The following is a 114,942-nucleotide window of genomic DNA, read 5'->3' as shown; positions in this document are numbered from 1 at the left end:
TCCGCCGGATCCTCGTTCTGGACGAAAGCCTGAGATGGCTGAGTGGAAGACGGAGTATGATGTCGTGTCGACGCTCCGCAAGCTGGGCCATGACGTGAAGCCACTGGGCGTCAAGAGCGATCTGGGCGTCATTCGTGCGGCAGTGGAAGAGTGGCGGCCTCATATTGCGTTCAACCTCTTGGAAGAATTCGATGGAGTCGCGGTCTATGACCAGAACGTCGTGTCCTATCTCGAATTGCTTCGCGTGCCCTACACCGGCTGTAATCCACGAGGATTAATGCTGGCTCGCGACAAGGTCCTGTCGAAAAAGCTCTTCTCATTCCATCGCATCCCATTTCCGGAGTTCACAGTGGTGCCGCAAGGCCGTCTCGTGAAGCGGCCGTCCCGGCTCTCGTTTCCTCTGATCGTCAAATCAGTGACGGAAGAAGCGTCACTGGGTATTTCACAAGCTTCGATCGTCCAGGACGATGAGCGGCTCAAAGAACGAGTCGCGTTTATCCATAACAGCGTCGGAACCAGCGCTCTGATCGAGCGTTATATCGAGGGCCGGGAATTCTATGTGGGTCTGATGGGTAATGGACATCTGCATGCATTTCCAGTGTGGGAACTGATCATGGATAGGCTTCCGGACGATGCCCGGAGGATTGCCACCGAGCGAGTCAAGTGGAGCCGCAAGTATCAGGAGAAATACGGGATTCGCTCGGAAGAAGCAAAAAATTTACCGGAACAGAAGATTGAAGAAATTCAACATCTCGCGAAGCGAGTGTATCGTGCCCTTGACCTCAGTGGCTATGCCCGAATTGATCTCCGCATGGACGGACAGGAGAACGTCTATGTCCTCGAGGCCAATCCAAATCCTCAAATAGCCCACGACGAAGACTTCGCCGATTCAGCCGAGCGAGCCGGCTATTCTTACAAGGACCTATTACAAGAGTTGCTCGCTATCGGCCTTCGCTGGCAGCCCGCGAAAGCTGCATAAGCCAAGCGCTCACACGTAACCTCAGGCCACCGTGTGAAACAAGCGGAGCAGGCCGTTGCCTGATTACCAGACTTGAGTCGCTTTCCCCGGAAATTGTTTTTCTATCGCAACGCATCACAGAGCGCGTCGGAACGGTGTCGACATGCGGCAAACCAGCGGGCTGTACAGGGTGGCTGCTGGCGCCGATCACATGCCCGGCAGCGTACGTTCGTCGTCTGTGGTATTCTCCGCCCGATCCGCGGAGCCTTGGTGCGCGGGCTACAGATCATGTGCTCGCTCCGATGAATGAGCTATACGTCCATGACGAGACGGAAAATGCGGATGACCGTCATGCTGGACCGTCAGCTGGTTGACCGGCCCCGCCGTGTGCCGAAGGCGAGCCATAGGTGACCGTGGAGTCGCTGATCGCGCGTGGACTTACCAGAGAGAGCAGGTCTTACGAGAAAGAGAAGCGTACCGCGTACCGGGGCCGAACGATTCGATTGCGGACTGGGTGGAAGAAGACCAGGAGGACGTAAATGAGATACCTAAGTGGACTCGCGCTCGTGACGCTCGCGCTCTTCGCAACGGTGAGGCCGATTGCTCTTGCGGCGGAGCAGCCGGAGCAATTTGTCGCCATCTCGAACTTTAACGGATGGTTCTCAAGTCCTCCCTCAGAGCTCCCTGCCTGCGAGCGACACGTGATGGTCCTGGTGCAAACCTTCAGGCGCACCCAGATTGGTCCTGGGGACAGCATGGTGCCGGGGGACGAGGTGGGCGTGTATTGGGTGACCGGGAAGAAGGACCCGAAGAAATCCCACTTTATTATGTTCAAGTGCGTGCCGATTCTCCCAAGCGATGACTCGGGGGCGAGCGGAGGCAAGTGACGGCCCGACACAGCTCTGCCATCTCCGTACTCGCCATGAGTGGGGCTGTGGCTGTCCTCGCTGGCTGCACCGGCCCTGTGATCCTGCGCCACCCGGAAACCGGCAAGACCGTACAATGCAGTCAAGATGATACAAATCAACGTGCAGAAATTGTGTACCAACGCGAGCGGGATTGCATCGAAGCTTATCAGCGTCAGGGATACAGACGCGTGTCACATTGAAGCGCATGAAGACGGGGTGAGGTCTTGCCATCGCATGTTGGCATACGTTTTCCCGTCCACCTTTCTGGTCGCTGATCCTGATTCGTCTCGCCGTTCAATGTCCTCCAATCGAGTCGATTGCTTCCGCAGTCTGCTCGTTTCTTGGCGTCGAATCACCTGACTCTCTCGAGTGACCACGACCCTGCAAGACAACGCTGTTCAGTTGTTTGCTAGAGGTAGCGGTGATTCGCCACTATCCCGTTCTTGTCGAATTCATACAACAACGGCGCCCCTGTCGGAATATTCAACTCAAGGACCTGCTCCTTCGACAGTTGTTCCAGTTGCATGACCAAGGCCCGGAGACTGTTCCCATGAGCGGCGATCAAGATCGTCTCGCCCTTGAGGACGCAGGGTTTGATTTTATTCTCGTAGTAGGGCAACACACGATCGGCCGTGTCTTTGAGACTCTCACCCCCCGGTGGACGTATGTCGTAGCTGCGCCGCCAGATCTTCACCTGCTCATCACCGTATTTCTTCGCCGTGTCGGCCTTATTCAATCCTTGTAATTCCCCGTACATCCGTTCGTTGAGGGCCTTGTCCTTTTCGATAGGGATGTTCGTCTGACCGATGGCCTCGAGCACCAGACGGAGAGTTTCAATGGCGCGAGTGAGGACCGACGTAAACGCTCGATTGAACGTGAAGCTGCGCAGTTTTTCCCCGGCATTCTTGGCTTCCTGAATGCCGCGAGGTGAGAGGGGCACGTCGACCCAACCGGTGAAGCGGTTTTCCAAGTTCCACTGCGATTCGCCATGACGCAAGAGAATCAGCCGAGCCATCCACGCCTCCTCTCCAAGCGGTTGCGCTGCCCCAGGATACTGGATCGGAAGCCCAAGTCAAGCGGTTGCTTTTGGTCCGAGGCGGCAGTACCATGCGCGGACTTTCCTGTCCAGCTATGGCGTGCGACCATGACGACAGCGGCTGATTCGTCGGGTTTCTCCTGGCGTGCGACTGAATCCTGGTGGGTGGCTCTTGCCGAAAGACTCCAAGTTGCCGATCGGGCTCGCGGATTTTTTGTGTCGATCCAATCGGGTCATCTTGTAGAACGGCTCGCAAAGATCGGCGGCCAACTCGACTATATTCTCTTCGTACTCTTGCGCTATTGGGTTCCGACCGTCTTGCCGCCGCTAGGTCGCGAGCGGTTGACCAAGAACGATCCGGACTATTGGCTGGAGTCGGAGCAGATCCTCAAGGCTGCCGTCCATCGATTGCGCGAACTCAAGCCGCTCATTGAGCTGCTGACGATGCCGAATCCCCTGGTTGAAGACGCGATCAAACGCGAACCCGCCAGGTCACCGGTGGCGGAGGTCGAGCTGGGAAAGATGCTCGAAGGGATTGCGGAAGTGGCCGGCAGCTATGGAGGCCCGGACTACACCTCCGTTGTCAAACAGTTTGATCCCGTGCCGCTCCGACAGACGCAGCCCTTCAAACATAACAAAAAGCACAGTGCCGAACTTTGGGTCGTCTTTCTTCTTCGCGAACATTTCCGGAGTCTCGGCCTCGGCAAGGACCGTTACTGGCCGCTCCTCGCGCCGATCTGTACCGCCGCGGGCATTCTCACCCAGAACGGCCAGGCCTACGGTCCCGACGAACTCAAGTCCTGGTGGCAGAAGAATTGGCCTCGAACCTACCAACAGCTCGATCAGAAACAAGAAACTGTCGATTCAGGCGGTGCAGCCTACGAGCAGGATTTCGAGTGGTTTCAGGCGTGGATGGAATGGCAACAGAACCGACCTTCTTGAAAGGGCTGGTCAAACAACTTCCAGGCTGCTGACTATCACGCATTGTTTGCAGCTGTCGGCTTGGCTGGTTTTCCGGGCGATCGTTCGCCATCGAGGTCGCCCTCTTGAATTAACTTGACCATCATCATAATGAACAGGGCGTAGAAGGCAATACCGACATAGATCACGTACGGCTGCACGCCGCCTGCTTCCTTGAGGGCCTGATCCTGCCCCTCCGGGTTCGTCCATCCCTGTTTCTTGATTTCCGCAATCTGCTCCCGGCAATGCCAATAGTAGACATAATTGGCGGTGGCGCCGGCGATCATGCTCCAGGCAAGGCCGACTGTCATGTCGCCGGTCAGGTAGGCCGAGATCATCGGTCCGATCGCATACACCAAGGCATAGAGATACATCTTGCGGTAGAGAAACCATAGAAACGAGACGAACAAAAACGCCGGCCAATTCCACGTCAGGGCGAACCGGGGACTGTTGGCGGGGCCGAATTTTTTGAATTGGACCAGATAACGATCAGCGTGAGGGCCGATGAATCTATGCCAAAGGGCTTCGTCAGACGTAGAAACGTGAGGAGCGGGCGGCGACTCCGTTTCTGTTTCGGCTTTCGTCGTAGTCAGCGTCGTTCCACAGTGGAAACAATAATTGGCGTCGGCTTCATTTGGTTGGCGACACTGGGAACAGGTTTTCATCTGCGGGAGCTTATCACATCCTTTTGGTTGTTCGGACAAACCGATAACCGGCGCTTGACCAATCTCTTCCTGCTCTTCCTGAACCCTCGGCGGTTGCTTTCAGGCTGGTCCTGTGCTAGGTTCCCTTTCTTTCCAATGGGATACGTTTGCTATGCCGACCGATGAACTAAAAGATGATGCGAGCCGCTACCTCATGCAGACCTATGCGCGCCAGCCTCTGTCTATTGTGCGGGGGCGTGGGACCAAGGTCTACGACCTTGAGGGACGAGAATACATCGACTTCGTGGGTGGCATCGCGGTGAATATTTTAGGCCATGGGCACCCGGATCTCGTCCTTGCAATCCAACGGCAGGCCCAGCAACTGATCCACACCTCCAACCTGTACTACACCGAGCCCCAAGTAAAGCTTGCGCGGGTGCTGGTCGACCATTCGTTTGCCGATAAAGTGTTTTTCTGTAATAGCGGGGCGGAAGCCAACGAAGCGGCGATCAAGCTCGCGCGTCGCTATGCTCATGACAAATACGGGGATGGGCGGTACGAAATTATCACGATGAAGAACTCCTTCCACGGCCGCACGATGGCGACGCTGACGGCAACTGGTCAAGAGAAGGTACAGAAGGGCTATGATCCGCTCGTGCCCGGGTTCCGCTATGTCACGTTCAACAGTTTGACTGAGATGGAGCAGGCGGTTAGCAACGAGACGGCGGCAATCATGCTCGAGCCGATTCAAGGCGAGGGTGGAGTCTATGTGGCGGATCGTACCTATCTCGCCGGTCTCCGGGAGCTCTGTGCCCGGAAGGATATTCTGTTGATTTTCGATGAAGTGCAGACCGGCATGGGCAGGACCGGGACGCTCTTTGCCTACGAGCAGTTTGGGGTGCAGCCGGATATCATGACCCTGGCCAAGGGGTTAGGGGGCGGTGTGCCAATCGGGGCTTGCCTTGCGATCGACGCTGTGGCCAAGGTCTTTGGACCTGGCTCCCACGCGTCGACGTTCGGGGGAAATCCGCTTGCCTGTGCCGCTGCGCTTGCCGTGTTTCGCGTATTGCTGGAAGGCCGAGTGCTCGACCACGCGCGCCGGATGGGAGAATATTTGGCGAAAGGCTTGGCTGAATGCAGAGATCGCCACCGAATCGTGCGGGACGTGCGCGGCCTCGGGCTGCTTCAGGGAATGGAACTCGACATCGATGCAAAGACAGTGGTGAGCGAATGCGTCACCCGCGGCCTCTTGATTAACAGCACCAGCGAGCGCGTGGTGCGCTTTGTCCCCCCGCTGATTATCACGCAGCGTGAGATCGACCGTCTTCTTGAGGTGCTCTCACAGGTCTTCAGCAAGCATGCGGGAACCGAGACACGTGTGCACGAGGCGTAGGGTGTGGTGATGAAGACCGTCCACACGATGAAGAAAGACCTGCTCGACGTCGCGGCTGTGAGCAAGGCTGAGATCGAGCACCTGCTCAAGCTGGCGGCGACCCTCAAGGATCGGCAGCGACGGGGAATTCTCCACTCCTTGCTGCCCGGCAAAACGCTGGGGTTGCTGTTCCAGAAACCTTCGACGCGGACCAGAGTGTCGTTCGAAGCGGGCATGAATCAATTGGGCGGCCATGCCCTGGTGTTGCATATGGCCGACATTCAACTCTCGCGGGGCGAAAGCATCGCGGACACGGCGCGGGTGCTGTCACGGTATCTCGATGGGATCGTCATTCGCACGTACGACCATGCGACCGTAGAAGAGTGGGCGGCAGAAGCGACGATGCCGGTTATCAACGGCTTGACGGATCTCAGCCATCCGTGCCAAGCCCTTTCAGACCTCATGACGATTCAGGAAAAGAAAGGGCGATTACGGGGTGTCAAGATCGCGTACATCGGAGACGGGAACAACGTCGCCAATTCCTTGATCGAAGCGGCCGCGAAGATGGGAATGACGATCGCCCTCGGTTGTCCTGTGGGGTATCAACCGGATCAGCATGTCGTCGATGTGGCGCGGATCGAAGCGACGAAAACCGGCGCGGTGATCGAAATCGGGCAGGATCCCCATGTAGCAGCGAAAGAGGCCGACGTGATCTATGCCGACGTGTGGATCAGTATGGGACGGGAGCGAGAGCAGGCCCGTCGATTGAAAGTCTTGGCCCCCTATCAAGTGAACAGCCGCCTGCTGCACCGGGCCAAACCGGATGCGATCGTCATGCATTGTTTGCCGGCTCACCGGGGAGAAGAAATCACCGCTGAGGTGCTCGATGGGCCGCAATCCGTCATCATCGACCAGGCGGAAAACCGGCTGCACATGCAGAAAGCGATCTTAGTGACGCTGCTCGGAAAGGGAAGAAGGAAGAAGTGACGAAGCGCACGATCAAGAAAGTAGTGCTGGCCTATTCCGGCGGCCTGGATACGTCCGTGATCCTGAAGTGGCTCCAAGAGACCTACGGGTGTGAGGTTGTGGCGTTTTGCGCTGATTTGGGCCAAGGCGAGGATCTCAAGGCTGTCAAATCGAAGGCCCAGACACTCGGCGTGAAGAGCGTCTATGTGGAAGACCTCCGCGAGACCTTCGTGAAGGACCACGTCTTCCCGATGTTACGGGCGAACGCGGTGTATGAAGGCAGTTATCTGCTCGGGACGTCGATTGCCCGCCCTCTGATCGCGCGGCGGCAGATCGAAATCGCCAAGAAAGAAGGGGCCGAGGCTGTGTCGCATGGCGCCACCGGCAAAGGAAACGATCAAGTGCGATTCGAGCTGACGTACATGTCCTTGGAGCCGACGATCAGGATCATCGCCCCTTGGCGCGAATGGGAATTCAAGGCGCGGCGTGAGTTGATCGAATATGCCGAGCGACACGGCATTCCCGTGACGGCGACCAAGGCAAAACCCTACAGCATGGATCTCAATCTCTTCCATGTGAGCTATGAGGGCGGGATTTTGGAGGACCCGTGGGAAGCACCTCCGGATGAAATCTTCCAAATGACGGTGTCGCCCGAGCGAGCGCCGGATAAGGCCCAGGAAATCGAGATCGAGTACGAGGCTGGCGATCCGCTCGCAGTCGACGGCAAGAAGATGAGCGGGGCGACGCTCCTGGCCCATCTCAACAAGCTCGGTGGAGCCCATGGGATCGGTCGGGTCGATCTCGTCGAGAATCGGTACGTCGGTATGAAGTCGCGCGGGGTCTATGAAACTCCTGGCGGGACGATTCTGCATGCGGCTCATCGAGGCCTCGAATCCCTCACGATGGATCGCGAAGTGTTGCACCTGCGTGACAGTCTGATCCCGCGCTACGCGGAACTGGTCTATTACGGCTACTGGTATAGCCCGGAACGCGAGATGATCCAGAGGACGATGGATGAGGCGCAAAAGGACGTGACGGGAACAGTCCGCGTGAAATTGTACAAGGGGAATTGCACGGTTGTCGGGCGCAAATCCAGGAACTCGCTCTATCGTCTCGATATCGCGACATTCGAGGAGGACGAGGTCTATCGGCAGAAAGACGCCGAGGGTTTTATTCGCTTGAACGCCCTACGATTGGCGATTCGGGCCCAGCGACGAAAGGCGTCCTCCTGAACAGTCATGACGCCACGGAAGGGACGCACGGATCGACGCACAATCGCCGGTAAGGCCTGGGGCGGAAGGTTTCGAGCCAAGACCCATCGGCTGGTGGAGGCGTTTTCGGCCTCAGTCGGGTTTGACTATCGGCTCTACGCGCAAGATGTCCAGGGCAGTGTCGCGCACTGCAAGACCTTGGAGAGGGCCCGCGTTCTGTCCAGAGGAGAGACGCGCACCATCGTTCGCGGACTTGAATCGGTGAAGACCGAGCTGGACCGGGGACGGTTTCGCTTTCTGTTATCCGACGAAGATATTCATATGGCCATTGAACGCCGACTGACCGAGCTGATAGGCCCTTTGGGAGGAAAACTCCATACGGGACGAAGCCGCAACGACCAGGTGGCGTTGGACATACGGCTGTATCTGCGGGAACAACTGGATCAGCTTGTCGATCAGCTGACCGAGTTTCAACGTACGCTACTGGCCAAGGCCAAGGGAAATCGAACTGTGCCCATGCCGGGCTACACCCATCTCCAACGGGCCCAGCCCGTGCTGATGGCCCATCACTTGTTGGCCTATGTGGAGATGCTGGAGCGCGACAAGGAACGAGTACGGGACGCGCGCGTGCGACTGAACGTCATGCCGTTGGGGTCCGGGGCCTTGGCTGGCTCGAACTATCCGATCGATCGACGGTACACCGCGTTATTGCTCGGGTTTCCAGCCATCACACAGAATAGCTTGGATGCGGTCTCCGATCGTGATTTCATGATCGAAGTGGCGTCGGTCCTGGCGATCATCATGATGCACCTGTCGCGATTAAGTGAAGAATTGATCCTGTGGTCGTCGCAGGAATTTCACTTCGTCGATCTGCCGGATGCGTTTTGCACCGGCAGTAGTATGATGCCGCAGAAGAAGAACCCCGATGTGCCCGAGTTAGTACGAGGCAAGGCTGGCCGGGTGTATGGACAGCTGATGAATCTCCTCACGATGTTGAAAGCCCTGCCGTTGAGTTATAATCGGGACCTCCAGGAGGACAAGCCGGCCCTCTTCGACGCGCTCGATACGGTGCAGAGTTCCGTGCAAATCTTGACCGAATTGATGCGTCGCGTGAAGATCAATCGGGAGGCTCTCCGGCATGCCGTTTCAGGGGGCGGAATGTTGGCCACGGAAGTTGCCGACTACCTGGTGACCAGAGGCATGCCGTTTCGCGAGGCCCATGCGGTCACGGGCCGGGTGGTCCGGGCCGCGTTGGATCAAGGGCGTGACCTCTCAGATTTTTCGTTAGAGGAACTTCGAGCCTTCTCCGACCGATTTGAAAAAGGGGTACTGGCTCGCTTGGGAATTATGGCGGCAATCGATCGGAAGGCCCAAATTGGAGGGACCGCACGCACTCAGGTAGATCGTCGCATTAAAGAGCTTGAGCGGATGCTTTCGTGAATCGCTGGTCATTGCAATCGCGGACAGGAGTCGTGTTGTCCGCCTTCGTAGCGGTTTTGACGGCTTGTGGTGTCGTAGGGTCGCCGATCCCACCCGAGGACGTAGGGGTGACCCCGACGATCGTTCGGCAGAAGCAACAGCATGCGATTCAGGAGCCACACAAGGAAGCGGTCGACACGGAAGAAACAAGGCCGGAAGCCGCAGAGCCGGCGTTGCAAGAAACAGATGTGGAGCTGCCGCCCTTGAAGCCGGTGGGGACTCGTTGATGGTCGTGACATGGTGTGGAGGCGGGACTCTTATTCGTTCGTTCTGAGGAGGGGAAACTGATGGAGCTTATCCAACCAACCAAACAGGGGCAACGAACGGTGCTTCAGAAGGGTACGCGTCTGCTACTCGTTGATCCCTATCCACGGAATAATCCATATCATCTGACTGCTTCGGAGCGACGGGCGGTCTGGTTTCCTAAACTCAGTTTGCCCACCATCGCCGCCTACACGCCGGAGAACTGGGACGTCGATCTCGTCGATGAAGCGGTCGAGGACATCGACTTTGATGACCCCTGCGACATGGTCGGCCTGTCTATCATGACGTGCTACGCTCCACGCGCCTATGAGATTGCCGCGGAATTCCGCAAGAGGGGGAAGACGGTGGTCATGGGGGGCGTCCATCCGACCTATTGTCCCGATGAAGCCTTACAGCATGCCGACGCCATTGTATGTGGTGAAGCGGAAGACCTCTGGCCTCAGCTGGTGGCCGACTATGAGGCGGGGAAGATGCAGCGGATGTACAAGATGACGAGTTTTCCCGCGCTGGACCATTACAAGAGCCCGCGCGTCGAGTTGCTGAGCCCCGATGCCTATATGACGAGGCAGTGTAGTTTTACGACTCGTGGCTGTCACTTTGATTGCGAGTTCTGCAGCGTCTCCCCCTTTAACGGCAAGACAACGCGACGACGGCCGGTGGAAGAGGTCGTGACGGAACTCCAGCACGTCCAACGCTGGATTCGCAGTGAGCTGGTGGAGCGTATGCGCGACGAGCCCCTGTGGAAGGCGTTTGTCACCGCGCTCAGGATTCGCGTCGGCATCGAGGATGGCAGCATCGTGGCGTTCGTCGACGATTTGCACAACAGTAATCGCGCCTATTGCCGTGAACTCTGGACGGCGCTGAAACCCCTCAAACTCAAATGGGGATGCCAGTCGACTCTCTTCCTGGCCGATGACGAAGAGATGGTCAAATTGGCTGCGGAGAGTGGCTGCGTGTCGGTCTTCGTCGGGATGGAGTCGCTCGATGAAGATTGCCTTGATGAGACCAATAAGCCGTTCAATCGCGTCCACAAGTTTTCCCAAGAGATCAAGATGTTCCATGACTATGGCATCATGGTCAATCCTGGAATCGTCTTCGGGTTCGATAACGATGACGAATCCGTTTTTGAGCGGGCGGTTGACTTTCTGACCAAAAACCAAGTGGAGCTGGCCTACTTTAACGTGTTGACACCGTTGCCGGGGACCGCGCTCTTCGACCGATATAATAATGCGGGTCGGATCTTCGATCGTGATTGGGCAAAGTACGACGGCAAGCACGTCGTCTTCCAGCCCAGCCGCATGACCCCAGAGCAACTTCAGGAAGGGTTCTATTGGGCCAACCATCAATTCTATTCGCTTCCCTCGATTTGGAAGCGGCTTTCCGGCACGAACCAGCGGCTTGTGGCGCGGTGGGAAATGAATCGGGAATTTCGTAAGCTGGTCAAGCGATCCTGCCCCAAGGGCTCACTGTCGCCCTTGGCGTCGGTGCTGAAAAATCTGCAGGCCAAACTGCCGGTGCTGGATGCCGATCACCTGATTCCCAGCGCGCTGCATGCGCTGAAGCAGCGGTTCGATCCCAAGGCTATCGTGCCGCAGAGCCTTGCGCTCAACATCAAGACGAAACGGCACGACAAATTTGCCGCTCTCTTCGTGGACCTTGAAGGAACGTTAGATCGGTTGAACGCCCAAGAGCTGCTTGCACGGATCAAGCATGCTGCCGAGCAGGCGAAGATGGATGTCATCGTGAATTTCGAACACCTCAAGCTCGCGACGCCGGACGCCTTGAAAGCGTTGATGGATTCGGATGCCATCAAGGCGGCGATCCCGCACGTGAAGCTTCGCTATCGTAAATTCAAGGATGCCTTCGAAGCGTCGCTCCAGGGCTTTTCGCTCAGCGGTCTCGAGTTTTTGAGTGAGGATTTACAGGATGCATAGTTTCGAGTATCGGGAGGGTGAGCTATATTGCGAGCAGGTGCCGGTCAGCCGGATCGTCAAGGAGTTGGGCACTCCCTGCTACATCTATAGCCACGCGACCCTCGTACGCCATTTTCAGGTCTACGACCGCGCGTTTGCAGCAACCCCCCATATCATCGCCTTCGCGATGAAGGCGAATTCCAACCTGGCCATCCTTCGTCTCATGGCGAAGGAGGGCAGCGGTGTCGATATTGTATCGGGTGGCGAACTGTTTCGTGCCCTGAAGGCTGGTGTACCGCCGTCCAAGATCGTATTTGCCGGCGTGGGCAAGAACGCCGAAGAAATTCGCGATGCGCTCAAGGCCGATATCCTCATGTTCAACGTCGAGTCATCAGCCGAATTGCAGACCATCAACGAGGTGGCAGCGTCAGTGGGAAAGAAAGCGCGCGTGGCGTTGCGGATCAATCCGGACATCGATCCCAAAACACATCCCTACATTTCCACCGGTCTGAAGAAGAGCAAGTTCGGGATCGCCGCTGATCGGGCCCTGGATGAGTTCAAGCTCGCATCCTCGCTCAGTCACATCGACATGGTGGGGGTGCACAAACATATCGGCTCACAGCTGACGGAAGTGACTCCCTTCGTTGAGGCCCTCAAGAAAGTCTTGAAACTCGTCGAGGTGCTGAGAGGCAGCGGGATCAACATCCGGTATCTGAACATCGGCGGCGGCCTCGGGATTACGTATTCGGACGAGACCCCTCCCATGCCACAGGACCTTGCCGACGCGATTTCACCATTGGTGCGCGGCCTCAACGTCACGATGATTATGGAACCGGGCCGGGTCATCGTCGGCAATGCCGGGATTCTTGTCACCAAGGTGCTGTACATGAAGGAGGGGGAAGCGAAGAAGTTCGTGATCGTCGATGCGGCCATGAACGATCTGATTCGGCCGAGTCTGTACGGCGCCTATCACGAGATTCGTCCATTGTCTGAAGCGGTGTTGCACCGCGGCAAATATCAGGTCGATGTCGTGGGTCCTGTCTGTGAGTCGGGGGATTTTCTCGCGAAAGATCGGTCGTTGCCGGATGTCCACCCGGGCGAGGTGTTGGCCGTCATGAGTGCCGGTGCATACGGGTTCGTGATGTCGTCCAATTACAATTCCCGTCCTCGCGTGCCCGAAGCCTTGGTCAAGGACGGAGAGATTCACGTGATCCGAGCGCGCGAGAGTTATGACGATTTGGTCAAGGGTGAAAAGATTCCCGCCTTTTTAGAATAGCAGCTCGCGAGCGGAACCTGAGTCAATCGCTCGCATAAGGAGTCATCATGTTTACCGGTTCACTGGTGGCCATTGTCACTCCCTTTCGGAAAGGGAAGATCGATGAGCAGACCTTTGGCTCGTTGATCGAATGGCAGATTGCCAACGGGACGAACGGAATCGTCCCCTGCGGTACGACGGGCGAGTCTGCGACCCTTTCGCACGAAGAACACCACCGCGTCGTTGAGTTGACCGTAGAAATTGTGAACCGGCGTGTGCCGGTCATTGCCGGGACGGGATCAAACAGCACGGACGAGGCGATTGCGCTCACCAGACATGCGAAGCAAGCCAAGGCAGACGGAGCCCTTCTCATCACACCGTACTACAACAAGCCGACGCAGGAAGGGCTCTACCGGCATTATAAGGCGGTCGCGGAGTCAGTGGATATTCCGTTGGTGCTGTACAACATTCCAGGACGTACCGGCGTCAACATGTTGCCGGCCACCATCGCCAGGCTGTCCGCGATCAAGAGTGTTGTCGGCGTCAAGGAAGGCAGTGGATCGGTCCAGCAAGCATCGGACATCGTGCAGATGTGCGGGGAACGCCTCACGGTCCTAGCGGGCGACGATGCCTTGACACTTCCCATGATGGCGGTCGGAGGCAAGGGTGTGATTACCGTGACCGCCAATGTCGTACCGGCGGAAATGGCCAATCTGGTCAAGACGTTCATGGCGGGAAAAGTTGACGAAGCTCGGAGGATTCATTTTAAACTGTCCCCGCTGTTTGCCGCTCTCTTTTACGAGACCAATCCGATTCCGGTGAAAGAAGCGCTCGGCATGATGGGAAAGATCGATCCCGAACTGCGGCTGCCGCTCTGTGCGATGGCGACAGATACCCGCGACAAACTCGCCCGCGTCCTCAAGGACATGGGCCTCATCTAGACGCTCGTTGCGTCCGGAACATCTCTCTATGATCAAGGTCATTGTTGCAGGAGCCGCCGGCCGAATGGGGTGCCGATTGGTGGCCCTGGTGAAAGAGTCGACTGCCTTGGCTCTTGCGGGGGCGATCGAAGGCAAGGGACATCATGCGTTGGGAGAGGATGCCGGCGAAACAGCCGGAAGTGGTCGCGTCGGGGTCTCGATCACCGATGACCTTTCGGCTTTGTTAGACCGAGGGGAAGTCGTCATCGATTTTTCAGCTCCGGAGGCCACCCTTCACCATCTCCGTGCAGTCGCCGAGCACCGCCGGGCGATGGTCATCGGCACAACGGGGTTTTCGGCTGCTGAGATGGAGGAAGTCAGAACACTGGCTCGCCAGGTTCCCTGCGTCTGTTCTCCCAACATGAGTGTGGGAGTGAACTTGATGTACAAGGTGATCGGCGAGATGGCCAAGACGCTCGGAGATGAATACGACATCGAGGTGATCGAAGCCCATCATCGGTTGAAGAAAGATGCGCCCAGCGGGACGGCCCTCAAGATCGCCGAAGTGCTCGCGAGAGCCGTGAATCGCGATTTAAATCAGGTCGGGGTCTATGCGCGGAAGGGCCTCATCGGTGAGCGGAAGAAGGGCGAGATCGGCATTCAAACGATTCGTGCGGGAGATATTATCGGCGATCATACCATCCTCTTCGGCGGCATGGGTGAACGGATCGAAGTGACGCATCGGGCCACTAGTCGAGACACCTTTGCACGAGGCGCATTGCGAGCGGCCCGTTGGGTTGTTCGACAACCACCCGGCTTCTACGACATGATGGACGTGCTGGGCCTTCGGTAGTCCGAACCGCCTGCGGTTCCCGTTTTCTTCAATCCAGACTAACCCGATCTTTACCTCAGAATATCCGAGGCGCGTCTCCCGTCTTGTTCAGGCCAATGGTGCCAAGGGGAAAGCTTATCGAGCGGATTGCACAATGCCCAGAGAGGCTGCTTCAGGAGCGAGCGCGTATTGCAGGTGAGCGGCGTGGGTGGAGTCGTCCCGCGATCAATGTCGGGCGGTGAGCGGGCGAGGTTCCTGGTCCGCAGCCTTTCGGCGACCACAGTTCAAGCACGCAAACACCATGATCGCGAGTCCAGCATCCAAGTCGACTGCCCGTTCCGGCAACATTGTTCCGCGGCATTTGTCGCACGTCTTCATGCTCCCACTCTATCATCGCTTCTTATGCAAGCATATCCATCTGAAGTACTGGGTAAAGGGGGTCTTTGCGACCAGATCAGACTAGGCCAATCGGCCTGATACTAATGAGAAAACAAGCGCATGGCGAGACTTCGGCCTGGCCTCGGTGTCCTTGACAGGATGAAACATGTCCCATAGGATTGTGGCATTCGATCACTCCTCCTACTATGTATAGAATTATCCTCATCCTTTCGCTACTCGTTGTCCTCTACTTCTTGCTTCGCAGTGCGATTCGAGAACTCAAGGCGAGGGGAGCCGGAGATCGTGTCCCTCTCGATAAAAATCAGATGGTGCAGGATCCTGTATGCCGTGTGTTTGTGCCGCGAGGATCGGCGACGGCAGAAGATATTGGAGGGCAAACCTACTATTTCTGCAGTCGAGCCTGCGCGAAGGTGTTTCAGAGACAATTGGCGGGTCAACAGCCCGAATAGCTATAGTCCGACAGTTTCTCTTCTTTATCGAACTTCAGTGTGATCTGGCATTGATTGGGCGAAAAATTGAACATCGGGGGACCGGATTTGCCACCGGCGATGCGATAGTAGGTCCAGGTTTCTCCGCCGAACCACCTTGGAGACTTTCCATCCGGCGCACCCCAGTTCTTTTCAAACCACGCCTTGTCTTTACCTTGTAGTTCGGCTGGTTTGAGTGAAGCCTCAAGATAAGGGTTGCTTCCGCCGCACGCGGTCAGAAACACACAGGTGAGAAGGATCCAGGAAAATCGGCGCATCATCAGCTGTCTCCTCGTCAAGTTCATCGCACGAAGCATCATGTAGAACGCCGCAGCATGTCTTTCGTTGACCATGCGATTTTAATCCCCGTCCTGATACCTGTCAAACGAAGTCCATAGACGAAAGAGACATTGCATCAACACCGGATTCTTCCTAAAATAGCACTCAACGATCCAAACCAGGATGCCGTCTTTTCAAGAAAGGACACAGCCATGAAATTCTATCTCGATACTGCCAGCGTCAAAGAGATTCATGAAGCGGCGAGCCTCGGACTCTTAGACGGGGTCACGACCAATCCATCACTCGTCGCGAAGGAGGGTCGGGTGTTCCGCGAGGTGCTCATCGAGATCTGTAACATCGTCGATGGACCGGTGAGTGCGGAAGTGGTCAGCCTTGAAGCTGATGCGATGGTCAAGGAAGGGAAAGAACTCGCCAAAATTCATAAGAATATCGTGGTCAAGTGCCCGCTGATCCCCGAAGGGCTTAAGGCCACAAAACGGCTGGCTGCGGAAGGGATCAGAGTGAACGTGACGCTCTGCTTCTCTCCGACTCAGGCGATTCTGGCTGCCAAGGCTGGCGCCTGGTGCGTCTCGCCCTTCATCGGCCGGTTAGACGACATCAGTTCGAACGGAATGGAACTGATCCGTCAAATTGTCACGATTTACAAGAACTACGACTTTAAGACCTATGTGCTGGTCGCCAGTGTTCGCCATCCGCAGCACGTCGTCGAAGCAGCCCTGGCCGGCGGCGACATCTGCACGATGCCCTTTACGATTTTCCAACAGATGGTCAAACATCCGCTGACGGATCTCGGGCTGAAGAAATTCTTGGCTGATTGGGAATCCCAGAGTCGCAAATAATTCTAGCGACGCGCGGCGGCATGCTTTCTGTCAAGGTGCCGTCGCACCGCGGCGAAGACCTGGTGAAACATCGGGCGAGTCAGTTTGCCGGTAAAGGTGTTTTGCTGACTGGGATGATACGAACAGATCAACGTGATATTCCAGGCAAGCGGATACGAGGCCCCGTGTGAAAATGTGGGGAGAGGAGAAGGAACCTCGAACCCTTCATCACGGCAAGCCTTGAAGTAGTGATCAAAAGCGATCTTTCCAAGCACAACCACCGTTTGCATCCTCGACAAGAGCCGCATTTCCTGGCGGACAAAGGGACGGCAGGCCTCGAATTCCTCTGGAGCGGGTTTGTTGTCCGGCGGCGCACAACGAACCGTGGCTCCGATATAACAATCTGTTAGCATCAAGCCGTCGTCGCGATGTTGAGATTCAGCCTGATTCGCGAAGCCATAGCGATGCAGCGCTTCATAGAGCCAATCCCCACTGCGGTCCCCCGTAAACACGCGGCCGGTTCTGTTGCCGCCGTGGGCAGCTGGGGCAAGCCCCAGGACGTACAAACGGGCACGAGGGTCTCCAAATCCGGGAACGGGACGCCCCCAATAGGTCCAGTCGCGAAATTGTCTCCGTTTTGTCTCGGCGACCGCCGCTCGATACCTGTCGAGCCTGGGACAGGCTCGACAGTGTGAGATGCGATCGTTCAGTACGGTCAGGTTGTGCATGGGGGCGCAGTCTAGCATGAATGTGAAAGTCGATCATGCTTGCCGCGTTGTGGATGTGCTGTTAGCATGAATGTTTAGGTATGAACGACCAGAGATACGGGGAGGTGGACTAGTATGACGGCGTGGATGTGGCGCATGGTCATGCTCGGCACCATCGCGGGAGTCTGTGTCCTGCCCGGCCCAACCGTTGCTCAACCGGAATCAGAATCAAAGAACGGGTCCTCCCAGCTTGCTACGAACGGAGAACCGGATCGAGAACCGACGCTCCCTGAGCCCCTCGAAGGGCCAAACGATTCGGAAGATCGGTTGGTCATTCTCCCCGAAATCAAGCGGGAAGGGGAACGGTTCTTTCTCAGCTCGTTCAAGCTGCCGGACAAGATCACGTTTGCCGGCGTTCCGGTGCCGCTGGATAACTGGCAGGTGCGCGAACGGATCGAATACGAGTTCTACCAGTTCTTGGAAGATCAAGGCGAGAGCATCATTCTGGCCAAACGCACCGGGCGATGCTTCCCTCCCGTCGAAAAGCAACTTGCAGAAGCCGGACTTCCGGACGATCTCAAATACATGTTGCTCGTCGAAAGTAAGTGTGTGGCAGCTGCCTACTCGCGGGCCAGGGCATCGGGTCCCTGGCAGTTCATCGGGTCCACCGGGAGACGCTATAAACTGAAATCCGATAGCTATCGCGACGAGCGCCGCAACCTGGAAATGTCGACGGAGGCGGCGGTGAAATACTTGCGCTTCCTCAAAGACTTTAAGGAGAACGATTGGTTCTTGGCGATGGCTTCGTACAACGCGGGGGAAGAGCGCATTCGCAAGTTGCTCAAGGAGCAGAAGATCACCGAGTATTGGAAGATGCACGGTCCGCGGGAGACGATGCGGTACGTGCCGAGGATCATTGCGGCCAAGGAGATCTATTCACAGCCTGAGAAGTACTTGGGTCTCAGTAAAAAGGATCTCTATATGCCGCTGGAGACCGAGACCGTCACCCTGAACGTCAAAGAGCCGCAGCGTACGCTCACGTCGATTGCGGAAGAATTCGGGACATATTTTTTGGAATTGAAAATGTTGAATCCCGAGTTGAAGAGAGATTTCCTCCCTCGCGGCACCTACCAGATCAAAGTCCCGCGGCAGAGCTGTCCCTCCCGCTGCTTCAAGCAAGACAAGGTACAGGCCCCCTGATTTCCTCTCTGATGGAGATCCGTCTTCCTTCGTCTCGTGCCAGGTCATTGCTTAAGAAGCTGATCAGGGCAGGCCTGGAGACCGTGCAGGCTGCCAGTGCTGTACGCCGCGCCGTGATCAGGCGTGGCGATGAGCTGATCATTGGCCGGCGTCGATATGAGTTGCGCCGGTACGGTCGGATCGTTGCGGTCGGGGCTGGAAAAGCCACGGCTCCCATGGCTCGGGCCCTTGAGCGATGTCTCGGCACCCGCCTTGATAGCGGCCTCGTCGTCGTGAAGTACGGTCATGCCGTGCCAACGGCTAAGATCGTCGTGGAAGAGGCTGGCCACCCCATCCCCGATAAAGCCGGTCAGCGGGCTGCCGCTCAACTCCAATCCAAAGTCTCGGCGTTAACCAGTCGCGATCTCCTGATCGTGCTGCTTTCCGGAGGGGCTTCCAGCCTGCTACCGGCCCCGGTGAAGGGGATCACATTGGATGATAAGCGGGCCACCACCGATCGACTGCTACGGTGCGGCGCCACGATTCAGGAGATCAATATGGTGCGCAAGCATCTCTCCACGATTAAAGGTGGCCGTCTGGCTGAATCAACGCCTGCGACGGTGGTGACCCTGATACTTTCCGACGTGCTCGGAGACGACCTGAGCGCGATCGCGTCAGGGCCTACAGTTCCTGATCCCACGACGTACCGCGACGCGATGGCGATCCTCAGGCGCTATCGCATCTGGCGACGGGTTCCACCGCGAGTCCGTCGACACTTGCTCGAGGGACAGCGAGGGCATCTGGCTGAAACCCCGAAACCCGGCTCGTCGATTTTCAGGCGCGTCCATCACTCCGTGATCGGCAGTAATACCATCGCATTGACGGCTGTCAGGAGAGCTGCGGAAGGAGCCGGCCTGAAGACCCTCATAAACTCCACGGCGCTCACGGGAGAAGCTCGTATGGCAGGAAAGCGATTTGGTGCAATCGCACGAGGCATCGTGAACAGGCACCACCCGTTGGCCCCGCCCTGTTGTATCCTGGCCGGAGGAGAGACAACGGTGACCGTGAAGGAGAAAGGAATCGGCGGCCGTGCACAAGAGTTTGCTGTTGCCGCGGCAAGGGAGATCGCCGGGCTCCAGCGGGTCTGGGTTGCCGCGATCGGTACCGATGGGACCGATGGTCCGACGGATGTTGCCGGTGCGGTTGTCGATGGTGAGACGACAGCGAGGGCGAATCGTCTGGGAATCAATCTCGATCGCGCGCTACGGCATAACAACACCTATCCTGCCTTGAAGCGGCTCCGATGCCACATCGTGACCGGCCCCACTGGAACCAACGTCAACGACCTTTACCTGCTCCTGGTCCTGTAGGTAGTATCGCTTCGATGGATCGTCCTCTCCTCCTTCCTTTAAATGCGTGCACTGATCCAGGTGTCGTCGGTGGGAAGGCGGCCGGTTTGGCACGCCTGATCGCGCATGGGTTTCGTGTTCCCTCGGGTCTCTGTGTGACGACAGAAGCCTATCAAGCCTATCTTGAGGCTCGGGGTTTCTCTCTGCCGGAGCGGTGGACCCGGCTTCTTCGGGCATCGACAGCTGACAGGGTACGCGTCCTGACTGAATGTCAGACCCTGATTCGAAACGTGGAATGTCACGATTTGATTGAGCAGGTACAACGGGCTCTCAGCCAACTCGACCGACCGGCCCATGCTCTCTGGGCGGTGCGATCATCCGCGACGAACGAAGATGCCGTCCATGCCAGCTTTGCAGGCCTGTACCGAACACATCTCGGTGTGCCGCTGTCCGAAATGGAACGGGCGATCAAAGATCTCTGGACCTCCATCTGGGATGACCGAGTGGTGCAGTACCATCAGCAATCGGGATTGACGAAGACAGCACCCGCGATGGCAGTCGTCATTCAACCTATGCTCGATGGTCAAGTCGCCGGAGTGGCCTACTCCGTTCATCCGCTGACTGGTCGAGCCGATACAGTGCTGGTGAATGCTGTTCCGGGAATCGCCGCGTCATTGGTAGAGGGAACGGTCACGCCGGATCAGTATGTGGTGCGAGTCGGCCCTGATGTGAGGACCATGTCGGTCGCGGAACGGATCATCGCCAAGAAAGAACGGGTCCTGCGTCTGAGTGAGGAGGGTGTCCGAGAAGAAGCCGTCTCACTCGGCGATGCCGGGCGCACAAGCCTGACGGATGAGCAGTTGACTGAGCTGGCCCGAGTGACCAAAGAGGTCGAACGGGCACTGCGCAATCCTGTCGATATCGAATGGCTCATCGACGAACGAGGGATGTGGCTGCTGCAGGCACGCCCCATCACCCGTCGGCCTGCTTCCTTCCCGCTCACGAATGACGACGGCGAGTGGTCACGCGCGAACTTCAAAGAAACGCTGCCGGAGCTGCCGAGCCCGATGGGCCTCTCGTTTCTTGAACGGTTCATGGAAGCCTACATCATCGCTCCCTATCGACGGCTCGGTTGCACGATCCCCGCTGGGATGACATCGGTCCGAGTTCTTCACGGCCGTCCCTACATCAACATGACGTTGATGCATTCACTGATCTTGCAGCTACGCGGCAATCCGTCGCTTGTCACGGAACAGATGGGAGGAGAATCTCCGACAATGATGCCGGAGGTGCAGCCACTCGGATGGAGTTCCTTCTTGCGAGCCGGATGGCTGAGTTTGCGGGAAATGGGAAAGGCCGCGAAATACGGCCCCACCTGGTTTAAAGAAATGAAAGACTTCGCGGCCCTCTACCAGCCAGCCCATCTTCGTCGGCTCACCGATAGGGACGTCTCCTCTCGTCTGGATGACCTTGAGCGGTGGCTCGATACACACGAGCTCACGTTTGGGATTGCCGGAGGAGTGTCTCTGTGCCTTCAGGCGCTGGGAACCTTCTTACCTCCCTGGGCGGGTGCAGATTGGCGAGCCCTGCTGAATGCCGCGCTTCAAGGACAAGGATCGGTGGTCAGCGCTCAGCAAATCGTGCTGTTGGCGGAATTGGCCGAGACCGCCCGGTCCGAACCGGCAGCCTTCTATCTGCTGACAACAGACGCGCCGATTCGGGCGGACTTTCGACAGATTTTAAAAAACACCGAGTTCCTTCGGGCATTCGATCGGTATCTGGAGGAGTATGGTCATCGTGGTGTCGGGGAATCAGATGTCATGTCTCCTCGGTTTGCAGATCAGCCGGAACTGTTGCTATCGATCGTACGTGCCCAACTCCTGTCTCCAGCCCATACAACCCCCGCCGACATTCTTGCCCGTCAGGCTGCTACCAGAGCGCACGCGCTGGCTGAAATCCGGCGGCGATGTGCGTGGTTCTTCTATCGATGGTGGATTTTTCTCTGGTGGTATCGACGCCTCTGCCGATTCTTTGCCCTGCGAGAAGCGAATCGGCATCATCTGATGTTTTACTCGACCGCGGCCAGGAACCTTTTGCTTCGCCTGGGCGAATTACTCGTAGAGCGAGGCCTGCTCGTTTCACGGGAGGACCTATTCTTCCTGACGCTCGAGGAACGGGTCGATGTGACAGCTGGCCGGCAGCGTGATTGGCGTGAAATTGTGCAAGCCCGTCGCATGGAGCGCGAGCGCCAACGACTGGTTACCGTGCCCGATACGATTCGAGTCTGGAAAGAAGTTCGTGATGGGCTCGCCGGACACGGTGTCGATCTGTCCGAAAAAGTGTTCAAGGGAATCCCCGTCAGTGCCGGTTCTGTTTCTGGGCCGGCTCGGCTTGTTCGGTCCATGGCCGACTGGGGAAAAGTTAAGAGAGGCGATATCATCGTCACGTCAGTGATCGATCCCGGCATGGCTCCGCTCTTTGTCATCGCCGCGGGTCTCGTTGCCGAGATGGGAGGAACCTTGTCACACGGTGCCATCATCGCGCGCGAATACGGCTTACCGGCCGTTGTCAATGTGTCAGGCGCCACTGTTCGGATACATGAGGGTGAGTTTCTTATGGTTGATGCGATGCAGGGAGCCATCGTCGTACGACGAGAGGCCGCCGTCACGTCGTGACCGAGGCAGCAGACCGTTAAGATTCCGAACAAATTCCTTATAGGGCCGATCGGCCCTAAACGCTTCTCACCCTTGACGTTTTGAGTTGGTTTGCGTACTCTCCGAAAAAAATCCTTTCCTGATTGTAGTTGCACTCGGAACAAGCCGGTCGGGTTCTGTCTAGTTCTTCTGATGGCGCGGATCGAGAACTATGGTTGATAGTACTGTCTTGACGATTGGGTTGCTTGCCGGAGGAGCACTCGGTGCGCTGATCGCTGGTTTTTCTGTTACTGCCCGCCTACGTGGACGCCTCCAGGGACAACTTCTGAATCTGACCGAGCGCGCCCAACGTGCCGAAACGTTGGCTGATGAGTTGCGGCGACAGGTCGAGACTGATCGAACGGAGCTTGGTCAAGTCAGGCAGCAACTCTCCGATTCGTTGCGGGCACGAGCGGTGGCCGAGACGCTGGTCGCTGAGACCAGTCGGTATGTCGAAGAACAGAAATCGCTGCTAGCTCAATCGCGGCAGGAATTAGCTGAAACCTTCCAGGCCTTGTCCGGTGAAGCGCTCAAGCAGAACAACGACGCATTTCTGAATCTTGCCAAGGTGGCGTTCGAGAGTTTGCAGATCGAAGCCAAGGGCGATCTGGCTCAACGTCAACAGGCGATCGACAGCATCGTGCAGCCGTTGCAGGATTCGCTCAAGCGATATGACGAGCATCTGCGCCAGATGGAGCAAGCCCGACAAGGCGCCTACGGGAGCCTTGATCAGCACCTCAAGTTGCTTGCCGAGTCGCAGCAGCGACTACAGCAGGAAACCGGGAATCTGGTCAACGCGCTGCGGGCGCCCGCCGTGCGAGGCCGCTGGGGTGAGATCACGCTCAAGCGAGTGGCCGAACTGGCCGGCATGGTGGCGCACTGCGATTTTGTCGAGCAAGAGTCCGTCACGGTCGACGATGGGCGTCTCCGGCCGGACATGATCGTTCAGCTTCCCGGAGGCCGACAGGTCATTGTGGATGCCAAAACGGTCTTGGCCGGGTATCTCGATGCCCATGAGGCGACCACCGAGGAACGGCGTCTGGAGGGATTGCGTCGACATGCAGCGCAGGTACGATCCCGCATGGATGAGTTGAGCCTCAAAGCTTATTGGAACCAGTTTGATCAGGCACCGGAGTTCGTCGTGCTCTTCCTACCGGGCGAACAGTTTCTCGGGGCGGCCCTTGAACAGGATCCTCAACTCATCGAAGAAGGATTTTCCCGTGGGGTGGTCCTGGCCACGCCGACAACCCTGATGGCGCTTTTACGCGCGGTGGCCTACGGCTGGCGACAGGAACAATTGACGGCCCATGCCGACGAGGCTGGCCGATTAGGAAAGGATCTCTATGAACGGATGGCCGTGCTGGCAGAGCACCTCAATGATGTGGGGCAGGCACTCGGGAAAAGTGTCTCGTCGTACAACAAAGCGGTGGGGTCGCTGGAAACGAGGATCTTGCCGGCCGCGCGCCGGTTCAAAGACCTGGGCGTGTCATCCGACAAGGAAATCACCTCGTTAGATCCGTTGGAGTTGGTGCCACGCAAAGCATTGCCGTACGAACCCTGATAAGGAGTCATGATGTCGGATGCACAATCCATGGTCGAGGCATTTCACCGCGCCTTTGACATTCTGGTGCATCGCAGCCCCACCGTTGTGGATGAGCGGACGCGTGAACTGCGAATCAGATTGATTCAGGAGGAGTTCGAAGAGCTGAAAGAAGCGCTAATCGATGGCGACCTTGAGTCGATCTCCAAAGAACTCGCCGATCTCCTCTACGTGGTCTATGGCACGGCCGTGTCCTACGGCATCGATATGGATCCTGTTTTTCGAGAGGTCCATCGGTCCAATATGAGTAAGGTGGGCGGCTACAAGCGGGAAGATGGCAAATGGGTGAAGCCGGCAACCTACTCGCCGGCATGCCTTGAACCGATTCTGGCTGAGCAAAGCGGGGCATCATCGGTCACGCTCGAGCCCGAAGCTGCTGGCTAAGGGGTCCCTTCATCTTGATGAAGGATCTGCACTGTCCGAATTGTGGAACACCGTTTGTCCGCGCCACCTCTCGAGAGGGGGCTGTGGGGCGTCTCCTCAGTCGTATCAATGTCTTCCCCTTCCGGTGCCAGCTCTGTACGAATCAGTTCCGCGCATTTTGGTCCGGTGCCCGCGAAGACACACAAGCGTTCGATAAGCGCCAATACAAACGCCTCCCGACTTCTATTGAAGCGGGATTCTTGACGGATAGTAATCTGCGGGGCACAAATCGGATCACGGAAATTTCGATGGGGGGGTGCACGCTGCGGACAACGGCTGAACTGCCGCGAGGCACGTTTCTCGAACTGACGTTGAAGCCGACGTCGGAGCCGGAGCCGATCACCATCGAATCGGGGATGGTGGCCTCCGTTCGCCCGTCCTCTCTTGGGATCTCCTTTCTCGAGATGGCGCCCCGAGATAAACAACGGCTCAGTCAAATCGTGCTCGGGCTGCTCGTCAGCCTCAGCCGCCTTCCAACCAGCGGCATGTAAGCCATCATCGAGCGGACCGCTTTACCATTACAGTATCGATCAATCGTACGGAGCCGATGCGGATGGCTCCGAGCAGGACGGCATGTCGACCGATAGTCAGGGTCGGTTCTAGTGTGATCGGATCGCAGACCGCCAGATAGTCGATCTGAATGGTGGGTTCTTCGGCGATCACCTTCTGCATAACCTCTCGCACCGAAGCCGTGTCCGTCGCTCCCTCTTCGATCGCCCGCCGACCGGCTTGCAAGGCTCGGTAAAAGACCGGGGCGATCCGCCGTTGTTCCGTCGAAAGGTACACGTTGCGAGAACTCATGGCCAAGCCGTCATGTTCCCTGACGGTCGCGCGAACGTCGAGCGTGATGTCAAGGTTCAAGTCCTCGATCAGCCGCCGAATGACCGCCGCTTGTTGATAGTCTTTTTGACCGAAGACGGCACGATGGGGGCGAACGATCCCGAACAATTTCGTGACGACCGCCGCCACACCCACGAAATGACGGGGCCGAGACTCTCCTTCCCACCGTCGGGCGATGGCCGGAACCGTCACGACGGTTTGAAATCCCTCGGGATACATGCTTGCTGCTGTCGGCTCGAAACAGACGTCGACTCCTTCTGCCCTGCAGAGCGCGCGATCTTTCGCGATGGGGCGCGGATAGGTGGCGAGATCTTCTTGGGGACCGAACTGGGTCGGATTCACGAAGATGCTCACGACCAACGCGTCGCATTGCAATCGAGCGGCACGGATCAAGGCGCGATGGCCGTCGTGCAACGCCCCCATCGTCGGGACAAACCCGATGGTCACGCCTTCGCGGCGGAGCGCCTCGCTCCATGCGGTCATGGCCTGAAGGGAGCGGATGATTTTCATGAGCCTTGAGGGGGACTACACGCGGGGCGTGACCCATACCGCATGGAAGGCTGGGGAAACAGCAGGCGGACCTCTGACCGATCCTGCGCCTCGGCGAGCATCTGACTGACTGTACGCTGGCGCGTCGGATGCATCCACAGGGGATCGAGTTCGCTCAAGGGCATGAGGACGAATCGGCGTTGATGGAGTCGCGGATGCGGCACGACAAGGTCAGGCTCGTTGATAATCCGCTGTCCGTAGAAGAGGATGTCCAGGTCGATGGTTCTCGGGCCTAATCGGTTTTCGTCATCCCGCCCGAGCGAGCGCTCGATTTCGCGAAGCACCGTCAGAAGGCTGCGTGGGGTGACCTCGGTGTCCAACTGGATGGCCCCGTTGAGAAACCAGCCGTCTCCGGGTTGAGCATGGTCGTAGACCGGCTCCGTTTCATAGAGCAGCGAGACGCCCGCGACTTGAGAATGGGGCAGCAGACTCAACAAGGTCACAGCCCGGTCGCAGAAATCGACTCGGTCGCCGACGTTCGACCCGAACCCGATGAAGACAGTCTCTCTCATCGCTCGTTATGCGTCATGCGTCAGAAGGTGGGCTGTTCGAGATCATGCGCATAACGCATCACGTCTCACTGTTTCTCAGAATCCCGCCTTCTTGATCCGCTCTACCGCCTCCGCCAGACGTTCCTTCGTCGTACACACGGTCATCCTGATGTACCCTTCGCCCGGTGCACCGAAACCATTGCCCGGTGTCGTCACGATGCCGGCCTTTTCCAATAAATGAGCCGTGAAAGAAGCAGACGTGTACCCTTTCGGAACGGTTACCCAGACATAAAAGGCGGCCGGAGGCGGATCAACCTCCAACCCCAGTTTCTTCAAGCCGGGCACCAATGTATCGCGCCGCTCCTGATAAACTTTTCTCAAGCCGTCTGTGACGGAATCGTCCAGGCCCAAGGCTGTGATCCCAGCTGCCTGGATCGCCTCGAAGCAACCGGAGTCCAAATTGCTCTTCACCTTGCCGAGTCCGGCCAAGACATCTTTGTTGCCCACCGCAAAGCCGATACGCCAACCGGTCATGTTGTAAGTTTTGGACAACGAATGAAATTCCACCCCGACGTCCTTGGCTCCCTCAACCTCCAGAAAGCTCGCCGGCCGCCTGCCGTCGTAGAAAATTTCCGAGTAGGCTGCGTCGTGACAGACGATGACTTGATTCTCATGGGCAAACTCGACAACACGCTTGAAGTAGTCCTTGGTCATAATGACAGAGGTCGGATTATTCGGCGAATTCAGCCACATCAATTTGGCTTTCTTCGCGACGTCTTTGGGGATCGCCTTCAAATCCGGTAGGAAGCCGTTCGATTTCGTGAGTGGCATAATGTGGGATACCCCGCCGGAGAAACTGGTCCCCACCGGGTACACGGGATAGCCGGGGCTTGGAACCAATACCACGTCGCCCGGGTCGACGAACGCGAGGTGGATGTGGCCGATGCCTTCCTTCGAGCCGATCAAGGTTAGCACTTCGTTGGCCGGATCGAGCGTTACGTCGAAGCGTCGCTTGTACCAATCGGCCACGGCTTTACGGAACGTCAGCATGCCTTCGTAGGACGGATATTGGTGGTGCTTGGGATTCTTAGCCGCTTGTGCGAGGCTCTCAATGATCGGGGCCGGCGTCGGCAGATCCGGGTCACCGATGCCGAGGTTGATGATATCCACCCCCCGCGCGATCGCTTCCTGCTTCATCTTGTCGATCGCGGCAAAAAGGTAGAGGGGAAGTGTCTTAATTCTGGTTGCAACTTCGATTGGAAAACCGCCCATGTTTGGTCTGGCTCCTTTCATGATTCGCACTCAGCCGTTAGCGATCAGCTTTCAGCCCATATCTTCTAGCTGAAGGTTGACAGCTGATCGCTTGGTTTGAGCTGTTCAGGGTACTTCAGAAACCAACCAGCAATCAACGTTGTGGAGGGAGCAGATAGTCAATCAGTCGATCGGCGAACTGGTGCAGAGCGGGGAGGTACGGAATCGCAGCGGTCTTCACTTCTTGAGCGGTCAGTCGCGCTTTTATAAGGTCCGGTGCACATTCTCGGCACAACGAGTCGATACCAGATGCTTCCATTTCTAGGTGGAACAACAACCCGTAGGCGCGGGCTCCATACCGAAAGGCTTGGAGCGGGGCGACTGCTGAACCGGCCAGTGGTACACAGTCTTTGGGCAGGTCGAAGACCTCTCCGTGCCACTCGAAGACATCGAACGAATCCGGCAGCGTCTTGAAGACCGGATCGTGCATTGCGTCGGGCGTCAACTGGATCGGCGTCATGCCGATTTCCAAGGATTTCCCGGGCCGTACTGTCGCTCCAAGCGCCTTTGCCATGAACTGGCTGCCGAGGCACACACCAATCACCGGCTTGCCGGCGAGCAGCGCGGATCGAATGAACGATGTCTCTTCGACGATCCACCCATCCGGATCGTTCACTGACATCGGCCCGCCCATGACGATCAGCAAATCGCCTGCATCCTTTGGCAAGCCGTCCCTGGGAACAAAATAACACTCGAGACTTACGCCTCGATTGCTCAGGGCTGTCGCAAAGACTCCGAGCCCTTCAAAGGGAACATGTTGAAGGCAAATCGCGCGCATTGACACCTCAAGGGAATGGAACTACGCTCTCACTGTTTCTAGGGCATAGCGTAACTTGCATTGGGACTTCAAGCCATGAAGCGTACAGGAGGGCAGTCTATAGGACAATTACAGCTGTTCTGTTGTAGGGAGGGGGTAATGATGAAAGCGCGAGCATATATCCAACCTTCAGACCAAAGCTAACAGGCAGTGAATGCATGAATCGTCAGCAACACTGGAACCAGGTGTACGAGACGAAAGGGCCGCTGGATGTGAGCTGGTATCAGCGCCGCCCGGACGTCTCGCTGGCGCTCATTACCGCGGCTGGCTTGAGCAAAGATGCTGGGATCATTGATGTCGGTGGTGGAGCCTCCGTACTCGTTGAGTGTTTATTGGACGCCGGCTTCACGGGAATTGCCGTGCTCGATGTGTCCGCCGTCGCCTTGAGTCATAGCCGCGCCCGTCTCGGCGCACGAGCCTCTAAGGTCGAGTGGTTTGAGGCGGATGTGACCACATTCAAACCTCCGCATCGTTTCGGCCTCTGGCACGATCGGGCGGTCTTTCACTTTCTGATAGCGCAAGATGACCGTCGAGCATACGTGACAACCTTACGCCGGACGTTACAGCCTGGCGGCACAGTCATCATCGCCACGTTCGCGTTGGAGGGTCCACCGAAATGCAGCGGCCTCGATGTCCAGCGCTACGATGAATCCTCCATCCTTTCAGAGCTTGGTCCGGAGTTTCGGCTGCAGGAGGTTCGTCGAGAGACGCACGTGACGCCTTGGGAGTCTGAGCTGCGGTTTGTTTACTTCCGATTTCAGTGGCAGCCCATCACGTAAAGGACGATCAGAGAGAAGGATGCCTGGAACCATCCTTCCCGCCATTTCACTATGTCCGCTACCCTTCGAGCCATTCGCGCTGACATCACCACGCTGACCATTGACGCTATTGTCAATGCCGCGAATACCTCGCTGCTTCCTGGTGGTGGAGTTTGCGGGGCGATTCATCGCGCCGCCGGACCGGAGTTGGAACAGGAGTGCCGGTTGTTGGGGGGATGCCAAACCAGCGATGCCAAACTCACGAAAGGCTATCGCCTGCCGGCTCGGTACATCCTTCACACCGTTGGACCGGTGTGGCACGGCGGCCGGCAGGGCGAACCGGAACTGCTCGCCTCCTGTTATCGTCGCTCCTTGGAGATCGCCGCTGCGAATGGAATTGCTCGCGTGGCTTTTCCGAGCATCAGCACCGGCATCTATGGCTATCCCATGGACCTGGCCGCGCGGGTGGCTGTCGATGCAGTTCGGAAATCGTTGTCGGAATTCACAGCGATACGCGAAGTGATTTTCTGTTGCTTCTCAGCCGGTGATTTCGCGGTTTACAAACAGCAGCTCGGCGACCACGCGCGTTAACCCGAGGGGTCGCCAGCTATGTTCTGGATTGAGAACGCCGCTCGAACAGGTTGAACGACAGACGGTTTCAGGACTCTACTAATTGTAGCGAGGAATCGACGGCCGCCTGCTAGGGCTGTTCGAAGAAATATTTGAAACTGATGTTCGGGTAAATGGCACGGATATCATTGTCCCCCGCGACGGTAAACATGACTCCAATCGCGCCCACCAATTTGGCTCCCGATTCATAACGGGAAAAGGTGTATTCGAGGCCCGGCTGAAGACCGACGAGGTAGAACCTGGACGGTGTGGTGTTGACTGGGTGACCGTCCAGTCTGGTGGCGAACTGATTCATCGTCGTCAGTTCCAGGAGGTATCCGAATCCAGTTTGCTCATCCAAGACATGTTCGAGCGCCAAATGGGTGAGGAGCAAGTCTCCGCCATACACCGTTCCCGGCTCCGATCCGGAACCCGGGAGGTTGTAAGAGTAATAGACGTTGCCACTGATTCTGAACGGCTCGAGATTTTTACGAAACAGGATCCCCTCCGTCAAAGCGATCGCACCGAATCTGCTGGAAGGAACGCGCGACAGAGGCGTAAATCCTCCGGGGATCGGCGGTGTGCCGAACCACTCGTTCGTCGGGAGTGAAACCTTGCTGTAGAAAGCAATGGACGGACGCCAGGAGTCGGGATCCTGGATGATCGGCCGGTACTTCATGATGAGGCTGGTCGTGCCGATTCCTGCTCCGGATGTTCCCCCCTCCGGATCCGGGTTGTTGGAATGCCAATAGATACCCGAAACGCCTAAACCCAGCATGACATGACTGGTGAGTCCGTAATAGAGAATGGCCACCGGCGTGACCGCATCAGGGCTGAAGGGAGCGGCTGTGTTCTTTGCAGGCGCATTTTGTTCGGACTCTCCGCTCCCGATCATGCCTTGCACGTAAGCACGAACGAACCAGTGTCCTTGGCGGGAAACATCAGCGCTGCCGGTGAGGGTTGTGCCGTGGGTCGGTGGGTTCCAGGCTTGCTGATACTTAGCAAGTTCCTCATCGGTCGGGACCCAGTCCAAAGCAAAACCGGATGAAACGCTCGCAGTCACAAGCAGAACAACCAGGCTCCATCGCGATACCGGTAGACTCACGGCTTTACTCCGTCACGCAGTCCTACCGAATGACCGTGAAGAAGGTACCTGAAACCTGTACGAACAGAAAGTGCGGACATCTCTCTCTGATCGAATTGTGCGTAGACTCTATCTCTCCGGTTCCCCCTGCGCTACAATTACCTCGATGAAACACCCGATCAAATCCAAAGAGGATCTTCGCTGGTTACTCGGCCATACCGGAGGATTTCGCGGCGGCTACGTGACCGATGTGCAGATGTCCAAGCGGCGGCTGTACGACGAAGGATCTGGTCGTGAGGTGTTGGCTGACACAATGGTCTCGGTCGTGATCCGCTATCGGATCCGCCAGGTAGCGCGGGTAGCCAAGCTCACGATGGAGGGAGTAACCGATTTTTCAATCTTCGAGCAGGAAGGCGCCGATTGCTCGACGCTCAGCATCATTCAGGCGGAGACGGCGGGGGGAAAATTCCGGTTCTGGTTCGATCCCCAAGGAGAACTCTACGTCGTATGTGACCAGGCAGAACTTGAAGAAGTAGCGATGCCGTTGAACGACGTGCCATCGCGCGAGTCGGTGGCGCAATGGTCGTTTCATAGCGAGGCAGCGGAATGGCCGACCTTGGATTGGTTACTCGGAGAGTTGGACCGGGCGGGCTTACCCTGTGCATGGCGTGATGCCAAAGCCGCCAGAGGCCGGCATGCTGCGATTCAATGGGAAGGTAATCTTGTGCCGACGTCAGGCCGTGGTTCGGCAAGAGCAAAGGGGATCCACGTGGTGCTCTACGGCCCGCTCGACGGCCCGGGGTTCGGCCTGGTTCTCCAGGTCGTCGGCAATCCGAGCAAGGTGACATCCCGTGTCCTGTCACATGTCGCCGACGCGATCGTCCAGCGCTATGCGGGTCAATGTTTGGTGGGCAATACGATTATCCCGGGAGAAGAATGGCTGAGTTGGAAATTACTGGAACAGCGGCGGTGGGTGGATGCGTAGAAGATGCGAAGAAAGACCGCAGGGTGTTCAAAAAGGGCGTCTGTTTTCCACCCGCCCAGCCCGAAACGCCGAGACGCTTCGTTCCGCGACCAGCCGCAGTAAGCAAGAAACTGAGGCGCACGTTGTCTGGTACGTCGAAAGTCTGAGCGATATGAGAACGAAGCTGACGGCTTTTTCAAGGCCCTGTTATGCGGTGGCTTGCTCACTCGAGGGTTCAGTCGCGTGGTATCCGTTCAGGTGTGAATAAACCATTGAACCGCTTCTCACGCCATTGACATGTTTGGGTTCGACTTCATGCCCATTCTTCCCATTCACACATTCGACGAGGGCCCATAAGCGGAGCGGGTTGACCTTCTGTTTGCGGGCCACGTGCAGGTCGGTTCCCTCCAGAACGGTGTCCAGCGAGAGGTCGGTTCGCCATCCGAGGTGCTTGGTGATCGGCGAAATCACTTTTTCCACCGCGGCGATGATCTTGTTGCCGTTGCTGAAGTGGTTCAACATGATGATCCGACCGCCGGGCCGGCAGACGCGAATCATTTCGTTAACCACCTTGCGATAGTCCGGCACGGCCGTGACGACGTAGGCGGCGACGACCGTATCGAAGCTGTCGTCCTCGAATTCCATCGCACCGGCATCCATGCGATGGAGTTGCACATGGCTCATCCGGTGTTCGGCCGCCCGCTGCCTGGCTTTTTCCAGCATCCCTTCTGAAAAGTCGATGCCGACGATCTGGCAATGCCTGGGGTACATGGGAAGCGCCAGTCCGGTGCCGATCCCCACCTCAAGGATTTTTTCGTCCGGCTGCACGTTCAGATTCCTGATCGCGGATTCACGTCCTTCGTGGAAGACCTTCCCAAAGATGTGATCGTAGACTCCGGCGTAGGATGTATAGACGCGTTCGACTTTCTTCAGATCCATGCCACCTCCGACCCCGCACCTCATGCTACCTGCGCTCCCCGATGAGGCAGGGACGAGACGACAGTGCAAGGCAGTGGGGGAAAATCTGTAACGGCGGAGCACCTGAATGGAGCGAGGAGACCCGCCAACTCAAAACAAACGGGGCTACTCTAGCCAACTCATGGCACTGAGTCAACAGTTTTGACGAGGTCGCCGCTTGATTCATCGTTGGCGCCTATGGGATAGGTACGGCCATGCTGCTCGCGGGCGCGTTTGCCGGCCTTTTGTTCCTGGGATTGATTGTGAGCGATTGGCTCTACTTCGTCCGCTTGACGCCGGATGCCGTACGGTATGGCTGTACGATCGCTCGCCTGCAGGATCACCTCCCTCAACTTGAACGTTCCGTGCTCGTCCAGCGATTTGATGGCAACGGCGCGCTGGTCTTGCCTCATGGGATCGCGCGGTTCTTTCCGGAGACGAATCTCATCGGGCTGCGTCCCCGCTACCGTCTCTTTGCCGTGGGGTTTCGAACCGCCTGGCCGATCAAGGGATCAGTTCAGATCACGACCGAGCCGGGGCGTGTCGGCCTGCTCTGCATCAAACGTATTCCTTGGTCCTCGGCGTTGCTGACATTGGCGTGGTTCCTCGTTGTGATTGGCGGAACCCTCACGTTCTTCGCGTCGTATGTTGCTCAGGGTGGCTTGTCGTCTCTCAGCGGAGTGGTGATGGGTCTTGGCATCACGGCGCTCGGAGCGATGGTCATCGCGTTCGGCGCGCTCGTCGTGGTCTTGGCCTATCGTTTGGAGAACGGCCGGCTGACGCTCGTCTATCACGAACTGCGCGAAGCCCTCGAGTCGCCGGCTATGCTTTGAATAGGTTAAGGAACTGGTCGTATTCCGGAGGAAGATCGAGGCTCGCTCGATTGCAAGCCAGGCCGGCAATGATGCCGCGGTGCTTCTTGCTGAGACCGGACGACTGGAAGGCGTGGCAAAAGTATTGCCAACGCAAGGAGGAATCGGCGGCTATGCGTGACTGCTCCGGTTTCGGCAGGGCACGGACGGCAGTCGTGAGGGCTCGGATCGCTTGCTCCACACTCTCGTACGGGGGCGCAAGTTTCAGCCGCGCGTAGAACGTCTCGAGGTGAGTGCGGAATTCCTCGCGCAGCTGATCGATCGGGTCAGAAGGTGAGGGGGTGGCTTCAGACATCGTGATGAAGCAGATGATACGGTAGGATGATTCTTGGACACAACAGAAGAGCGATCATTTCTTTACATCTAGCACGACGAGGAGGGCACGTATGAGAGAGACTCGATGGCCCGTGTTATGGCTGGCAGGTCTGTTGGTGTTCGGTGGCTGTTCGTCTTATCACCATCACGGGATGATGGAAAGTGGTAAGACCGATGCCTACTGGCAGAGGGGCCAACAGGACATGGAGACGTTGGTCGACCGGACCGTAAAGGATCAAGACAAGGCGAAGCAGGTCAAGGCCATTGTCGGTGAGATCGTCACCGAGTTGAAAGCCGGACGCGAACAGGAGCGCACCTATCATCGCCAGCTCTATACCCTCAACGCCAGTTATACGGCATCCCCCGAAGAGTTCACGAAAATCCTCGATGACGCATACAATCAGCGCATGCGGACCGGGACGAAAATTCTGGGTCTGCGCTTCAAGATGAAGGAGTTGATGACGGCCGACGAGTGGAAGGCCTTATCCGATCGAATGCTTGAGTACAGCAGCCGCTACCAGCAGGGGGGCGCGGGAGCGAAGTCAGGTTACTAAGAAGGTCAAGGTTGAGGCTAAGGTTGAACGGGAATGAATCAGAGTGCACTCAACCTCAGCCTTGACCTCGGCCTCAGCCTGCTGCCGGGGGCGCAGGCTTGAGTGGAAGGGGAACCCAGGTTGCTCCGGCGTCGATCGATCGATAGAGGCCGCTTCCGTTCGTCCCGACATAGACCGTCTGAGAGTTTTTTGGCGCCATCGCCAGGGCCCTGATATTGAGCGTGGCGAGCCCCTGGTTCATGGCCTGCCAAGTCTTTCCACTGTCTTTGCTCTTCCAGACTCCCTGCGGTCCGCCGATATAGATGACGGATGATTCGGTGGGATGAATCAGGATGCTGCTCACGAAGGGATCGGGGAGGCTTTGGCCGATCCGTTCCCAGGATTCCCCTCGATTCTGCGTGCGAAACAGGCCCTTTGTCGACCCGGCATAGACGATATCGGGATTTACGGGGTCGATTTCGATGACGTTGACACCCAAGGCCATCGACGCCATGAGTTCCTGTTCCGGAATCAGGCCGTTGTTGATTTTCTTCCAAGACGCCGCCGCGTCGTCTGAACGGTAGATCCCGCCTGTGGTTCCGGCGTAGAGCACCGTCGGGTCCTTATGGTTGATTGCGATGGAGACGACGATGTGCACCTCCTTCATGCCGTTCATCCGCTCTCCCCATTCACGGCCTCCGTTATTCGTGAGGAAAGCGCCCACCGTCGTCGCCGCGTAGATCTTTTCGCTGAGTGCCGGATGGAAAACGAACTGGTTCACGAAGGAGACGTGCTCTTTCAATCCGACATTGTGGGGCAACCAGTGTTGGCCGCCGTCGGGACTCTTGTAGACCGCATCGCCCATCGTGCCGGCGTAGATCGTAGCCGGCAGCTGCGGATCGATGGCGACGGTCGTCACACGTCTCGCACTGAAACTGGGGAACCGTTCCCAGGTTTGCCCGCCATCGCGAGATTTATAGACGGCATCGTTGGTGGCCACGTAGAGAATGTTGGGATTGGTCGGATGCAACGCGATCGAGACGATCGCCTCGCTGTCTTTCGTGCAGCCGAAGCTGAAGAGCAGGAGCGCGAGGGAGGCGAATGTGGCGGCAATGTGAATCAGCATGACAGTTGTGGACCTAATCACAGGGGTCGCCGTTGAGTCAAGGATGGAGGTGGGATGGGCTGGTCAGTCCCTGTGCTCGCGGAACGCGACACACAAGAGAAGGAACGTAGTCCATTGGTCTCCTGTGCTCGCGCGACCCGCACGCAAGATGGGGCGGAGCGGCATGGTTGTCCTCTTGCTCCCGGAACGCTGGTGGAGGGCATCTAGTTAGTCGCTTGCTCCCGGGCACGTACGCAAAGTGGCTTTTATCCCGTCGCCAAGAACCATCCAATGGCTCCGGGTCGAACAAGTTCTGTTTGGCGGTGCTCGCCTGGGAGAACGGCACGTCTCGGCGTGCCGATGGGCGGGCGGGCGAAAAAACACTGCGCGCAGTGGGAGACCAATTGGGGCACCCCCTAAGAAAGGACCAAAGACCCCAGGCGCCCCGTTCTCCACGTTACCTGCTGATCGCATTAGAACCCGTAATAAATGACTTCGTGGCCATATCTCATTGAAACGGCGAACAGAATAGCGCTATGCTCGCAAAATCAATTGGCGTGTTACACAGACAGATAGTGGCGGATCCGGCTTTTACGCGGATCGGCCTAAACGTTGTTGGGCGTCACAGGCCGCCCAGCGGCATTAATACCTACGCTCGGAAGGAATATGGCAATGATCGGTGTATTTGTAACGTTTCGCTACGGAGACAATTTCGATGAGCAAGCTGTGCGGAAGATCGCGGCGACAGCACGCGCGAGGTTTGAGGGAATGCCTGGATTACGTTCCAAGGCCTTCACGGTCAACTCCGGAAAGCGTGAGGCCACGAACTTTTACGTTTGGGACTCAGAGGACGCGGCCAAAGCCTTTTTTACCGATGCGCTTTTGGAGCGCGTAACAGGTCTCTACGGCGTACGCCCTAGCGTCGAGTTCGTGCAGATTGCCACGCTCGTGGAGAACGCTCGCGCGTGACGCCGCCAAGAGTCGCGGCACGGGAAGCATGACGCCTAACCCCGCGTTTGAGCGGACGGCCCGCCGCTCAACTCACTTGTTCGCCGAAGGCGATGGCGAAGACCGTTCTTGTTTTCCCCATCCCCCTCTAGATAGTGACGGAGACGGTGAATTCCCTGCGACTTGCGCTGAGGCACGGCGCTAACGGTGCGAGGCGTGGACAGCCCTGTCGATACGGTCGGCTGGCGACAAATATTCCCTTCACGTTTGATCGAATTTCCCTCGACAGATGGTGAGCGCTGCTGGCGACTCGCGAGAGGTTGAAGGGGTGGTCGGAGCGGTCGTCGAAGACGACGGCGAGCACTGTTCTTTTCTTCCCTCCCCCTCCTCTCTCTCTTCAGTGATGGCGGCGACGGTTGCCCTACCTGCGACATGCGCTGAGGCACGGGCACCACACTTGTTGATCAGCTGCGCCCAGCTGCAGGCTGGCGACGTCGATGTTCGAAGTTCCGTTCTAGCGAAGCAAGGAACGGAACGAGTTTCGGCGTCGAGCAGATGGGAAACTTAGTGTGGTCGCGCCGAAGCGCCGGAGCAGGTGGGGCACCGTCCCCGTGACATTCTTACAATTTCTTGGTGAACCGCTCCGCATACCCCGTCAACTCCATGTACCCTTGACCCTTGATCGTCTTACCCTGCGCGACGCCATTCACCTCTATCGCCCCTTCCCAATAGGTGACTTGTGTACTGCGTGAAGTAACGAGCTCTTGACCGGCGAGTTGGGGAATAGTGTCGAGGTCTAGATGCCTGGAAGGAATCACAATGTGCCACCGCTGAGGATAGCGGGCCGTCGATTTGGGGCTCGTCCAGTAGGCGGTGGGCTCCATAGAGAAATCCTTGACCGTCAGGTGCTGCGTCCGGCCGTCGCGATCAACGAGAGTGCCGCTCGAAGCGGGATCGGCTGATCCGTCGGTGCGACGGAGCCGATAAAGCATCAGATCGGTACCGTTCTCGAGTTGCATGCTGAACCAATCCCATCCCACGAGGTCCGGTCCAAGGTCAGCCGAGCCGAACTCGTGGTCCATCCAGGTGGTTCCAGTGACGTTAAATTGCTCGGTCCCGATCGACAACGTGCCGGTGGTGGCGAGCCTGGTAAATGAGTAATAGTGGGACGCTTGTCCCGCAGCGGGCCCTTTGCGACTGATGCCGCCGAGGCCGTGAACGACGAGTGGCTTTTCCGGCGACAACGTGAACTGAATCCCGATGGCACCGTTCGATGCGAGAATCTTCTGGGTGAGCGGAGACGCCATCGGTGATTCGACGCTCCATTGATCAATCCAGACATGGAGGCGGTCCCGCTCGGCGCCGGCCTTGCCCAGACCGGCTCGGCTGATCTGCTCGGCATACTGGAATTGTTCGCCGGCGAAGTCACTGATCGCAAAGTGCGCGAGGTACAGTTGCGTGATGGACCACTGAGAGGGGAGCGTTTTGACCTGGTCGCGAGGGATGCCGCGACGAAAGAAGGTCAATTGGTAGCCGAACCGGCGTCCGTTCTTGGTCGTGAGGTGGCCCGTGTAGTACCACCATTCGGTTCGAAAGTCATCATGGGAACCATGGTCGCGGGGAAACGCATACTGATACCCCGGTGCGGCCAGGCGAAATTCCTGAACCGGATCAGCGGCGAAGAGCACACCTCCGAAACACACGCCGATGCACAGGGCGAAGACCGTCGTGCGAGCGATCCGTCTTCGATCTAACGTTCGTTGAGAGCCGCTACAGTCTGTGGTGTTTCGTTTCATGATGCTTTGATGATGCCGCTTCGAACATGCGTGCACCGAACGCACAATTCACCAATATTGATCATGGTTTTCTCCGCTGGAGGCCGCGTCAACTATGGGCTCGCGCCGTTGACAATTTTGGCAACCATCGGCTATCGTGAACCATGCAGACTGATCATGAGCGCGAGAATCAAGGACGCGAGCCCCAGGATAAATCCCTTCCGTTTCCCATTCCAACTCGAATTCCAATCTTCCCCCTTCCGAATTCCGTCTTCTTTCCCAAGACGTATCTGCCGCTCCATATTTTCGAACCACGCTATCGTCAGATGGTAACCGATGCGGCGATGCGAGACCAGTGCATCGGCATGGTCTTGCTCAAAGAAGGTTGGGAATCGGACTATTATGGGAATCCCCCCATTTTCTCGATGGGCAGCGTGGGCCGGATCGTGAGCATGCAACCGCTTGCCGATGGCCGGTCGAATATCCTGCTCCAAGGCCTTGAGCGATATGAAATCCAGGCCGAGCACTTCGAGCGTCCCTATCGTGAGGCCAGCATCAGGTTGACGCCTCGCGCGACGGGCGGCAGGCTCGATCCCACAGTCCGAGCCAAGCTGGTGCAGACATTGGAGGAGTTTCTCAAGTCGCGCGATGATGCGCCCACCTGGCAGGCGTTGTTCCGGGAAGAAGTCAGCGACGACATCCTCATTAATTCTGTGTCGACATATCTCGAATGCACACCGCTGGAAAAGCAGTTTCTGTTGGAAGCCGAGAGTCTTCACCAACAGGCTCGCCGCCTTGGCGATCTGCTCCATTTCATGATGCACGACCCTCACGGGGCGAAGGGTTGGGGGTAATGGATCGGGCGGTCGCGATTGAGGTGTCTCACCTGTCAAAAACCTATGACGGACACAAGGCCGTCGAGGATCTTTCCTTTCAGGTCTACCAAGGCGAAATTTTCGGACTGCTGGGGCCTAATGGTGCCGGGAAAAGCACGACCCTTCGCACGTTGATCACCCTGCTTCATCCGACGTCGGGATTCGCCAGAGTCTTGGGACACGACACGGTGAAGGATGCGGACGTCGTGCGACATTTGATCGGGTACGTTCCGCAGGAGCGGGCGATCGATCGCTTTCTCACCGGTCGCGAACATCTCGAATTGCTCGCGGCGCTCTATCACTTGGCGAAGGACGAAAGCACGAGGCGGATCAGAGACTTGCTCAAGCTCGTTGAACTCGAAGCCCATGCCGATCGTCCAGCCAAGACGTATTCGGGCGGAATGAAGCGCAAGCTCGACATCGCCTGCGGACTCCTCCCGAACCCGAAAATTCTGTTTTTGGACGAGCCGACGCTCGGATTGGACGTGCAGAGTCGCCTTCGTATTTGGGACTATGTGCGCATGCTCAAAGCGCAAGGCATGACAGTCGTGATGACGACCAACTATCTGGACGAAGCAGATCAATTGTGCGATCGGTTGGCCATCATTGATGCCGGAAAGATCAAAACGCTCGGCTCGCCGACTGAACTCAAAGTGGGGCTGGGTGGCGACATCGTCGCGCTGACGATTCACGACGCCACCCGACTGCCGGCCCTGGCGGGAGCGATCAAAGGATTGCCGGCCATTCGTACGGTCAACGTCACGGCCCGCGGGCTGGATATCCGGGTCGAGTCGCCGGAGAAGGTGCTGCCGACCATACTCGAGACGGCCAGCCGTTTGGATTGTCGCGTCGAATTCATCGAATACCATCGCCCCCGGCTCGACGACGTATTCATGGCCCACACCGGCCGCCGCATTCAGGACGATATTTCTGCAGAGGAGGGGAGTACGTGATGCGCTATGCGTCATACAGGGGAGGAACGTGCCTCATTACCCTAACTTCACGCTTCACGCCTCACGTGTCACAGTTCAACAAGCTCGCTGTCCCGAGCGTGGTCGAGGGACGCTTCATGTCATGAAAGAGTACTGGCAAGAAATCAGTGCCTTGACGATGCGGTGGGTGCGGCGCCTGAGCCGAGAAAAATTCAGCATGCTCTTCACGCTCGTCCAACCGATGCTGTTTTGGTTGATCTTCTTCGGCAACCTGTTTCAGCGGGCGGCCGATGCCCAGGTGACGCAGGCTCCGAACTACATCAGCTTTCTGGCGGCAGGGGTCGTGGTCATGACCGTGTTGAACAACGGGTTGGCCGGAGGGGTGGATCTCCTCTTTGATAAGGAAAACGGGTTCTTGGAACGCCTCATGTCGACGCCGATCCATCGGACCTCCGTCATTCTGAGCCGGTTCATCTTCGTGATGACGATCACGTCGCTGCAAGTGTTGGTAATTCTCGGCGTGGCGTTCCTATTCGGCGTTCAGCCGGCGACCGGACTTCTCGGAGTTGCGGTAATATTATTGATAGGGATGATGTTCGGGGTAGGGTTGACGGCGATTTCGATGGCGATGGCCTTTTCGGTCAAAAGCCATGGGGACTTCTTTTCGGTGCTGGGATTTCTGTCGCTCCCGATGATTTTTCTGAGTTCGGCGTTGGTGCCGTTGGCGGCCATGCCGGGCTGGATGGGGTTCTTGGCACGATTCAACCCGATGACCTGGGCGATCGATGCGGTGCGGCCGCTCATTCTCTCGAGCTGGGCTGAAGCCCTGCCGCATGTAGGGATGGTAGTCGTCGTGATGGTCATTTTTGACGCGCTATGCTTATATGGTGGGGCAAGGGCCTTCCGGCGGGCGATGGGTTAGCAGGATGACGGACGTGCGGGCCGGCGAGATGGAAGAGCAAAGAGGGAGGATCTTCGATGCTCGTGAATGAAAGTCAAATTCGCGCGTTGATCCGCCTGTTGGCGGACGAAGACGAGAAGATCGTGAGAACGATCAGCGGGAAGCTGGTTGATATCGGCACGACGGCCGTGCCGTTGCTGCAAGAGGCCGAGATCGAACAACCGGAAATGGCGGAGCGCATTGCATCGGTGCTCGAAGAAATTCGCGGCGGAAGACTCGAAGACGAGCTCGTTCAGCTTGCGACCCTGCCGGATGAGCAAATGGATCTCGAGCGGGGAGCCTTCCTGATCGCCCGCTATGCCTATCCCACGCTGGATGTGACGTCCTATGGACGGCAACTTGATGAGATGGCTCAAGAGGTGCGTGATCGAATCGGTCCTCGTGCGTCAGGCGAAGAGACTGTGAAGACGCTGAATCGCTATCTCTTTTCGGAGCAGGGATTCAAAGGCAACACCAAGAATTACTACGAACTCGAGAACAGCTATCTCAATTGCGTGATCGACCGACGAACGGGGATTCCGATCAGCCTGTCGGTGGTCTATCTGTTGATTGGGAAGCGTCTCGGCCTTCCGGTCCACGGCATCGGCATGCCGGGCCACTTCCTCGTGAAATACGAGTCAGAGCGATACAAGATTTTCATCGATTGCTTTAATGGAGGCGCGCTCCTGACCGAGAAGAATTGTCAGCGCTTCCTCACGGAAGCCGGCTATGGGTGCGACGACAGATATCTCCAACACAGTCCGGTCCGGGCGATTTTGTCGCGCATGATCAAGAATCTACTCGCGATCTATTCCAAACTCGACGACCCGATCAAAAAGACTCGGCTGACGACCTTCATTGAGCTTCTCGGATCGGATAGTAAAGAAGGTGGGTTGTAGAAGCGGGATTGTTAGAGCTTGATGGTCAGCCGGTCCCGCGCAAGGAGAATCTTCCCGCCGTACGCCTCTCCCGCCTGGGTCTTGACGTCGTACCGCTCGGCAATCGGATAGAAGTGGGACAATATCAATCGACCGATTCCCGCCTCCTTCGCAACCTGCCCACATTCCCCCGCATGGAGGTGAACCGGACCAGGTCGATTGGCCGGAAAGGAACAATCGAGCACCGCCAGGTCTGCGTCTCCGCAAAGCCGCACGAGATTGTCGCAGTATTGCGAATCGCCTGAATAGGCGAGGGTCTTCCCCCCGTATTCGATTCTGTACCCGAGACAGTGAAGATCCGGACTGTGAGTCACGGTTCGTGGAATCACCTTTGTCTTTCCGATCCAGAAGGCTCGATCCGACACCTCCTTGAAATGGACCGCAAACCGCGCCTCCTTGAATCCCGGTAACGTGGCGAAGAGGCTTCGGAACAGCCGGGTGGTTCCATGAGGACCGATCACCGTGAGCGGAGGCCGCCGGCCTTGTTGATATTTCGTAAAGATCATGGCGTCGAAGAAGAACGTAATGAAGTCGGAGAAGTGGTCTGCATGGTAGTGGGAGAAGAGAATGTGTGTGATGCGATGCCGGTTGACGCCGGTTTTGAGTAAATTACTCAGCGTGCGAGGCCCGAAATCCAACAGCATCGTATGGTCGGTCCGGACGAGATAGCCGGCGGCTGCTCTCCTGGGATGCACGTTCGTTCCGGAGCCGAGAATAGTCAGGCGCATTGGTTCAAAGAGGCCTAGGCTAAGGCTAAGTGAGGAAGCGACTGTTGCATTTATCTTATCTTGATTGTCGGCCTCAACTTATTTCTGAAAGCTATCTCGCAGGCGCGACAACAGCGAACTCAGCGTCTCCGCGTCCTTCTGGCTGAGTGCCCGTTCGAAAAAAGGTCGCAGGAACGCGATATGCGCGGCGAACGTTTTCCGAAATATGGCATCACCCTTCTCGGTAAGACGGACCCTGATGCGTCTGCGATCGGCCTCGACATCGTCGCGGCGAATCAGGCCCTTCGCCATGAGCCGGTCCAGAACTCCCGTTAATGTCCCCTTGGTCACGAGAGTTCGATGAGAGAGTTCCGAACAGGTCATGCCGTCGGTATCACCCAGCGTCGCGATCACATCGAATTGTGACGGAGTCAAGCGCAAGGAGCGAATGTGACGACTGTCGGTCCGCCAGAAGGCCAGGTAGGCTTCGACCAGCGGACGCAACACTTTGAGGCAAGGGTCGTCCTTCAAATCGGGCAAGTCCATGGAGAGAGAATAGTCCGCGTTAGAACGATCGGTCAAGAGGTGGGATAGGGGACCAATAAAATTCATAGAGGGACACCCATTGGCCTCCTGTGCTCGTGCAACGCGCGGTCTGTTGGAAAAGTGGCATCTCGGCGCGCCAAGGGTTGGGTGAGGGAGAAAGACGCGCGCACGTGAGGATCAGCTGGGCTGCCCTGAAACGAAACGTAACGTCATATTGGCAAAACCGTTCTGTATGTTCAGCCGCTTCAATATTCGAGTCGCAAGGTCATCTAACGCTCGATGTGCGAGAGCATCGATGTTCCCAGTTTGCAGCGAGGGGGCTGCTCCGTTGACGAGGCAAACACCGGCTCCCTATGATGCTCATCCCATGGCCCCTCGCACGCAATCCGGGCAGGCGAATCTGACGGCCATCTTCGTTCTGATTGGGATCGTGATCACCTCCGTCTGGGTCTGGAAGCGCTTATCGCTTGAGACTCAGGAGTATCTTATCGACCAAGCGATCCCGATCGCGATAGCCGGGTTTGCACTTGCTGCCGGAGTGTTCGCGATCATCCGTAAGATTCGCCGCAACCGTACGAAGCGGCGGGCTCGTGCGCGATTGATCGAGGCATTTGAGCGGGAATCCTTGCCGGACAAGAAGTTGGATCTGGCCTTTCAATTGATTGAATTCAACGATTATCGGCTCAAGGGTCTCGAGGTCATCGCGCCGATGTTGAGGGATGTCTTGGTCAACACGCTCCAGCGAGCGGTCGGGGACAAACAACACCGGATTCGCGGTATGGCCGCCAGTCATCTCGGTGTGTTGCAAGACATAACGGTTGTACCGCTATTAATAAAAGCACTCGAGGACGACCATGCGTATGTCCGATCTTGCGCCGCCTTGGGGCTCGGGCGGGTGCGGGCCTTCGATGCGAAGGAGCGGCTGACGGCTGTGATGGAACAGGATTGGGATCAAACAGTTCGGAGCCGGGCGCGGGAGGCGTTGGAGCGGCTCAAGGGGTAATCCCTATCGGGCCTGCGTATCGTCATGGGTCCATTCGAGCAAGACAATCTCTGGCCGGCAATTCAAACGGAGTGGCAGAAAAGACCAGCCGAGACCGCGATTGACGTAGAGCCGGCGTTCTCGTGCACGCTGCAGCCCTTCGATGCGACCATTGCATCCGGGTGGAAGCCAAAACGTCGGTACCCCGGGGAAGCGCCATTGCCCTCCGTGACTATGTCCGCAAAGGATGAGATCCACGTGATGGTGCTCTTCCAGCTGTTCAAGGATGTTGGGCGCATGGGCTAGTAACAGGGTATAGCGTCCCTCGGTCCGAGGAGGAAGGCAGTCCAGATCCGCTCGGTGGAGCGATGGATCGTCGACTCCCACGATGGCCAACTCACCTTCATCGGTTGGAATGAAGACGGTTTGATTGACCAGGAGCGTGAGCTTGTGCCGATCGGCGAGTTCAGCGTAATGATCGATCGGCACGCCGCTATAATGGTCATGGTTTCCCAGTGTCATGAATACCGGGGCGATCAGGCGGAGCTGCGCGAGGAAGCGGAACAGATGCGGCAGCCCTTCCGGAACGTTGAGGAGGTCGCCCGTAATGAAAATCCAGTGGGGGCGCAGCTCCCGGACCATGGTGACGATCATGTCGTGGCGCGGAAGGTAGTGATCGAGATGCAGGTCGCTCAGGTGCACGGCTCGTCGGCCAGCCAGAGACCTGTGCCGGTCACTGAATTTGGAGACAGCGTGGTTGGTTAGCCCGAATTCCCAGCCGGGCATCAGGCTGAAAAACCGGTAGAACGGCTCGCTCATCCAGCTGCCGATTGTTGCTCGCGCACGATCCGGCCATGTCATCCTGCGGCGACTCATTTCATGACCCGGTCCAACTCGGCTCGATCGGCGGGCGTGACGCGATAACCCCGTTCATAGAGGCGGCCCATGCTGTTCATCAAACTTTCGAGGTTGCGGGCCCAATACCAGGTATCGAATCGGTCGGTCAGCGCTTCGGCGTGTATCGAGGGGGAATGAGCCGCATCATACGACAGCGTGAGCACGTGAAACAGATCTTCCAACTCGGCGGAGCTGTAGAGGCCGTCATCGTCACGGTCGCCGACCAGTGCGAATTCGTAGAAGGTGAGACTCAGGGAGAGGAAGGTTTGAGTTCTACCGAAGTCTTCACGCACCGCGTCCATTCCACCGGGGTAATGTTGGCGACATTCGTCTTCGCTCAGGGCCAAGCCGGCCTGTTTCCAGTCGATGCGCTGCGCGGGCGGTGACGGTGCGGGTTTCTTTTCTTGCTTATAGAACCACTTGGTACAACCGCTGGCTTTTGAGAATGCTTGTTTGTCATGTTCGATTTGCTGCTGGATGTGGTGAGTAAACTTCAGAAAGACGTCAGCGGTGCCGGAAATTGCTTCGGGAGCGGGTGTCGCAAAGCTACTTCCAATGAGCATAAGTCCGATGGCACAGGTTTTGGCTCTGGTAGGATGGATGGCGACTTTTGCCACGAACCGTGGTCCAGGCAACATGGCCAAAGTATACCATGATGATGTCGTTTGCTTTTGTACATCTTGACCGTGGCCGACGCTCCTTTCCCGAACAGGCCTAAGCATCTAGAAAGAAGCCGGGAAATCACCGATGGACCCTTTTCTTACAGCTTCGATTCCGGGAGTGGGAGGGCGGATCAGAACCACGCCTGAAGATTTTCACGTGGTCGAACGTCCTCTCTACGCACCCTGCGGGACGGGCGAGCATCTGTATGTGAGAGTGACGAAACGGAATCTTTCGACGCCGGATCTTGTGCGACGTTTGTCTTCAACGTTAGGCATCAGGACCCAGGCGATCGGTGTGGCTGGACTCAAGGATGCGCGTGCCGTGACCACTCAGATGGTTTCGCTCCATGGAGTGGATACGCAGCATGTCATACGGATACCGACCGATGATCGGCTGTTGGCGATTGAGGTGCTGGGCCGGCATCGGAATCGATTGCGGACCGGCCACCACGCCGGCAACACCTTCCGCCTCGTGATCCGAGATGTCGCTCAACATGCGGAAGAGACGGTCCCGCTCATCGTGGAAACGCTGCTTCGCCGAGGAGTGCCAAATTATTTTGGGCCGCAACGGCAAGGACGGGAGGGGGACAACTATCTGACCGGAGCCTCGTTGCTCATCGACAAGGCTCGACGGGAGAAAATGAGCCGAGCCAAGCGCATGTGGTACCTCAATAGCTATCAGTCCCATCTGTTCAATCGGATGGTTGCCAGGAGGATCGATCGACTCGATCGGATCTTGACCGGGGATTGGGCGATGAAAGCCGAGAACGGCGCGTGTTTTCTCGTGGAAGACGGCGACCGGGAACAGCCAAGAGCCGATCGGTTTGAAATCAGTCCAACCGGCATTTTGTTTGGCTCTCGCGTCTCCTGGGCTGAGGGCGAACCGGGCGAGATCGAACAGGCGGTGTTGACGGAACAAGGTATGAGCAAAGAGCAGCTCATCCAAGCAGCGAAGGAATGCGGGTTTCGCGGCGAACGACGATCGCTCAGGCTCCAGCTTCTGGAATTGGAATGGTCTCTCAAAGGATCAACGCTCACCCTCTCCTTTGCCCTCCCACCTAGTGGCTATGCCACGAGCGTGTTACGAGAGCTCATGAAAACGCCTGAGATGTCAAGCAGTTCGTTGCGCTAGAGCCCTCACACAGGCTCGTCGAGGTGTTGTCAGCCATCTGTCCCCTGTCCTTGCGCCTGGGTGGTAGAATTTCACCAGACCCGTCAATCTGAGGCTTTCTCCATGACGTCCCACCAGGAAACTGTCATTCTTCGTGGCCATATCATCGATTCGCTGATCCTGGCCAAGGTCTTGGACACGATTCTGATGATGGGCGGGTCATTCGATCTTGCGGACGTCCAGATCGGTAAAACGCGTGAAGAATCCTCTCGGGCCAGAATAATCGTGCGCGCGGGAACCGCGCAATTACTCAGTGACATCTTGCACCGGATTCAGCCCCATGGAGCCTCGGTCGAACGTGAGGCCGATTGCCGACTCCAGCCGGCTCCAGCGAACGGCATTTTCCCCGAGGAATTCTATGCGACCACACATTTGCCGACTCAAATACGGCTCCAAGGGCAATGGGTGGATGTCGAAGGGACTGAAATGGATCTCGGCGTCGCTGTCGAGCCAAAGAAGGCGATCGCCCGAACCGTGCCTATGGGAGCGGTAAAACGGGGAGACCTGATCGTCACGGGCCGAGAGGGAATCCGCGTCACGCCTCTGGAACGACCGCGCGACCGCGACGTATTCGGCTTCATGGAGTCGCAGGTGTCCGCCGAGCGTCCGCACCGTCACGTCATCCACGATATCGCCAAACGCATGATGTCACTGCGCGAAGGGTTCCGCCAGGGCCGACCGGCATCCAAGGTTTTGCTGGCCGGAGGGCCGGCCATTATCCATGCGGGCGGACGCGATGCATTGACATGGCTCATTGAAGAAGAATTCATCCACGTCCTGTTTTGCGGGAATGCGCTGCCAGCCCATGACATGGAGGTCGAATTGTACGGCACGTCACTCGGGTATGGGCAGCAGGCCGGACGAGTTGTTCCACATGGACACGAACACCATCTGCGGACGATTAATCGAATCCGCGCGATCGGGAGCATCGACGCTGCCGTGGAGTCCGGCGTGATTAAGGGCGGGATCATGGCCGCTTGCATCAATAAACACGTCCAGGTCGTCATGGCTGGAACAATCCGCGATGATGGTCCGTTACCTGGTGTGATCACTGACTCAGTCAGGGCCCAGGAGGCCATGCGAGCAGCGATCCCCGGGGTCGGATTGGCCTTGCTGGTGGCCTCCACGCTCCATGCCGTGGCGACCGGTAATCTGCTGCCGGCTACGATTCCTTCCGTGTGTGTCGATGTGAATCCTGCTGTGCTGACGAAGCTGGCCGATCGGGGGAGTTTCCAGGCCATCGGCTTGGTGATGGACGCCGCTTCGTTTCTGCGCGAACTAGCCCGAGAATTGGGTTGGACCTCATGAGTCGTCTGCTGGTCTGTCCCCCCGACTATTTCGGCATCGAGTATGAAATCAACCCCTGGATGCGCCGATCGAATACCGTGAACCGAGACCAGGCTGTTCGACAGTGGCATGGTTTGATGCAGGTTCTCGAGCAAGATGTTGGCGCCGTGCTGGAACGTATGAATCCAGTGCCCGGGTTGCCCGATCTCGTTTTCACGGCGAATGCCGGCCTCGTGGTGGGACGCCGAGCCGTTCCCAGTCGATTTCGTTATGCCGAACGACAACCGGAAGAGGCGTGGTTTGAAGACTGGTTCCGCACGAACGGGTTCGAGGTCTTGTCGTTGGAAAAGGAGTTGTTCTTCGAAGGAGCCGGCGATCTCCTTGGGTTTCCTGATGCATGGTTCGGGGGGTACCGTCAACGGTCAGAGATCCGAGCCTTTCCGTTTCTCAGCGAGTGGTTCAATCGAGAGATCATTCCGCTCGAGCTTGTGGACAGTCGGTATTATCATCTCGATACTTGCTTTTGTCCGTTGAGTGGGGGCGAGCTTCTCTACTTCCCTGCTGCCTTTGATCGATACGGACAGGCGGCGATTGCCGACCGGATCGCACCGCACCAACAACTCGCCGTATCCGAAGCGGATGCGCTCAAATTCGCCTGTAACGCGATCTGCGTCGGAAAACACGTGGTTCTTCCCGCCGGATGTGCCGGGACCGAACGGCTCCTTGAGGAGCGAGGCTATCGCCCCCACCCCGTCCCCCTGAGCGAGTTCATGAAATCCGGTGGGTCCGCTAAGTGCCTAACACTGGCTCTTGATTGAATTGGGGCTCGGAGCAAGAGGCAGGGGGCCAGAGGCGATGGGATTTGATCCACGACCGGCCTCTCGCCCCTCGCCGCGAACCTCTTGCCTGCTATCTCTTTCTGAACAGAAACGATGCGTAGAGGCCGGCGATGGCGATCGTGACGAGCTCGATCGTCAGGAGAAGACGACTCACCACCGCGTCGGGGGTCGGGGGATCCAGGATGAAATGCATGCTAAGAAAATCCGGAGCCTGTGACGGAGGTGTTTCCCACGGCGGAAACAGAATCGCAAGGACGAGCACCCCCACCATCCCATAGAGTACTTGAAGGTTCAGAGCCTCCGGCGTGGTATCCCTTGGTGTGGAAGGGGTCGGTGGTGCGTCATCGAACTGTCGTCCGCAGCCGACACAATAGCGATTCAGGTCTGCCTGTTGTCGCTGGCAGGAGGGACAGGTCTTCATCGGTCGTTTTCCTGCAGATCAGTAATTCTCCGCCAGACTCATAAGCTACACGGACCAGCATCGGTTTGCTAGTTGGAATTTGGGTGGGGAGAATCGGGATCAGAAGTGATAGGCGAGTGCCAACGAGACAGTGACGACGCTATAGGTAGCTCTGAAACCGAAGGGGTCGGCGTTCGGGTTACTATCGTTGGAGGTGTAACCGATTCGCGCGAGATTGTACTTGCCTTCCGTCGACAGAGACCAATGCCTCGTGACGTAATAGCGAAGTCCAGCCTCCGCATTCAATCCGATGGCGGTTCCCGATTGGCCTGGGGGTGCCGTTGGGCCATTCAGGTGGGCGAAGAATAGCGCGGGACCGACACCCACATAGGGCTGAAGACGTTGTCCCGGATAACGAGCGAGTAACGTCAACGGCGACCACATAATCATGCGCTGAGTAACACCTGCCAAGATGGGGCTGGTCACCGGAGGTCCCCCAGGACCGCTAAAGGTAATTGAGCTTTGTTTGATGTGCGGGTTCGAATAGGTGACCTCTGTCTCGACCCCAAGCCATCGAATCCGCGTGAAGTAGTGTCCGAGTTTCGCGCCGACCATGGGAGAATTCTTCAGGGGTTGGTCGGAGATGTCGAGTCCTCCGAAACCATCTTGCGTCACTTTTCCATTACTCAAACTCTGTGGGAAAGCGTAACCGACCTGTCCGGCAAAATACGATTCCGCCTCTACAGTCGACGGCTCGATGGTGCTTTGCGCAAGGAAAAACAGGAGGAAGACACCTACGAGCAGCGCCGTGCTGAAGCGAACGGTCTTCATGGGGATCCTCCGAATTCCATCTCGATACACTTCCATCCTAAAGGCCGACCGATCGAGCGCGAAGGGAAATGTGATATCCAGACGAACTGGAGCAAGCCGTGTGCCAATCTAGGCGCGTTGCTAACGCTATATGTGGGATTGCTTATGAGTCAGGGCAACGTTGACTGTAGGGTGATTGGTGCATTGGTGGACAAGCCTGTTCGTTGACAGGGGAAAACCAGCTTCCTATAATCCGCGCGGCTAGCACCAGTTCGGAGAATCCACGCTGCCCACTGACTACACGCCACTTAGGGCATCCTACTCATCATGCCAGCTATGAATCGGATCACGGTGATCGGTGCCGGAGCGTGGGGAACGGCACTGGCCAAGCATTTGTCTCAGAAAGGGCTCTCCGTCCAACTCTGGGCCTACGAGAGAGAGGTCGTCGATGCGATCGACCTCGCGCATGAGAACTCTCGGTTCTTACCTGGTGTGGCGCTGCCGCACACGCTGAAGGTCACCAATTCCTTGGTGCAGGCAACGGAAGGATGCGAGACCATCCTGTTCGCGGTTCCGTCGCACGTCGCTCGAACGGTTATGCAACAGCTGGCCCCCGTGCTTTCCGATGAGACACCCATCATCAGCGCGACCAAAGGGGTTGAAGAAGATACGTTGAAGCTGATTACTCAAGTTATGGAGGATGTGCTTCCACGATCGTGTCACCAGTCGTTGATGGTGTTATCCGGGCCAAGCTTTGCGACGGAAGTCAGTCGAGGGCAACCAACCGCGCTGTGTCTGGCGGGAAAAAACATCGCGGTCGTCAACCGATTCCAGTCGATTTTGATGTCATCGACATTGCGCGTATATGCGGACCACGATGTGATAGGTGTCCAATTGGGCGGCGCATTGAAGAACGTGATGGCGCTGGCGGCCGGGATCGTCGATGGGCTTGGGCTCGGCCACAACGCGAGAGCAGCATTGATCACCAGAGGCTTGGCGGAAATGGTGCGTCTCGGCACGGCCATGGGGGCCGATCCGCGCACGTTTTACGGGTTGTCGGGGGTCGGCGATCTGGTCTTGACCTGTACAGGGGCCTTGAGCCGCAATCATATGGTTGGTATGCGATTGGGGCAAGGGGAGCGGCTGGAGGCAATCCTGAGTGGGATGCATGCCGTGGCTGAAGGGGTGCGGACCGCCAAGGCGGCACAGGGGCTCGCCCTTCGGCATCGAGTGGAAATGCCGATTGTGCAGGAAGTGAACGCCGTGTTGTTCGAGGGGAAATCCTGCCGTCGAGCTGTCACTGACTTGATGGAGCGAGAAGCCAAAGCGGAGAAGGGTGCATCGTGAGTCCGACGAAGCTCCGACAGCTCCTCGCCAAGGTCCGGAGCGGCACGCTCTCGATCGAGACGGCGCTAAAACATTTGCGCACCCTGCCGTATGAAGATTTGGGGATTGCCTCTCTCGATCACCATCGGTCGTTGCGTCAGGGATTCCCGGAAGTTATTTTTTGTGAGGGGAAAACACCGGCGCAGATTCGCGTGATCGCGCGATCCCTGTTGAGTCACCATCGTCCGTTCCTAGCCACACGCGCAACGAAAGAGGTGGCGACGATCATCAAACGACTCGATCGCCGCGCGGTCTATCACGAGGCGGCGCGGATCGTGGCCATCCGAGAACTGAACCGACCCCGACGCGGTCATGTCCTCGTCATCACGGCCGGGACGTCCGATATCTCGGTTGCAGAAGAGGCGAAAGTTACGGCTGAGGTGATGGGGAGTCATGTCGAAACTCTCTACGATGTGGGAGTGGCGGGGATCCATCGCTTATTGGAGCGTCAGCATCGCCTGATCGAAGCGAAGGTCGCAATCGTTGTTGCAGGAATGGACGGAGTCCTGCCGAGCGTCGTTGGAGGATTGGTGGATTATCCGGTGATCGCCGTGCCGACGAGCCGAGGCTACGGGGCAAGCTTCGGCGGGTTGGCGGCCTTGTTAACGATGCTGAATTCCTGTGCGGCAGGTGTCGGAGTGATGAACATCGATAACGGTTTCGGAGCCGGGTGTTTGGCGCATCGCATTAATGCGCTCGGAGTACAAGGAGCTGTCAGCCATCAGCAATCAGCACGGTCGAAGCATCCCCCTCTCGGTCACTGACAGCTGATCGCTGCACGCTACCTGACCTCTATCGTGCCTCGTTTCGGCCACGAGACCATGATCGTCCGCGGTCCCTTCTCCCCGTTCTCCAGCAGTTTCGCCCGAACTTCGAATGCATAGATGCCCGGTACAGCCGGTTGTTTCTTGTGGTCGAAGCCATCCCATGTCAGCACGAGCGAGATTCGCGGAGGATCGGCTCCGCCCGTGGTGGTATGGGGCTCTACTGGTTTTCGAGTGTTGAGAAACCGGAGGGATGTTTTTGAGGGAGAGGTGACGAGAGACGAAAGCTCGAGGATGGTCCCCCCATTCAATTCCTTGGGCAATTGAATCACCGCAGAAAACTCCAACGCACCGCCGGCGATCGTATAGGGATTCGGCGTGACTTTGAGTTCGAGGATTTTCAGCTCCGGCTCTGGACGGGGAATTTGCGGCTTGGCTTTGGCCTGCACCTCCGTCGTGGTCGACAGGGCGACTGTGGCGCAGAACAGAAATGACAGTCCGCGCCATGTCAACGAGCGAGAACACAATCGGTGCCACCGGAAGGGCTTGTACCAGGTGTTCATAACAGGGATGAGAAAAACATCTCCGACAGTCGCGGCGCTGAGGGGATAACACAGTACCGAGATGCTGTCAACGATCGTTCCGCGCAGATTGCCGTTCCAGAGCGCCTTGGGTAAGATGGCTCCGCGGGATTCCGGCTGAACGACTGAAAGGCTTGTCAGTGGGAGCGCATCTTCATTTCGACTGTTTCTCTGGTGTCAGTGGGGACATGGTCCTCGGCGCCCTCGTGGACTTGGGGGTGCCATTTTCACAACTGGTGAAAGGATTGGGTAGTCTGCGTCTGCCAGGATTCACTCTCAAAAAGCGTCGTGTCCGGCGAGGGGCGTTGCACGCAACAAAGGTCAGCGTCATCGTCCGCAAAGGGCTGCATGAACCGCTGCCATTAAAGCGCATCCATCACATCCTGACAGCCAGTCGTTTGCCCGAGACCGTGAAGGAACAAAGCTGGGCTGTCTTCGAACGCCTCGCAGAAGCCGAGGGGCAGGCGCACCGAGTCGCGAAGGCCAAGGTGCATTTTCATGAAGTGAGCGTGTTGGACTCGTTTGTCGACGTCGTCGGGGGGGTGTTGGGCTGTCATCTCTTGGGTGTGACCCGGATTACGGCCTCCCCTGTCAACGTGGGTGGAGGAACAGTGCAGTCCATCCACGGAATTCTCCCGGTGCCGGGGCCGGCGGTCGCGGCGTTGGCGAAGGGCATTCCGATTTATAGCGCGGGGCCGAGGCGGGAGCTAACAACGCCGACAGGTCTCGCACTACTGAGAACACTGACGTCGGAATTCGGTCCCATGCCTGCGATGATGCCAACAGCGGTGGGGTATGGAGCGGCAGACTGGAATCCTGACGACTGGCCGAACGTGTTGCGTGTGTTTTTGGCGCGATCAACCGCCCGAACGGGACGTGAACAAGATACGATTCTCCAGATCGAAACCAATCTTGATGATGTGAACCCCCAGACCTATGAACATGTGATGGAGCAGTTGTTTACCCGCGGGGCGCTTGATGTGACGCTTACTCCGGTCATCATGAAACGGGGTCGGCCCGGAGTCCTCGTGACGTGTCTCGTGGCTCCCGCGGATGTGGATCCGGTGCTCGACGTGCTGTTCATGGAGACGACGGCCTTGGGAGTGCGGGTTCAACAGATCAACCGGCAGATTCTACCGCGGCGTTTTCTCTCGGTACGAGTGCGTGGCGGTTCAGTCAGGATCAAAATTGCCGCAGCGGACGTGACGAAGGACAAGGCGGCGCCGGAGTACATTGACTGCAAGCGGATTGCGGACCGGACGGGACGACCAGTGAAGGATGTGCTGGAAGAAGCGATGGTGGCGTTCGCCAAGAGCAAGGCCGTCAGGAGCAAGAATTGACTGTGACGGTGCTGTTCTATAGCGGACTGTTCCTTCTCTCAATCGTCGTGACGCTCGGAGGTTGTGCCCTCTTCACCAACGCGATCGAGTGGCTGGGCAAAAGGTTCAACTTGTCCGAGGGCGCAGTCGGCAGCGTTCTCGCTGCGCTGGGCACGACGTTGCCTGAGACATCGATCCCCATCATTGCGATCTTCTTTGGTACGGGACGCGAACAAACGGAAGTGGGTCTTGGAGCGATTCTCGGCGCCCCCTTTATGCTCAGCACGCTGGTAATTCCCATCCTGGCAACCCTGCTCCTGGTCTATGCTCGGATGGGGAAACGGGGTCGTACGTTCCATCTGAATTATACGGATATCACTGTCGACCTTTCCTTCTTTTCGGTCGCCTATGGCGTCGCGATCGCCTGTGTCTTCGTGTCGTCCCGGCTCATTCACGCAGCGGCGGCAGCGGGACTCATGGGGCTGTATCTCTATTATATGACGCTGAAGTTCAGCGAGAACGACGAGGTTGGAGAGGGGGGGATCGAGCCGCTCATCTTCTCAAAAGCTTCCGCAACCCCGCCCTATTCGATGATTGGCCTCCAGGGTGTGGCTGGGTTGATCGGGCTCATTCTCGGCGCCCATCTTTTCATCTCTGCCGCGGAAACGATAGCTGGCACGCTGGCACTGTCACCATTAATCTTGTCTTTGTTAGTCGCGCCGCTCGCGACGGAATTACCAGAGATGTCCAACAGTTTTTTATGGCTCTATAGGAAGAAAGACCGACTGGCCGTCGGTAATGTGACCGGTGCGATGGTGTTTCAAGGGACATTCCCGGTTTCAGTGGGACTTCTAGGAACGGAGTGGGCGTTGAAACCGACAGTGCTGGTAACCATGGTGCTCGCGGTGATTGCCGCAACTTCTTGTCTGCTCCAGGCAGCGTGGGGAGGCTGCTGGCGACCCTGGTTGCTCGGCGGGAGTGCCCTCCTTTATATAGGGTATGGCATCTATCTCTACGGCTGGTGATGGCTGAGACGGTTGGTCTGGTTCGTTTGGTTTCTCTGGTTGGAACTTCTTGAGTCACGGATTTCCTCGCACCAGACAAACCAATTAACCAGATAGACGAAATGAACCATTTTCCCAGATGCGTGTGTTGGTAGGAGCACCATGGCAAAGCGACGGCAACGAGGGGAGACACGCCCGCTTTTGGGCCTGACGATGGGCGACCCAGCCGGGATTGGCCCTGAGGTGATTGCCAAGGCGCTCTCAGGGACGGTATTGCGACGGTTGTGCCGTCCGCTCGTCATCGGATCGATTCCGGTGATGGAGCAGACGATCAAGTCGTTGAAGCTCAAGCTCCAAGTCGTACCGGTTGCCGGCCACGATGGCGCTTCATTTCGCCCGGGCCAGGTGGCGGTTCTCGATCCTCTCGATTCTCCGCTTGGACACTTCACTGTAGGAGTCGCAGCACCGGAGACCGGTGCTGCTTCGGTGGCCTTCATCAAGAAAGCGGTCCGGTTGGCAGAACTCGGCTGCGTCGACGGCATCGTCACTGCTCCGATCAACAAAGAAGCCATCAACATGGCCGGTTGCCATTATCCCGGCCATACGGAATTGTTGGCAGACCTGACGCATTCTCCGGAGAGCGGCATGATGATTGTCGGTGGGCCGCTCAAAATCATGTTCGTGACAACCCACGTGGCGATCAAGGAGTTGCCTTCGGTATTGACGCAGGCGCGCATCGAAAAGGCTATTCGGCTTGCACACAGGGCCCTGAGCGAGTTGTTTCATGTTCCGAAGCCGAAAATCGGGGTGGCGGCGTTGAACCCTCATGCGGGAGAACATGGCCTCTTCGGCGATGAAGAAGCGACGGCCATCCGACCAGCCGCGCGTGCAGCTCAGGCTCAGGGGATCCTGGCCAGCGACCCGTTACCGGCTGACACGCTGTTCGGCAAAGCGGCGCGTGGCGACTATGATGGTGTGGTTGCGATGTATCACGATCAGGGATTGATTCCGCTCAAGCTCGTGGCGTTCGGCACCTGCGTCAACCTCACGGTGGGACTCCCGATCATTCGATCCTCGGTCGATCACGGGACTGCTTACGATATTGCGGGGAAGGGAATTGCCGACCACGGCAGCCTGCTTGAAGCGGTCAAGCTCGCGGCCAAGCTCGCAAGGGACCGTAAGCAGAGACGGACTGCGTCTCTGGAAGGATCAGCATGACCGAAAAGTTACAGCTTGGGCTCGCTGCCATTCAGCAACAAATGAAGGAGCTGGACGAGATCGCCAAGAGAACCACGGAAGATCTCAACACCGTGGCGGGGACCGAACGGGTGACGAAATGGAAAGCCCGGACCGCCGCTCTGCTGAGTCAGACCCTTGGAGAACAGGAAGGGAAGGCTTTCTCCAGGCAGCAGCCGGGTCCATCATTTACGAACGATCTCTTTGAAGAATTTACGGATATCGTGGACTATTACCGCTCGGTCCTCCGGACGATGGCGAAGAAGCTCGAATCGTCGATCCCCAAAACCAGCTAGTGGCACTGTGATGGATGCCTCGGCACCTCCTGCGCGCAAGTCCCTGGGCCAGCATTTCCTCATCGATCCGAACATCGTCCGCAAGATCGTCTCGCTAGCTGATGTACAGCCTGGCGAATCGGTGTTTGAGATCGGGCCGGGCCGCGGGATTCTGACTGAAGCCCTCTGCCGGGTTGCGACTCGTATCATCGCAGTCGAAGTCGATCCACGATTACATGCCTACCTGTCGAGGCGACTATCCGGCTTGCTGAATCTTGAGCTCGTTTGCGGAGATGTGCTGACGTACCCGATCGATGACCTGCCCTACGGAACCGTGGTGGTGGCGAACCTGCCCTATTACATCTCGACTGCGATCCTGTTTCGATTGCTGGAAATTGGGCCGCGCTTGAGTCGAATGGTGCTGATGTTGCAAGCGGAAGTCGCGGCCAGGTTGGTGGCGAAGCCGGGCAATCGGGCGTATGGTCTTCTGTCCGTCATGGCGCAATCATCAGCGGAGATCGTTGAGGGGTTTCGCGTCTCGGCCCAGTGTTTTCGTCCCAGGCCTGAGGTGGCGTCGGTGGTCGTGTCGCTGCGCCGTCGCGCGACAGCTCTCGTGTCGGATGGGCAGCAGGCCAACTTCCACCGGATCGTCAAAGCGGCCTTTGCCCACCGCAGAAAAACGCTTCCCAATTCGCTGCGCGATGAGGGATATGGGGTCGATCGAGTGCTGGATGCTCTTCACGCGCTCAATCTCCCGCCGACCGTCAGAGCGGAAACTCTGTCCGTTGAACAATTCATCGAACTGACCTCTCGCGTCGCGTGAGGAAAACCGCCGTGGAAGAGGACTTCAGCTGGTCGTTCGTTTGAAATGACCCGTTCCCTATGCTAGCATCCGCTCATGGGTGCCTCCACGACGGCCAAGCGGGGCGATGCCCGGCGGGCCTCATCTCCGCCTTCTCATCTCAAGCGCGAAGTGATCGGAGTCGTTCTGATCGCGTTGAGCCTCTTGACGTTCCTAAGCCTGCTCTCCTTTGTTCCGGGGGACAGAAATGTGTTCGCCCCGCATGCAGCCTCCCCCCGAAATCTGATCGGGTCGGCCGGAGCATTATTCGCGTCCATTTTGTTCTTTCTGATCGGCGGAGCCGCTTACCTGTTCCCGCTTCTCCTTGGCTTGCTGGGGATGCGGTGTTTCACCCAAAGCACCCTGTCGATTCGGCTTCGTAATGTCGCCGCCTCTGTCGGGGCCCTTCTGTTTCTCAGCGGATTCCTTCACCTGGAAGTGACAGCGATCCCGACGGTGTCAAGCGGGATGGTCTCTCGCGGAGCGGCAGGTGGTCTCTGCGGACAGGTCCTAGCCGAAAGCTTACGGTCTTATTTTGCCAGTACGGGGGCGCACATTTTGATTATCGCAGGATTCTTGGTGTCGATGCTGTACACGACGCCGATGTCGTTGGCCCAACTCGTCCTCCGTGTTCCTGAATGGTGGGGCCGCGCGGTTAGCCGTATCTCCACCTGGATTCCGGAGCGAGGTGCAGCGGCCGAGCCTGAGACACCGGTGAAGAAAACCAAGCCCAAATCAGCGAAATCGATTCGATTGGTCATCGAAGAAGTCTTGCCGGCGGCAGAGCCGTCTCCCGTTGCGGACGCAACCATGGCGCAGCCGATTCCGAAACCGGTTGAAGGTGCGCCGGAGCCAGTCGAGACCGAGCCGGAACCTCAGATAACGGCCACCCGGGACGAAGCCGATGACTATGTGCTGCCGGATCCGGCCGAGTTGCTCAGCGAGCCCTCCGGCGCCCTGGCCCGGATGACGGACGAAGAGCTGAAAGCGCAATCGGAGATCCTTGCACGGGCGCTCCTGAGCTTCGGCATCGAAGGAAAAGTCACGGAAGTCCGGCCAGGGCCGGTGGTCACGATGTATGAATTCGAACCGGCTCCCGGGACAAAAGTCGCCAGGATCGTCAATCTGGCCGACGACCTGGCTCTGGCGATGAAAGCGACCAGCCTGCGGATCGTTGCGCCGCTCCCTGGCAAATCGGTGGTGGGCATCGAGGTGCCGAATCCCTATCGGGAAACCGTCTCCTTGAAAGAGGTGGTGACCAGCGAAGTGTTTAGCAGAGCCCGATCGAAACTGACACTGGCGCTGGGCAAGGACATTTTCGGGGTGCCGGTGACCACCGATTTGAAGACGATGCCGCACTTGCTCGTGGCAGGAGCTACGGGGGCCGGCAAGAGCGTGAGTCTCAATACGATGCTGATGAGCATTCTATTCTCGGCTAGGCCGGACGAAGTCAAATTGCTCCTGATCGATCCCAAGATGCTGGAGTTTCAAACCTACGACGGTATTCCACATCTCCTGCGCCCTGTGATCACCGATCCAAAGTCGGCGGCCCGCGGTTTGAGTTGGGTGGTCCAGGAAATGGAACGACGCTATAAGCTACTGGCGGAAGCCGGCGTGCGGAATATCGACGCATATAACCGCAAAGTGGCCGGCGCACAGGGTATGAGCGGCGAAAGCAGTGCCGAGACCAAGCAGGACCAAGCGGAATTACCCATGCAGTTTCTTTCGGAGGAGGAACGACTTTCAGCCGGAGAAAGCACGCTTCCGGACGGGAGCCCTGGATCGTATGAGCCCCCTCCGACTCCCCCCGAACCCTTGCCGTACATCGTCGTGATGATCGATGAGTTGGCGGATTTGATGATGGTGGCGCCGAAAGAAGTCGAAGACAAGATAGCGCGCCTTGCCCAAATGGCCCGGGCGTCGGGGATCCATCTTGTGCTGGCGACCCAACGGCCTTCCGTTGATGTCCTCACAGGGTTGATCAAAGCCAACTTTCCTGCCCGCATTGCGTTCCAAGTGTCCTCCAAAACAGATTCCCGCACGATTCTCGACTCGAACGGCGCCGAAGCCCTTGTGGGACGGGGCGATATGCTCTACCTTGCATCCGGCACGGGACGTCTGGTTCGATTACACGGGTCGTTCGTATCCGATGACGATGTCCGGCGGGTCGTCGAGTTCGTCAAAGGGCAAGCGATGCCGACCTACAACCAAGAATTACAGACATTGAAACAGGAAGAAGCGAAGGAAGAAGAGGCTCAAGACGAAGTCTATGAGCAGGCAAAAGATCTTGTGCTTTCGACGGGTCAGGCTTCTGCCTCGCTGATTCAGCGCCGTTTGCGCGTCGGTTATCCTCGTGCCGCCCGCATGATTGAGCAGATGGAAACGGAAGGAATTGTCGGAGCCGCGGGACGTGATGGACGACGGGAAGTGCTGGCCCGGCGAGGCCCAGTCGGTGAAGCCCAGCCATGAGACGATGGTTCATCCTGTGTTTTGCTGCGGGTTTTTCCCTGCTTGCGATTCCCGTCTGGGCGGCGGATGAGCCGATAGACGACCAGGCTCGGAAAGAAGTTCGCGAAGTCCTGAAACGTCTCCAGGCCCGGTACGAGAAGACCAAGGATCTTCAAGCCGACTTCACACAGAAGACTCTGATCGAGGGTTTCGAACGGCCCGTCATGTCCTCGGGAAAAGTGTATATCAAAAAACCGGGCCAGCTGCGGTGGAGCTATTTGGACCCCGCAGTGGAAGATATCTACGTTAATCGCGATGATGTCAAAGTCTATGTTCCGGAACACAAGCAAGTCATGATCGGCAAGTTGACGCAAATGGCGTCGTCCAGGGCTCCGCTGGAGTTGCTCCAAGGAGCGGCGCGGTTGGACGAATCGTTCGATATCGAGCCGACTCCCGGAAACGGAAAAGGGGTCGGAGGAATCAGATTGCTGACGTTGATTCCGAAACACAACGGCGGCCAGAGTGGAAGGACATTGCAACGGATCGTGCTGGAGGTATATCCCAAGACATACTATATTCGAACAGTCTCCCTCTACGAAGTGAGCGGCAACGTGTCGACGTTCGAGTTTTCAGCGCCGCAGGCAAATGTCGGGATGAACGACGAACCCTTTGAATTGAAGCTGCCATCCGATGTGGAAGTTGTGAAGGCGCCGGTGCTCAGCGCACCATGATTTCGAGGAAGGAGTAATGGAAAACCGATGAGTACGATGACGATGAATTCAGTGACGGAAGCAGTGGAACGGGCGGTCGCTTCCCTCGATGTCGAGCAACTGCGCCGGCAATACTGGGAACAGAATGAATTTCTTTTCGTGAAGCAGTTTCTTCCGAGAGCAACCGTCGAAGAGCTGCTCGTCCCTCAAGCGCAAGTCGTCAAAGGAGACCTGAATCGCAACTACATCCCAGGCCATAAGAAAGGCGGCAGCGTCAGCTATTATACCGTGATGGAAAAGGCTCCGCGCTTTCTCGACCTCTATCGATCGGAGGCGTTCATTGCGTTTGTGAGCCGACTAACCGACGCCAAACTGCAACTTTGTCCTGAGAGCGACCCGCATTCATGCGCCCTCTACTACTATACAGAACCGGGGGATCATATCGGGTTCCACTACGATACCTCCTATTACAAAGGCGCGCGGTATACGATTTTGATGGGCCTGGTGGACAAATCGACCCATTGTAAGCTCGTCTGCGAGTTGTTCAAAGACGATCCGGTGAAACAGCCACGCCATCTGGAGATTGTCACGGAGCCCGGTGATTTGGTCGTGTTCAACGGCGACAAGCTCTGGCACGCGGTCACCCCACTTGCGGAGGGGGAAGAACGGATTGCATTGACGATGGAGTATGTCACCAACCCCGAGATGGGGCCCTTTAAGCGACTCTATTCCAACCTCAAAGATTCCTTCGCCTATTTCGGTCTTCGTACCGTCTTCAAGCGGGCCTTTTTAGGATCAAAATCCTCTCGATAGTCTCTGGCGTTCATGCGCCGAGTTTCTGCCGTCATTGCGTCGGATGGCCGACCTTCGGCACCGAGAAGTGCCATGAGGATGAGGTTCAGGAGTCTGGCGAGGAAGACGCAGGAGTACTCGATGGAATCGTGTCGATGGAAGCATGAGCGCGAATGGCCCGGCGAAGAAGTCCGCGAAGCGCATCCTGATCATACGGTTTGTTTACGCATGAAAAGGCGCCGTGCGAGAGGGACCTGGCGCGGTATTCAGGTGAACCAAACGCAGTCAGGATGATAACGGGGAGCGAGGGATGCTGTTCCCTGAGAAGGTCCAACACGGAGAGCCCATCTCCGTCCGGTAATCCGATGTCGAGGAGGACTGCATCGTATGGAGAAGCCGTGGCTTCCGCGAGCGCATCCCCGCACGTTGAGGCACATGTCACCTGATAGCCTTCGTGATCGAGAAGATCATGCAAGGCAGCAAGAATATCCGGATCGTCATCGACGACCAAGACAGCCGGAGTATCGTTCTGGTAGTCGATTCTATTCATGATTTGATCGTAACCCGGTTGTGAGAGGAGAAGAGCTATCTGCGGGATGGGGTGCTTCGCTCAGCCCAGGATGGGGACGCAGTTTGAGCGACTGTCCCATCAATCGCGGGCGACCGGGCCGGAGTTGTCTCGCGCGCTTTGGGAACGGAACTCGATTCGCGGCTTCAAGTTCGGTGAGCGACGTGCGAATAGCGGAGGCAACGAACCAGGCGAGGGTCAATCCCGGGGTCCAATAGACCGCATCGCGCATGCGATCAGCCAAATCCGCCGGTAGATTCACGGTCAGCCGCACCATTCTTGCTCGTGGCTCGTTAGAACGATCACGCGTGTCAGGACGTGCCCGTATCCTCGTCCGGCTCTGATTGGGTGAGGTCGGTAGATGGTCGGGCATGATCAGCGACATGAATGACCTCCTAGACAGTTCAAGTGATAGAACGATGCGCTCCAGTTTGCTCGTATGTTAAATTCCTATGTGTGCAACCAAGAACGTGGTGGCAGGCCGCATGGGTGCTGAATAGCAGCCATGCGGCCTGCGAGGCAAAAGCAAGGGGGCAGCGCGGATGCTCCGGATGGGCACGATCCAGAGGTAGGGCCACCGAGAGGACAGACTGTGACCTGCCCCGGTGGTTCCTCGCTGGCCACTCGCTCCGCCGAATGAGTTCTGCACTTTTGCTCATCATGAGTCGAGACCGGAATTGTGGAAATTCATCTGCTGGAGGCTTCTACAGCAACCCTCATACCATGGCGACGGCATGCGGATGCCGCGGATTCGGCCCGTGCAAGTTGTTGAACTGTCTTTAGTTAGGAACACTGTGCATGAAAGCCACGGGAATGAAGCGACGATCGACAGACCACGACGTATCTGATCAGGTACGTGAGTTATCTAGAGAGATACAGCGACAGCACCTGAAGAGGTTGCCGATGTGACACATGACTGTTGAAGGGGATTGAGGGAGCTATTGATGGAGGTGTTTCATCGCAGCGGCACAGAGGATAATAAAAAATCCGATCCAGAGCGCAGCCCGTTGGTAGGGGATCACTTCATATGTTTCCTCCTCCTCATCCTCGTTGGGTTTGAAAATGACCGTATAGAGAAAAAGCGTCAACAGGCAGAGAACCAGAGACAGCTTGATGAAAAAGACGATCAAATATTTGGCGTGATTTTGGACGCCACTCCCGGTCTGTGAGGTAAGGACCTGGTTCACGTAATGGAGATTGATACCCCCGGTAAACAAAAGAATGACCAGCAGGATACCGGCCACTTTCTTGTAATGCTGATAGAACACATCCGTAATCGGCTTGATGTGCTCCTTGGCCACGGCCTTTTGCAGACCCGGCGTCACGGCCATCACCAGGAAGGCCAGCCCGCCGATCCAGATAACGGCGGACAAAAGATGAAACCAATGGTTGACGATCGGGATCAGGGTGTTGAGGTCGGTAACGATGCTTTGTAAGGCGTCCATGCCGAGGCCTCGTTAAACGCGAATCGTTAAACGTGAACCGTGAAAAGGGGGACGGGCCGACATTCGACTCACTCTTTGCGATTAACGAGTAACGATTACCGGTTAACGCTCGAACTTGAAGACCGGAGTTTCGTTTCCGAAACGCTTCTTGCGGAGTTCTTCCATCAAGTCGATGGTGATCAATGGGATGCCATGCTCGCGCGCATGCCGCTCAACACCTTTTTTCACCATGGCGCGCAGGAAGTACGGGATGCGGCTGAGGCGGAACTGCGAGGCGTCATCCCATGGGATTTCGGCCTCCTCCGGCGTATTGAACGACACTTTGATCTTCTCACCGCCCTTCGGAGTGTATAGGCACCACTGATCTTCATCCAGCCAGTCGCCGTGATCGACGTAGGGGCGAGCCCGGCAGCCGCCGCAAATGTCGCTGTACTCGCAATCGCCGCACTTACCCTTGAGCTGCGGGTAGCGGAACGAATTGAAAATATCCGACTTCTCCCAGAGATCGATGAAGCTATTCTCTCGAATATTGCCGGCGGAGAGCGGCATGTAGGGACAGGGCGTTAATTCGCCGTTCGGCGTCACGCGCGCGTAGTTCGTACCGGCCAAGCAACCCCCGCCCATGTACCCGGTCGCCTTTGTAATCGGGGAATTCGGATCCTTTTCGTAGGCCAGTCGCTTGAAATGAGGAGCGCAGCGAGCACGAACGAGCATGTCCTTGTACCGGTCTTGGCAGTTCACCAGGTAGCCGAGCACTTCCTCGTACTGAGCCGGCGAGATGTCCGTCAGCTCTTCACCTCGACCCGTACAGACCATGAAGAAGACGTTCAGGACACGGGCCCCGAGCCCATGCGCCCAATCGATCACCGCCGGCAACTCCTGATAGTTCATCGGTTGCGCGCTAAAGTGCACTTGGAACTGCAAGCCGTTTCGTTTAGACGCTTCGATGCCGGCGACGGCCGCCTCCCAGGCGCCAGGCACCCCACGGAACTTGTTGTGCTTCGATGGATCGAGCGAATCGATGCTGATGCCGACTCCCATGACACCGATCTCAACCAGCGTCCGGGCCATCTTGTCATTGATGAGCATGCCATTGGTGCCGAATACAACCATGAAGCCGAGCTTCACGGCGTGGCGCGCGATGTCGAGGATGTCGGGACGAACCAAAGGCTCACCGCCCGTGATCACCAACAGGCAGCCCTTGTTCACCTCTGCGATCTGATCAATGAGACGGAAACACTCTTCTGTGGACAGCTCGTCGCTCCCACCACTGGCTTTTGTGGTGGCGTCAAGATAGCAATGGTCGCACTTGAGATTGCAGCGTTTCGTCAGATTGAGGGCGACGAGGTAAGGCTTGAAATCGTCGACGGTGCGCCCGTCTTGAACCAGGGCTGAGTAGTCAGTGCTGAGTGCTGAGACCCGCTGGGGTCCGGGCAGCATCGGAGAGTTGAGGATGGGAAGTGACTTGCCCATATTCGGTTAGGCCTGAGTGCTGAGAGTTGAGTGCTGGGTTGTAAACACGGAGCCGATCTTTTTCCTGGTGGTCCTTAGCACTCAGCATCCAGGACTCAGCGCGATGAACCTAGGCACTTCCCTTTCCGGTGAGGTTGGCGATCATATCCTTCAGGTTACCGGTCTTCATGGCTTCGGCCATGTAGCCCTTCGCCTGTTCGATGCCTTCGTTTGCCACTTCGAGCGTGATATGAGTCGTGCCGAGTTTATCCGCGTGCTTCTGAATCAAAGCGCGCGTACAGTCACGCATGAATCCTTCCGGCGCCCGTTCGAGCCTTGCCTGCGCGTCGGCGGTCCAGGTATAGGGCGCCGGTGCTTCAGCAACTCCGTTTCCGTTGCCATTTCCGTGGGCCCCGTTCCCGTTGGTCCCGTTTCCGTTTATGCCGGTGAGCTTGGCTTCCGCTTCTGCAGACGTACCGGTGCCCTTGTTCGCGAAAATCGGCTGGTAGTCTTCGTCCGCCGCTTCCTTGATCATCGGCGCGGCATATTCGAGCGTGATCGTTGTCATCCCCAGCTTACGAGCGCTCTTCTCAATCTTTGCCTTGGCGCGGCGACGTTGGAAGCCGGCCGGGACGGCTCGAATCGATTCTTTGGCGTCCTTTGTCCATTGCATCGGGATATCGTCATACGCCACGTCGGTTTCGATCTCGCCCTCCGCCTTGGCAGCCGCTTCGAAGATGCTTTTGTCGACTTGTTTGAACCGTGCGCCGTCGGCTCCGCAGACGGGACATTTGACCGGCGTTTCACCCTTCCCGATGTACCCGCAGCCGTCGCAGACGAAGTAATTTTGGCTCATGCGATCGAGATAGGCCTGCGTGGCTTCCGAGGTTTTGGGCTTTTCTTCGACCACTTGCGTCATCATGCTGCTGAGCGTCGACCCCATCAGGTCCTTCGCCACGGAATCGTCCGCTTGCATCTTGTCGCGATCGATTCCGGCCGCGTCAAGACTGCCGCCCAGCGCACGCATCGCCTCCATCGCGCCTTTCGGCAGGATATGGCCGACGGCGGCATCGACCACCGTATTACTGATGATCGTATGACCCTTTTCGATGGCATACCGGTGAATTGCCGTCTTGGCAACGCCGCGCGCGAACACGGGAATCTTTTCCATCCGGCGCAAGGCTTCTTCTGTCCAGGCGATCGTGTACTCGGCTTGGGTATCGATCGGCGGCACGTATTTCCGATTCGAGACAAGAACGTTGCAGGGAGCGCTTCGAAGAAGATTCTCCGTGTTGCTGCCGATATCCATATCCTCATCGCTGTGAACGCCGATGCGGCCGACGATCAAAAGGGTGGGAACATCCTTGCGGACGTACTGGATGATCTTTTCGAAGGCCTTGCCGTCGAGTAACGTGGTCTTGATGTCGCTCTGCTCGGCTTGGGCGATCTCGCGGGAAATATCGAGATGTGATTGGTAGATCTTCGCGAGCCCGCTATCGATGATTTCCTCATGAAGCTTTTCCTGTTCTTTGAAACGGAACACCTTGCCCGCTTCCTCGTTCAAGACGCCGGAAATGCTGTGGAAGGCTGCATAGTGGAAGTAAGGATCGAAGGCAGAAATGGCTTCGACCGGCATATTAAAGGCCTTTCCGAGCGCAAGGCCGGTCATCAGCCCACCGAAGGAATAGGGGCTGCCGTCGACGGCCACGACAATCTTGCCATCGGTCATCGGCTGCGTGTTCTTAATGATCAGCATATCGGAGTTGCGGACGCGACGAACGACGCGCTCCGTGTTGCTGCCGATGACGCTATCTTTCACTGCCCCGACTCCCAGGGCCCCCATGATGACGAGGTCGTAGGCGTTGGTATTGATATCTTCGGCCAGCACCTTCCAGTTACGTCCTTCGAGCGAGCGGCGTTCGACCGGCAGGTTGGCCTCGTTACATTTCTTGTCGACGTAGTCCAGGTAGGAATCGGTGATAATCTGAAGACCACGAGTAATCAACGAGTCGTGGATCTGCCGCTGCCGGTCCAATTCTTTCTCGTCATGATATTCCTCCGGCAGGCCCGCCTCCATCTGTTTGAAGCGTTTGTCGTGCATCTTGGCGGCATAGACGTGACTGCCCACGATTTTGGAGCCGAAGGTTTTGGCGAGATGAACACCGACATCCACCGCGGTGTTGGAATGGTCGGAATTGTCGACCGGTACGTAGATCGTCTTATACATTGAGATGCCTCCTCCAGGCGCTCTCGTGGCTGGCGTCGATTGTGAGATTCATCAAGCAATCCAAACGGTTGACACCACTCCCCCGCCTCAAAAGAGGGCCGATCATAGCACTCGCTTCCGATGTAATGCAAGGATAATAGAGGTCGACCGGTCGAGCACTAACGGGCGGAACTCGCGGCAGGATTTTCTCGTGAAGCCATTGATGGAGATGAAGATTTACGCGACCGGATAATTTCTTCGAGGGACAGAAGCGCGTCGCGTCCGGAGTTTCCATCGATGCCTTTCAGCAAACTTTCATCGGCGTAGTTCGTGGACCTTTCAGCTGTCTGTGACAAGGAACCGGACCAGGCGCGCGGGTCCCGGCTGCCTCGCTTCCGTTCCCAGGCCAACAGACAGGCCTTGGCGATGATCTTGTTGAGCGGAGCCGGATTGTAGAGAAGCTTTCGAATGCTGTTTGGGGTGAGCATCAAGGGATTATACCCGGCCGATAGATAGCCTTCCTCCAACAACCGGTGTTCGAGATCCGTATTGGGTTGGATGCCGAGGAAGAACATCAAGGGAAACACCCGGTCTTCACCGAGGATCGACGCCACGGTTTTATAAGCTTCGACGCTTTGCAGCAGGCTGTCCTCGGTTTCTTTCGGCGAGTTCAGCGAATAGTTCAGGATCACTTTTCCCTTGAACCCCGCTTCAGCGAGGTAGCGGCAGCCGTCGTACAGTCGCTCAAGTTTGAAACCCATGTGCAGATTGTTCAGTACTTCTTGAGATCCCGACGTGATCGCGACTTCCAAATCACCGACACCGGACCGAACCATGAGCTTCGCCAGCTCCGGAGTAATCAACGACGTGCGGATGTAGCCGGACCATTCGATCTCCAGCTTTTCGGCGAGAATCCGCTCCAGGATTTCCGTGCACTGCGGATACGATTCTTTCCCTGTGATGAACTGCGCGTCGGTGAACCAAAAGCGACGAGCACCCCACTGATGGTAGTGTTGGGAAATATCTTTCACGACCATCGCGGGCGGGCGGTACCGTACCCGTTTTCCTTCGATATAGGGATAGAGGCAGAAGGCACAGTCGTAGGGGCAGCCGCGTTTGGTTTGCACCCCGATCGATTCGTCCGTGTAGTGACGGTATTGGGGGAAAATCGACGTCAGGTATGGAAGGTCAACAGTGAGGGCATCCAGAAGCGCGGGGGCAGCCTGTTGCCCTTTGCGAATTGTTTTGCCCTCGCGCACGATATAACGCTCGCCATCCAACGATTGGCCATCGAGAACCTTGAGGATCGCATCCTCGCCCTCGCCGAGAATGCCGATGGTGCCTTCCGGGAGCTTTTCAATCAACTGGTCGGCAAAGGCCGTGAAGGCTCCACCGCCGATCATGATCTGTGCCTTCGGAAATTCCTTCGCGATCAACCAGGGGTAAGAGAGATTGGCTCGAATGTGGCTGTAGTAGCGATACAGTTGTTTCAATCCCTCGAACGATGCGACGACACGTTTGAGCGGGTTGCTGGCGAAGTAAAAGTTGAAGGCGTGCTCTAGGGATGAGTCCCCCTCGTGAGGCGAGAAAATCTGAATGTCTCGCCAAGAGAAACAGACGAGATCCGGCTTGAATTGAGCGGCCGCATCGCGAACCGCCTGCAATCGTTGCGAGTCATGGAACAACGAAAGATCAACGATGCGCTGACGGACCTCCGGCTTGCGCCGGTGGACGAAGTCGGCCAGATAGGTTACCCCGATCGGGTAGACCTTCTTGCAGGGGAGGAAAATATATAGAATAGAATTCATCGTTGGCTTGAGGCTAGGGGCAAGGGGCTAGAGGTGAGACGCAGAATATCTTGCCTATTGCCTCTAGCCCCATGCCTCTCACCTACTTCACTGCCACATGAATCGCCACGATCCCGCCGGTCAAATTGCGATATTCGACTTGCTGGAAGCCGGCCTCCCGAAGAAGCTGGCACAGTCGCTCCTGATCTGGAAAAGTTCGAATCGATGCCGGCAAGTATTCATAGACTCCAGTTGTGTCATGCGCGACTTTCGTGCCGATCCAGGGCAAGAGTCGGAAAGAGTACCAGTCATAGAGATTGAGCAGCCATTTCCGGACCGGTTGGGAAAATTCCAGACAGACGAACCGGCCGCCCGGCTTCAAGACTCGTCGGATCTCGGTGAATGCCTGCATCAGGTTTCCGACATTTCGCATGCAGAAGCCCGTCGTTACGACATCGAACGTCTGGTCGGGAAACCCCAACTGTTCTGCATTCGCCTCGAGACAGGTAATCCGCTTCGTTAGTTTGCGCGCGGCGATTTTTTTCAATCCTTCCACGAGCATGGCATGGTTCAAATCGGAGGCGATGACCAATCCCTCCTTGCCCATCCGAGGTTCAACCAAAAACGCGAGATCCGCCGTGCCGGATCCGACGTCGAGGGCCCGTCCAGCCGTGGCAATCGGTACATACGACGCTGTGATTTTTTTCCATCGGTGGTGGAGTCCGAAGCTGAGGAGTGTGTTGTTCAGGTCGTAGACTCGCGCAATGGCGGTGAACATCCGTTGCACGGCCTGTTCACGTGCCGATCCGGTCCAAGTCGAGATCGTGCGGGCGGGCGCCAACGGCTGACGCTGTTCCTGCGTCACGGACTCCTCCACAGAGAGCATGGCAGTCGTGGTAACACCCAGTTTCCGCCTTTGTCAAGGCGATGAGACCGGATGGTATAATCCGCTTCTTATGTCCGGCTCGATCATTATCAAAGGCGCCCGCGAGCACAACCTCAAGAATATCGACGTGACGATTCCACGCGACAAGCTCGTTGTCATCACCGGCCTGAGCGGTTCGGGTAAATCTTCGCTTGCGTTCGACACCATCTATGCCGAAGGGCAACGTCGGTACGTCGAGTCTCTGTCGGCCTACGCGCGTCAATTTCTCGAGCAGATGGGGAAACCCGACGTCGATTCGATTGAAGGGCTTTCCCCCGCGATCTCGATCGAGCAGAAAAGCACCAGCCACAATCCCCGTTCCACGGTCGGTACCGTGACGGAGATTTACGACTACCTTCGGCTTCTCTTTGCGCGGGTTGGTCGCCCATATTGTTTCCAGTGCGGCGAGGAAATCACTGCGCAAACCGTCCAACAGATGGTCGATGCGATCAGTGCCCTACCGGAGGGGAGCAAGTTTCAAGTGCTCGCTCCGATCGTGCGTGGGCGGAAGGGCGAATATCGGAAAGAACTCCTGGACATGCGCCGGGCCGGCTATGTGCGAGCCAGAGTCGATGGTCAGTTGGTCGATCTGGGTGATGAGATCGCCCTTGATAAACAGAAGAAACATACGATCGAAATCGTGGTTGACCGATTGGTCATGAAAGCCGGCGATGCCCTCATGCGTCGGTTGGCCGATTCCGTGGAAACCTCGCTGAAATTGGCGGGAGGGTTGGTCGGTGTCTTGAGGGAAGACGGGAGGGTGTCCCTCTACAGCGAAAAACTCGCCTGCATCAAGTGCGGTGTCAGCTATCCGGAGATCACGCCCCGCGTGTTCTCCTTCAACAGTCCGCACGGTGCTTGCCCGGCCTGCGACGGGATCGGTTATGTCATGACGCCTGGATGCCAGGAGGAAGAAGATTTTACGTTGCTGGAGCCATGTGAGGTCTGCAAGGGTGCGAGGCTCAGGCCGGAAAGTCTGTCGGTCAAACTCGCGAAACAGTCGATTGCGGAAGTCACGCAACTCTCGGTTCGCGCCGCCGCAGATTTTTTTCTCTCGCTCAAGCTCACCGATCGCGAGTTGGTCATCGCGCATCGAATCCTCAAGGAAATTCGCGAGCGGCTCGGCTTTCTGGTCAATGTTGGTCTCGACTACCTGACCTTGGATCGTGCTGCGGCCACCTTGTCCGGCGGTGAAGGCCAGCGTATCCGGCTCGCGACCCAGATCGGGTCCGGTCTGGTCGGGGTGCTCTACATTCTCGATGAACCGTCGATCGGTCTGCATCAACGGGACAACCGACGCCTGCTGCAAACTCTTCTGCGGCTTCGCGACCTCGGCAATACGGTGGTTGTGGTCGAGCATGATGCGGAGACGATGGTGGTGGCGGATCATTTGTTGGACATGGGGCCCGGTGCGGGATCGCACGGAGGACAGGTCATTGCACAGGGGACGCCGAAAGAGGTGATGGCGAACGACAATTCCTTGACCGGCCAATATCTCAGAGGCGTCCAGATGGTCAGCCTGCCTCGTCGACAGCGCAAGCCGAAGGGGATGTTGTCGATCGTTGGGGCCAAGAAGCACAACCTGAAGGGCATCACAGCCAAGATTCCGCTGGGACTTTTCACCTGTGTGACCGGCGTGTCCGGTTCGGGCAAAAGTACGCTGGTGCTCGAAGTGCTGTTCCACTCACTCTCGCAGCTGCTGGGCAGACAGCAGTCAGCTGTCAGCTCTCAGCCTACCTCTCGTCACGCCTCGCGCATCACGCTTAACGAGGGAAAGACAAAGAGCGCACATAGGAGAGCGGCGGTGTTGGATGGTTGCAAAGAGTTGCTCGGTGTTGAGGCGCTCGACAAGGTGATCGATATCGATCAATCGCCGATCGGCCGGACGCCCCGTTCCAACCCGGCAACCTATACGGGTCTGTTCAGTTTCATTCGGGATCTCTATTCAAATCTGCCGGAGTCGCGCGTGCGGGGGTACAAGCCCGGCCGCTACAGTTTCAATGTGAAGGGCGGCCGCTGCGAAGCCTGCCAGGGCGACGGCCTCATCAAGATTGAGATGCATTTCCTGCCGGATGTCTATGTCACCTGCGAAGTCTGCAAAGGACAGCGATACAACCGCGAGACCCTAGAGATTCATCACAAAGGCAAAAGCATTGCCGATGTGCTGAACTTGACGGTCGATGAGGCACTGGAATTTTTCGAGCACATTCCCTACATCAAGCGGAAGCTCGAAACGCTGCACGACGTCGGCCTGCATTATGTAAAACTCGGCCAATCGGCGACCACGCTGTCGGGCGGTGAAGCGCAACGGGTCAAGCTCTCGCGCGAACTCTCGAAACGGCCCACCGGCAGGACTCTCTACATCTTCGACGAACCGACCACCGGTTTACATTTCGCAGACGTGCAGCGCTTGTTGGACGTCCTGGACCGCCTCGTGGACGCCGGCAATACCGTGCTCGTGATTGAGCACAATCTTGACGTGATCAAGAATGCCGATTGGATCCTTGATCTCGGACCGGAAGGCGGCGACCGAGGTGGGGAAATTGTGGCCGAAGGCCCCCCGAAAGAGATTGCAAAGTCCAAACGATCGTATACGGGACAGGTATTGAGAGAAGCTGGAGTCGCGTAGGAGCTGATGGCTCACAGTAGAATCGATTCCAGAGAGTCGGAGTTCGTACCACACGCCACTAGCCACACACGCTTTTCATAGGAGGCCCATGCATACGATTGCCTTGCTGACTATTTCGAACATCTTCATGACTGTCGCGTGGTATGGCCATCTCAAGTACAAGGATGTGCCGTTGTGGCAGGCGATTGTGGTGAGCTGGTTGATCGCCTCCGTCGAGTATTGCTTCCAAGTACCGGCGAATCGGATCGGGCATTATGAATTTACGGCAGCCCAATTGAAAACCATTCAGGAAGTGATTACCCTCATCGTGTTTTGCGCCTTCTCGGTCCTGTATCTCAAAGAGCCGCTCAAGTGGAATTATCTGGCCGGCTTTGGCTTGATGGTCGGAGCCGTGTTTCTGATCTTTAAGGAGTGGTAATCCATGGCCACGAAGAAACCAGAGTCGGTGCGCACGAAGGCACTCCCAAAGACGGTCGCGGCTCCGTCGGGTAGTGGATCAGCCGAGGACTTCGAAAAGCTCGGCGTCTTCTATCTCGGCCGTCCTTATGATCTGGCTGTGAAGCGGACGAAACCAGGCTGGCTGCTCTACGACTCGAAGGATCTGGTCACTCACGCGGTCTGTGTAGGAATGACCGGGAGCGGAAAGACCGGCCTCTGTATCGGATTGCTGGAAGAAGCGGCCATCGACGGCATTCCTGCCTTGATCATTGATCCCAAGGGCGATCTTGCAGACTTGTTGTTGACCTTCCCGCAATTGCGCGGTGAAGACTTTGCCCCCTGGGTGAACGAGGACGATGCACGCAAGAAGGGATTGACTCCAGCTGAATACGCCAAGAGGCAGGCTGAACTGTGGAAGAAAGGCTTGGAGGATTGGGGACAGAGCGGCGAGCGGATTCAGAAGCTGCGCGACGCTGCCGATGTGGTCGTGTATACACCAGGCAGCAGCGCCGGTATTCCGGTGTCCATCCTCAAGTCGTTTGCCGCGCCGTCCCACGAAATTCTGGATGATGCCGAGATGCTGCGTGAACGGATCAGCACGACAGTTACGAGTCTGTTAGGTCTCATCGGCATCGATGCCGATCCCATTAAGAGTCGCGAGCACATTCTTCTCTCGACCATCCTCGACCGCACATGGAGGACAGGGCAGGATCTGGATCTCGCGACGCTGATTCAACAGATTCAGTCTCCGCCCATCAAGAAGGTCGGCGTGCTCGATCTCGACTCGTTTTACCCATCAAAAGACCGCTTTGCGTTGGCCATGCAATTAAACAATTTACTGGCGGCGCCGGGCTTTCAGGCCTGGCTTGAGGGCGAGGCGCTCGACGTTGGACAGATGCTGCATTCTCCGGGAGGGAAGCCGCGATTGGCGATTTTCTCGATCGCGCATTTGAACGACGCAGAACGGATGTTTTTTGTGACGATGCTCTTGAGCCAGGCCCTCGGCTGGATGCGCGCGCAGTCAGGCACAACAAGCTTGCGCGCGATTCTCTACATGGACGAGATCTTCGGCTACTTCCCGCCGGTCGCGAATCCGCCGTCGAAACAGCCGTTACTCACGTTGCTGAAACAAGCGCGGGCATTCGGGCTCGGCATCGTGTTGGCGACACAGAACCCGGTCGATCTGGATTATAAAGGATTGGCCAACACCGGAACGTGGTTCATAGGGCGATTGCAGACCGAGCGGGACAAAGCTCGAGTGCTTGAAGGATTGGAAGGAGCCGCGGCGAGTTCGGGAAAGAAGTTCGACAAGCGGGGGATGGAGCAGGTTTTAGCCGGACTGGGCAACCGAGTCTTTCTGCTGAACAATGTCCACGAAGATGCACCGGAACTTTTTCAGACGCGATGGACGCTGTCGTATCTCAGCGGGCCGCTGACGCGGTCTCAGATCAAGACGCTGATGGACTCAATCAGACATGAAGCGTTAAGCGTGAAACGTGAAGCGTCTGAGACAGCATCTTCCACTCCGACCGCATCACGCCTTACGCCTCACTCCTCACGCCCAGTGCTGCCACCGGATGTTCCGCAGGAGTTCGTGCCGGTTCGTGGCAGTCAGCCAGGCGGGAGCACCCTGATCTATCAGCCGATGTTGCTGGGGGTATCGCAGGTGCGGGTATCGGACAGCAAAGCTGGGATAGATGTTACTGAGGACGTCACGATTCTCGCGCCCATCACGGATGGCCCGGTCGCGGTTGATTGGGACCATTCCATTGGAACCAGTATTGCGGTGGCTGATCTGGAATCGTCGCCCATGGACGGCGCACAGTTCGGGGCTGTGCCTGCCGCTGCGAGCAAAGCCAAGAATTACGAGACCTGGAACAGGGATTTTTCCGGGTGGCTGTTTCGAACCCAAAAAGCCGAATTGCTTAAGAGCCCGAGCACGAAAGAAGTCTCGAAGCCCGGCGAACCTGAACGGGACTTCCGCGTGCGGTTACAGCAATCCGGTCGTGAGCAACGGGACAAGCAATCGGAAAGCCTGCGCCGGAAGTATGCACCGAAAATTGCAGCGCTCCAGGATCGCATCAGACGCGCCGAACAGATGGTCGAGCGGCAGCAGGCCGAGTCGCGATCGAGTCAGGTGCAAGCGGCGATCTCGGTCGGTGCCACAATCCTCGGGGCGTTCCTCGGCCGGAAGGCGATCAGCGCCACGAATATCGGCAAGGCGACGACGGCGATTCGGGGAGCGGGCCGCGCGATCAAAGAATCGCAAGAGGTTGGGCAGGCTCAGGAAAACGTAGCGGCGTTGCAACGCCAGCTCGCCGATTTGGAAGTCCAGTTCAAATCAGAAGCGGATGCACTGTCTGTCGCGACCGATCCGTTGAATGAGAAGCTCGAGACGATCTCGCTCAAACCCATCAAGTCAAACATTACTGTGAAGCTCGTGGCCCTAGCGTGGACACCGTATTGGCGTGACACGAAGGGTACAACAACACCTGCGTGGGTGTGAGTACCTTCCGGCCCGATCGTTATGCGCCCGTCGGTCCGCTGTGGCTGTGGAGTTCTTCGAACATCTGGTGGAGCCTGTGGGGTCGGGACTTCAGAGCCGATGAAAAGACTTCCTCGACAATATGCTCACCGAGTCGCCGGTACGATTCGAACTGTGACTCGTCGAAAAACTGGTCTGAAGTCGGTTCGTGCGGGAATTGGCTATGATGGGCGGCATATTCCAGCACATCGACCGGCTCATTATCGGTCAGCGAGGGTTTCAGGTAGATCAATGTTCCGTCTGAACTATCGTGGTCCACGCGAGTGTAGTGGATGGTTCCAACGGCGTAGTGGCCGCTGCACCGTCCGTTCTGTTTAAGCGGCTTCAGCCGATTCAGCTTGATCGTGATATCGATCCCGAGATCGATCCGGATTTTCCGGATGGCGTTGCCGAGGTCTTGAAATTCCATTTTCTCATCGCACCCGGCGTCGCTGACGAGAATACAGTGACACCGACGCAGCACCATCTCGTAAAGCCCCAAGTTTTCAAAATGTCCTCCGTCGGACAAATACACGTACCGCTTCTGGTCATCCGTTAATCCAAACGCTTCCGCGAGCAACGGTCCCACCGCGAATTCAGGGCATGAACGATCGTACGTCTGGTTACCGGCTTCACCGGAATTTCCCAGCCACCACCCCAGCCTGACGTTGAACAGAGTGAGCAGAAAGGTGACAGCAGGCGACGAATGATACCCCATGTTCGGGCTGGCCGCCGCTCCAGAAACCGCCAGCGCGGTTCCCATCGTGATGGCCTGATTGACGGCGGGATTCCTTCCATACTCCGACGATCGGCGATATCCGGGTTCAATCGCGGAACTGCCGCAATGCAGCGGGCTGACCGTGAACGACTCCGCCTTCCGGTGTTGCCAAGAGAGCTTGTCTGTGTGTACGAGATTCAGCGCGATGTTGATGACGGGCATCGGCTTTTGAACCGGGCCACCCCTCGACACCAGCTCGCTCATCTCAAGATTGTCGTTGGAATCGAACCCCGTAAACGGGTTGGGAGTTCGTTGGTCCCCACGAGAAGCGCCTAAGTAGGCCCGAATGAGCCGGTTGCGATACATCGAATGGAGTGAAAATTTATTGATGTTGATGAAGAACGACATCAGCACACTGAAGAGCGCCATTCCGACGATAAATTCGCCGACCTCGAACCACGACGCGTCGTGAATGATCGCGACGTTTACTCGCGCCAGCGCTGCCAGGATCAAGGCGACCGTGAAGGGCGCCAATAAGAGGAGGTAGCATTTCGTCCCGAGTCGCTTCCACCACACCGACTGTTCAGAAGCAGGGTTTGCGTCGGTCTTCGCGCTGAAACCGAACAGGAGAGTGAAGAGTCCCGCGAGTCCCCCAGCCGATTGAATCCATCCAGGAAGTTGATCCAGTACCCATGGGCCGAACAGAACGATGCCGGTCGCACCCATCCAGCAGACACTGCCGATCAAGACCCAGGCCCCAGAGCGAGCCCACCATTCACGATCGTCGTCGCCGGTGAATCGGCTCGCGAGTCCGATAAAGAGGGTGGCTGCTAAGAGAAAGAGAGAGAGGAAGGTCGGAACAGCGGCCACGGCAAACCAATCCGCATAACTCGAACCGGGGGCAAGCGGCGTGAGCTTCGCCAGCGCAACCCAGAGCAACCCTCCCCCTATCAAGCCACTCAGCATGATCGCGAGGAGTTCAAGCGAGCGCCATCCGTTCAGCAAGGGTCGACGAAGCGCCGCTCCCGCGATGAGCCAGGCAGCAACGTGCATCGTCGCGGCCCCGAGCGCCAGCGTAAAAAGACTCGAAAGTCCGAAGGCTGTGAGATCGTCAAGGTTGTGTCCGGACCGGCGATACCATTCCCAGGAGATCGTCAGCAGGCTCACCGAGACCAGGAGCGGCACGAGAGAAATCGATAAAAATGCCCGTTGCGTTTCAATCCATCCCCATTTCTTGTTCTTGCGAGGCCATAACTTCCCTAGGCTTGGGCGGCACAGGTGCAGATAGACCAGGCTTAGAAGCAGCAGCAGGTTGCCCAAGGTGACGAACGTGAGCATGAGATGCGGTGACGCATGGGCACCGAGTGTGGCCCGGTAGAAGGTCGGAAGAGCCAGGAATGCGAGGAGGAATGGAACCAGGACCAGCCAGTTAAGAATGAGATTCCTGAGGTATGTTCCTACGAGGGTCCAGGAATCGGCCGACATGAGCCCCAATCGTGGGCTGAGGTAATTGCTGTAGTTGCGCAACCAACATACGGGCCCCGGCTCAGGCGACGAAGCATTCTGCCGTATCCCTCCCAACTGTGCAGAGACCGCGTTGACGCCGCCGGCCTCCCGACGAATCCAGGCTGCCAACCAGCTTCCAATATAGCCGCCGCCTGACACAGTGGATTGATAATCGAATTGGCCGAGCAGATTGAAGCGTGCCAGCCCTTGGAGCACGCCCAGCCCGAACGTCGCGCTGCGGATGCCGCCGCCGGAGAAGCAGAGCGCGGAGCGTGTTGGTGCGTGTTGATGGATGGATGTGTAGGCCTTTGCAAGTCGTTCGGATTCTGATGCCGTCTCAGGAAAAGTGATCTGAGCGCCGTGCAGCGCCGTACATTCGTCCGCCAACACCCGGCTTAAGTGAAATGGGCCATGATCAGACGATGTGTTTCTCATGAGCGCCCTCCATCGGAACTACTCGGAGTCACTGCGTCGAACGGTAATTCAGCGATGAACTACGAGGACTGCTGGAGAAAATTCACGATCCGTTGCCGCTGCTTGGCCACCACTTTCCTGGCCGAAGCGATGAGCAACGCCGCATGACATTGGTTCTCGATCTTGAACAGGGTCGGCACCTGTCTGACGGTCCGCTTGATCTCGTCGGGTGTGAGGGTTTTCGGACAGCCATCCGGAATCGGATCATCCTTCGTCCATTCGGCCTCTGTATGTCGAAGGATGATGAGTTTCAAATGGTCGTAGTCCGGGAGCAGCGTACTCTCGGTCCGCAGACTGTGCCACAGCATCGCCTGATAGGCATTCGCCCGTTCCTCCATGATCCCCACGATGCGCAAAGGATCGTCGGCGAAGACTTCAAACCCCTTTTCGTTGTTGTTGAGGTCTGCGTCGCCCTCGTCAAACTGAAAGGAAGCGTCGATGACCAGGATCAACCCCCGTTTGGCGGCGGGGTGTTGCGGGCGGAGTTTATTGAGGAACAAGGTCGTCAATGATTCGGTGCCGAGGTTGTCATAGAGTCCACCATCACCGACGTGGGTATAGGTCGTAGCTCCGGTTACCTGATAGGTGACAGGCCCGACCACCGGAGGAAAGGAGGCGGATGTCACGACAGCGAGCGAGATGGGAAGGCTTTGATGGTCCATCTGGACATCTTCGAAGGTCTGCGGCAGGAACTGGTTCTTGGCTCGCTCGACACTCTTATCGAAACTGGCCTTTCCTTCCGGGGTGAACTGCTGTCCTTTTTCCACCAGTTTGGCGCGCAGTTCTTGCGTGAAATCATAGGCGAAATCCGAGGGAGGCAACGTCGTCATCACCAACCGCCGCCCGGTATTGTAGATCGTTCCGTTCAAGATGATTTGCGGTGCATCGCCCCGGCGTTCCCGCTCGTACAGTCCGGCGAAGGTCACTCCGCCGAAAAATCTCGACTCCCATACATCGGCGAAGGAATAGGCGAACTTGGTGGGATTCGCCACGCGAAAATTTACCAACTGCCGCACCAGCGCCTGGAACTGAAAATTCTGCTGCATGTCCTCTTTAAACGACGTAAAGAATTGCCGATAGATGGGAGACAATCCTTCGTTTGCCAACACAGCTTCGGACTTGGCGGGTTTCTTCACGGCAAAATAGGCCGTGGCCAGACTGCCGCCGGAGACGCTCGACATGTGGGTCACCAGTTCCAAGGCGCTGCGTTCCTTTCCATCGCGCGCGACGCGGATCTCAGCCAGGGCTTCCAGTGCACCGGCGGCGAACGTCGCGGCTCGGCTGCCTCCGCCTGAGACGGCCAATCCGAGGAGGGTTTCCTGATCGGCCAACGGTGCGAAGACGGGAGTTGTGGTGGTGGGATGCGCCGGAAGCTGGTGAATTTTCGCAAAACAGCCGGTGAGTGTCAGCGTGAGCGTTAGTCCCAGAGCGAACAGGACGTTCATGGTGGTTGGTCTCCTCTGATGGGTGATGATCAGTCCATGCTTGGTGTCACCGCGTCGCGGCGGGACCCGCAGGTGCCTCGGTCCTGGTGTCAGTATGATCCATGACTTGTGGCTTTCCCTTTGTGACTCGGAAATAGCAGAAAGCTTCGTGTTCGGCTAATTTTTTGGCAAGCACGCCACCCGCTGTTTCCACGGCGGCGGCCAATGTCTCGTTGTTGGTCCCGAACACCCCGGCCCCACGGACCGCCTTGCCGACGGCCGATGTGACAATTGCTTCGGCGAGCATCGCGTCACGCGCCACGCGCGCAAATTGATCGTATGAAATGGGTGGATGGTCTGGGTCAATACGTGGGTAGGGGCGTTCATCGCGGCTCCATTTAACTTTGAGTGCGGTGGCTTCCTGGGTCGCCGGGACTCGGAAGGCGGCGTCCATGAGGGCTTCCAAAAAGATCCGCACCAGGTCAGATGCCACGCGTCGTGAGTCGACCGAACTTGCGTGGAAGCGAACGGTTGGCTCCTGCTTCACTGGATCCATAGAGACGGTGATCTCTGAAGAAAGCCCGGGGAAAGTGAATGCGTTACCGTTGCAGTCGACGAACCCAGCTGAGACCACCTTGAACACTCCTTGGATTCCGGATCCTGTCTGGGTGGGCTGAGTGCGGAATTGAATGTCTCCGAAATACGCCTTGTTATAGGCGAGGAGGAGTTGGGCGAAGAGGGAATTGTCTTGAGCCAGTCGGTCTTCGTCGATCCGGAATCGAGCATGGAGGCGTTTCCCCATTTCGGCAATGCGAATGAGACGGCCTATGTCAACTTTCCGTTCCGCCGGATCATTCATGTCACGGATCAAGTCCAGTAGCGCGCTGATGTCCTCATCGGCCTTCAGCTGGGGACTATCGGCCACTGCTGCTTCGACCGCGGGCAGGGCAGGTGCTGCGGACGGAGCTTGCCCACTAACGGCTACTGAAGGAGTGGCAGACACACTTTCGGCTGTTTGGTCCTGATAGCCCTGCCGGCTGCAGCGTAGGAACTGTTTTGCAAGCTCGGTGTTCCCCTTGACCTTCTCATAGAATCCGGATTGTTCGCTCAGCTGCAGAATGGGAGAGGCGCAACCGGCCAAAAAGATGAGTGTTGCGAGAGCGGATCGGGATAAGGGAGCTGAGCAATGCATCAATCACCTCTTTAATCGGCTGAGAGAGACTTTTAGCGAACTCCCTACCGCATATGCCCGCAGCATGGAATGTGAAAGCAACGGGCATGCCGACAATAATTCCGTAAACGAATAGTGGAAATTGGGCAAACTTGGATTCAGCAGGAAACAAATTGAGATCGGATGATCAAAAAAGATACATGCTGTATTGATTCTGATTCCCCACTGAGTGTTTCTTGTCCTTCTGCATGATCTTATCGGTCCAGGCCAGGAGAATAGCAGACCCGAGAAAAGTCATGTGGATGAAGATTTTCCATTAAATGTGCTTGGGATTTTCATTGGCGATATCGACAAACGCCTTCAGGAGGTGAATGCTTGAGATGCCAATGAGCAATGCGGCGAGTTTCACCTTGATCGTTCCAGGGTCGATATGGCTTAACCAATCCGGCCGGTCTGGGTGGCCGTCCAGATTCAATCTGCTGACGAAGGTCGCGTAGCCGCCGATCACCACCATGGTCAGAAGGTTGGCCACCAGTGTGACGTCGATCAACCCCAACACTCTCAGCATGGATACTGTCTCATGGGGTTCCCGGATATGAACGATCATCTCTCACAATTCAGCGAGGAATTTATAGGCATACAAGAGCTCCGCGATGATCAAGCCTCCGTAGAGCGGAGCCTGGATCCACCGGCTGGCGAACACGATGTTTTCGAAAAGGTTTTCGACCCTCGTTGATGGGGACAGAGAACGCTGAGTGGCTGGAAGACCGGCCTGTGTTAGCTTGCTCACCGAAGTCGTATCCTAGAGAGCAAACACGAGGCTGTCAATGAGGTTGTGTTGCGCGCATCGATACGATTTCGAATGGCACACGGAGGCAAGACGGACCTCTAGGAAATCGACTCGTCGAGTTCAGGATTGCGGTCAGTCGTCGCTCTCCGAGCGAGAAGAAATTTATCGATAGAGACTAGAAAAAGAAACGGGCGACCCTATCGAATTAGATGGTGGTCGAGCGCATACCGAATGAGATCGGCGGTTGTTTTGAGATGCAGTTTATCGAGCAACCTCGCTCGATAGGTACTGACGGTTTTCATGCTCAGTTTCAGCTGGTCGGCGGTCTCCTTTATCGAGAGGCCTTGGGCGAGCTTGCTGAGGACATCGAACTCTCGACCGGACAACGTGTGATGGGCAGGGATTGCGGGATGGTCCCTACTAAGGCTGTCAGCGAGGTGTTCAGCAAGGAACGCGCTCACGACCATGCGTCCCTTGAGCACTTGCTTGACGGCGGCGACCAACTCATCCGGAGCACTCTGCTTCGTCAAGTAGGCCGACGCACCGGCTTGCAGGGCGCGGAGTGCATATTCTTCCTCGGGGTGGAGGCTCAAGATCATCACGGGAAGAAGCGGATAGTCTGTCTTCAGCGCGCGGAGGATCTCCAGCCCCTTTCGGTCCGGCAGATTGAGGTCCAGAATGACGACATCCCACGGTTCTTTCTTCACAGCGGATAGGGCGCCCTTGCCGGAATCTACCTCGCCGATCTCAATCCGGTGGAAGGCGTCGGTAAGAATTTGTGCCACTCCTCGGCGCACGACAGCGTGGTCATCGACGATCAATATCTTCATCGGACCTTTTCCTCCGGAGATATGAGTAGAGAGGTTTTGGGGAGGGCAATTCGCGCCGTCGTCCCGACTCCCGGTGCGCCACTGATCGTGAATAACCCGCCCAGCAGTGCTGCCCGTTCCTCCATGCCTCGCAGACCAAGAGATCCGGACTGTGTAATTTGATGCGCGGAGATCCCTGTCCCGTTGTCTGTGAGTTCCAACAGCAACTGATCGTCGGTTTCGGACAACCTGATTTGGACCGCTGAGGCTTGGGCGTGGCGGATCACGTTGGTCAAGAGCTCCTGGACGGATCGAAACAACGCCGTGGAAGATTCATTCGACAGCTGCGCCTGGGCAATTTCTGAACCGATGTCGACCTCGCTCGCAATACCTGTTCTCCTGGAAAAATCCTTGGCGAGCCACTCCAGAGCCGGGATGAAACCGAGATCGTCCAACATACCGGGCCGGAGCGACGTCGCGGTTTCGCGGACGGAATCGATTAAGGCATCCACGGATGCCTTGAGGCCTTGCGTTTTTTTCACAAGCGGTCTACCCGCCGTTGCGGGCAGGACACGGGCCAGTCTTGTGCCCAGCCAGGACAAATCAAGCTTCATCCCGGTCAAGGCCTGTCCGAACTCATCGTGCAGCTCTCGGGCAATCCGCTGTCGCTCCGTTTCCCTGGCGGTTTCCAATCGGTGCGTCAGATCCCGCAATTTACGATAGGCTGATCGGAGTTCCTCTTCTGCTTGTTTGCGTTCGGTGATATCTTCAGAGATGCCGACCAAGTACTGTGGCTGACCGCTCTCGTCGTAGAGAGGAAGTTTTTTCGTGTGGAGGTGCCGAAGGCCCTTCACTTTGGTTTGGATCGGCTCATCGGGAATGTCCAGTAACTGACGGCTATCGATCACGGTGCGATCCTTGTCGGTGAAGAAATCGGCCTGCTCCTTCGGGAAGAAATCGTAGTCGCTTTTTCCGAGCAGCTCGTTCCGCGACCGGCCCAACAACTCTTCTCCGGCTTTGTTGAACCGCACGAATCGCAAATCTTTCGTGTCCTTCACGAACACCATGTTCGGAAGATGATCTAACACCGATGAGAGGAACGATTCGGACCTTCGGACCTGCTCCTCTGCCTGTTTGCGCGCAATGGTTGCCGCAAGACCGTTGCAGGCCGATTCCAGCGTCCAGAGCATCAGTTCGGACAAGGGGGCCCTGGAGAATACGGCCATGACGCCGAATACCTCGCCTTCGATGACCAATGGGAATCCGGCGAACGATTGGAGATTGTTGGTCCTCAACCACTCTTTGTTAGGAAGTCGTTCATCATCGAGGACGTCGTTGGTGTACATGACGCCCATCCCCTGCGCAATCTGTCCGATCTTGAGCGCGCCCAGCGGCACACGCCGATACTCGCCGGTGAGATTTGTGGACAGGCCGGCACTGGCTTTGAGATGGAGGCACTGTCTTCGGTCAACGCACTGGTCTGCTTTCAGGCACGTTCCGCAAAGGTCGCCGGGCGCCACCGTCCAGATTCGCACGAGCGCCGCCTCTAGGTAATGGACGACTGTATCCGAGCAGTGACGAAGAATGTCCTCTGTGGACATCTCACGATTGAGCATCGAGCTCATTTCTGCCGCGAAACTCGACAGGCGCGCGCGCTCAGCAAGCTCCTCCTCGGCCCGTTTCCGATCGGTGATGTCCGTCGCAATCCCCCCGATGGCGGAGATCTGACCGGAGGTGTCGCGCAAGGGGAATTTCACGACGATGCTTGTATGAAGGCCGTCGGCATGCCACGCGAGTTCTTCAAACTCTTTGCCCTCTCCCGAGGCGAGGATCTGGCGATCGTTACACTGAAACTGATCAGCCTGCTCCCGTGGAAACAGATCGACATCCGTCTTGCCCAAGACACTTCCCCGCTCAAAGTGGAAGACTTCCTCGAACCGGCGGTTCACATACAGGTATCGACCGTCCGTCCCTTTCACAAACGCCAGATTCGGTGCATGGTCGAGGAAGGCGCGCAGCCGCTTATCGCTCTCTCGAAGGGCATTTTCGACCCGTTTGCGTTCCATCAACTGTTCTTTCAGCACCGCATTCAATTCGGCTAACTGTGCGGTTCGCTCTCGCACCCGCTGTTCCAACTCGACATGAGCTCGCTGGAGGGCTTCTTCGGCCCGCTTACGGTCGGTTATGTCGTTCCCGACCGTGACAATGCACGGTGTTCCTTTCAGGTCGATCAATTCCGACGAACAGAGGAACAGGCGAAGCTCGCCCTGCTTCGTTCGAAGCGTGACTTCAAGATTCTGGACGGCTCCCTGCGATCGCAACAGTTGGACAAAGCGTGCGCGATCCTCGGGGTTCGGCCAGATCTGCAGGTCTAACGTGCTCGTTCCCAAGACTTCCTCACGGCTGAACCCGAATAGAGCCAGGCAGGCATCATTCGCGTCCAGGCAGACCCCGCTCTCCAGTTCGGTGACCCCGATGGGATGAGGGCTGGAGCGAAACGCCTTTTCGAATCGTTCTTCGCTCTCTCGTAGTGCTGCTTCAGTCCGCTTGTTCTCCGTCACATCCTCAGCGATACCCGCGATACGGTAGATCTGACCCTGGTCATTCAAGACGGGGAAGGCACGGTCATGAATCCAGCGCACGGACTCGTCCGGAGTGAGGATCCGGTATTCCTCGTTATAGGTGCCGGTCGATTGTTTGGTGATGACGGCGTGCCAGATACGCTCACGGTCGTCAGGGTGAATGGCCTCAGCCCAGGATGCGGGGATGGCATACAAACTCTCATAGGAGCGTCCCCAGATCGCCTCGTATCCAGGACTGATGTACAAAACCTGGCTCTTCGCCGGATCGCTCAGCCAAAAGACTTCGCGGATCGACTCAGCCAGTTGGCGGAAACGCCGGTCGCTTTCGTCACTGGCCTGCCGCGCCAGATCATGGGCCTGTGCCGTGAGGTTCAACGAGCGTGCGGTCCACCAGAGAAGGATAAACAGAGCTACTGTGGCCAAGGTGGCGAAAAGAGCAACACCCAGCGCTTCCTCATAGAAGCCCTGGCGTTCACCCGCGAGGCGGATCCATCCGATCGCGGGTAACAGGAAGAGCACTCCAGGCAGGAGGCGCCTGAGCATCTGTCCACCGGCCTGTTCGCTCGTCATAACGCCCATGAGTCCGTGGTCGGGGTGGAGAAACAGGAGGCCAACACCGACGGCAAGCAGAGTCAGCGAGGTATGCAACGCCATGGCGGTATACTGACCAATTCCGTAGAGAAGCGTTTCTTGATAAAGGTATCCAAGGAGGGCGATGAATGCGAACAGGACCCCGCCGAGGGTCAGACTCTCGCGCAGGTGGGAATTTCGATGAGACTGGGTTCTATTGAGAATGAGGGCTGTGCCAAACAGAAAAAAACAGAGGGCGGTATTGAGCCCCATGCGACCGGGGAACCAAGGACCGCTCGTTGTCAGCGATTCCTGGAAGAGCCACTGATCGAATCCCGGATTCCAACCGAGTACATATTCAACGATCGTGAGGCCGCCGATGGTCGTTACGACGAAGGCACTGCTCTGAGCCACGCACAATGCGGTTCGCGTTCGCTTCTGCGACGACAGGAACCACAAGGCACAGCCGATCAGCACAAACGCCAGCGCGGCATTGGGCTTCATCGAGATCAAGCCCGGAACAAGACTTTTTAAGGAAATGCTGTCTACGGCCCAGCCAAGGAGGACTAAGAGACCGACGAGCAGAGAGAACAGACCGACGGCTGCGGGGATTGGGTTGGGACGCGAACGAAGTGCCGTTGAAGGATTCACGTCAACTCGCGTGTGAACAATGGTTGCGGCAGGATGAAAGGAACCGAGACGTTTGTCAAGATCAGGCCGCCGAGCCTCTTGGATTGTTCTACAGAGTGCCTATTCGGGACGGGTGGCGTCCGAGGTTGACCTCCGCACATAGAAGGCGGCGGCCTGGGAACGTCGGGAAATATGGAGTTTCGAAAAGAGATTAGCCAGGTAGTTTTTCACGGTCTTTTCGCTGAGCTGCATGGCCTCGGCAATTTCTTTGTTGGTGTGACCTTCGGCGATCAGCGGCAGGAGACGCTGTTCTTGCGGAGAGAGCGACGGGGTCAAAGAGGTTTGGCCGGGACGGGAGAGGTTTTTAACCCAGGTTCTGGTTTGGTTCGTGAGACGAGGATCCAAGAGAGGCTTTCCGCTCGCGACGGTCCGCACCGCCCTCACGAGATTGTCAGATCCGATATCCTTCAGGATGTAACCCTGGGCACCTGACAGGACCGCAGCCAGGACACTGTCGTCGTCGGCATAACTCGTCAGGAACGCCACATTCGTGGTTGGACAGGCCGAGAGGATCTCACGGGCGGCATCGATCCCACTGCCGTCAGGGAGGCGAATATCCAACAAGGCGACGGTGGGCTTGAGTCGAACGGCGCCGGTGATGGCTTCGCGTTTCGTCGTTCCTTCGCCAACGACCCGGAACCCCGGTACCGCGTCCAGCAATGCACGTAGCCCGATACGGACGACTTCGTGATCGTCGACCAACAAGATGGTAACGAGGCTTTCCCGCTGAGGTCGCATACTTATCTCACAGGAAGATCCATGATAATTCTGGTGCCTTGGCCCGGCGCTGAATCGATCTTCAATCGTGCCCCCAACTTTTTCGCCCTGGTCCGCATGTTGGACAGCCCCAGCCCCTTCCGCGACCGGCTCGGTTGAAATCCGCGCCCGTTGTCCGTGATTTCCAACCGCAGTGTGCTCCGGTGCCGGTGAAAGGTAATGGTGCGACGACGAGCCTTCGCGTGTCTCAAGCTGTTGCTGATGGCTTCTTTCGCGATGCTGATGACGTCTCGACAATGATCGAGCGGTAGAGCAGCCGACGCCGCGGCGTCGATCGTGATGGCAATGTCTCCCGAACCGGTTGCCGTGAACGATCCGACCAGGGATCGAAGAGCCTGCTCGAAACTCCCGTCTGCCCGAGAGGACTTCTGCATGCGGGGGATGAAGCTTCGTACTTCATGGATGACACCGTTGAGCTGGGCGACGGACCCTTCAAGCCGCTTCGCGGTGGAGCGGGAGATCGGTTTGAGTCGGCCTTTCGTCGCTTCCAATCCCATGCCGACGGCGTACAGCGATTGGAGCACGTCGTCATGAAGATCTTGGCTGATCCGCTCGCGCTCATCCATCGCCTGCTTTCGTTCGGTGATATTTTCAACGACGGCGAGCAAGAGGGGGCCGACATGGCCCGGTAATTCGGTACTGGTGGTCTTGACGGCCACCCAGATGATGTCGCCGGGTTTCCTGACGTACCGTTTCTCATGCGCGTAGCCTGACCGTTTACCCTGGAAAAATTCGTCGGTTAGTACCAGATTCTCCGGCAGATCGTCGGGGTGGGTATAGAGGGCATAGGTGCTGCCGATGATCTCTGACTCCGTATACCCTGTCAGGGCGCAAAAGGCCTTGTTGGCACTCAAGATCCGCTTCTGCGCGTCCATGATGACCAATCCGACCGGCGCGTCTGCCACGAATCGATGGAGTCGCGCCTCGCTCTGCTGGAGTGCCTCTTCAGCCTGCTTCCGCTCCGAAATGTCCTCGATCACCTTGATGAAGTAGGTCGGGGTGCCGGAGGTCGAGCGAACCAACGAGACGGTCGAAGTAGCCCACAACCACACACCATCGTTTCTGCGATACCGTTTCTCCATCGAGAAGGACGGGCGTGTGCTGGTCATTAACTCATCCAGGAGTCTGAGGTTTAATGCCAAGTCGTCCGGATGTGTGATTTCGTGGAAGCTATGTTGACACAACGTTTTGGATGAATAACCCAGTGTCTGGCAGAGGCGGGCATTGGCGCGCAGAAATTGTCCGGTCAAGCTGAGCTGCGCAATGCCGACTCCTGCATGCTCGAACAGCGTTTTCCAACGCGCTTCGCTGTCGCGCAACGCAGCCTCAGCCCGTTTCTGTTCGGAGATGTCGCGGGCGAAGGCGAAGTTATACGCTTTGCCTTCGAACGTCGCGTAGTTGGCGACGACCTCCACGGGATAGAGCTCGCCGGTTTTCGTCCGGTGCATGGTCTCGAAGCGAAGCTGGCCCGTACGACGAAGTGCCTCCCAATGTTGGGGCCACGATTCCGTCTGATAATTCGGGTCCACATCTGCAACCGTCATCGACAACAACTCGTGACGTGTGTAGCCGAGTCGTTGACAGGCCGCGTCGTTGACGTACGCGAAGCGCGCCTCGCGGTCGATCCAGAAGGCAAGATCGGCAGCGCGATCCACCGCAAATTGCGTCAACCGCAGGGCCTCCTCGGCCTGTTTGCGTTCGGTGATGTCAACCGCAACCCCTCCGACGAGAATGGGAGACCCTTGTTCGTTAGGAATGGGGAATTTGCTGACGAGTGAGGCGTGATTTCCATCCGCCTGCGGTGCTGTTTCCACGGTCAAAATCGGAGCATTCGTCGAGAGGACCTGACGATCATTGGCCGTGAACTGGTTGGCGACAGGCCTTGGCCACACCTCGAAATCGGTTTTTCCTTTCCAATCCAGCAGCTTGACGTCAAAGGCTCGTTCAAACGCGCCATTCAGGTACACATACCGCCCGGCCGTATCTTTGATCCAGGCAAGGCCCGGCAGGTTTTCCATGAACGAGGCGAACAGCCGCTCGCTCTTGCTCCGTTGCTCTTCAAGCAGTTTTTGATCGGTGATATCGCGTGAGACACCGACGAGCCCGATCACGTTCCCTTGAGGATCCCGGTGCGGCGTCTTGATCGATGAAAACGTTCGGGGTTCTCCCTGGAATGGAATGACAGCCTCAAAGTGATGTTGTGACCCTCCGATCAGCACCTGCTGGTCATTCTCCATGAGTCGTTTGGCGGTTTCAGGCGGGAATAATTCTTGATCGGTTTTCCCGATGACCTCCTCCACCGGTTTACCGATGGTCTTTGCACCGGCGGCGTTGATGAGCCGGTATCGGCCCTTCGTATCTTTCATAAAAATCGCGTCGGTGGCGGTGTCGATGACGGCACGCAACAGACTCTCCTGTTGTTTCAATGCCCGTTCCGATTCCTGGCGGTCCTGCTCATGGCCGATCCATTGTGCCATCAGCAAGAGAAAGTCCTTGTCCGCATCGGTGAAACGAGTCGCGTACGGGGTGGGAGCGACGAAACAGATCGTCCCATGGATCGAATTGAGCCCGACCAGCTTCGTTCCGATATAACACTCGATCTCCAACGTCGTATAGCCAGGATGATTTCGCCACTCGGACGCCGAGGCCTGCTCGAAACAAACCGGCTCCTCCGCTGTGAGCGTGGCATGACAGTACGTCTGGTTGAGGGGGAGGACCGTACCGGCGACGATGTGTGTTTCTTGGGACGAGACATGGGTGATGACAAGGCTCTTGCCTTCGACGCGCGTCACGAGTCCGATGGGAAGTTTAAACCGACGGCAACCCAATTCCAGCATCGCTTGGATACGCTGGTCGAAAGTCAGCGCGGGTCGAGAGATCGTTTCCTGCAGTGCACGAATGGCCTGTTCGCTCTCTCGCAATGAGGCCTCGACCTGCTTGCGGGCGGTGATATCGGCCAGGAAGCCGATGGTGTCGGTGACAGTCCCATGTTCATTCTTCAGCACGGTTGCCCATAAGGAAATGTCGATCGGTATCCCATCCTTGCGGACTCGACGGAACTCCACGCCGGACACCGCTCCACTGGTGATCAGATCGTCCCACATGTGGCCCGATTCGTAATGCTGCGAGGGAGGCAGAAATGGAGTTGGTCGGCCCAACGTCTCGTCGGCGTGCCACCCAAACATGGCTTCAGCGGCTGGATTCCAGAGCGTCACCGTCTCGCTTTCGTTGTCGAGCGACATGACTGCGAGCGGACAAGCGTGGATGAGCGCTTGGAGTTTCTGAGCCGTGACGCGCAACTCCTCTTCGGCGGTCTTGCGCGTGGTAATGTCCTCGCAGACGACGAGGATGGTTGGTGATCCCGCCGCATCTCGGATGGTCCGTGCTGTTTCCCGAACCCAGAGGCGAGAGCCGTCCTTCCGAACCTTCTGCAACTCCCAGCCCATGGTGCTGTCGGAAGTGTGTCCACAAACGGTCAGTTGTCTGAGCACAGCGTGGTGGTCGGCAGGGTCGAAAATTTGCAAGACTGATTGGCCGACCAGCTCCTCGGGGGTATAGCCCAACTGTTCGGCGCCGTACCGGTTGAGCGAGAGAATCGTTCCGTCCATGGACAGAACGAACGCCATCGCAGGCGTGTCCTCGTAGAGAGTCTGAAAATGAACCTGACGTTCGCGCAGCGCGGCATCTGCGAGTCGCTGCTGCGCGATGGTCTGCTCAAGCTCGGCGACGCGCTGCCGCAAGCTGACGACGTCATCCGATGTCTGGCGTGACGTATCGATACGGGTATCCATGACACCCTCCTCCCGACGATGCGGAGGCGATTGTCTCTGTGACCCGCTCGGACTGCTGCGAGCGGTCCTGTGTGACGTACCACCGCCAACCGGCGGATAGGATAGAACCATTCCCTGCTGAATTGCTAGGGCGAAGAACATCTTGGGTAGGGTCGAACGGAGTGTTCGACGGAGGATGCAAGGTTACGAGCCGGTGGCTGTCCTGGTGCCCAGCTGTGCGCGAAGGTCCTGAATGGTCTGAGAATTCAATCCCGTCGCCCGGAGATCTTCGTCCGACGCGGCCGTGAGGCCCTCCAGTGTCTTGAACCGTTTCAGCAGGGAGGTGCGACGAATTTCTCCGATCCCGATGATTTGATCCAATTGGGAGGCAAGAAGGGCCTTGCCTCGCAGCCTTCGGTGAAAGGTAATCGCAAACCGATGAGCTTCGTCTCGGATGCGTTGAACGAGATGAGTGGCCGGTGAGTTCGCCCGCAAGGTGATGGGGTTTTTTCGCCCAGGCAGGAAAATCCGTTCGTCTTTCTCGCCGCGGGCTTTCGCGAGACCGATGATGGCCATATTCGGTTGGCCTGCCTGTTTCAACCCCTCCCTGGCAGCTGCCAGTTGTCCGAGCCCTCCGTCGATGAGGACGACGTCAGGTCGAGCGAGGTCCTCGGTGTCTCGATAACGTCGTAGCACCACCTCCTGCATGCTGGCAAAGTCATTGGCACCGACGACCGTCTGGATCTTAAACCGCCGGTAGTCCGATTTCTTCAACTGGCCCCGTTCCCAGACGACCATCGATGCGACGGATTGGTTCCCCATCGTGTTGGAAATGTCGAACCCCTCAATGCGCTCCGGAGGGTGATCGAGGCGCAAGAGGCGCTGAAGTTCGTCCACCGCCTGCCGATCGAGCAGCTCGTCTCTGAGATGCTCGGCCACCGACGCGACGGCATTCTCCTCCGCAAGCAAGAGCAATTGGTGTTTCATCCCCCGTTCCGGTGCCACCAGCCGGACCTTGTCTCCCCGTTTGTCCGAGAGCCACTCTTCGATCAGCGCCACATCGTTGAGCTCGACGGGGAGCAACAGTTCCTTGGGCGGCCGTCCGTCTATGTTGTAGAACTGCTCGATTGCCGATCGGACGAGCTCTTCATCGCCGGCGTCCGCTGCTTGAGGCCAAAAGAAGTCTTTGCGACCGATCAAGAGACCGCCACGGACGAACAGCAACTGGAGATCGACGGCTGTTCCCTGGCGTGCGACACCGACCACGTCCTGGTCGGTGTCGTTCGTTTGCGTCACCCGTTGTTTCTCCAGAGTGCGTTCGACCTTGAAGAGCCGGTCGCGCAATCGCGCGGCCTCTTCGAACTCCTCCTGCTCCGCCGCTGCCGTCATCTGTGCGGTCAGATCGTCGAGCAATTCACGGTCGCGTCCTTCGAGGAACTGTCGAACCTGCGCAACGATCTTCTGGTAGTCCTCCTTCGATTGATTACCGGTGCAGGGTGCCATGCAGCGCTTGATTTCAAATTCGATGCAGGCCCGTTCCGCCGTGCCGTCGATCTTGATCGTGCAAGTCGCGAGAGGGAAGACCTTCTTGATGACTTTGAGCGTCTCGCGTAATGCGCCGGCTGGAGTATAGGGGCCGTAATAGAGCGCCCCGTCCTTCTGGACGCGACGGACGATCGACAGCCGGGGAAAATCCTCTTTGATCGGCAGGCGAAGATAGGGGTAGTGTTTATCGTCGCGAAGCACGATGTTGAGTTTGGGTCGATGGCGCTTGATCAGATTGCTTTCCAGGATGAGCGCTTCCAATTCCGACCGGGTGACGATGGTTTCGAGGTCCGCGATCTGGCTCACCAAGAGAGTGGTTTTCGGCGAGTGGTCGGCGCCTTTGAGAAAATAGGACCGTACACGATCGGCCAGAGACGCAGCCTTGCCGATGTAGAGGATCTCGCCCGCCGCATCCTTGAAGAGGTACACGCCGGGCTGGTCGGGTAGGTGAGCGAGTTTGGATTGGAGGTCGATTGAAGTAGCCATGAAGCCGTCAGCTTTCAGCCATCAGCAGACGCAATGATCCTGCGATCATTCTAAAGGCCGGGGATTCCGCGGGCAAGTTGGCTTCGCTGTCGCCTGATAGCTGACCGCGGACTGCTGATCGCTTATTCAGCGCAGCGTCCGCACGAATGAGGGACTCAGGGTTCCGCGGGCCACCTCCGCCACCGGACCCTTCATGGTGAGACTGAAGTCGGCGTTCACTTCAATATTCAACGCGCCGCCGGGCATCCTCACCGTGACGGGGCTTTGGACCAAGCCCAGCCGCACGGCGGCGCTGGCGGCTGCGCAAGAAGAGGACCCGGAGGCTTGCGTCTCACCGGCTCCCCGTTCCCAGATCAGGATGAAGATTTCTTTCGGTCCGGTCGGCACCGCCAGTTGAACATTCGTTCGTTTCGGGAAGATCGCGTGATGCTCCAATGCGGGCCCGAGCGACAAGAGGTCTTCGCGCGACCACGACTCTCCGGCCTCTTTGAAAATGACGCAATGGGGGTTGCCGACGCTGACGCCGGTGAACTGGAGCGAACGCCCAGCCGCTTGGATCGGTTGTCGGAGGAGTTCCTCGACCGCGAGTGTGCAGGGGAGGGCGCTCGGTTCAAACGTTGCATGTCCCATTTCGACTGTCGCGGCGCTGGCGTCTCCATGACGGTCCACGTGGAGACCGATCGTGACGAGGCCACCCTTTGTCTCCACGGTGAAGCGCTTCTTCTTCGTCTTGCCGGTTGCATGAAGATATCGAGCGAAGATCCGGAGACCATTCCCCGATTTTTCCGCTTCACTGCCGTCGGGGTTGAAGATGCGCAACCCAAAGTTGGCCTTCTTGCTCGGGACCAGCGCCAGAATACCGTCGCTCCCGAGGCCCCAATTGCGATTGCAGAGGAGCAGAACGTTCTTTGGCGTGAGCTTAAACGTGAGCGCTCTCGGGTCGACTACGAGATAGTCGTTGCCAAGGCCGTGGCCCCGGAAAAATCCGTTTTTCATGTGTCGCCCCTTCCCATGACCGATGCTCACACAGGCGGTGGAAGGTATCATGAAGAGGAGGAGCGGGAAAAGGGCTGTGAAGGAGGCTCGTCAGACAATCTTCACACCCGGCGGCCGTTCGATGAGCTCGACTTCGTAGCCGTCCGGAGCGTCGATAAAAATGAAGCGATTGCCGGATGAGGTCTTCGTGGGACCGTCGGTAATCCTGATCCCTTTCCCCTCGAGCTGCCTGATGGTCTCGTCGAGGTTGTCGACCTGGAACGCCAAATGAACGAGGTCCTCCTGGACTTTGACCGGCCCGCTGGCTGGAAAGCTGCAGAGCTCGATGAGCTCGTCGCTGTTGGGCACTTTGAGGAATGCCAGATGTGAGCCCCGCGGTGATACCTTCTGCTCGAGTACTTCGAGGCCGAGCACCGTGGTGTAGAAACGAATCGTCTGATCCATATCGCTGACGCGCATTCTAGTGTGGAGGAGCTTCTTGACACGCATGACTACCTTCCTCTGTCTTTCATTCCTGGTCCTGTCGTTTTTCTGATGAGCACCTCCGCCGCACCATGGATTAAAAGGTTCGGTATTGAGCCGATCTCCTGATATCCGTGTTTCTGATAGAACCGCCGAGCCGGTTCATTGAAATCTGACACGCAGATAAAGAGGTTCTTGGCTCTGGCGAAGACCATCGACTCGATCTCTCCGAGCAGATGTCCCCCGACCCCTTTACCTCTCGCCCAGTCGGCCACTCCGAAAAGCTCCAGGTAGTCGCCCAACAGGAATTTCTGTCGGACGACCGCGATGCCCGCCACCGTCCCGTCAAGATCGGCCACGTAGCTGTCGCGTCCCCGGGGGATCGCCGCAAAATACTGATCCCAATCGGCAGCAGTATAACCAAGCCGTTTCCACGGCTCGGAGTCGATCAGCAGGGCAATCACTGCCGGACAATCTTCGGGCTTCATCTGACGGATGGTGAGATTGGTCATGGCGTCGTCTGCTTACAGTTCAAGAGATCGCTGACGGTCATTGGAATCAAGCCACGTTGCGGCAGGAGCTGTTGATCAAGATACTCCACAGCCTCGCGTGTGTGGATGCCCCTTCCGTTGGCATGCATGACGACCACGCTACCTTTACGGACAAACCGCTTCAGCCGATCATCGATCTGTGCGGCAGAGAGTGTTGGATCCGGGTCACCGGACACCGCATTCCACAAAATGAACTGAAGACCGAGCCCATGGACGACGTCAACTGTCTCGTCATTGAACTCGCCGTAGGGGGGACGAAACAAGGTCGCATCATGGCCGTACTTGGTTTTGAGCAGCCGGACCGGTCCGAGGATTTCCTGTTTTTGCTCCTCGGCCGGATGCATCGGTAAATGGGCGTGAACCTCACCGTGAGTGCCCACTTCAAAGAAGGGAATCCGGAGAAGCGCCCGTACTTGATCATCATGCTTGGTGATCCATTTACCGGACAGAAAGAAGGTGGCGGGGATTTTTCGCTCGATCAAATAGTCAATGAGCGCCTGATCGTAGCCGGTCCCGCCGCGAACCGGGCAGAGGTCGAAGGTGAGCGCCACGCCGGGACAGGCCGGCGGACCAGACTTGATCACCTGACTTTCCGCCGGCACGATAAGGATCAGCGTTAAAGCCAGGACGATCGTGCATAGCCGACGCACACGAGCCAGACGCATGGCTGTTAGTATACCCGAACCAGCCGGATGCCGCCGAGTCGACGTGCGCGATGCGACGGAGGAATCCGTGAGTCGGTAATTATCCGTCGGCTCGTGCGATGGAGATGTTCTGAGCGATGGCCACGCGGATCAGGTGGACGACGAGGAGAAAGCCGTATACGACGCAGAAGAACTTGAACGTGACCCGATAGAAATCCATGAGGAGGATGGGCAGACAGAGCGCAAACAGGAGACTGGCGATCAACGTAACAAACGTCAGTCGGCGGCAGAATTCATACGACGCTTCCTTGCCGATCGGTTTCAGCGCCCGTGCGTACCGTTCGGCACGTTGGAGGCGTGCTTCCTGCAGACTCGCGTTCGTCGGCCCCCAGTACCGTAGCTTGACATAGCCCAATAGCATGAGGAGCCAGGGGGCGGACCACAGCGGCCACCACGCCGATTCTCCGTAGGTTTCGCTGCTGATCAGCACCGCGAATGAGGGAGCGAAAATGAGGCCCAACACCAGCGGCAGGATCCGTTCGTCCTTCGGCCGTTCACGTTCGGGTCCGCCATGGATCAGTTCTCGCTCGAAGAGGGGATAGCCGTACTTGAGGACAACGAGCGCGATCGCGGCGCTCATGGTTTTGTCCGGAATGTACCGGACCCACGTCTGAAACCAGTTGACGACCCACCAGCTCAGACTCTCTCCATGTGCCAGGCCGAACTGGGTTTCAAGGTACCCTCGGATCGCCTGCTCCCATTGGAGGACGCGGAAGCTCAGGCTTTCCGCCACGTCGGGGTTCAACGCAAACGTCGCACGTTCGTGCAAGGCCGCCTGAACGAAGGTTCCTGGGAGACTCATCACCAGGGCCCCTCCAACGCCGAACACGTACAGGAACCAGGCGTGGGACCAGGCGGAACTGCGACCGGTCTTGAGATACTTCTGAAACCCCGTTTGCCGAGCCATCCAGCCCCAGTAAAAGGCACCGGTCATGCTGACCAGCGACCAAGGAAAAATAACGACGTCGGCACCAGTTTCCGGGTAGAGCAGCCAGTTCACGACGGAATTTGAGAGTAACGCTGTGATGGCGCCCCACCAGGGGCCCAAGAGGAATGCGACCAGCGCCGTTCCTGTCATGTCCAGGAACAGAATACTCTCCAGATGGCGGCTCAGCGTGAGCCCGACATAGTTCAACAACAGTCCAGCAGCGACGATTACACCAGTTTCATACAGCAGCAGATACGACGTTCCCCGTAGCGGCTTCGAAGAAAAGAAATCGATGCTTGGGGAGGGTTCGCTCGTGGGGCGTTCAGACGGTGCCGGTGACTTCCGTTCTTTGCCTGGTCTGATGTGATCCTTTATGTTGATCAATTTCTCCATGACGGAGAGCAGTGCCGCGACGAACCCTGCCAGAGTTCCGCCGAGCATGAGCATATCCTTGCCGAGATCGTCCATGAAGAAGCAGCTCCCTTCGTGCCGGATGCCATTTTAGCCAGGAAGGAAGTTCCCTGCCAGAAAAAGGCCGGAAGTTGACAGGCCAAGAAAACCCGATCACGGCGGGAGATGCTAGAGCACAGCGGGGTCCGGGTGAGAAGATTTTTCAGCCGCAGCCGAAACCGCAAGGGCACGTTGCTGGAGAGAGTGAGCCACTCCGGCCCCTATCAGCAACAGAGCTGAGGAGTAATATACCCATAGGAGCAAGAGAATCACCTCGAAGAGCGATCCGTACAGATGGGTGTAGATCGTAGCGTAGGTGCCATAAGTCACGAACAGCAGCTTGGCGGAGACCCACAGCAGGCTGAATGTGAGGGCGCCGATCATGGCTTCACGCCATTGCGGTCGACGCCGCGGGACGAAGCGATACAACACCGTCACCGCCACAAAGGCGAGGCCGAAGGGCAAGGTATAGGTGAGGAAAAAGTTGTGGGCTGCGAGCGCGATCAGGTCCAGCCCCCACAATTGAGGGGCATAGGAGATCAGAAAATTCACGGTTTGAGTGGCCACATACGATACGATCAGCAACAGACCCATGGCGCCCAGCGAGGCTACCGCAATCATCGTGGAGATGAGAGGGTGCCGACGCCAGGTGCTTTCGAAGACGACGTTCAAGGCGTAGTCGATTTCATAAAACACCAGTGCGCCGAACCACGCAAATGCAAGGAAGACAGCCCAACGGACGGTTTCTAAGGAGCCGACTCGATGGAGCTCTTCTGCCACATGTTCTCCCAGGGACGGAAGGAATCCCTTGAGGAAGCTGAGCAAGACCTGTTCGCTGATGACCTCCTGACTCACGACAAAACTCAGCCCGTACAATAACAGGAACACAAGCGGGAAGAGCGAGAGCAGGGAAAAAAAGGCCAGCGATGCCGCCAGACTTGCACACCCGTTATGGAGAAATGATTTTCCGAGGTCGATGAGAAACCGCAAGGGTTGCACGGGCACAGCGTAGCACGAGTCAAGAGTTCGTGCACGGATTCGGAAGAGATGAGAAACCTTATTTGAGGAAGAGCACCGACTGCAGAGCGAGGCTGACTAAGGGATTGGGAAAGACCCCGAACACGATCACGCCGGCGACGGCGCAGACCAGCACGACCGAGAGCGCGGGCGAGGTGATGAGCTGTGGGGATTCGAGAGTCGACACGTCCGGATCGCGCATATACATCACCATGACCACGCGCATGTAGTAGTAGGCCGATATTGCTGCGAAGACGAGGGCGACGACCGCGAGCCAGGTCATGCCCGCTTCAACTGCCGCCATGAAAACGTAGAACTTACCGATGAACCCGGCCGTCGGAGGGATACCGGCCAACGAAGCCATGAAGACCAGCATCAGAAATGCCGCCAGCGGCTGGCGCTTGGCGAGTCCTGTAAAGTCGTCGATCTCTTCCCCTTCAAGTCCGCCCTTGCGGAGCATACTGATCACGGTGAACGCGCCAAGGGTCATGAACGCATAGAGAACGAGATACAACATGACACTCGCGAGGCCGGTCGCGCTACCCGATTCGCCGACCCCTCGGCCGGCTGCGACGACCCCGAGCAGGGCATAGCCAGCGTGCGCAATGCTGGAATAGGCCAGCATGCGCTTGATGTTGGTTTGGATAATGGCGACGACGTTGCCCAGGACGAGGGTGACCACACAGAGCAGCATACACAACATCGACCAGTTGACCTTCAGTCCGCCCAACCCTTCCACGAAAACGCGCAGGAAGGCCGCGAAACTGGCGGCTTTGGAGGCGACGGCCATGAAAGCCGTGACGCACGTTGGTGCGCCCTGATAGACGTCCGGCGTCCACATGTGAAACGGAACCACGGCAAGTTTAAACCCGAATCCAACCGTCAACAGAATCGTGGCCATCAACAAGATCGGGTCGCCGAGTCCTCTCGCGCCCACTGCTACCGCGATGTCAGCCAACTTCGTGCTGCCGGAGACCCCGAAGAGCAAAGAAATCCCGTATAAGAGGATCCCGGATGAAAAAGCTCCCAAAACAAAATATTTCGCCGAGGCTTCCAGTGATCGAGGTTCCGACCGCTTGAGTCCTGCCATCACATAGAGAGACAACGACATCAGCTCGGTGCCGAGATAGATCGTTAGCAAGTCGGTAGCGGACACCATGACCATCATGCCCGAGAGGGCAAGCAGGATGAATCCGTAGTATTCACCCAGGTTCAACCGCTCGGCTTTCAAGTAGGGCATCGACATCAGGATCGTCAGTCCGCTCACGACATAGAGGAGCAGTTTCCAGAACCTGGCGTAGGCATCGATGACGATCAGGTCGCTGAACGCTGTGACGCGTACATTCAAAACACTGATCTGCCCTCCCGTAAGCCCGATGCAGAGCGCGAGGGCGCCGAGACTGAGCCATGCCAGCAGGTCCTTGCGCGGAGATGGTGTGACGGGATCAAAGGCCAGGACGAGACAGGCGGCCGTGATAATGATCAGTTCGGGCAGGATGGCCAGGAGGTCGGCGCCGGAGAAGGTCATCGTGCAGATTCCTGTGCCAGTGGCTGTTGGACCGTCAAAACCGATGCAGGCAGCGCCTGTCCGGCAGAGGGATGCGTTACAGGAGCGATGCGTGTCCTCGACATGAGGTCGATCGTCTTCGTGACACTCGTATGCATCCGGCTGACGAGAGGATTGGGGAAAAAGCCGATCCAGAAAACCAGCACCGCCAATGGCACCAATGTCGCCAGTTCGCGCTGATTCAGATCTCTGAGCTCCGGCAGGTGGTGGGGAGAGGGAACACCAAAGGCGATCCGTTGCACCATCCAGAGCAGGTAGGTTGCTGCGAGAATCAGTCCGAGCGAGGCCAGGGCCGTAGCGACTTTGCTCCAAAGAAACGTCCCGGCCAGCACGAGGAATTCTCCGACAAAACTGTTGGTGCCGGGCAGGCCGAGCGAAGACAGGGCAAAGATGACCAAAAAGGTGGCGTACTGCGGCATGGGTTTGGTCAATCCGACGTTGTCGGCGATCAAGCGGCTATGGGTGCGCTCGTAGATGACCCCGACGCACAAGAACAACGCTCCCGTCGTGATCCCGTGGTTGACCATCTGGAGCACGGCGCCCTCGATGCTCGGTTGATTCGACACGAAGAGACCGAGCGTAACAAATCCCATGTGGCTGACACTTGAGTAGGCGATCAGTTTCTTGAGATCGGCCTGGGCCAATGCCATGTAAGCTCCGTAGATGATGGCGACGATCGACAGCACAATCATCATGGGTGCGAACGTCCGGCTTGCATCCGGCAACATCGGCAGGCTGAAACGAACGAACCCATAGGTGCCCATCTTCAGCAACACGCTGGCGAGCAACACGCTCCCGGCGGTCGGCGCTTCGACATGCGCGTCAGGAAGCCAGGTGTGGAAGGGAAACATCGGAACTTTCACGGCGAAGGCGGCGAACAAGGCGAGGAAGAGCCACATCTGGAGGGAGGTCGGGTACGATACTTGTGTCAAGGCCAGGATGTCGAAGGTGTGGCCTCCGTAGAAAAACAGTACGAGGATCGCGACAAGCAGCAGCACGCTGCCGGCCAGCGTATACAAGAAAAATTTGATGGCGGCGTACAGTCGGTTCGGTCCTCCCCACACCCCGATCAGCAGGTACATGGGGATCAACATCGCCTCCCAGAACACGTAGAACAGCACGAAGTCCAAGGCCATGAATACGCCGAGCATCGCCGCTTCCATGACGAGCAGCATGGCCATGAAGCCTCGGATTCTCGTCGCGACGGCCTGCCACGACGCGAGCACGCAGAGCGGCAGGAGCGCCGCCGTCATCAGGACCAACGGGAGGCTGATGCCATCGAGTCCCAGGCTGTAATGAATCGAAGGAGAAGTGATCCAGATCACATGTTCCGTGAATTGCATCTGGCTTGAACTCGGATCGAAGAGCCACCAAAGCGGCAGGGCAACCACAAAATCGGCGATCGCCACGCCAAGGGCGAGCCAACGCACAGCGGAGTCTTTCACAAACAACAACGCCACAGCTCCTCCCAAAGGGAGCAGGATCAGCAATGAGAGCCATGGAAATCCGCTGGATTGCATCGGACCTCAGAAGATCAACAGGACGGTCAAGAACACCACGGCGCCGAGCGCCATGCCGAGCGCGTAATGTTGTGTTTGTCCACTTTGCACGAGACGCAGGAGCCAGCCACCCCAGGCTATCGCCCGGGCGACACCGTTGACGGCCCCGTCGATAATCCTGACATCGATCTTTGTCCAGAGTTCGTCCGCCATAGCAAACGTGGGGCGTACGACCGTCCGGTCATAGGCTTCGTCGACATACCACTTGTGGAGCGACCCTTGGTACAGAGCCTGCCACGTTCGAATCAATTGATCCGGGAGCCCCGGCCTGATCACATACAGGTAGTACGCTCCGGCGATCCCCAGGAGGCCCATGAGCGTAGCAGTCATCATGATACCCGCGGTCCCCCCGCTGTGATCAGAACCTGTGTCCGAACCGGTTGCAAAGACCGGTTCGAGAAACCCTGGAATGCCAAGGTAGCCGGTGATGACGCTGAGCACGGCAAGAATGATGAGCGGGACCGTCATGGTCTTCGAGGGTTCCTGCACGTGACCGGCATGGTGAGGATCGACGTGCGACGGTCCCCAAAACGTGACGAAGACGAGTCGAAAACTGTAGAACGCAGTCAGCATCGCGGTCAGCAGTCCGAAGATGGTCAGAATCTGACCGAGCGGACCGGCCGACCACGTCGATACGAGAAGATCGTCCTTGCTGAAAAATCCGGCAGTCAGTGGGAATCCAGCCAGCGCGAGGGAGCCGACGACGAAGGTCCAGTAGGTCACGGGAAGATTCTCCTTGAGTCCTCCCATATGCCGCATATCTTGCTCATGATGGAGCGCGATGATCACGGAGCCGCAGCCTAAGAACAGCAGAGCTTTGAAAGCTCCGTGGGTCAGGAGATGATAGATTCCGGCCGCATAGGCACCCAGACCGCAAGCCATCATCATGTAACCGAGTTGGCTCACAGTGGAGTAGGCGACCACCCGTTTAATGTCGGTCTGCGTAACAGCGATGGTCGCGCCCAAGACCATGGTCAGGCCACCGACGATTGCGACGACCGACATAGCGGTCGGGGAGAGGTTGTACAAGGGAGCCAGCCGGGCCACCATAAAGACACCGGCCGTGACCATCGTCGCGGCATGGATGAGAGCGGAGATCGGAGTGGGGCCTTCCATGGCATCAGGCAGCCAGACGTGTAACGGTACCTGCGCCGATTTGCCGACGGCTCCCGTGAACAACAAGAGGCACACCAATGTGACGACCGAAACCTCCCAGTGACCGCCCAGCGGGGCAAGCAGGTTCAGCGTTTCGTTCGCGGATTGATGGGCCTGGGCGAAAATGTCGAGATAGGTGAGTGAACCGAACGACGCCCAGGCCAGGAAGAGACCAAGGAGAAATCCGAAATCGCCGATCCGGTTCACGATAAAGGCTTTTGTTGCCGCGGAACAGGCCGACGGTCGTTCGTACCAATGGCCGATCAGGAGGTACGAACAGAGCCCGACCGCTTCCCAGAAGATGAACAGCTGAAGCAGGTTGTCGGCCAGTACGAGCATGAGCATGGAGAAGGTGAAGAGGGCGATATAACTGAAAAACCTCGCATAGCCCGGTTCCCCATGCATGTAACCGATCGTATAGATGTGGACGAGACCGCTCACCGTCGTCACCAGGAGTAACATCACGGCCGTCAACCGATCGACCGACAAGCCGATGTGAATATCGAGCGGACCGGACGTGAGCCACGTGTACAGGGGAACAGAGATGACCGATCCCAAGACGACGTCGATGAACGCGACGATCGACAGTACCCAAGACAAAGCGACGGCGGGGACGGCCACCAGATGTGCGCGATCCTTGATCCGCCACCCGGCTAATCCGAGGATCAGAAAGGCGGCGAATGGGAGGAGAGGGATCAGGGCGTAGATCATAATTGTAGGGCTCAGTGCTGAGTGCTAAGTGCTGAGTCCAACTTCGTCTTGATCGCAGTTCTCGGCATGTTCATGATCACCACTTGAGGAGACTAAACTCGTCTACATTGATCGTGGATTTTGCCCGATGGAGCGCGATGATGATGGCCAGACCCACGGCCACTTCCGCCGCCGCCACCGTCAGAGCAAAAAACACGAAGACCTGTCCTGCGACGTTGTGAAAGTACTGCGAAAAGGCGACGAAGTTGATGTTCGTCGCGTTCAACATCAATTCCACCGAAAGTAAAATAATGATGATGTTCCGGCGGATCAGCACGCCGACGAGGCCGGTCAGAAACACGATCGCGCTGAGCGTGAGATAGTAGGACATCGGAACCGTCATGACCTTGGCGCCTCCTGGAGGTCGCGTTTGGCCAGGAGGATGGCGCCGATCATGGCCACGAGCAGGATCAACGACGCGACCTCGAAGGGGAACAGATACGTCGAGTACAGCACCTCGGCGATCGCTTCGGTGTTGCCGCTCTGTTCAACCACCGACTCCACTTCCGACGTTGTCACGGCCGGTACGCGGTACCGTGCAGTGGTCAAGACGAGGGCTTCGATCAGGAGCAGTCCCCCGATCAGTCCCGCAACGGGCCACTGTCGATGATACGGGTCGTCTTGCTTCATATTCAGCAGCATGACGACGAAGAGATACAACACGAGAATGGCGCCTGCATACACGATGATCTGCACGGCTGCCAGGAACTCCGCATGGAGCGTGACGTACAGCCCCGCGACGTGAAAGAACATGATAAGCAGGGAAAGCGCGCTATAGATGGGATTCCGGAACGCGACCACAAGGGTCGACGTGACGGTGATCACGAGGGCGAAATAAAAGAAGAAGGCCAGTTCCATCCAGATGACTCAGTCCGATTCCACCTTGTGCGCATGTCGCGCGCAGCACGATATCCGGCCTCGGAGTGTTCAGACCGGCTTTTGCGGCACGTGTTTGAACGGGATGTTGAAGAACGCCACGTTCGGATGCTGCAGCTCCAACCGCTTTTCCCGAATCGGGAATGATCGATCGCCGATGGCGAGCAATTGAGCTTTGTTCAGCAGAAGCTGGCGCTTGTCGTACACGGCCCATTCGAATTCGCGAGTCATGCCGAGCGCATCCACTGGACAGGCGTCGACGCACATGCCACAGAACAGGCAGCGGGTCATGTCCATGTAATATTCTTTTGAGTACCGTTTCGTCGGTTCGCCGGGCACCTCTGCACTGACGACGCGGATCACACGGGAGGGGCAGGCCGCCTCGCACAAGTCGCACCCCACACACTTCTCAGTGCCATCGTCATAGCGAAGGAGCGCCAGCATGCCGCGATAGTTGTCCGGCAAGTTCCGTTTCTCGTGCGGGTACTGGATCGTGATGGGTTTGTACTGCAGGAGATGCGAAAGCGTGGCCTTCATGCCGACGAGAATTTCGTAGAACGTGATGGTCTTGAGCCAGTCGGTGAATCGTTGCATATCAGCTATCAGCGGTCAGCTATGAGCCGTCAGCCTTTTACGCTGACTGCCGATTGCTGACGCCTTCCCCGCTTACTTCGGAAAGAAATACGCAGCGATCGACGTCACGATAATGTTGCCGAGCGCGATCGGCAACATGACCTTCCATCCGAACCGCATCAATTGGTCGTACCGCAACCGCGGCAAGGTGGCCCGCAGCCAAAAGAACAGGAACAGGAAAAAGTAAACTTTCACGGTAAACCAAGCGACATTCTCGATCCACGCGATGCCGCTGATCCCCAGATGGCCCAGGATCGTGCCGGGATAGGGAGCATTCCAGCCTCCGAGGAAGAGCGCCGCGGCGACGCATGAGACGAGCACCATGTTGGCGTATTCCGCGATGAAGAAAAACGCGAAGCGCATGCCGCTGTACTCGGTGAAGAAACCAGCGACGAGTTCACTCTCCGCCTCGGGCAAGTCGAACGGTACGCGATTGGTTTCGGCAACGGAAGAGATCACATAGACCACGAAGGCCACGACCTGGGGCATCGGAAGGGCGAAGAGATACCAGTGCCAGAACCCGCCCGCCTGGGCCTCAGCGATCCTCACCAGACTCAGCGAGCCGGCCAGAATCAGCACGCCGACGATGGCCAGTCCGACATTCAATTCGTAGCTGATGACCTGGGCGGCAGACCGCAACCCCCCCAACAGCGAGTACTTGCTGTTGGAGGCCCACCCGCCCAGGATGATGCCGTAGGCGCCGATTGAGGTGAAGGCCAGGATGTACAGGATGCCGATGTTGATGTCGCTGATGACGAAAGGTTGAACCTTGATGCCGCCGACTTCAAATGAGAGAGTCGGACCGAAAGGAATGACGGCGAAACCAATCAGCGCCGGCACCATAGCCAAAATCGGCGCCAAACTGAACATGAACTTGTTCGCGCCGGCGGGAATGATGTCTTCCTTGAAGAAGAGCTTGAGGCCGTCTGCGATCGGTTGGAGGATGCCGTAGGGGCCCACTTCCATGGGTCCCATGCGGTCCTGCATCCAGCCGAGAACTTTGCGCTCGGCGAGCGTCAGGATCATCACGGTCAACATGACGATGCCCATCACAGCGGCGATTTGAGCGAGGGAAATGGCGAGGCGCAAGCTAAGTTCAGTCACGACAATGCTCCCGGATAGCAGATGAACGGCTTCACAATCTTGTCTGTCCTATGCCACTTTCATCACCGATACGGACGCGATCCGGAACGACGGCACCTTCGTCTCCGGATCCACCGTGCACTCGAAGAGTTGGGTCATCTCCTGTGCAAAATGATCGGGATACCATGCCAATCCTTCCGGGACTCGGTCCCACACTTTTACGAACGTGGTGACGTTGCCTCGCGCATTCGATAACCGAACTCGATCACCGTCGGTCACCGCAAACCGCACAGCGTCCGCCGGATTCATGCGCAATGAGCCGCGGCCTTCGACTTGGAGCAAGCCTTTCGATCGAGTCGAGAACTTTCCCGCATGGAACAAGCTTTGGGTCAGCCCCACCTGCACGGTTCCCTCGGGCCGCCTGACTCCGGGGGTGAGAGTATAGCGGGCTGAGAGGTTCCGGCGATAGCCCTCCGCCAAGTACCGGTCAAGTGCGGCCTGATCGACTTTAGGAGGAATCGGAGCCGGTCCCAGTTGGCCGTAGCCGGGGATGACGCTGCGGATCTCTTTGAGCAATTCTTTGGCATCGCCGTATTCGAGCGGGATGCCCATCAGCACGGACAGGGCCGACAGAATCTCCCAATCGGGCCGGCTCTCACCGACGGAATCAACCGCGGGGCGAACCGCCTGCACGTGCCCTTCTGTATTGGTGAAAGTTCCGGTCTTTTCTGCATATGAGGCTGCGGGGAAGACCACGTGCGCCAGCCGAGCGGTCTCTGTGAGATACAGTTCCTGGCAGACAAGAAGGCCCAGCTTCGCGAGGGATTGGGCGATGGCGCCGGGGTCGGGCAGTGTCCCGACGGGGTTCTCTCCCACGACGAAGAGCGCCTTAAGCGCACCGCTCCTCGCCCGCTCGACGATCTCGGTGAGAGTCATACCCGGCGTGGAAGGGATGTCCTCCCGCCAGACCGAAGCTATCCGCTCCCGAGCGATATTGTCTGCGACAGCGAGAGGACCGGGCAGAAATTCCGCGACGGCCCCCATTTCGATGGCCCCTTGGTCATTGTTCTCTTTGGCCAGCGGCGCAAACCCGCAGCCTGGCGCAGTCAGTTTTCCCGTGAGGATTAAACAGTCGAGGAGGTTGAGGCAGATGCCAAAACCGCCGGCGCCCTGGAGTACCCCTTGACCGGCCAGAATGACGACCCGTCGACCGGAAGAGAAGGTTTTTGCCATGGCGACAAAGGCCTCCTGAGAGATTCCGGTTGCGGCTGTCAAAGCCGGCCATGTGATCGGTTGGAGAGCCTGAGCGATCGCCGATGCGTATCCATCTGCCTTCCGACTCAGCGCCGGATCAAGGAGATTACCCTCGACCACCGCTTTGAGAAGTCCGAGCACGGCGTTCCCGAGCTGAGTCGGCCCGACACAGAGGTGCTGATGAGCGAGCGTCGCGATATTACTGATGGTCCCGATGATCGGTCGCATGGTGTCGATCGTCAGCAGTGTGGTGTGACCTTTCTTCACGGCCTCTTTGACTTTGAGCCCAGTGACGGGGTTGGTCTCTGTGATGTTGGTCCCGACCAACAAGAGCGTGTCCGCCTCAACGAGGTCTTCAAAGGTGACAGTCCACCGATGCGTACCCTGCACATAGCGCAGGGCCTGGATTCCATTGAAGTAGCCGTAGCGCGCGCTGCTGTCGAGATTGTTGGTGCCGATCGTCAGCCGCATGAATTTTTGGAACAGATATAATTCTTCGTTCGTGCACCGTCCTGTAATCAGCCCTCCAAACGCCTGCGCCCCATGGGCCAACTTGAGTTTAGTGGCCTGCTCCGCAACATACTCCAGCGCCTCCTCCCAGGTGGTTTGAACCAAGATCCCTTTTCGTCGGATCAGCGGATGGGTCAGACGTTCCGGATGGCTTGTGGCGTGAAATCCAAAGAAGCCGCGAGCACAGAGATCGCCATTGTTGCGGCCGGCGCCATAGGCGGAGTTGACTTCGATCAGCTCGTTCCCCTTTGTCTGAATCGTGATCTGGCAGCCGTCTCCGCAGAAGGCACAGACCGTATCGGCCCGCTTGAGCATCCAGGGCCGGTATTCATACATGGACAGCCGGCTCGTGATGGCGCCGACGGGGCAAATCTGCACACATCCGCCGCAGAACTCGCAGTCGAGCGCATGTGGACCGAAATGTTTGATTTCCGTCATCGTGCCCCGTCCGGCCGGGGCCAACGCCTTCACGTCCATGACCTCGTCGCAGTAGCGGACGCACCGGAGACATTGCACGCAGCGGTTCATCTGGGTTTCGATGAGCGGGCTGAAGTATTCCTTCTGGAAGATCCGTTTCGTTTCGATGAACCGGCTGGCGGTCGCCGTATACTCGTGGGAAAAATCCTGGAGATCGCAGCGGCCTCCCTGGTCGCACACGGGACAATCCAGCGGGTGATTGGCCAAAATGAATTCGAGGACCGATTTGTGTGCGTCGTTGACGACGGTCGTCGCCGTCCGCACGGCCATTCCTTCGGCGACCGGCGTGCTGCAGGAGGTCTGGAGCTTCGGCATCTTCTCGATTTCCACGAGACACATCCGGCAGTTGGCGTCAGGCTTCAGCTTTGGGTGGTAGCAGAAATGCGGGATCATGACCCCAACGCGTCGCGCGGCCTCGATCACAAGCGTGCCTTTCGGCACCGTAACCGGAAGGCCGTCGATCGTCAAACGTACTGTCTCGGTGGTGGTAGCCATGTTCGCCGTTATTCGTGAAACGTTACACGTGAAACATGAAAGCCGAATTTTTCCATTGCGATTAACGAAGAACGATTAACGTCTCAGCCCAACTCGTTCCGGGCGAAGCAAATTTGCCGCTTCAGCTTCATGAATGAGCGAGACGTACTCCTGACGCCAATGCTTCAACGTGCTCATGATCGGGGCCACCTCGGCGTCGCCAAAGGCACAGACGGTGCGACCCGCGATGTTCTTGCATAGATCACTCAGGGTTTCAAGGTCCTGACTCCGCCCCTGTTTGGCGACGATCCGGCGCATGGTTTGAACCAACCACGAGCTGCCTTCACGGCAGGGCGTGCATTTGCCGCAGGACTCGTGATAGAAAAATTCCATGAGCCGGAGGGCCGCCCAGACCATGCTCGTACCTTCCTCCATGATGGTTACCCCGCCCGATCCGAGCATCGACCCTGCCGCCGCGACCGATTCGAAGTCCATCTTCACATCCAGATGATCCGGGGTCAAAAAGGGAGCTGAGGCACCCCCCGGAATGAATGCCTTCAAGGGTTTGTTCGTTCGCATGCCGCCGGCATGCTCGTAAATCAGTTCGCGGAACGTAATGCCCATCGGGACTTCGTAATTCCCCGGCCGTTTCACATGGCCGCTGACGCAGAAGATTCTGGTCCCTGTACTCTTGGGCGGCGAGCCGATGGCGGCGAACCATTCTGGCCCCCGAGTGATGATGTGCGGGAGATTCGCGAGGGTCTCGACGTTATTAACAACCGTCGGTTTATTGTAGAGCCCGTGCGTCGCGGGGAACGGCGGCTTGACACGGGGCAGCCCCCGCTTTCCCTCGAGCGATTCCAACAGGGCCGTTTCTTCTCCGCAAATGTACGCTCCCGCGCCTCGATGCACCCAGACGTTGATCTTCGTTCCGCTGCCGAGAATGTTTTTGCCGATATAGCCGGCCGTCCGTGCTTCGGCGATGGCCTTTTCCAGAATCTCGGCGCCCAACACGAACTCACCCCGAATATAAATGTACGCGGCTTCTGCCCCAATCGCATAGCAAGCCAGCACGATCCCTTCGAGCATCTGGTGGGGATCCCGCTCGATGAGTTGGCGATCTTTGAACGTACCCGGTTCACTTTCGTCGGCGTTACAGCAGAGGTAGCGTGGACCCTGATAGTCCTTCGGGAGAAAGCCCCATTTCACGCCGGTCGGAAAGCCGGCGCCACCGCGACCGCGCAAGCCGGATTTCATCACCAGTTGCGTGACCTCCATCGGAGCCATCTTACCGAGGACCTTCCGAACAGCCTGATAGCCGCCGGTTCGCTCATAGTCGGCCAGCGAGCCGGTGTAACCGGGCTGGAGCATGTTCTTGAGAAGGATTGGTTCGTGAGTCGGCATGGGTCGCTAATCGTTAAACGTGAATCGTTAATCGCAAGGTTCCCTGTCTTTTGCCGTTCTCAGATACCTGATAAAACCGTTCACGATGGTGATGGCTCTCAATACGTCATCTCGAACATGATCAAATGTTTCTGCGTCTATGATCTTTTGATCCTTACATACGGTTAAGTGGTCTAGAGCTTCATACAACGATCCTCGAGCTTGCCTGGCAAACTGAACATTCTCTGCGTAATGAAAGCGGCCATATCCTTCAGCTAAATTTGCCGTGACGGAACGAGAAGCGCGTATGAGTTGGTCAGTCAGTCGATATTTTTCCTCCTTTGGAAAAGTTTCAGTCAAATTTGAGAGCCTGGTTCGCAGTTCACGACAGACCTTCCAGACATCCAGATCCTCAAAGGTTCGGATCGCTGCGATTCTGCCCTTTGGCGTATTCCGCTCCTACCGTTTAACGAATAACGGTTAACGTTTATTGGCAGCCGGTTCCGGCCACATGAAAGGGCCGGTCTTCAGGGAACAGGTTCCCGTCGTGCGAAGATCCGTCAAGATCCGGTCGACCTTCTCTTCCGTGAGCCGCTCGTAATAATCGTCGTTAATCTGCATCATCGGCGCAGTCCCGCAGGCTGCCAGACATTCCACTGTGCTGAGGGTAAACCATCCATCTGGTGATGTTTCCCCGGGATTGATGCCCAACTTCGCCTTCATCCATCCAATGAGCGTGTCGGATCCGACCAAGGCACACATCAACGATTTGCAAACCTGGATGTGGAACTTCCCCACCTTCTTGAGATTCAGCATCGTATAAAAGGTGACGGTCTCATAGACTTGCGGTGGCGTCAGGTGCAGTAAGGCCGCGATCTCCTTCATCGCCACTTCCGTGATAAAACCCTGGTCACGTTGCGCGAGATAGAGCAGCGGAATCAACGCCGACCGTCTCACCGGGTAGCGGCCGAGAATCTGTTCGATTTCCGTCCCGTATTTGTCTTTCAGCATGGTGTGTGGATCGCCGTTCCTTCGTGATGTGGTCGGACGTAATCGATTCCCATGACGCATAACGCATACCGTTTAACGTTCATCGATCACATTCCCCCATTACGATGTCGTACGTCCCGAAGATCGTGATGATGTCCGAAATCAAATAGCCTCGCGCCATATGGTCGAACGCTCCCATGTGAACGAACGACGGTGAGCGAATCTTGAGCCGGTAGGGACGGGGGCTTCCGTCACTGACGATGAAAAACCCCAATTCGCCTTTCGGCGCTTCCGTGCCGCAATAGGTTTCGCCCTTCGGCGGTTTAAAGCCCTGCGTGAAAATAATGAAGTGATGAATCAGGCTTTCCATGTCCCGCATGACATGAGGTTTCGGCGGCGGAATGTATTGGGGCACGTCGGCCATGATCGGTCCTGGCGGCATCTGTTCAAGACATTGCTTGATGATCCGCGCACTCTGGCGCATCTCTTCCATCCGTATCCAGTACCGGTCATACGTGTCGCCGTTCTTACCGATCGGCACCTCCCACTCGACTTTGTCGTATGCGCCGTAGGGCTCATACTTGCGGATATCGTAAGCCACGCCGGATCCTCGCAGGACCGGACCCGTGCAGCCGAAATTAATCGCATCCTCGGCCGAAATGACCGCGACATTCTTCGTGCGACCGAGCCAAATGCGATTGGACGCGATGAGCGAATCGTATTCCCGAACCTTCTCATGGAACGTATCGAGGAAGGTTTTGAGCCGTTGCACGAGTTCATCCGTGAAGTCGCTGTCAACTCCGCCGATGCGGTAGTAGTTCAGCGTAAGACGGGCTCCGCAGAGTTTTTCGAACATGTCGAGCAGCGCCTCACGCTCGCGGAACGTCCAGAAAAAGACTGTCATGGCCCCGATGTCCAACGCCTGGGTTCCGAGCCAGAACAGATGGCCGACGATGCGCTGCATTTCCGCAACGATGGTGCGAATGTATTCAGCCCGTTCAGGGACCGTGATGGTCAGGAGTTTTTCGACCGCGCGCACGTAGGCATAATTGTTGGCCATGGCGCACACGTAATCGAGACGATCCGTGTGCGGGATGATCTGCATGTAGGCCAAGCCCTCGGAGAGTTTTTCCACGCCGCGATGGAGATACCCCAGGTCGGGGGTCGCTTTCACGATTCGTTCGCCATCCAACTCGAGCACGACGCGGAGAACTCCATGGGTGGCTGGGTGCTGTGGCCCCATGTTCAGCAGAAGTTCCTCGCGCCGGCGGGAACCGGTGGAACCGTTCTCGGCGAGGAACGTTTTCCTCTGTTCCTCAGAAAGTTCATCACTGGTCGTGGTTACCGTCGGTTCATCCAGTCGAGGAATAAAGTCGAAGTGGCTGCGCCATCCACGGCCCTCCGCAGGAAAATCCTTTCGGAGCGGATAACCCTCGGCATAGTCCTCAGGCATGAGGATGCGACGAAGATCCGGATGGCCAGTAAACGTAATGCCCATCATGTCGTACACTTCGCGCTCCAGAAACTCGGCCCCCTTCCAGATACCCGTAACGGATTGAATCGTGGGATGATCTTCGGGAATCCGTGCCTTCACACGAAGGCGCTGACGAAGCGGCAATGAATGCAGTTGATAGACCACTTCGAATCGCTCCTGATCCTCCGGATAATCGACCGAGCAGATGTCGGTCAGGTGGTTGAACGATGCTTCCGGCGCATCGTGGAGGTAACGGGCGATGTCCAGCAGACGCGCGGCCTGGATCGAGACAGAGACTTCGCCGCGGGCCGTGTCGACTTCGAGAACACGCACCGCGTCCGGAAACTTCTTGAGCAGGGTTTCGGCCAGCGTTTGGTTCATTACTTCACGAAGACTTTTTCGCGGCGAATCTTTTCCTGCAACTTCAGCAAGCCATCCATGAGCGCTTCAGGTCGCGGCGGGCAGCCCGGCACATAGACGTCCACCGGGACAATCTGATCCACCCCCTGCACGACCGCATAGCTGTTGTAATGATTACCGGAGGTGGCGCAGGAGCCCATCGAGATCACGTAGCGCGGTTCCGGCATTTGGTCATAGATGCGGCGAATCACCGGTGCCATCTTGCGCGTGACGGTGCCGGCGACGATCATGAGGTCTGATTGCCGCGGCGACGCGCGGAACACGCCGGCGCCGAACCGATCGAGGTCATAGCGGGATGAAACGCTTGCGATCATCTCGATCGCGCAGCAAGCCAGGCCGAACGTCATCGGCCACAGGGCCGACTTCCTGGCCCAGTTCACGACCGCATCCAGATTCGTCGTCAGAATATTCGCCTCTAGCTGCCTCTCTAGAAAGCTCATCTTGTCCTCATCTTGTTGCCTTTCCGAAGAATGGGATGAGTGGGTGGCGCCGACCCGGGCGCCCATTCGCCCGCAGCGGAAGGGACCCACTGGGGGATGGGTGGAGCGAGGACGAATGGGCTGGTCGGCGACAGGACCCGCTCAATCCCATTCAAGTGCCCCTTTCTTCCACGCGTACCAGAATCCCACGACCAGAATCGCAATAAACACCACCATCTCGATTAACCCTACCAACCCCAGCTTGTTGAACGCCACTGCCCAGGGGAACAAAAACACGATTTCAATGTCGAAGATGACGAACAACATTGCGATGATGTAGTAGCGCATCGGGAACTGGACACGTGCATCCTTGAATATGGGACTGCCGCTCTCGTAAGGGGCGAGCTTGGCGCGATAGGGTCGGCTGGGACGCACCACCCAGCCGAGCAACAACGATACGGCGCCAAAGGCAATCGCAATGCCGATGAACACCAGAATCGGAACATAGTTGACTGGAACTGCTTCGCTTCCCATGGTTTCGTTATTCGTGAAATGTGAATCGTTATTCGCGAGATCGAATGAAACCTTGCATTGACTCTCGATTAACGATTAACGGTCAACGTCCTCTCATTCGCCGTATCAGCCGTGAGCGCGGTGCCGAAAAACGGCGTGAATGTCAGACCAGCAAGTGCCGGTTGTTCGATTCCCTTGTGTTGCACGAGAATCTTGAACGTGCGACCCATGCCGTCCGGCTTCAACAGATGGATCGCTGCACGGAATTCCGGACTCTCGGGTTCCAACTGCGCGATCATGTCTTCAATGCCGAGTCCCACAAGGAAACTCATCTGATTGGTGAAACCGGTGACTGAGAGCCCGGCCTCTTCTCCGACTGTCGCGAGGCCGGAAAAGTCCACATGAGCGGTCATATCTTGAAAACCGATGCGCTCGAACGGATTCTCCGACGTCATTTGGTGGTAGTAGCACAGGAACGTTCCACGTGGACGATCAGGGCCATAGAGGTCTTGGGCGGTGTGTCCATAGTCAATCGTCAAAACAACCCCACGATCCAACGTCTGTGCCACCTGCTTCATCCACTCCTGTGCGCACAGATTGATTTCAGTCCTGTATCCTTCCGGCAGGACCAGGTTTAACCGGCGAAGATAGGCCGCAAGTTGCGGCGTGGACAGCGGCCTCAAGGCTTCCGAAAATTTTCCATCCTGGTAGTCGACGAATAGTTCTTGCAGCCGTCCTCCGGCCATTTGGATGCGATGGACAGGAAAGGCATCGACCAGTTCGTTGCTGAAGAAGAGGCCGGTGACGCTCTGGGGCGCGAGACCATCCAAACTCTCCACCCAGGCGACCAATCCGGGCCTGTTCAACCACGCACCAAGGTGTTGCCGTTGTGATTCCCGCATTACCGGGCTCCGCTCGATCAAGATGTAGCGAAGCCGTTCAGAGAGAGAGTCCTGTTGCGCGAGAAGGGCCTGCAGAAAGTCGCGCGCCAGCAACCCCTTACCAGCACCCATTTCCACGACCGTAAAGGGGGTAGGATGGCCGAGGAATGCGTCGATTTGCCGCGCCTGCTTCGCGAGCGCTTGACC

The 114,942-nt window shown here is 57.4% G+C and carries 106 protein-coding genes (2 of these 106 only partly in view); 48 read left to right on the top strand and 58 right to left on the bottom strand.

Translation table 11 applies throughout. The annotated features are described in order from the left end of the window. Both VEI50_14915 and VEI50_14910 read left to right on the top strand, forming a co-directional pair. A protein-coding gene (locus VEI50_14915) for an ATP-grasp domain-containing protein (GenBank protein HXX76419.1) crosses the window boundary here: on the top strand, positions 1-979 show its 3' portion. It extends 44 nt beyond the left edge of the window; only the last 979 of its 1,023 coding nucleotides appear in the window; its start codon lies off the left edge, out of view; it ends in the stop codon at positions 977-979. Between the two features lie 518 nt (positions 980-1,497). Beyond that, the gene (locus VEI50_14910) at positions 1,498-1,845 is read left to right on the top strand and encodes a hypothetical protein (protein HXX76418.1); all 348 of its coding nucleotides are present in this window, start codon (positions 1,498-1,500) and stop codon (positions 1,843-1,845) included. 430 nt (positions 1,846-2,275) lie between these two features. Here VEI50_14910 and VEI50_14905 read toward each other — a convergent pair whose 3' ends face one another. Further along, the gene (locus VEI50_14905) at positions 2,276-2,881 is read right to left on the bottom strand and encodes a 2,3-bisphosphoglycerate-dependent phosphoglycerate mutase (protein HXX76417.1); all 606 of its coding nucleotides are present in this window, start codon (positions 2,879-2,881) and stop codon (positions 2,276-2,278) included. Between the two features lie 129 nt (positions 2,882-3,010). Here VEI50_14905 and VEI50_14900 point away from each other — a divergent pair, with 129 nt between their 5' ends. Continuing rightward, positions 3,011-3,844, top strand: a complete 834-nt coding sequence (locus tag VEI50_14900; protein HXX76416.1) for a hypothetical protein — start codon at positions 3,011-3,013, stop codon at positions 3,842-3,844. Between the two features lie 35 nt (positions 3,845-3,879). On the opposite strand, the gene VEI50_14895 is transcribed toward VEI50_14900, so the two are convergent. Beyond that, positions 3,880-4,527 (bottom strand): DUF2628 domain-containing protein, encoded by a 648-nt coding sequence (locus VEI50_14895; GenBank protein HXX76415.1) that lies wholly within the window; start codon positions 4,525-4,527, stop codon positions 3,880-3,882. A 151-nt stretch (positions 4,528-4,678) separates the two neighbouring features. Here VEI50_14895 and VEI50_14890 point away from each other — a divergent pair, with 151 nt between their 5' ends. The 9 genes from VEI50_14890 to dapB are packed head-to-tail and all read left to right on the top strand — an operon-like array spanning position 4,679 to position 14,739. Next, a complete protein-coding gene (locus tag VEI50_14890; protein HXX76414.1) occupies positions 4,679-5,899 on the top strand; it encodes an acetylornithine transaminase in 1,221 nt (406 codons plus the stop codon). Positions 5,900-5,908: 9 nt separating this feature from the next. Beyond that, positions 5,909-6,865, top strand: a complete 957-nt coding sequence (argF, locus tag VEI50_14885) for an ornithine carbamoyltransferase (protein ID HXX76413.1) — start codon at positions 5,909-5,911, stop codon at positions 6,863-6,865. After that, positions 6,862-8,076: an argininosuccinate synthase gene (locus VEI50_14880; GenBank protein HXX76412.1), complete on the top strand. Its 1,215-nt coding sequence runs from the start codon at positions 6,862-6,864 to the stop codon at positions 8,074-8,076. The genes argF and VEI50_14880 overlap by 4 nt, the downstream gene beginning before the upstream one ends. 6 nt (positions 8,077-8,082) lie before the next feature. Further along, on the top strand, positions 8,083-9,495 hold the full coding sequence (gene argH, locus VEI50_14875; protein ID HXX76411.1) for an argininosuccinate lyase: 1,413 nt from the start codon (positions 8,083-8,085) through the stop codon (positions 9,493-9,495). Continuing rightward, entirely contained in the window at positions 9,492-9,761 is a 270-nt protein-coding gene (locus VEI50_14870) for a hypothetical protein (GenBank protein HXX76410.1), read from the top strand. Before argH ends, VEI50_14870 begins: the two co-directional genes overlap by 4 nt. A gap of 60 nt (positions 9,762-9,821) precedes the next feature. Then, a complete protein-coding gene (locus tag VEI50_14865) occupies positions 9,822-11,732 on the top strand; it encodes a radical SAM protein (protein HXX76409.1) in 1,911 nt (636 codons plus the stop codon). Next, complete coding sequence (gene lysA / locus VEI50_14860) at positions 11,725-12,987, top strand: diaminopimelate decarboxylase (protein HXX76408.1); 1,263 nt, start codon at positions 11,725-11,727, stop codon at positions 12,985-12,987. Before VEI50_14865 ends, lysA begins: the two co-directional genes overlap by 8 nt. Before the next feature lie 47 nt (positions 12,988-13,034). After that, positions 13,035-13,907 (top strand): 4-hydroxy-tetrahydrodipicolinate synthase, encoded by an 873-nt coding sequence (gene dapA / locus VEI50_14855; GenBank protein HXX76407.1) that lies wholly within the window; start codon positions 13,035-13,037, stop codon positions 13,905-13,907. Between the two features lie 28 nt (positions 13,908-13,935). Then, positions 13,936-14,739: a 4-hydroxy-tetrahydrodipicolinate reductase gene (gene dapB, locus VEI50_14850; protein ID HXX76406.1), complete on the top strand. Its 804-nt coding sequence runs from the start codon at positions 13,936-13,938 to the stop codon at positions 14,737-14,739. 204 nt (positions 14,740-14,943) lie between these two features. Here dapB and VEI50_14845 read toward each other — a convergent pair whose 3' ends face one another. Beyond that, the gene (locus tag VEI50_14845; GenBank protein HXX76405.1) at positions 14,944-15,096 is read right to left on the bottom strand and encodes a hypothetical protein; all 153 of its coding nucleotides are present in this window, start codon (positions 15,094-15,096) and stop codon (positions 14,944-14,946) included. A 206-nt stretch (positions 15,097-15,302) separates the two neighbouring features. Here VEI50_14845 and VEI50_14840 point away from each other — a divergent pair, with 206 nt between their 5' ends. Beyond that, a complete protein-coding gene (locus tag VEI50_14840) occupies positions 15,303-15,566 on the top strand; it encodes a YHS domain-containing protein (GenBank protein ID HXX76404.1) in 264 nt (87 codons plus the stop codon). Here VEI50_14840 and VEI50_14835 read toward each other — a convergent pair. Next, positions 15,551-15,937: a hypothetical protein gene (locus VEI50_14835; GenBank protein ID HXX76403.1), complete on the bottom strand. Its 387-nt coding sequence runs from the start codon at positions 15,935-15,937 to the stop codon at positions 15,551-15,553. The genes VEI50_14840 and VEI50_14835 overlap by 16 nt on opposite strands. A gap of 138 nt (positions 15,938-16,075) precedes the next feature. Here VEI50_14835 and fsa point away from each other — a divergent pair, with 138 nt between their 5' ends. After that, positions 16,076-16,723 carry a fructose-6-phosphate aldolase gene (fsa, locus tag VEI50_14830; GenBank protein ID HXX76402.1) on the top strand — a complete coding sequence of 216 codons (648 nt, stop codon included), beginning with the start codon at positions 16,076-16,078 and terminating at the stop codon, positions 16,721-16,723. Between the two features lie 2 nt (positions 16,724-16,725). On the opposite strand, the gene VEI50_14825 is transcribed toward fsa, so the two are convergent. Beyond that, the gene (locus tag VEI50_14825) at positions 16,726-17,430 is read right to left on the bottom strand and encodes a uracil-DNA glycosylase (GenBank protein ID HXX76401.1); all 705 of its coding nucleotides are present in this window, start codon (positions 17,428-17,430) and stop codon (positions 16,726-16,728) included. Between the two features lie 114 nt (positions 17,431-17,544). Here VEI50_14825 and VEI50_14820 point away from each other — a divergent pair, with 114 nt between their 5' ends. From VEI50_14820 to VEI50_14795, 6 genes are all read left to right on the top strand, one after another. Next, positions 17,545-18,609 (top strand): lytic transglycosylase domain-containing protein, encoded by a 1,065-nt coding sequence (locus tag VEI50_14820; protein HXX76400.1) that lies wholly within the window; start codon positions 17,545-17,547, stop codon positions 18,607-18,609. A gap of 47 nt (positions 18,610-18,656) precedes the next feature. Then, positions 18,657-19,958 carry a glycerate kinase gene (locus VEI50_14815; protein ID HXX76399.1) on the top strand — a complete coding sequence of 434 codons (1,302 nt, stop codon included), beginning with the start codon at positions 18,657-18,659 and terminating at the stop codon, positions 19,956-19,958. Positions 19,959-19,972: 14 nt separating this feature from the next. Beyond that, the gene (locus VEI50_14810; protein ID HXX76398.1) at positions 19,973-22,612 is read left to right on the top strand and encodes a PEP/pyruvate-binding domain-containing protein; all 2,640 of its coding nucleotides are present in this window, start codon (positions 19,973-19,975) and stop codon (positions 22,610-22,612) included. Positions 22,613-22,802: 190 nt separating this feature from the next. After that, positions 22,803-24,191: a DNA recombination protein RmuC gene (gene rmuC / locus VEI50_14805; GenBank protein ID HXX76397.1), complete on the top strand. Its 1,389-nt coding sequence runs from the start codon at positions 22,803-22,805 to the stop codon at positions 24,189-24,191. A 9-nt stretch (positions 24,192-24,200) separates the two neighbouring features. Further along, entirely contained in the window at positions 24,201-24,614 is a 414-nt protein-coding gene (locus VEI50_14800) for a MazG nucleotide pyrophosphohydrolase domain-containing protein (GenBank protein HXX76396.1), read from the top strand. 17 nt (positions 24,615-24,631) lie between these two features. Further along, positions 24,632-25,144, top strand: coding sequence for a PilZ domain-containing protein (locus tag VEI50_14795; GenBank protein HXX76395.1), 513 nt, complete (start codon positions 24,632-24,634; stop codon positions 25,142-25,144). Between the two features lie 4 nt (positions 25,145-25,148). Here VEI50_14795 and panC read toward each other — a convergent pair whose 3' ends face one another. The 4 genes from panC to VEI50_14775 form a co-directional block, all read right to left on the bottom strand. Further along, positions 25,149-26,003, bottom strand: a complete 855-nt coding sequence (gene panC, locus VEI50_14790; protein HXX76394.1) for a pantoate--beta-alanine ligase — start codon at positions 26,001-26,003, stop codon at positions 25,149-25,151. Beyond that, entirely contained in the window at positions 26,000-26,554 is a 555-nt protein-coding gene (gene folK, locus VEI50_14785; protein HXX76393.1) for a 2-amino-4-hydroxy-6-hydroxymethyldihydropteridine diphosphokinase, read from the bottom strand. Before folK ends, panC begins: the two co-directional genes overlap by 4 nt. A 75-nt stretch (positions 26,555-26,629) precedes the next feature. Beyond that, complete coding sequence (locus VEI50_14780; protein ID HXX76392.1) at positions 26,630-27,805, bottom strand: LL-diaminopimelate aminotransferase; 1,176 nt, start codon at positions 27,803-27,805, stop codon at positions 26,630-26,632. Positions 27,806-27,938: 133 nt separating this feature from the next. Next, positions 27,939-28,622 (bottom strand): type 1 glutamine amidotransferase, encoded by a 684-nt coding sequence (locus VEI50_14775; GenBank protein ID HXX76391.1) that lies wholly within the window; start codon positions 28,620-28,622, stop codon positions 27,939-27,941. 197 nt (positions 28,623-28,819) lie between these two features. On the opposite strand from VEI50_14775, the gene VEI50_14770 reads away from it, so the two are divergent. Further along, a complete protein-coding gene (locus VEI50_14770) occupies positions 28,820-29,440 on the top strand; it encodes a class I SAM-dependent methyltransferase (protein HXX76390.1) in 621 nt (206 codons plus the stop codon). A gap of 51 nt (positions 29,441-29,491) precedes the next feature. Beyond that, complete coding sequence (locus VEI50_14765) at positions 29,492-30,010, top strand: O-acetyl-ADP-ribose deacetylase (protein ID HXX76389.1); 519 nt, start codon at positions 29,492-29,494, stop codon at positions 30,008-30,010. Between the two features lie 109 nt (positions 30,011-30,119). On the opposite strand, the gene VEI50_14760 is transcribed toward VEI50_14765, so the two are convergent. After that, a complete protein-coding gene (locus tag VEI50_14760; GenBank protein HXX76388.1) occupies positions 30,120-31,133 on the bottom strand; it encodes a hypothetical protein in 1,014 nt (337 codons plus the stop codon). A 145-nt stretch (positions 31,134-31,278) separates the two neighbouring features. Between VEI50_14760 and VEI50_14755 the strand changes: the two genes are divergently transcribed. After that, on the top strand, positions 31,279-32,097 hold the full coding sequence (locus VEI50_14755; GenBank protein HXX76387.1) for a hypothetical protein: 819 nt from the start codon (positions 31,279-31,281) through the stop codon (positions 32,095-32,097). A gap of 186 nt (positions 32,098-32,283) precedes the next feature. Here VEI50_14755 and VEI50_14750 read toward each other — a convergent pair whose 3' ends face one another. After that, a complete protein-coding gene (locus VEI50_14750) occupies positions 32,284-33,015 on the bottom strand; it encodes a methyltransferase domain-containing protein (GenBank protein ID HXX76386.1) in 732 nt (243 codons plus the stop codon). A gap of 233 nt (positions 33,016-33,248) precedes the next feature. Between VEI50_14750 and VEI50_14745 the strand changes: the two genes are divergently transcribed. Further along, positions 33,249-33,866: a hypothetical protein gene (locus VEI50_14745; GenBank protein HXX76385.1), complete on the top strand. Its 618-nt coding sequence runs from the start codon at positions 33,249-33,251 to the stop codon at positions 33,864-33,866. Here the strand turns inward: VEI50_14745 and VEI50_14740 are convergent. Further along, on the bottom strand, positions 33,856-34,200 hold the full coding sequence (locus VEI50_14740) for a hypothetical protein (GenBank protein HXX76384.1): 345 nt from the start codon (positions 34,198-34,200) through the stop codon (positions 33,856-33,858). The two genes, VEI50_14745 and VEI50_14740, sit on opposite strands and share 11 nt — an antisense overlap. Positions 34,201-34,291: 91 nt before the next feature. Between VEI50_14740 and VEI50_14735 the strand changes: the two genes are divergently transcribed. Beyond that, the gene (locus VEI50_14735; GenBank protein HXX76383.1) at positions 34,292-34,774 is read left to right on the top strand and encodes a hypothetical protein; all 483 of its coding nucleotides are present in this window, start codon (positions 34,292-34,294) and stop codon (positions 34,772-34,774) included. A 73-nt stretch (positions 34,775-34,847) separates the two neighbouring features. On the opposite strand, the gene VEI50_14730 is transcribed toward VEI50_14735, so the two are convergent. After that, the gene (locus VEI50_14730; protein HXX76382.1) at positions 34,848-35,879 is read right to left on the bottom strand and encodes a hypothetical protein; all 1,032 of its coding nucleotides are present in this window, start codon (positions 35,877-35,879) and stop codon (positions 34,848-34,850) included. Positions 35,880-35,933: 54 nt separating this feature from the next. Here VEI50_14730 and VEI50_14725 point away from each other — a divergent pair, with 54 nt between their 5' ends. Both VEI50_14725 and VEI50_14720 read left to right on the top strand, forming a co-directional pair. Next, positions 35,934-36,086, top strand: a complete 153-nt coding sequence (locus VEI50_14725) for a hypothetical protein (protein HXX76381.1) — start codon at positions 35,934-35,936, stop codon at positions 36,084-36,086. A gap of 438 nt (positions 36,087-36,524) precedes the next feature. Then, a complete protein-coding gene (locus VEI50_14720) occupies positions 36,525-36,827 on the top strand; it encodes a YdhR family protein (GenBank protein HXX76380.1) in 303 nt (100 codons plus the stop codon). Between the two features lie 599 nt (positions 36,828-37,426). Here VEI50_14720 and VEI50_14715 read toward each other — a convergent pair. Continuing rightward, the gene (locus tag VEI50_14715) at positions 37,427-38,602 is read right to left on the bottom strand and encodes a lipocalin-like domain-containing protein (protein HXX76379.1); all 1,176 of its coding nucleotides are present in this window, start codon (positions 38,600-38,602) and stop codon (positions 37,427-37,429) included. A 143-nt stretch (positions 38,603-38,745) separates the two neighbouring features. Here VEI50_14715 and VEI50_14710 point away from each other — a divergent pair, with 143 nt between their 5' ends. The 4 genes from VEI50_14710 to VEI50_14695 all read left to right on the top strand — a co-directional run bounded on the left by VEI50_14710 (position 38,746) and on the right by VEI50_14695 (position 42,227). Next, complete coding sequence (locus VEI50_14710) at positions 38,746-39,435, top strand: LON peptidase substrate-binding domain-containing protein (protein HXX76378.1); 690 nt, start codon at positions 38,746-38,748, stop codon at positions 39,433-39,435. Next, positions 39,435-40,409: an ATP-binding cassette domain-containing protein gene (locus VEI50_14705; GenBank protein ID HXX76377.1), complete on the top strand. Its 975-nt coding sequence runs from the start codon at positions 39,435-39,437 to the stop codon at positions 40,407-40,409. The genes VEI50_14710 and VEI50_14705 overlap by 1 nt, the downstream gene beginning before the upstream one ends. A gap of 121 nt (positions 40,410-40,530) precedes the next feature. Then, complete coding sequence (locus VEI50_14700; protein HXX76376.1) at positions 40,531-41,310, top strand: ABC transporter permease; 780 nt, start codon at positions 40,531-40,533, stop codon at positions 41,308-41,310. A 56-nt stretch (positions 41,311-41,366) separates the two neighbouring features. Further along, positions 41,367-42,227 carry a transglutaminase-like domain-containing protein gene (locus tag VEI50_14695; protein ID HXX76375.1) on the top strand — a complete coding sequence of 287 codons (861 nt, stop codon included), beginning with the start codon at positions 41,367-41,369 and terminating at the stop codon, positions 42,225-42,227. Between the two features lie 11 nt (positions 42,228-42,238). Here VEI50_14695 and VEI50_14690 read toward each other — a convergent pair whose 3' ends face one another. Together VEI50_14690 and VEI50_14685 are read right to left on the bottom strand one after the other, a co-directional pair. Further along, positions 42,239-42,994: an MBL fold metallo-hydrolase gene (locus tag VEI50_14690; GenBank protein HXX76374.1), complete on the bottom strand. Its 756-nt coding sequence runs from the start codon at positions 42,992-42,994 to the stop codon at positions 42,239-42,241. 78 nt (positions 42,995-43,072) lie between these two features. Further along, positions 43,073-43,519 (bottom strand): MarR family transcriptional regulator, encoded by a 447-nt coding sequence (locus VEI50_14685; protein HXX76373.1) that lies wholly within the window; start codon positions 43,517-43,519, stop codon positions 43,073-43,075. A gap of 367 nt (positions 43,520-43,886) precedes the next feature. Between VEI50_14685 and VEI50_14680 the strand changes: the two genes are divergently transcribed. Further along, complete coding sequence (locus VEI50_14680) at positions 43,887-44,522, top strand: HEAT repeat domain-containing protein (GenBank protein HXX76372.1); 636 nt, start codon at positions 43,887-43,889, stop codon at positions 44,520-44,522. Between the two features lie 3 nt (positions 44,523-44,525). Here VEI50_14680 and VEI50_14675 read toward each other — a convergent pair whose 3' ends face one another. Both VEI50_14675 and VEI50_14670 read right to left on the bottom strand, forming a co-directional pair. After that, complete coding sequence (locus VEI50_14675) at positions 44,526-45,362, bottom strand: metallophosphoesterase (protein HXX76371.1); 837 nt, start codon at positions 45,360-45,362, stop codon at positions 44,526-44,528. A gap of 11 nt (positions 45,363-45,373) precedes the next feature. Next, complete coding sequence (locus VEI50_14670) at positions 45,374-46,036, bottom strand: hypothetical protein (GenBank protein ID HXX76370.1); 663 nt, start codon at positions 46,034-46,036, stop codon at positions 45,374-45,376. A 109-nt stretch (positions 46,037-46,145) separates the two neighbouring features. Here VEI50_14670 and VEI50_14665 point away from each other — a divergent pair, with 109 nt between their 5' ends. The 3 genes from VEI50_14665 (at position 46,146) to VEI50_14655 (ending at position 49,336) form a co-directional block, all read left to right on the top strand. Further along, positions 46,146-47,192 carry a tRNA pseudouridine(13) synthase TruD gene (locus tag VEI50_14665; GenBank protein ID HXX76369.1) on the top strand — a complete coding sequence of 349 codons (1,047 nt, stop codon included), beginning with the start codon at positions 46,146-46,148 and terminating at the stop codon, positions 47,190-47,192. Positions 47,193-47,294: 102 nt separating this feature from the next. Beyond that, positions 47,295-48,539, top strand: coding sequence for a TIGR00300 family protein (locus VEI50_14660; protein HXX76368.1), 1,245 nt, complete (start codon positions 47,295-47,297; stop codon positions 48,537-48,539). Continuing rightward, positions 48,536-49,336 (top strand): arginine deiminase-related protein, encoded by an 801-nt coding sequence (locus VEI50_14655; protein HXX76367.1) that lies wholly within the window; start codon positions 48,536-48,538, stop codon positions 49,334-49,336. Before VEI50_14660 ends, VEI50_14655 begins: the two co-directional genes overlap by 4 nt. A gap of 91 nt (positions 49,337-49,427) precedes the next feature. On the opposite strand, the gene VEI50_14650 is transcribed toward VEI50_14655, so the two are convergent. Both VEI50_14650 and VEI50_14645 read right to left on the bottom strand, forming a co-directional pair. Next, the gene (locus VEI50_14650; protein ID HXX76366.1) at positions 49,428-49,778 is read right to left on the bottom strand and encodes a hypothetical protein; all 351 of its coding nucleotides are present in this window, start codon (positions 49,776-49,778) and stop codon (positions 49,428-49,430) included. Between the two features lie 99 nt (positions 49,779-49,877). Continuing rightward, complete coding sequence (locus VEI50_14645; protein HXX76365.1) at positions 49,878-50,588, bottom strand: outer membrane beta-barrel protein; 711 nt, start codon at positions 50,586-50,588, stop codon at positions 49,878-49,880. A gap of 306 nt (positions 50,589-50,894) precedes the next feature. Between VEI50_14645 and VEI50_14640 the strand changes: the two genes are divergently transcribed. Next, a complete protein-coding gene (locus VEI50_14640) occupies positions 50,895-51,914 on the top strand; it encodes an NAD(P)H-dependent glycerol-3-phosphate dehydrogenase (protein HXX76364.1) in 1,020 nt (339 codons plus the stop codon). After that, complete coding sequence (larB, locus tag VEI50_14635) at positions 51,911-52,717, top strand: nickel pincer cofactor biosynthesis protein LarB (GenBank protein ID HXX76363.1); 807 nt, start codon at positions 51,911-51,913, stop codon at positions 52,715-52,717. The genes VEI50_14640 and larB overlap by 4 nt, the downstream gene beginning before the upstream one ends. 17 nt (positions 52,718-52,734) lie before the next feature. Here larB and VEI50_14630 read toward each other — a convergent pair whose 3' ends face one another. After that, a complete protein-coding gene (locus VEI50_14630; GenBank protein ID HXX76362.1) occupies positions 52,735-53,280 on the bottom strand; it encodes a hypothetical protein in 546 nt (181 codons plus the stop codon). 158 nt (positions 53,281-53,438) lie between these two features. On the opposite strand from VEI50_14630, the gene larC reads away from it, so the two are divergent. The 8 genes from larC (at position 53,439) to VEI50_14590 (ending at position 61,944) form a co-directional block, all read left to right on the top strand. Continuing rightward, positions 53,439-54,638 (top strand): nickel pincer cofactor biosynthesis protein LarC, encoded by a 1,200-nt coding sequence (gene larC, locus VEI50_14625; GenBank protein ID HXX76361.1) that lies wholly within the window; start codon positions 53,439-53,441, stop codon positions 54,636-54,638. 2 nt (positions 54,639-54,640) lie between these two features. Further along, positions 54,641-55,642, top strand: a complete 1,002-nt coding sequence (locus VEI50_14620) for a hypothetical protein (protein ID HXX76360.1) — start codon at positions 54,641-54,643, stop codon at positions 55,640-55,642. A gap of 141 nt (positions 55,643-55,783) precedes the next feature. Continuing rightward, entirely contained in the window at positions 55,784-56,839 is a 1,056-nt protein-coding gene (pdxA, locus tag VEI50_14615) for a 4-hydroxythreonine-4-phosphate dehydrogenase PdxA (protein ID HXX76359.1), read from the top strand. Then, on the top strand, positions 56,836-57,153 hold the full coding sequence (locus tag VEI50_14610) for a hypothetical protein (GenBank protein ID HXX76358.1): 318 nt from the start codon (positions 56,836-56,838) through the stop codon (positions 57,151-57,153). Before pdxA ends, VEI50_14610 begins: the two co-directional genes overlap by 4 nt. A 10-nt stretch (positions 57,154-57,163) precedes the next feature. Continuing rightward, on the top strand, positions 57,164-57,955 hold the full coding sequence (gene rsmA / locus VEI50_14605) for a 16S rRNA (adenine(1518)-N(6)/adenine(1519)-N(6))-dimethyltransferase RsmA (GenBank protein ID HXX76357.1): 792 nt from the start codon (positions 57,164-57,166) through the stop codon (positions 57,953-57,955). Between the two features lie 75 nt (positions 57,956-58,030). Beyond that, positions 58,031-60,442 (top strand): DNA translocase FtsK 4TM domain-containing protein, encoded by a 2,412-nt coding sequence (locus tag VEI50_14600; protein ID HXX76356.1) that lies wholly within the window; start codon positions 58,031-58,033, stop codon positions 60,440-60,442. After that, on the top strand, positions 60,439-61,152 hold the full coding sequence (locus tag VEI50_14595) for an outer membrane lipoprotein carrier protein LolA (GenBank protein ID HXX76355.1): 714 nt from the start codon (positions 60,439-60,441) through the stop codon (positions 61,150-61,152). The genes VEI50_14600 and VEI50_14595 overlap by 4 nt, the downstream gene beginning before the upstream one ends. A gap of 27 nt (positions 61,153-61,179) precedes the next feature. After that, positions 61,180-61,944, top strand: coding sequence for a 2OG-Fe(II) oxygenase (locus VEI50_14590; protein ID HXX76354.1), 765 nt, complete (start codon positions 61,180-61,182; stop codon positions 61,942-61,944). An 85-nt stretch (positions 61,945-62,029) separates the two neighbouring features. Here the strand turns inward: VEI50_14590 and VEI50_14585 are convergent, their stop codons facing one another. The 7 genes from VEI50_14585 to VEI50_14555 all read right to left on the bottom strand — a co-directional run bounded on the left by VEI50_14585 (position 62,030) and on the right by VEI50_14555 (position 70,246). Then, on the bottom strand, positions 62,030-62,473 hold the full coding sequence (locus tag VEI50_14585; protein ID HXX76353.1) for a response regulator: 444 nt from the start codon (positions 62,471-62,473) through the stop codon (positions 62,030-62,032). After that, positions 62,466-62,876: a hypothetical protein gene (locus tag VEI50_14580; GenBank protein ID HXX76352.1), complete on the bottom strand. Its 411-nt coding sequence runs from the start codon at positions 62,874-62,876 to the stop codon at positions 62,466-62,468. The genes VEI50_14585 and VEI50_14580 overlap by 8 nt, the downstream gene beginning before the upstream one ends. Before the next feature lie 553 nt (positions 62,877-63,429). Continuing rightward, a complete protein-coding gene (locus VEI50_14575) occupies positions 63,430-63,936 on the bottom strand; it encodes a hypothetical protein (GenBank protein ID HXX76351.1) in 507 nt (168 codons plus the stop codon). A gap of 102 nt (positions 63,937-64,038) precedes the next feature. Then, positions 64,039-65,409, bottom strand: a complete 1,371-nt coding sequence (locus VEI50_14570; protein HXX76350.1) for a radical SAM protein — start codon at positions 65,407-65,409, stop codon at positions 64,039-64,041. A gap of 109 nt (positions 65,410-65,518) precedes the next feature. Further along, entirely contained in the window at positions 65,519-67,615 is a 2,097-nt protein-coding gene (locus tag VEI50_14565) for a universal stress protein (protein HXX76349.1), read from the bottom strand. A 158-nt stretch (positions 67,616-67,773) separates the two neighbouring features. Further along, the gene (locus VEI50_14560; protein HXX76348.1) at positions 67,774-69,402 is read right to left on the bottom strand and encodes a radical SAM protein; all 1,629 of its coding nucleotides are present in this window, start codon (positions 69,400-69,402) and stop codon (positions 67,774-67,776) included. A gap of 82 nt (positions 69,403-69,484) precedes the next feature. After that, positions 69,485-70,246, bottom strand: coding sequence for a class I SAM-dependent methyltransferase (locus tag VEI50_14555; GenBank protein HXX76347.1), 762 nt, complete (start codon positions 70,244-70,246; stop codon positions 69,485-69,487). Between the two features lie 19 nt (positions 70,247-70,265). Between VEI50_14555 and VEI50_14550 the strand changes: the two genes are divergently transcribed. The 3 genes from VEI50_14550 to VEI50_14540 all read left to right on the top strand — a co-directional run bounded on the left by VEI50_14550 (position 70,266) and on the right by VEI50_14540 (position 75,879). Further along, positions 70,266-72,935, top strand: a complete 2,670-nt coding sequence (locus tag VEI50_14550) for an excinuclease ABC subunit UvrA (protein ID HXX76346.1) — start codon at positions 70,266-70,268, stop codon at positions 72,933-72,935. A gap of 88 nt (positions 72,936-73,023) precedes the next feature. Continuing rightward, positions 73,024-73,353, top strand: coding sequence for a DMT family protein (locus VEI50_14545; protein ID HXX76345.1), 330 nt, complete (start codon positions 73,024-73,026; stop codon positions 73,351-73,353). Between the two features lie 3 nt (positions 73,354-73,356). After that, the gene (locus VEI50_14540; protein HXX76344.1) at positions 73,357-75,879 is read left to right on the top strand and encodes an ATP-binding protein; all 2,523 of its coding nucleotides are present in this window, start codon (positions 73,357-73,359) and stop codon (positions 75,877-75,879) included. Between the two features lie 19 nt (positions 75,880-75,898). On the opposite strand, the gene VEI50_14535 is transcribed toward VEI50_14540, so the two are convergent. The 30 genes from VEI50_14535 to VEI50_14390 all read right to left on the bottom strand — a co-directional run. After that, complete coding sequence (locus VEI50_14535; GenBank protein HXX76343.1) at positions 75,899-78,556, bottom strand: patatin-like phospholipase family protein; 2,658 nt, start codon at positions 78,554-78,556, stop codon at positions 75,899-75,901. Positions 78,557-78,615: 59 nt separating this feature from the next. Beyond that, complete coding sequence (locus VEI50_14530; GenBank protein HXX76342.1) at positions 78,616-80,040, bottom strand: patatin-like phospholipase family protein; 1,425 nt, start codon at positions 80,038-80,040, stop codon at positions 78,616-78,618. Positions 80,041-80,086: 46 nt separating this feature from the next. Next, positions 80,087-81,211, bottom strand: coding sequence for a hypothetical protein (locus VEI50_14525; GenBank protein ID HXX76341.1), 1,125 nt, complete (start codon positions 81,209-81,211; stop codon positions 80,087-80,089). A 295-nt stretch (positions 81,212-81,506) separates the two neighbouring features. Continuing rightward, the gene (locus VEI50_14520) at positions 81,507-81,797 is read right to left on the bottom strand and encodes a YqhA family protein (protein ID HXX76340.1); all 291 of its coding nucleotides are present in this window, start codon (positions 81,795-81,797) and stop codon (positions 81,507-81,509) included. Positions 81,798-81,800: 3 nt separating this feature from the next. Next, entirely contained in the window at positions 81,801-81,980 is a 180-nt protein-coding gene (locus VEI50_14515) for a hypothetical protein (protein HXX76339.1), read from the bottom strand. A 197-nt stretch (positions 81,981-82,177) separates the two neighbouring features. After that, positions 82,178-82,810: a response regulator transcription factor gene (locus VEI50_14510; protein HXX76338.1), complete on the bottom strand. Its 633-nt coding sequence runs from the start codon at positions 82,808-82,810 to the stop codon at positions 82,178-82,180. Then, positions 82,807-86,592, bottom strand: a complete 3,786-nt coding sequence (locus tag VEI50_14505) for a PAS domain S-box protein (GenBank protein ID HXX76337.1) — start codon at positions 86,590-86,592, stop codon at positions 82,807-82,809. Before VEI50_14505 ends, VEI50_14510 begins: the two co-directional genes overlap by 4 nt. A gap of 99 nt (positions 86,593-86,691) precedes the next feature. After that, positions 86,692-87,369: a response regulator transcription factor gene (locus VEI50_14500; protein HXX76336.1), complete on the bottom strand. Its 678-nt coding sequence runs from the start codon at positions 87,367-87,369 to the stop codon at positions 86,692-86,694. Positions 87,370-87,371: 2 nt separating this feature from the next. Further along, entirely contained in the window at positions 87,372-91,199 is a 3,828-nt protein-coding gene (locus tag VEI50_14495) for a PAS domain S-box protein (GenBank protein HXX76335.1), read from the bottom strand. Positions 91,200-91,382: 183 nt separating this feature from the next. Beyond that, positions 91,383-93,209: an excinuclease ABC subunit UvrC gene (gene uvrC, locus VEI50_14490; GenBank protein ID HXX76334.1), complete on the bottom strand. Its 1,827-nt coding sequence runs from the start codon at positions 93,207-93,209 to the stop codon at positions 91,383-91,385. Between the two features lie 126 nt (positions 93,210-93,335). Then, entirely contained in the window at positions 93,336-94,205 is an 870-nt protein-coding gene (gene dapF / locus VEI50_14485) for a diaminopimelate epimerase (GenBank protein ID HXX76333.1), read from the bottom strand. Between the two features lie 90 nt (positions 94,206-94,295). Further along, positions 94,296-94,694 carry a VOC family protein gene (locus tag VEI50_14480; GenBank protein HXX76332.1) on the bottom strand — a complete coding sequence of 133 codons (399 nt, stop codon included), beginning with the start codon at positions 94,692-94,694 and terminating at the stop codon, positions 94,296-94,298. A gap of 2 nt (positions 94,695-94,696) precedes the next feature. Further along, positions 94,697-95,179 carry a GNAT family N-acetyltransferase gene (locus VEI50_14475; GenBank protein ID HXX76331.1) on the bottom strand — a complete coding sequence of 161 codons (483 nt, stop codon included), beginning with the start codon at positions 95,177-95,179 and terminating at the stop codon, positions 94,697-94,699. Beyond that, positions 95,176-95,883 carry a polysaccharide deacetylase family protein gene (locus VEI50_14470; GenBank protein ID HXX76330.1) on the bottom strand — a complete coding sequence of 236 codons (708 nt, stop codon included), beginning with the start codon at positions 95,881-95,883 and terminating at the stop codon, positions 95,176-95,178. The genes VEI50_14475 and VEI50_14470 overlap by 4 nt, the downstream gene beginning before the upstream one ends. A 79-nt stretch (positions 95,884-95,962) precedes the next feature. After that, complete coding sequence (locus VEI50_14465) at positions 95,963-97,318, bottom strand: hypothetical protein (GenBank protein ID HXX76329.1); 1,356 nt, start codon at positions 97,316-97,318, stop codon at positions 95,963-95,965. A gap of 111 nt (positions 97,319-97,429) precedes the next feature. After that, entirely contained in the window at positions 97,430-98,305 is an 876-nt protein-coding gene (locus tag VEI50_14460) for a YihY/virulence factor BrkB family protein (protein ID HXX76328.1), read from the bottom strand. Positions 98,306-98,357: 52 nt separating this feature from the next. Continuing rightward, positions 98,358-99,845, bottom strand: a complete 1,488-nt coding sequence (locus VEI50_14455) for an NADH-quinone oxidoreductase subunit N (protein ID HXX76327.1) — start codon at positions 99,843-99,845, stop codon at positions 98,358-98,360. Further along, entirely contained in the window at positions 99,842-101,404 is a 1,563-nt protein-coding gene (locus VEI50_14450; protein HXX76326.1) for an NADH-quinone oxidoreductase subunit M, read from the bottom strand. The genes VEI50_14455 and VEI50_14450 overlap by 4 nt, the downstream gene beginning before the upstream one ends. 6 nt (positions 101,405-101,410) lie before the next feature. Next, entirely contained in the window at positions 101,411-103,309 is a 1,899-nt protein-coding gene (gene nuoL, locus VEI50_14445; protein HXX76325.1) for an NADH-quinone oxidoreductase subunit L, read from the bottom strand. Between the two features lie 76 nt (positions 103,310-103,385). Next, positions 103,386-103,691, bottom strand: coding sequence for an NADH-quinone oxidoreductase subunit NuoK (nuoK, locus tag VEI50_14440; GenBank protein ID HXX76324.1), 306 nt, complete (start codon positions 103,689-103,691; stop codon positions 103,386-103,388). Then, complete coding sequence (locus VEI50_14435) at positions 103,688-104,206, bottom strand: NADH-quinone oxidoreductase subunit J (GenBank protein HXX76323.1); 519 nt, start codon at positions 104,204-104,206, stop codon at positions 103,688-103,690. Before VEI50_14435 ends, nuoK begins: the two co-directional genes overlap by 4 nt. A gap of 69 nt (positions 104,207-104,275) precedes the next feature. Further along, on the bottom strand, positions 104,276-104,818 hold the full coding sequence (nuoI, locus tag VEI50_14430) for an NADH-quinone oxidoreductase subunit NuoI (GenBank protein HXX76322.1): 543 nt from the start codon (positions 104,816-104,818) through the stop codon (positions 104,276-104,278). A 72-nt stretch (positions 104,819-104,890) separates the two neighbouring features. Then, complete coding sequence (nuoH, locus tag VEI50_14425; protein HXX76321.1) at positions 104,891-105,961, bottom strand: NADH-quinone oxidoreductase subunit NuoH; 1,071 nt, start codon at positions 105,959-105,961, stop codon at positions 104,891-104,893. Between the two features lie 48 nt (positions 105,962-106,009). Continuing rightward, positions 106,010-108,676: an NADH-quinone oxidoreductase subunit NuoG gene (gene nuoG, locus VEI50_14420; protein ID HXX76320.1), complete on the bottom strand. Its 2,667-nt coding sequence runs from the start codon at positions 108,674-108,676 to the stop codon at positions 106,010-106,012. 75 nt (positions 108,677-108,751) lie between these two features. After that, the gene (gene nuoF / locus VEI50_14415; protein HXX76319.1) at positions 108,752-110,059 is read right to left on the bottom strand and encodes an NADH-quinone oxidoreductase subunit NuoF; all 1,308 of its coding nucleotides are present in this window, start codon (positions 110,057-110,059) and stop codon (positions 108,752-108,754) included. Positions 110,060-110,518: 459 nt separating this feature from the next. Then, positions 110,519-111,049, bottom strand: a complete 531-nt coding sequence (locus VEI50_14410) for an NAD(P)H-dependent oxidoreductase subunit E (protein ID HXX76318.1) — start codon at positions 111,047-111,049, stop codon at positions 110,519-110,521. A gap of 79 nt (positions 111,050-111,128) precedes the next feature. Then, the gene (gene nuoD / locus VEI50_14405) at positions 111,129-112,883 is read right to left on the bottom strand and encodes an NADH dehydrogenase (quinone) subunit D (protein HXX76317.1); all 1,755 of its coding nucleotides are present in this window, start codon (positions 112,881-112,883) and stop codon (positions 111,129-111,131) included. Then, the gene (locus tag VEI50_14400; protein HXX76316.1) at positions 112,883-113,362 is read right to left on the bottom strand and encodes an NADH-quinone oxidoreductase subunit B family protein; all 480 of its coding nucleotides are present in this window, start codon (positions 113,360-113,362) and stop codon (positions 112,883-112,885) included. The genes nuoD and VEI50_14400 overlap by 1 nt, the downstream gene beginning before the upstream one ends. A 141-nt stretch (positions 113,363-113,503) precedes the next feature. Continuing rightward, entirely contained in the window at positions 113,504-113,875 is a 372-nt protein-coding gene (ndhC, locus tag VEI50_14395) for an NADH-quinone oxidoreductase subunit A (GenBank protein ID HXX76315.1), read from the bottom strand. Between the two features lie 68 nt (positions 113,876-113,943). Then, positions 113,944-114,942 carry the 3' portion of an SAM-dependent methyltransferase gene (locus VEI50_14390; protein HXX76314.1) on the bottom strand. It continues 201 nt past the right edge of the window, so 999 of the gene's 1,200 nt are visible here — the last part of the coding sequence; the start codon falls outside the window, past its right edge — the gene reads right to left on this strand; its stop codon occupies positions 113,944-113,946.

It is taken from the genome of Nitrospiraceae bacterium (assembly GCA_035623075.1).
Classification (GTDB): Bacteria; Nitrospirota; Nitrospiria; order Nitrospirales; family Nitrospiraceae; genus DASPUC01.
This window is presented reverse-complemented; position numbering and strand designations above follow the sequence as displayed.

What these genes read in the sequence shown, in the direction of transcription:
- VEI50_14910 (HXX76418.1), top strand. Translation starts at nt 1,498, where the DNA reads ATGAGATACCTAAGTGGACTCGCGCTCGTGACGCTCGCGCTCTTCGCA.
- VEI50_14905 (HXX76417.1), bottom strand. Translation starts at nt 2,881, where the DNA reads ATGGCTCGGCTGATTCTCTTGCGTCATGGCGAATCGCAGTGGAACTTG.
- VEI50_14900 (HXX76416.1), top strand. Translation starts at nt 3,011, where the DNA reads ATGACGACAGCGGCTGATTCGTCGGGTTTCTCCTGGCGTGCGACTGAA.
- VEI50_14895 (HXX76415.1), bottom strand. Translation starts at nt 4,527, where the DNA reads ATGAAAACCTGTTCCCAGTGTCGCCAACCAAATGAAGCCGACGCCAAT.
- VEI50_14890 (HXX76414.1), top strand. Translation starts at nt 4,679, where the DNA reads ATGCCGACCGATGAACTAAAAGATGATGCGAGCCGCTACCTCATGCAG.
- argF (HXX76413.1), top strand. Translation starts at nt 5,909, where the DNA reads ATGAAGACCGTCCACACGATGAAGAAAGACCTGCTCGACGTCGCGGCT.
- argH (HXX76411.1), top strand. Translation starts at nt 8,083, where the DNA reads ATGACGCCACGGAAGGGACGCACGGATCGACGCACAATCGCCGGTAAG.
- VEI50_14865 (HXX76409.1), top strand. Translation starts at nt 9,822, where the DNA reads ATGGAGCTTATCCAACCAACCAAACAGGGGCAACGAACGGTGCTTCAG.
- lysA (HXX76408.1), top strand. Translation starts at nt 11,725, where the DNA reads ATGCATAGTTTCGAGTATCGGGAGGGTGAGCTATATTGCGAGCAGGTG.
- dapA (HXX76407.1), top strand. Translation starts at nt 13,035, where the DNA reads ATGTTTACCGGTTCACTGGTGGCCATTGTCACTCCCTTTCGGAAAGGG.
- dapB (HXX76406.1), top strand. Translation starts at nt 13,936, where the DNA reads ATGATCAAGGTCATTGTTGCAGGAGCCGCCGGCCGAATGGGGTGCCGA.
- VEI50_14845 (HXX76405.1), bottom strand. Translation starts at nt 15,096, where the DNA reads ATGAAGACGTGCGACAAATGCCGCGGAACAATGTTGCCGGAACGGGCA.
- VEI50_14840 (HXX76404.1), top strand. Translation starts at nt 15,303, where the DNA reads ATGTATAGAATTATCCTCATCCTTTCGCTACTCGTTGTCCTCTACTTC.
- VEI50_14835 (HXX76403.1), bottom strand. Translation starts at nt 15,937, where the DNA reads ATGGTCAACGAAAGACATGCTGCGGCGTTCTACATGATGCTTCGTGCG.
- fsa (HXX76402.1), top strand. Translation starts at nt 16,076, where the DNA reads ATGAAATTCTATCTCGATACTGCCAGCGTCAAAGAGATTCATGAAGCG.
- VEI50_14825 (HXX76401.1), bottom strand. Translation starts at nt 17,430, where the DNA reads ATGCACAACCTGACCGTACTGAACGATCGCATCTCACACTGTCGAGCC.
- VEI50_14820 (HXX76400.1), top strand. Translation starts at nt 17,545, where the DNA reads ATGACGGCGTGGATGTGGCGCATGGTCATGCTCGGCACCATCGCGGGA.
- VEI50_14810 (HXX76398.1), top strand. Translation starts at nt 19,973, where the DNA reads ATGGATCGTCCTCTCCTCCTTCCTTTAAATGCGTGCACTGATCCAGGT.
- rmuC (HXX76397.1), top strand. Translation starts at nt 22,803, where the DNA reads ATGGTTGATAGTACTGTCTTGACGATTGGGTTGCTTGCCGGAGGAGCA.
- VEI50_14800 (HXX76396.1), top strand. Translation starts at nt 24,201, where the DNA reads ATGATGTCGGATGCACAATCCATGGTCGAGGCATTTCACCGCGCCTTT.
- VEI50_14795 (HXX76395.1), top strand. Translation starts at nt 24,632, where the DNA reads ATGAAGGATCTGCACTGTCCGAATTGTGGAACACCGTTTGTCCGCGCC.
- panC (HXX76394.1), bottom strand. Translation starts at nt 26,003, where the DNA reads ATGAAAATCATCCGCTCCCTTCAGGCCATGACCGCATGGAGCGAGGCG.
- folK (HXX76393.1), bottom strand. Translation starts at nt 26,554, where the DNA reads ATGAGAGAGACTGTCTTCATCGGGTTCGGGTCGAACGTCGGCGACCGA.
- VEI50_14780 (HXX76392.1), bottom strand. Translation starts at nt 27,805, where the DNA reads ATGGGCGGTTTTCCAATCGAAGTTGCAACCAGAATTAAGACACTTCCC.
- VEI50_14775 (HXX76391.1), bottom strand. Translation starts at nt 28,622, where the DNA reads ATGCGCGCGATTTGCCTTCAACATGTTCCCTTTGAAGGGCTCGGAGTC.
- VEI50_14770 (HXX76390.1), top strand. Translation starts at nt 28,820, where the DNA reads ATGAATCGTCAGCAACACTGGAACCAGGTGTACGAGACGAAAGGGCCG.
- VEI50_14765 (HXX76389.1), top strand. Translation starts at nt 29,492, where the DNA reads ATGTCCGCTACCCTTCGAGCCATTCGCGCTGACATCACCACGCTGACC.
- VEI50_14755 (HXX76387.1), top strand. Translation starts at nt 31,279, where the DNA reads ATGAAACACCCGATCAAATCCAAAGAGGATCTTCGCTGGTTACTCGGC.
- VEI50_14750 (HXX76386.1), bottom strand. Translation starts at nt 33,015, where the DNA reads ATGGATCTGAAGAAAGTCGAACGCGTCTATACATCCTACGCCGGAGTC.
- VEI50_14745 (HXX76385.1), top strand. Translation starts at nt 33,249, where the DNA reads ATGCTGCTCGCGGGCGCGTTTGCCGGCCTTTTGTTCCTGGGATTGATT.
- VEI50_14740 (HXX76384.1), bottom strand. Translation starts at nt 34,200, where the DNA reads ATGTCTGAAGCCACCCCCTCACCTTCTGACCCGATCGATCAGCTGCGC.
- VEI50_14735 (HXX76383.1), top strand. Translation starts at nt 34,292, where the DNA reads ATGAGAGAGACTCGATGGCCCGTGTTATGGCTGGCAGGTCTGTTGGTG.
- VEI50_14730 (HXX76382.1), bottom strand. Translation starts at nt 35,879, where the DNA reads ATGCTGATTCACATTGCCGCCACATTCGCCTCCCTCGCGCTCCTGCTC.
- VEI50_14725 (HXX76381.1), top strand. Translation starts at nt 35,934, where the DNA reads ATGGGCTGGTCAGTCCCTGTGCTCGCGGAACGCGACACACAAGAGAAG.
- VEI50_14720 (HXX76380.1), top strand. Translation starts at nt 36,525, where the DNA reads ATGGCAATGATCGGTGTATTTGTAACGTTTCGCTACGGAGACAATTTC.
- VEI50_14715 (HXX76379.1), bottom strand. Translation starts at nt 38,602, where the DNA reads ATGAAACGAAACACCACAGACTGTAGCGGCTCTCAACGAACGTTAGAT.
- VEI50_14710 (HXX76378.1), top strand. Translation starts at nt 38,746, where the DNA reads ATGCAGACTGATCATGAGCGCGAGAATCAAGGACGCGAGCCCCAGGAT.
- VEI50_14705 (HXX76377.1), top strand. Translation starts at nt 39,435, where the DNA reads ATGGATCGGGCGGTCGCGATTGAGGTGTCTCACCTGTCAAAAACCTAT.
- VEI50_14700 (HXX76376.1), top strand. Translation starts at nt 40,531, where the DNA reads ATGAAAGAGTACTGGCAAGAAATCAGTGCCTTGACGATGCGGTGGGTG.
- VEI50_14695 (HXX76375.1), top strand. Translation starts at nt 41,367, where the DNA reads ATGCTCGTGAATGAAAGTCAAATTCGCGCGTTGATCCGCCTGTTGGCG.
- VEI50_14690 (HXX76374.1), bottom strand. Translation starts at nt 42,994, where the DNA reads ATGCGCCTGACTATTCTCGGCTCCGGAACGAACGTGCATCCCAGGAGA.
- VEI50_14685 (HXX76373.1), bottom strand. Translation starts at nt 43,519, where the DNA reads ATGGACTTGCCCGATTTGAAGGACGACCCTTGCCTCAAAGTGTTGCGT.
- VEI50_14680 (HXX76372.1), top strand. Translation starts at nt 43,887, where the DNA reads ATGGCCCCTCGCACGCAATCCGGGCAGGCGAATCTGACGGCCATCTTC.
- VEI50_14675 (HXX76371.1), bottom strand. Translation starts at nt 45,362, where the DNA reads ATGACATGGCCGGATCGTGCGCGAGCAACAATCGGCAGCTGGATGAGC.
- VEI50_14670 (HXX76370.1), bottom strand. Translation starts at nt 46,036, where the DNA reads ATGTTGCCTGGACCACGGTTCGTGGCAAAAGTCGCCATCCATCCTACC.
- VEI50_14665 (HXX76369.1), top strand. Translation starts at nt 46,146, where the DNA reads ATGGACCCTTTTCTTACAGCTTCGATTCCGGGAGTGGGAGGGCGGATC.
- VEI50_14660 (HXX76368.1), top strand. Translation starts at nt 47,295, where the DNA reads ATGACGTCCCACCAGGAAACTGTCATTCTTCGTGGCCATATCATCGAT.
- VEI50_14655 (HXX76367.1), top strand. Translation starts at nt 48,536, where the DNA reads ATGAGTCGTCTGCTGGTCTGTCCCCCCGACTATTTCGGCATCGAGTAT.
- VEI50_14650 (HXX76366.1), bottom strand. Translation starts at nt 49,778, where the DNA reads ATGAAGACCTGTCCCTCCTGCCAGCGACAACAGGCAGACCTGAATCGC.
- VEI50_14645 (HXX76365.1), bottom strand. Translation starts at nt 50,588, where the DNA reads ATGAAGACCGTTCGCTTCAGCACGGCGCTGCTCGTAGGTGTCTTCCTC.
- VEI50_14640 (HXX76364.1), top strand. Translation starts at nt 50,895, where the DNA reads ATGCCAGCTATGAATCGGATCACGGTGATCGGTGCCGGAGCGTGGGGA.
- VEI50_14630 (HXX76362.1), bottom strand. Translation starts at nt 53,280, where the DNA reads ATGAACACCTGGTACAAGCCCTTCCGGTGGCACCGATTGTGTTCTCGC.
- pdxA (HXX76359.1), top strand. Translation starts at nt 55,784, where the DNA reads ATGGCAAAGCGACGGCAACGAGGGGAGACACGCCCGCTTTTGGGCCTG.
- VEI50_14610 (HXX76358.1), top strand. Translation starts at nt 56,836, where the DNA reads ATGACCGAAAAGTTACAGCTTGGGCTCGCTGCCATTCAGCAACAAATG.
- rsmA (HXX76357.1), top strand. Translation starts at nt 57,164, where the DNA reads ATGGATGCCTCGGCACCTCCTGCGCGCAAGTCCCTGGGCCAGCATTTC.
- VEI50_14600 (HXX76356.1), top strand. Translation starts at nt 58,031, where the DNA reads ATGGGTGCCTCCACGACGGCCAAGCGGGGCGATGCCCGGCGGGCCTCA.
- VEI50_14595 (HXX76355.1), top strand. Translation starts at nt 60,439, where the DNA reads ATGAGACGATGGTTCATCCTGTGTTTTGCTGCGGGTTTTTCCCTGCTT.
- VEI50_14590 (HXX76354.1), top strand. Translation starts at nt 61,180, where the DNA reads ATGAGTACGATGACGATGAATTCAGTGACGGAAGCAGTGGAACGGGCG.
- VEI50_14585 (HXX76353.1), bottom strand. Translation starts at nt 62,473, where the DNA reads ATGAATAGAATCGACTACCAGAACGATACTCCGGCTGTCTTGGTCGTC.
- VEI50_14580 (HXX76352.1), bottom strand. Translation starts at nt 62,876, where the DNA reads ATGTCGCTGATCATGCCCGACCATCTACCGACCTCACCCAATCAGAGC.
- VEI50_14575 (HXX76351.1), bottom strand. Translation starts at nt 63,936, where the DNA reads ATGGACGCCTTACAAAGCATCGTTACCGACCTCAACACCCTGATCCCG.
- VEI50_14570 (HXX76350.1), bottom strand. Translation starts at nt 65,409, where the DNA reads ATGGGCAAGTCACTTCCCATCCTCAACTCTCCGATGCTGCCCGGACCC.
- VEI50_14565 (HXX76349.1), bottom strand. Translation starts at nt 67,615, where the DNA reads ATGTATAAGACGATCTACGTACCGGTCGACAATTCCGACCATTCCAAC.
- VEI50_14560 (HXX76348.1), bottom strand. Translation starts at nt 69,402, where the DNA reads ATGAATTCTATTCTATATATTTTCCTCCCCTGCAAGAAGGTCTACCCG.
- VEI50_14550 (HXX76346.1), top strand. Translation starts at nt 70,266, where the DNA reads ATGGCAGTCGTGGTAACACCCAGTTTCCGCCTTTGTCAAGGCGATGAG.
- VEI50_14545 (HXX76345.1), top strand. Translation starts at nt 73,024, where the DNA reads ATGCATACGATTGCCTTGCTGACTATTTCGAACATCTTCATGACTGTC.
- VEI50_14540 (HXX76344.1), top strand. Translation starts at nt 73,357, where the DNA reads ATGGCCACGAAGAAACCAGAGTCGGTGCGCACGAAGGCACTCCCAAAG.
- VEI50_14535 (HXX76343.1), bottom strand. Translation starts at nt 78,556, where the DNA reads ATGAGAAACACATCGTCTGATCATGGCCCATTTCACTTAAGCCGGGTG.
- VEI50_14530 (HXX76342.1), bottom strand. Translation starts at nt 80,040, where the DNA reads ATGAACGTCCTGTTCGCTCTGGGACTAACGCTCACGCTGACACTCACC.
- VEI50_14525 (HXX76341.1), bottom strand. Translation starts at nt 81,211, where the DNA reads ATGCATTGCTCAGCTCCCTTATCCCGATCCGCTCTCGCAACACTCATC.
- VEI50_14520 (HXX76340.1), bottom strand. Translation starts at nt 81,797, where the DNA reads ATGATCGTTCATATCCGGGAACCCCATGAGACAGTATCCATGCTGAGA.
- VEI50_14510 (HXX76338.1), bottom strand. Translation starts at nt 82,810, where the DNA reads ATGAAGATATTGATCGTCGATGACCACGCTGTCGTGCGCCGAGGAGTG.
- VEI50_14500 (HXX76336.1), bottom strand. Translation starts at nt 87,369, where the DNA reads ATGCGACCTCAGCGGGAAAGCCTCGTTACCATCTTGTTGGTCGACGAT.
- VEI50_14495 (HXX76335.1), bottom strand. Translation starts at nt 91,199, where the DNA reads ATGGATACCCGTATCGATACGTCACGCCAGACATCGGATGACGTCGTC.
- uvrC (HXX76334.1), bottom strand. Translation starts at nt 93,209, where the DNA reads ATGGCTACTTCAATCGACCTCCAATCCAAACTCGCTCACCTACCCGAC.
- dapF (HXX76333.1), bottom strand. Translation starts at nt 94,205, where the DNA reads ATGAAAAACGGATTTTTCCGGGGCCACGGCCTTGGCAACGACTATCTC.
- VEI50_14480 (HXX76332.1), bottom strand. Translation starts at nt 94,694, where the DNA reads ATGCGTGTCAAGAAGCTCCTCCACACTAGAATGCGCGTCAGCGATATG.
- VEI50_14475 (HXX76331.1), bottom strand. Translation starts at nt 95,179, where the DNA reads ATGACCAATCTCACCATCCGTCAGATGAAGCCCGAAGATTGTCCGGCA.
- VEI50_14470 (HXX76330.1), bottom strand. Translation starts at nt 95,883, where the DNA reads ATGCGTCTGGCTCGTGTGCGTCGGCTATGCACGATCGTCCTGGCTTTA.
- VEI50_14465 (HXX76329.1), bottom strand. Translation starts at nt 97,318, where the DNA reads ATGGACGATCTCGGCAAGGATATGCTCATGCTCGGCGGAACTCTGGCA.
- VEI50_14455 (HXX76327.1), bottom strand. Translation starts at nt 99,845, where the DNA reads ATGACCTTCTCCGGCGCCGACCTCCTGGCCATCCTGCCCGAACTGATC.
- VEI50_14450 (HXX76326.1), bottom strand. Translation starts at nt 101,404, where the DNA reads ATGCAATCCAGCGGATTTCCATGGCTCTCATTGCTGATCCTGCTCCCT.
- nuoL (HXX76325.1), bottom strand. Translation starts at nt 103,309, where the DNA reads ATGATCTACGCCCTGATCCCTCTCCTCCCATTCGCCGCCTTTCTGATC.
- nuoK (HXX76324.1), bottom strand. Translation starts at nt 103,691, where the DNA reads ATGACGGTTCCGATGTCCTACTATCTCACGCTCAGCGCGATCGTGTTT.
- VEI50_14435 (HXX76323.1), bottom strand. Translation starts at nt 104,206, where the DNA reads ATGGAACTGGCCTTCTTCTTTTATTTCGCCCTCGTGATCACCGTCACG.
- nuoI (HXX76322.1), bottom strand. Translation starts at nt 104,818, where the DNA reads ATGCAACGATTCACCGACTGGCTCAAGACCATCACGTTCTACGAAATT.
- nuoG (HXX76320.1), bottom strand. Translation starts at nt 108,676, where the DNA reads ATGGCTACCACCACCGAGACAGTACGTTTGACGATCGACGGCCTTCCG.
- nuoF (HXX76319.1), bottom strand. Translation starts at nt 110,059, where the DNA reads ATGCCGACTCACGAACCAATCCTTCTCAAGAACATGCTCCAGCCCGGT.
- VEI50_14410 (HXX76318.1), bottom strand. Translation starts at nt 111,049, where the DNA reads ATGCTGAAAGACAAATACGGGACGGAAATCGAACAGATTCTCGGCCGC.
- nuoD (HXX76317.1), bottom strand. Translation starts at nt 112,883, where the DNA reads ATGAACCAAACGCTGGCCGAAACCCTGCTCAAGAAGTTTCCGGACGCG.
- VEI50_14400 (HXX76316.1), bottom strand. Translation starts at nt 113,362, where the DNA reads ATGAGCTTTCTAGAGAGGCAGCTAGAGGCGAATATTCTGACGACGAAT.
- ndhC (HXX76315.1), bottom strand. Translation starts at nt 113,875, where the DNA reads ATGGGAAGCGAAGCAGTTCCAGTCAACTATGTTCCGATTCTGGTGTTC.